This window comes from Brevibacillus fortis (genome assembly GCF_003013395.1).
Lineage (GTDB): Bacteria > Bacillota > Bacilli > Brevibacillales > Brevibacillaceae > Brevibacillus > Brevibacillus fortis.
Map to the genome: position 1 here is coordinate 1 of NZ_PXZM01000005.1, position 89,705 is coordinate 89,705.

At 47.4% G+C, this 89,705-nt stretch carries 84 protein-coding genes; 24 read left to right on the forward strand and 60 right to left on the reverse strand.

Annotated features, from left to right (window positions below; all coding sequences use genetic code 11):
* Nucleotides 1-515: 515 nt before the first annotated feature.
* The 9 genes from C7R93_RS05170 to C7R93_RS05210 form a co-directional block, all read right to left on the reverse strand.
* Nucleotides 516-1,214: a DUF977 family protein gene (locus C7R93_RS05170; protein WP_106837812.1), complete on the reverse strand. Its 699-nt coding sequence runs from the start codon at nucleotides 1,212-1,214 to the stop codon at nucleotides 516-518.
* Nucleotides 1,192-2,823 (reverse strand): ATP-binding protein, encoded by a 1,632-nt coding sequence (locus C7R93_RS05175; protein WP_425266727.1) that lies wholly within the window; start codon nucleotides 2,821-2,823, stop codon nucleotides 1,192-1,194. Before C7R93_RS05175 ends, C7R93_RS05170 begins: the two co-directional genes overlap by 23 nt.
* Nucleotides 2,824-2,923: 100 nt before the next feature.
* Nucleotides 2,924-4,231: a CitMHS family transporter gene (locus C7R93_RS05180; RefSeq protein ID WP_106837814.1), complete on the reverse strand. Its 1,308-nt coding sequence runs from the start codon at nucleotides 4,229-4,231 to the stop codon at nucleotides 2,924-2,926.
* Between the two features lie 278 nt (nucleotides 4,232-4,509).
* Nucleotides 4,510-4,968, reverse strand: coding sequence for a ribosomal maturation YjgA family protein (locus C7R93_RS05185; protein WP_106837815.1), 459 nt, complete (start codon nucleotides 4,966-4,968; stop codon nucleotides 4,510-4,512).
* Nucleotides 4,969-5,004: 36 nt separating this feature from the next.
* Nucleotides 5,005-5,871 carry an ABC transporter permease subunit gene (locus C7R93_RS05190; protein ID WP_106837816.1) on the reverse strand — a complete coding sequence of 289 codons (867 nt, stop codon included), beginning with the start codon at nucleotides 5,869-5,871 and terminating at the stop codon, nucleotides 5,005-5,007.
* Complete coding sequence (locus C7R93_RS05195) at nucleotides 5,843-6,805, reverse strand: ABC transporter ATP-binding protein (RefSeq protein ID WP_106837817.1); 963 nt, start codon at nucleotides 6,803-6,805, stop codon at nucleotides 5,843-5,845. Before C7R93_RS05195 ends, C7R93_RS05190 begins: the two co-directional genes overlap by 29 nt.
* A gap of 89 nt (nucleotides 6,806-6,894) precedes the next feature.
* Nucleotides 6,895-8,073: an anti-sigma factor family protein gene (locus C7R93_RS05200; RefSeq protein WP_106837818.1), complete on the reverse strand. Its 1,179-nt coding sequence runs from the start codon at nucleotides 8,071-8,073 to the stop codon at nucleotides 6,895-6,897.
* Nucleotides 8,070-8,618: an RNA polymerase sigma factor SigX gene (locus C7R93_RS05205; RefSeq protein ID WP_106837819.1), complete on the reverse strand. Its 549-nt coding sequence runs from the start codon at nucleotides 8,616-8,618 to the stop codon at nucleotides 8,070-8,072. The genes C7R93_RS05200 and C7R93_RS05205 overlap by 4 nt, the downstream gene beginning before the upstream one ends.
* Before the next feature lie 102 nt (nucleotides 8,619-8,720).
* Entirely contained in the window at nucleotides 8,721-9,431 is a 711-nt protein-coding gene (locus C7R93_RS05210; protein ID WP_106837820.1) for an AAA family ATPase, read from the reverse strand.
* Between the two features lie 96 nt (nucleotides 9,432-9,527).
* Between C7R93_RS05210 and C7R93_RS05215 the strand changes: the two genes are divergently transcribed.
* A complete protein-coding gene (locus tag C7R93_RS05215) occupies nucleotides 9,528-10,952 on the forward strand; it encodes a L,D-transpeptidase family protein (RefSeq protein WP_106837821.1) in 1,425 nt (474 codons plus the stop codon).
* Nucleotides 10,953-11,106: 154 nt separating this feature from the next.
* Here C7R93_RS05215 and C7R93_RS05220 read toward each other — a convergent pair whose 3' ends face one another.
* From C7R93_RS05220 to tkt, 4 genes are all read right to left on the reverse strand, one after another.
* On the reverse strand, nucleotides 11,107-14,070 hold the full coding sequence (locus C7R93_RS05220; RefSeq protein ID WP_106837822.1) for a collagenase: 2,964 nt from the start codon (nucleotides 14,068-14,070) through the stop codon (nucleotides 11,107-11,109).
* Between the two features lie 306 nt (nucleotides 14,071-14,376).
* Nucleotides 14,377-14,727 (reverse strand): hypothetical protein, encoded by a 351-nt coding sequence (locus tag C7R93_RS05225; RefSeq protein WP_106837823.1) that lies wholly within the window; start codon nucleotides 14,725-14,727, stop codon nucleotides 14,377-14,379.
* A 101-nt stretch (nucleotides 14,728-14,828) separates the two neighbouring features.
* The gene (locus C7R93_RS05230; RefSeq protein ID WP_106837824.1) at nucleotides 14,829-17,351 is read right to left on the reverse strand and encodes a PBP1A family penicillin-binding protein; all 2,523 of its coding nucleotides are present in this window, start codon (nucleotides 17,349-17,351) and stop codon (nucleotides 14,829-14,831) included.
* A 170-nt stretch (nucleotides 17,352-17,521) separates the two neighbouring features.
* On the reverse strand, nucleotides 17,522-19,528 hold the full coding sequence (tkt, locus tag C7R93_RS05235; protein WP_106837825.1) for a transketolase: 2,007 nt from the start codon (nucleotides 19,526-19,528) through the stop codon (nucleotides 17,522-17,524).
* Between the two features lie 129 nt (nucleotides 19,529-19,657).
* Between tkt and C7R93_RS30180 the strand changes: the two genes are divergently transcribed.
* Together C7R93_RS30180 and C7R93_RS05240 are read left to right on the forward strand one after the other, a co-directional pair.
* Nucleotides 19,658-19,813: a hypothetical protein gene (locus C7R93_RS30180; RefSeq protein ID WP_167402434.1), complete on the forward strand. Its 156-nt coding sequence runs from the start codon at nucleotides 19,658-19,660 to the stop codon at nucleotides 19,811-19,813.
* 15 nt (nucleotides 19,814-19,828) lie between these two features.
* Nucleotides 19,829-20,278: an NUDIX hydrolase gene (locus C7R93_RS05240; protein WP_106837826.1), complete on the forward strand. Its 450-nt coding sequence runs from the start codon at nucleotides 19,829-19,831 to the stop codon at nucleotides 20,276-20,278.
* A 338-nt stretch (nucleotides 20,279-20,616) separates the two neighbouring features.
* Here C7R93_RS05240 and C7R93_RS05245 read toward each other — a convergent pair whose 3' ends face one another.
* Nucleotides 20,617-21,897 carry a helix-turn-helix domain-containing protein gene (locus tag C7R93_RS05245; RefSeq protein ID WP_106837827.1) on the reverse strand — a complete coding sequence of 427 codons (1,281 nt, stop codon included), beginning with the start codon at nucleotides 21,895-21,897 and terminating at the stop codon, nucleotides 20,617-20,619.
* A gap of 221 nt (nucleotides 21,898-22,118) precedes the next feature.
* Here C7R93_RS05245 and C7R93_RS05250 point away from each other — a divergent pair, with 221 nt between their 5' ends.
* The 3 genes from C7R93_RS05250 to C7R93_RS05260 all read left to right on the forward strand — a co-directional run bounded on the left by C7R93_RS05250 (nucleotide 22,119) and on the right by C7R93_RS05260 (nucleotide 24,194).
* Entirely contained in the window at nucleotides 22,119-22,412 is a 294-nt protein-coding gene (locus C7R93_RS05250) for an aspartyl-phosphate phosphatase Spo0E family protein (protein WP_244191451.1), read from the forward strand.
* Nucleotides 22,413-22,640: 228 nt separating this feature from the next.
* Nucleotides 22,641-23,660 carry an HNH endonuclease gene (locus C7R93_RS05255; RefSeq protein WP_106837828.1) on the forward strand — a complete coding sequence of 340 codons (1,020 nt, stop codon included), beginning with the start codon at nucleotides 22,641-22,643 and terminating at the stop codon, nucleotides 23,658-23,660.
* A gap of 21 nt (nucleotides 23,661-23,681) precedes the next feature.
* The gene (locus C7R93_RS05260; protein ID WP_106837829.1) at nucleotides 23,682-24,194 is read left to right on the forward strand and encodes an SMI1/KNR4 family protein; all 513 of its coding nucleotides are present in this window, start codon (nucleotides 23,682-23,684) and stop codon (nucleotides 24,192-24,194) included.
* Between the two features lie 410 nt (nucleotides 24,195-24,604).
* On the opposite strand, the gene C7R93_RS05265 is transcribed toward C7R93_RS05260, so the two are convergent.
* Nucleotides 24,605-24,850 carry an FGGY-family carbohydrate kinase gene (locus C7R93_RS05265; RefSeq protein ID WP_244191452.1) on the reverse strand — a complete coding sequence of 82 codons (246 nt, stop codon included), beginning with the start codon at nucleotides 24,848-24,850 and terminating at the stop codon, nucleotides 24,605-24,607.
* A 25-nt stretch (nucleotides 24,851-24,875) separates the two neighbouring features.
* Here C7R93_RS05265 and C7R93_RS05270 point away from each other — a divergent pair, with 25 nt between their 5' ends.
* Nucleotides 24,876-25,256 (forward strand): hypothetical protein, encoded by a 381-nt coding sequence (locus tag C7R93_RS05270; protein ID WP_106837830.1) that lies wholly within the window; start codon nucleotides 24,876-24,878, stop codon nucleotides 25,254-25,256.
* 89 nt (nucleotides 25,257-25,345) lie between these two features.
* Entirely contained in the window at nucleotides 25,346-26,218 is an 873-nt protein-coding gene (locus tag C7R93_RS05275) for a hypothetical protein (RefSeq protein WP_106837831.1), read from the forward strand.
* A 127-nt stretch (nucleotides 26,219-26,345) separates the two neighbouring features.
* Here the strand turns inward: C7R93_RS05275 and C7R93_RS05280 are convergent, their stop codons facing one another.
* From C7R93_RS05280 to C7R93_RS05315, 8 genes are all read right to left on the reverse strand, one after another.
* Complete coding sequence (locus tag C7R93_RS05280; RefSeq protein WP_106837832.1) at nucleotides 26,346-27,866, reverse strand: FGGY family carbohydrate kinase; 1,521 nt, start codon at nucleotides 27,864-27,866, stop codon at nucleotides 26,346-26,348.
* Between the two features lie 24 nt (nucleotides 27,867-27,890).
* Entirely contained in the window at nucleotides 27,891-29,360 is a 1,470-nt protein-coding gene (locus tag C7R93_RS05285) for an APC family permease (protein ID WP_106837833.1), read from the reverse strand.
* Between the two features lie 24 nt (nucleotides 29,361-29,384).
* Nucleotides 29,385-30,155, reverse strand: coding sequence for a DeoR/GlpR family DNA-binding transcription regulator (locus tag C7R93_RS05290; RefSeq protein WP_106837834.1), 771 nt, complete (start codon nucleotides 30,153-30,155; stop codon nucleotides 29,385-29,387).
* 19 nt (nucleotides 30,156-30,174) lie between these two features.
* Nucleotides 30,175-30,639, reverse strand: coding sequence for an SRPBCC family protein (locus C7R93_RS05295; protein WP_106837835.1), 465 nt, complete (start codon nucleotides 30,637-30,639; stop codon nucleotides 30,175-30,177).
* Nucleotides 30,640-30,666: 27 nt separating this feature from the next.
* Entirely contained in the window at nucleotides 30,667-31,506 is an 840-nt protein-coding gene (locus C7R93_RS05300) for an NAD(P)/FAD-dependent oxidoreductase (protein WP_106837836.1), read from the reverse strand.
* On the reverse strand, nucleotides 31,503-32,918 hold the full coding sequence (locus C7R93_RS05305) for an NAD(P)/FAD-dependent oxidoreductase (protein ID WP_106837837.1): 1,416 nt from the start codon (nucleotides 32,916-32,918) through the stop codon (nucleotides 31,503-31,505). The genes C7R93_RS05300 and C7R93_RS05305 overlap by 4 nt, the downstream gene beginning before the upstream one ends.
* 161 nt (nucleotides 32,919-33,079) lie before the next feature.
* Nucleotides 33,080-35,122, reverse strand: coding sequence for a methyl-accepting chemotaxis protein (locus C7R93_RS05310; protein WP_106837838.1), 2,043 nt, complete (start codon nucleotides 35,120-35,122; stop codon nucleotides 33,080-33,082).
* 216 nt (nucleotides 35,123-35,338) lie between these two features.
* Nucleotides 35,339-35,929, reverse strand: a complete 591-nt coding sequence (locus tag C7R93_RS05315; RefSeq protein ID WP_106837839.1) for a DedA family protein — start codon at nucleotides 35,927-35,929, stop codon at nucleotides 35,339-35,341.
* A 436-nt stretch (nucleotides 35,930-36,365) separates the two neighbouring features.
* On the opposite strand from C7R93_RS05315, the gene C7R93_RS05320 reads away from it, so the two are divergent.
* Nucleotides 36,366-37,118 (forward strand): hypothetical protein, encoded by a 753-nt coding sequence (locus C7R93_RS05320; RefSeq protein ID WP_106837840.1) that lies wholly within the window; start codon nucleotides 36,366-36,368, stop codon nucleotides 37,116-37,118.
* Nucleotides 37,119-37,186: 68 nt separating this feature from the next.
* Nucleotides 37,187-37,591, forward strand: coding sequence for a hypothetical protein (locus tag C7R93_RS05325; protein WP_017250596.1), 405 nt, complete (start codon nucleotides 37,187-37,189; stop codon nucleotides 37,589-37,591).
* A gap of 73 nt (nucleotides 37,592-37,664) precedes the next feature.
* On the opposite strand, the gene C7R93_RS05330 is transcribed toward C7R93_RS05325, so the two are convergent.
* From C7R93_RS05330 to C7R93_RS05340, 3 genes are all read right to left on the reverse strand, one after another.
* Nucleotides 37,665-37,994, reverse strand: coding sequence for a hypothetical protein (locus tag C7R93_RS05330; protein ID WP_106837841.1), 330 nt, complete (start codon nucleotides 37,992-37,994; stop codon nucleotides 37,665-37,667).
* 270 nt (nucleotides 37,995-38,264) lie between these two features.
* The gene (locus tag C7R93_RS05335; RefSeq protein WP_106837842.1) at nucleotides 38,265-38,471 is read right to left on the reverse strand and encodes a YqgQ family protein; all 207 of its coding nucleotides are present in this window, start codon (nucleotides 38,469-38,471) and stop codon (nucleotides 38,265-38,267) included.
* Nucleotides 38,468-38,866: a hypothetical protein gene (locus C7R93_RS05340; RefSeq protein ID WP_106837843.1), complete on the reverse strand. Its 399-nt coding sequence runs from the start codon at nucleotides 38,864-38,866 to the stop codon at nucleotides 38,468-38,470. The genes C7R93_RS05335 and C7R93_RS05340 overlap by 4 nt, the downstream gene beginning before the upstream one ends.
* A 22-nt stretch (nucleotides 38,867-38,888) precedes the next feature.
* On the opposite strand from C7R93_RS05340, the gene C7R93_RS05345 reads away from it, so the two are divergent.
* A complete protein-coding gene (locus C7R93_RS05345; RefSeq protein WP_106837844.1) occupies nucleotides 38,889-40,226 on the forward strand; it encodes an MFS transporter in 1,338 nt (445 codons plus the stop codon).
* 64 nt (nucleotides 40,227-40,290) lie between these two features.
* On the opposite strand, the gene abc-f is transcribed toward C7R93_RS05345, so the two are convergent.
* From abc-f to C7R93_RS05365, 4 genes are all read right to left on the reverse strand, one after another.
* Nucleotides 40,291-42,216 carry a ribosomal protection-like ABC-F family protein gene (gene abc-f / locus C7R93_RS05350; RefSeq protein WP_106837845.1) on the reverse strand — a complete coding sequence of 642 codons (1,926 nt, stop codon included), beginning with the start codon at nucleotides 42,214-42,216 and terminating at the stop codon, nucleotides 40,291-40,293.
* A gap of 455 nt (nucleotides 42,217-42,671) precedes the next feature.
* Entirely contained in the window at nucleotides 42,672-43,469 is a 798-nt protein-coding gene (locus C7R93_RS05355) for a stalk domain-containing protein (RefSeq protein ID WP_106837846.1), read from the reverse strand.
* Nucleotides 43,470-43,568: 99 nt separating this feature from the next.
* The gene (locus C7R93_RS05360) at nucleotides 43,569-44,507 is read right to left on the reverse strand and encodes an AEC family transporter (protein WP_106837847.1); all 939 of its coding nucleotides are present in this window, start codon (nucleotides 44,505-44,507) and stop codon (nucleotides 43,569-43,571) included.
* Nucleotides 44,508-44,520: 13 nt separating this feature from the next.
* Nucleotides 44,521-44,922: a hypothetical protein gene (locus tag C7R93_RS05365; protein ID WP_106837848.1), complete on the reverse strand. Its 402-nt coding sequence runs from the start codon at nucleotides 44,920-44,922 to the stop codon at nucleotides 44,521-44,523.
* Nucleotides 44,923-45,733: 811 nt separating this feature from the next.
* Between C7R93_RS05365 and C7R93_RS05375 the strand changes: the two genes are divergently transcribed.
* The 5 genes from C7R93_RS05375 (at nucleotide 45,734) to C7R93_RS05395 (ending at nucleotide 49,812) form a co-directional block, all read left to right on the forward strand.
* On the forward strand, nucleotides 45,734-46,561 hold the full coding sequence (locus C7R93_RS05375; protein ID WP_106837849.1) for an amino acid ABC transporter substrate-binding protein: 828 nt from the start codon (nucleotides 45,734-45,736) through the stop codon (nucleotides 46,559-46,561).
* 80 nt (nucleotides 46,562-46,641) lie between these two features.
* Nucleotides 46,642-47,475, forward strand: coding sequence for an amino acid ABC transporter substrate-binding protein (locus tag C7R93_RS05380; protein ID WP_106837850.1), 834 nt, complete (start codon nucleotides 46,642-46,644; stop codon nucleotides 47,473-47,475).
* On the forward strand, nucleotides 47,462-48,157 hold the full coding sequence (locus C7R93_RS05385) for an amino acid ABC transporter permease (RefSeq protein WP_106837887.1): 696 nt from the start codon (nucleotides 47,462-47,464) through the stop codon (nucleotides 48,155-48,157). The genes C7R93_RS05380 and C7R93_RS05385 overlap by 14 nt, the downstream gene beginning before the upstream one ends.
* Nucleotides 48,158-48,175: 18 nt before the next feature.
* The gene (locus tag C7R93_RS05390) at nucleotides 48,176-48,910 is read left to right on the forward strand and encodes an amino acid ABC transporter ATP-binding protein (protein WP_106837851.1); all 735 of its coding nucleotides are present in this window, start codon (nucleotides 48,176-48,178) and stop codon (nucleotides 48,908-48,910) included.
* 527 nt (nucleotides 48,911-49,437) lie between these two features.
* Nucleotides 49,438-49,812 carry a YybH family protein gene (locus C7R93_RS05395; RefSeq protein ID WP_106837852.1) on the forward strand — a complete coding sequence of 125 codons (375 nt, stop codon included), beginning with the start codon at nucleotides 49,438-49,440 and terminating at the stop codon, nucleotides 49,810-49,812.
* An 89-nt stretch (nucleotides 49,813-49,901) separates the two neighbouring features.
* Here C7R93_RS05395 and C7R93_RS05400 read toward each other — a convergent pair whose 3' ends face one another.
* Entirely contained in the window at nucleotides 49,902-50,672 is a 771-nt protein-coding gene (locus C7R93_RS05400) for an ANT(4')-I family aminoglycoside nucleotidyltransferase (protein ID WP_106837853.1), read from the reverse strand.
* Between the two features lie 164 nt (nucleotides 50,673-50,836).
* On the reverse strand, nucleotides 50,837-51,760 hold the full coding sequence (locus tag C7R93_RS05405) for a LysR family transcriptional regulator (protein ID WP_106837854.1): 924 nt from the start codon (nucleotides 51,758-51,760) through the stop codon (nucleotides 50,837-50,839).
* Nucleotides 51,761-51,904: 144 nt separating this feature from the next.
* Here C7R93_RS05405 and C7R93_RS05410 point away from each other — a divergent pair, with 144 nt between their 5' ends.
* Complete coding sequence (locus C7R93_RS05410) at nucleotides 51,905-52,387, forward strand: DinB family protein (protein ID WP_106837855.1); 483 nt, start codon at nucleotides 51,905-51,907, stop codon at nucleotides 52,385-52,387.
* Between the two features lie 73 nt (nucleotides 52,388-52,460).
* Here the strand turns inward: C7R93_RS05410 and C7R93_RS05415 are convergent, their stop codons facing one another.
* Both C7R93_RS05415 and C7R93_RS05420 read right to left on the reverse strand, forming a co-directional pair.
* A complete protein-coding gene (locus C7R93_RS05415; RefSeq protein WP_106837856.1) occupies nucleotides 52,461-52,976 on the reverse strand; it encodes a DUF3841 domain-containing protein in 516 nt (171 codons plus the stop codon).
* A 119-nt stretch (nucleotides 52,977-53,095) separates the two neighbouring features.
* Nucleotides 53,096-53,638: a nitroreductase family protein gene (locus C7R93_RS05420; RefSeq protein WP_106837857.1), complete on the reverse strand. Its 543-nt coding sequence runs from the start codon at nucleotides 53,636-53,638 to the stop codon at nucleotides 53,096-53,098.
* A 165-nt stretch (nucleotides 53,639-53,803) separates the two neighbouring features.
* On the opposite strand from C7R93_RS05420, the gene C7R93_RS05425 reads away from it, so the two are divergent.
* Nucleotides 53,804-54,520, forward strand: coding sequence for a GDSL-type esterase/lipase family protein (locus tag C7R93_RS05425; RefSeq protein WP_106837858.1), 717 nt, complete (start codon nucleotides 53,804-53,806; stop codon nucleotides 54,518-54,520).
* Nucleotides 54,521-54,564: 44 nt separating this feature from the next.
* On the opposite strand, the gene C7R93_RS05430 is transcribed toward C7R93_RS05425, so the two are convergent.
* Nucleotides 54,565-55,347: a SagB/ThcOx family dehydrogenase gene (locus C7R93_RS05430; protein ID WP_106837859.1), complete on the reverse strand. Its 783-nt coding sequence runs from the start codon at nucleotides 55,345-55,347 to the stop codon at nucleotides 54,565-54,567.
* Between the two features lie 125 nt (nucleotides 55,348-55,472).
* Here C7R93_RS05430 and C7R93_RS05435 point away from each other — a divergent pair, with 125 nt between their 5' ends.
* Entirely contained in the window at nucleotides 55,473-56,354 is an 882-nt protein-coding gene (locus tag C7R93_RS05435; RefSeq protein WP_106837860.1) for a LysR family transcriptional regulator, read from the forward strand.
* On the opposite strand, the gene C7R93_RS05440 is transcribed toward C7R93_RS05435, so the two are convergent.
* The 5 genes from C7R93_RS05440 to C7R93_RS05460 all read right to left on the reverse strand — a co-directional run bounded on the left by C7R93_RS05440 (nucleotide 56,351) and on the right by C7R93_RS05460 (nucleotide 61,393).
* The gene (locus tag C7R93_RS05440; RefSeq protein WP_106837861.1) at nucleotides 56,351-56,587 is read right to left on the reverse strand and encodes a hypothetical protein; all 237 of its coding nucleotides are present in this window, start codon (nucleotides 56,585-56,587) and stop codon (nucleotides 56,351-56,353) included. The genes C7R93_RS05435 and C7R93_RS05440 overlap by 4 nt on opposite strands.
* Nucleotides 56,588-56,697: 110 nt before the next feature.
* On the reverse strand, nucleotides 56,698-57,780 hold the full coding sequence (locus tag C7R93_RS05445) for a glycoside hydrolase family 15 protein (protein WP_106837862.1): 1,083 nt from the start codon (nucleotides 57,778-57,780) through the stop codon (nucleotides 56,698-56,700).
* A gap of 167 nt (nucleotides 57,781-57,947) precedes the next feature.
* The gene (locus tag C7R93_RS05450; protein WP_106837863.1) at nucleotides 57,948-58,772 is read right to left on the reverse strand and encodes an inositol monophosphatase family protein; all 825 of its coding nucleotides are present in this window, start codon (nucleotides 58,770-58,772) and stop codon (nucleotides 57,948-57,950) included.
* Nucleotides 58,773-59,093: 321 nt separating this feature from the next.
* Nucleotides 59,094-59,306: a CstA-like transporter-associated (seleno)protein gene (locus C7R93_RS05455; RefSeq protein ID WP_007722942.1), complete on the reverse strand. Its 213-nt coding sequence runs from the start codon at nucleotides 59,304-59,306 to the stop codon at nucleotides 59,094-59,096.
* The gene (locus tag C7R93_RS05460; RefSeq protein ID WP_106837864.1) at nucleotides 59,303-61,393 is read right to left on the reverse strand and encodes a carbon starvation CstA family protein; all 2,091 of its coding nucleotides are present in this window, start codon (nucleotides 61,391-61,393) and stop codon (nucleotides 59,303-59,305) included. Before C7R93_RS05460 ends, C7R93_RS05455 begins: the two co-directional genes overlap by 4 nt.
* A gap of 256 nt (nucleotides 61,394-61,649) precedes the next feature.
* On the opposite strand from C7R93_RS05460, the gene C7R93_RS05465 reads away from it, so the two are divergent.
* Nucleotides 61,650-62,135 carry a hypothetical protein gene (locus C7R93_RS05465; protein WP_106837865.1) on the forward strand — a complete coding sequence of 162 codons (486 nt, stop codon included), beginning with the start codon at nucleotides 61,650-61,652 and terminating at the stop codon, nucleotides 62,133-62,135.
* A gap of 64 nt (nucleotides 62,136-62,199) precedes the next feature.
* Here C7R93_RS05465 and C7R93_RS05470 read toward each other — a convergent pair whose 3' ends face one another.
* From C7R93_RS05470 to trxA, 6 genes are all read right to left on the reverse strand, one after another.
* Nucleotides 62,200-62,982, reverse strand: a complete 783-nt coding sequence (locus C7R93_RS05470) for a LytR/AlgR family response regulator transcription factor (RefSeq protein ID WP_106837866.1) — start codon at nucleotides 62,980-62,982, stop codon at nucleotides 62,200-62,202.
* Nucleotides 62,960-64,684 carry a sensor histidine kinase gene (locus C7R93_RS05475; RefSeq protein WP_106837867.1) on the reverse strand — a complete coding sequence of 575 codons (1,725 nt, stop codon included), beginning with the start codon at nucleotides 64,682-64,684 and terminating at the stop codon, nucleotides 62,960-62,962. The genes C7R93_RS05470 and C7R93_RS05475 overlap by 23 nt, the downstream gene beginning before the upstream one ends.
* Nucleotides 64,685-64,838: 154 nt before the next feature.
* The gene (locus C7R93_RS05480; RefSeq protein ID WP_106837868.1) at nucleotides 64,839-65,666 is read right to left on the reverse strand and encodes a GNAT family N-acetyltransferase; all 828 of its coding nucleotides are present in this window, start codon (nucleotides 65,664-65,666) and stop codon (nucleotides 64,839-64,841) included.
* Between the two features lie 42 nt (nucleotides 65,667-65,708).
* Nucleotides 65,709-66,119, reverse strand: coding sequence for an RNA polymerase sigma factor (locus C7R93_RS05485; RefSeq protein WP_279629442.1), 411 nt, complete (start codon nucleotides 66,117-66,119; stop codon nucleotides 65,709-65,711).
* 198 nt (nucleotides 66,120-66,317) lie between these two features.
* Nucleotides 66,318-67,409 (reverse strand): 4-hydroxyphenylpyruvate dioxygenase, encoded by a 1,092-nt coding sequence (gene hppD, locus C7R93_RS05490; protein ID WP_106837869.1) that lies wholly within the window; start codon nucleotides 67,407-67,409, stop codon nucleotides 66,318-66,320.
* Between the two features lie 225 nt (nucleotides 67,410-67,634).
* Entirely contained in the window at nucleotides 67,635-67,952 is a 318-nt protein-coding gene (trxA, locus tag C7R93_RS05495; RefSeq protein ID WP_017250634.1) for a thioredoxin, read from the reverse strand.
* Nucleotides 67,953-68,242: 290 nt separating this feature from the next.
* On the opposite strand from trxA, the gene C7R93_RS05500 reads away from it, so the two are divergent.
* Together C7R93_RS05500 and C7R93_RS05505 are read left to right on the forward strand one after the other, a co-directional pair.
* Nucleotides 68,243-68,659, forward strand: a complete 417-nt coding sequence (locus tag C7R93_RS05500) for an RrF2 family transcriptional regulator (RefSeq protein ID WP_106837870.1) — start codon at nucleotides 68,243-68,245, stop codon at nucleotides 68,657-68,659.
* 89 nt (nucleotides 68,660-68,748) lie between these two features.
* The gene (locus C7R93_RS05505) at nucleotides 68,749-69,435 is read left to right on the forward strand and encodes a class I SAM-dependent methyltransferase (RefSeq protein WP_208637791.1); all 687 of its coding nucleotides are present in this window, start codon (nucleotides 68,749-68,751) and stop codon (nucleotides 69,433-69,435) included.
* An 82-nt stretch (nucleotides 69,436-69,517) separates the two neighbouring features.
* On the opposite strand, the gene C7R93_RS05510 is transcribed toward C7R93_RS05505, so the two are convergent.
* Entirely contained in the window at nucleotides 69,518-70,936 is a 1,419-nt protein-coding gene (locus C7R93_RS05510) for a hypothetical protein (RefSeq protein ID WP_106837872.1), read from the reverse strand.
* 133 nt (nucleotides 70,937-71,069) lie between these two features.
* Here C7R93_RS05510 and C7R93_RS05515 point away from each other — a divergent pair, with 133 nt between their 5' ends.
* Entirely contained in the window at nucleotides 71,070-72,743 is a 1,674-nt protein-coding gene (locus C7R93_RS05515; RefSeq protein WP_106837873.1) for a M14 family metallopeptidase, read from the forward strand.
* A 193-nt stretch (nucleotides 72,744-72,936) separates the two neighbouring features.
* Here the strand turns inward: C7R93_RS05515 and C7R93_RS05520 are convergent, their stop codons facing one another.
* Nucleotides 72,937-73,881 carry a methyl-accepting chemotaxis protein gene (locus C7R93_RS05520; protein WP_106837874.1) on the reverse strand — a complete coding sequence of 315 codons (945 nt, stop codon included), beginning with the start codon at nucleotides 73,879-73,881 and terminating at the stop codon, nucleotides 72,937-72,939.
* A gap of 24 nt (nucleotides 73,882-73,905) precedes the next feature.
* The gene (locus C7R93_RS05525) at nucleotides 73,906-74,661 is read right to left on the reverse strand and encodes a hypothetical protein (RefSeq protein ID WP_106837875.1); all 756 of its coding nucleotides are present in this window, start codon (nucleotides 74,659-74,661) and stop codon (nucleotides 73,906-73,908) included.
* Nucleotides 74,662-74,746: 85 nt separating this feature from the next.
* On the opposite strand from C7R93_RS05525, the gene C7R93_RS05530 reads away from it, so the two are divergent.
* Entirely contained in the window at nucleotides 74,747-76,159 is a 1,413-nt protein-coding gene (locus tag C7R93_RS05530) for an RsmF rRNA methyltransferase first C-terminal domain-containing protein (protein ID WP_106837876.1), read from the forward strand.
* Nucleotides 76,160-76,723: 564 nt separating this feature from the next.
* On the opposite strand, the gene C7R93_RS05540 is transcribed toward C7R93_RS05530, so the two are convergent.
* The 11 genes from C7R93_RS05540 to C7R93_RS05595 form a co-directional block, all read right to left on the reverse strand.
* Nucleotides 76,724-76,969 (reverse strand): hypothetical protein, encoded by a 246-nt coding sequence (locus tag C7R93_RS05540; RefSeq protein ID WP_106837877.1) that lies wholly within the window; start codon nucleotides 76,967-76,969, stop codon nucleotides 76,724-76,726.
* 172 nt (nucleotides 76,970-77,141) lie between these two features.
* Nucleotides 77,142-77,762, reverse strand: a complete 621-nt coding sequence (locus tag C7R93_RS05545; RefSeq protein WP_244191454.1) for a LysE family translocator — start codon at nucleotides 77,760-77,762, stop codon at nucleotides 77,142-77,144.
* Nucleotides 77,763-77,767: 5 nt separating this feature from the next.
* The gene (locus tag C7R93_RS05550) at nucleotides 77,768-78,202 is read right to left on the reverse strand and encodes an Lrp/AsnC family transcriptional regulator (RefSeq protein WP_106837878.1); all 435 of its coding nucleotides are present in this window, start codon (nucleotides 78,200-78,202) and stop codon (nucleotides 77,768-77,770) included.
* 228 nt (nucleotides 78,203-78,430) lie between these two features.
* The gene (locus C7R93_RS05555; protein ID WP_106837879.1) at nucleotides 78,431-79,600 is read right to left on the reverse strand and encodes a hypothetical protein; all 1,170 of its coding nucleotides are present in this window, start codon (nucleotides 79,598-79,600) and stop codon (nucleotides 78,431-78,433) included.
* Nucleotides 79,601-79,899: 299 nt separating this feature from the next.
* Entirely contained in the window at nucleotides 79,900-81,390 is a 1,491-nt protein-coding gene (locus tag C7R93_RS05560; RefSeq protein WP_106837880.1) for a DEAD/DEAH box helicase, read from the reverse strand.
* Between the two features lie 465 nt (nucleotides 81,391-81,855).
* Nucleotides 81,856-82,929, reverse strand: coding sequence for a M42 family metallopeptidase (locus C7R93_RS05570; RefSeq protein WP_106837881.1), 1,074 nt, complete (start codon nucleotides 82,927-82,929; stop codon nucleotides 81,856-81,858).
* 141 nt (nucleotides 82,930-83,070) lie between these two features.
* Nucleotides 83,071-84,372 (reverse strand): MFS transporter, encoded by a 1,302-nt coding sequence (locus C7R93_RS05575; RefSeq protein ID WP_106837882.1) that lies wholly within the window; start codon nucleotides 84,370-84,372, stop codon nucleotides 83,071-83,073.
* 75 nt (nucleotides 84,373-84,447) lie between these two features.
* On the reverse strand, nucleotides 84,448-85,050 hold the full coding sequence (locus tag C7R93_RS05580) for a TetR/AcrR family transcriptional regulator (protein ID WP_106837883.1): 603 nt from the start codon (nucleotides 85,048-85,050) through the stop codon (nucleotides 84,448-84,450).
* Nucleotides 85,051-85,200: 150 nt separating this feature from the next.
* Nucleotides 85,201-86,637, reverse strand: a complete 1,437-nt coding sequence (gene pepV, locus C7R93_RS05585) for a dipeptidase PepV (protein ID WP_106837884.1) — start codon at nucleotides 86,635-86,637, stop codon at nucleotides 85,201-85,203.
* Nucleotides 86,624-87,355 (reverse strand): GTP pyrophosphokinase, encoded by a 732-nt coding sequence (locus C7R93_RS05590; protein ID WP_106837885.1) that lies wholly within the window; start codon nucleotides 87,353-87,355, stop codon nucleotides 86,624-86,626. Before C7R93_RS05590 ends, pepV begins: the two co-directional genes overlap by 14 nt.
* 132 nt (nucleotides 87,356-87,487) lie before the next feature.
* On the reverse strand, nucleotides 87,488-89,569 hold the full coding sequence (locus C7R93_RS05595) for a methyl-accepting chemotaxis protein (protein WP_106837888.1): 2,082 nt from the start codon (nucleotides 89,567-89,569) through the stop codon (nucleotides 87,488-87,490).
* Between the last annotated feature and the right edge of the window lie 136 nt (nucleotides 89,570-89,705).

Below are 89,705 nucleotides of genomic sequence, written 5' to 3' on the forward strand. Positions count from 1 at the left end.
ACCGGATTTAATCCCCATTCCGCTGCCAACGAGGCGGGATGAGCCGGTCTCCCCGCTATGACAATCATATACAACCTCCCCTTCACACACTGTCCTTCTTATTTGTATGCGAATGCCCATGTCCAAGTGATCGACTAAGAAAAACCAACAGAGAAGCACGGAAGGTACTCTTGGTTTGAGTCAACATTGTGGAGGAGAAGAAAAAGCACAGTTCTCTTCGACTCTGACACGCTAGCAGGAGGGATTGACTGTCCGTCTCCACTTCAAAAAGGGGACCGTCCAGCCAAAGCCACCCTACGGGCGGAAGCTTCTCAAAGAAGAAGTGTTCGACAATCGGGTCCCCTTTTTGAAGTTCCGACTAGGTAGGCGTTGTCAAGGTCTGCGAGATCTGTGCTTTTTCTTCTCGCCAGCTTTATTGGTTCATCGGTACTTTCTAAATGCCTATCTAATACAAAAAGACCCTCCGCACTCTCAAGTAGGCTTTGAACCTTACTTGTGGGCGCGGAGGGTTTTTATTATTCTTTTTGCCGCCCAACACTCTTGTACACGCGCTCTGGACGTCCGACGACACCGTACGAAAGGTCTGCGATGGCGTCTCCCTTGGCTACCAAGTACTCTAAGTATCGCCTTGCAGTCGAACGGCTAATGCCAGTTTCTTTGCTGACCAAATCTGTCGTAGCCTCCTGCGTCTGCATGAGAAAGCCAGAAATCTTGTCCAGCGTAATTTGATCAATTCCTTTGACTGCCCTTGTCTCCGTCGTTTTCTTTTGGCCTGTCCGGGCGATGAGCTCATCGATTTGGGCTTGGCTGATCTGGTCGGTGTCTTTTTTCCAATCACTCACCTTTTGCCTGAACTCCTGATAGTTCCGTAACGTTTGTTGCAGGCGTGCAAAAATAAGTGGCTTGGTAATAAAATCGAATACGCCATAGCGGATCGCCTCTACAACCGCATCCACTTCTTTGGCAGCTGTCAGCATGATGACATCAGTTGTAGGGAATTGCTCCTTTATGATCGACAAAAAATCGAGGCCGTCCATATCAGGAAAATAAATGTCGAGCAACACGAGATCAGGCAGCAAAATTTCCATTTGATCCTTAGCCTCTTGCCCATTCGTGGCAATGCCAATCACCTCGTACCCATCCACTTTTTCCACGAAGCGTCGGTTTACCTCTGCGATTCTCAGGTCGTCTTCAATAATGAGTACCCGTATCACCGATAACGGCCTCCTTCCGTTCTGCCGTGCGTGCATCCTTTGGGATCGTCACGGTAAAAATCGTTCCTCCCGCCGGATTTCCTGTATGCGTAATGTTTCCGTGTACGTGTAAGACAGCTTGTTTGACTAAATGTAAGCCGTAGCCATGATTAGGTTGTTGTTTAGTAGAAAAGCCCAGATCAAAGATTCGTTCGGCATTTTCTTCCGAGATACCGGGTCCACGGTCCTCTACCTCGATAAGCAAGACCTCTTCCATATTGAGTAGGAAAATCGTGATTTCTGATGCGTATGCCCCCGGCGCTTTTACCGCATCCATCGCATTATCTATCAAATTGCCCAGAATGACAATCAGTTGCGAGCGATCGATTGAGGCCGGGATGTCGCGGAAGTTGCTTTCCGGATCAATTTTCAGCTCGACTTTGCGTTCGCTCGTCTGATTTAGCTTCCCGAGCAACAATCCACCTATCAGCGGGTCAGGGACTTCCTGCATAATGAACTTCGTATGGTGAACATGCACATTCAACTCAGAAGAGATCGTTTCAATCGCTTCCTGATACGATTCGAGCTGGATGAGTCCAGATATGAGGTGCAGCTTGTTGGAGTACTCGTGCGTCTGGGAACGAAGCACTTCCGCATACTCCTTCACCCGTGACAGCTCCTGTGTGACCTCGAACAGCTCGGACCGATTGCGAAAGCTCGCTACCGCGCCCATAACACGGCGCTCTTTATCCATAATCGGGACGCGGTTCACAACTAATACGTGCTCGTCCACATTCGTTTCGCGGTCAAATTCGGCTTTCCCTGTCTCAATCACCTCGTGAAGGCCCAGCGAACGAACCATCTCGTCCTGTTTGTCCATGATACTGTCTTTATCCTTCGCTTGCCCCAGCATATGGAGGGCGGTCTGATTCGCGAGCGTGATTGTCCCTTCCTTATTGACCGCCACAATGCCTTCGCGAATCGATTCCAGCACGGCTTGATTTTCCTGATACAATCGCCCGATCTGTTCAGGCTCCAAACCAAATATCGCTTTCTTTACATTTTGTGAAAGAATGAGCGTAGCCACCACACCCAAGAGCAAGGTGACGATGCCGATGACGAAGATTCGATTGCGATACGATTCGATCGTTTCATTTATATCCTCAAACAAAAAGCCGACAGAAACGACCCCCATCACCTTTCCTTCCTCATCATAGATCGGTGTCTTTCCTCTGAGTCCGGGGCCGAGCGAACCAACTGTCTCAGAGATGATGGATTGCCCTTGAAATACTGCCTCATTGTCGCCTCCCACCATCATTTTCCCAATCTGCTCTGGATCAGGATGTGAATAGCGGATGCTTTGCAAATTTCCTACTGTGATAAATGCAGCATTCGTGTCCACGCGTATTTTTTCCACGATGGGATTGATGATCTTGGCAGGATCTTCTGCGTCAAACGCCTGTTTGATCTCCGACATCTGCGCGACAGTCTTGGCGGTATGCAGTGCGCGTGTCCCGATCTCATGCTCCAATACGCCAGCCAACATCTGTTCAAACATCGTACCGAGTATGACGATCACACCAAAAAGGAGCGAGCAAATAATCAACATCAGCTTGCTGTGAAAACGCACATCGTTCCCTCCTCTTCTTCTCATTGTATCCTATTTCGCTCTATGACGAAAAAGAGGCCGTGAGCGGGCCTCTTTTTTATTTCTTCCTTCTTATAGTGGACTAGAATGAGATGACTCCGGTAAGAAGCGCAAGAGCAATCATCACGATCGATGTTCCAAACGCCCATTTCAAGATGAACTTTTGGGTCTCCGCATAATCGACCCCAACCATACCAATCAACAGGTACTGTGCTGCAAACAACGGGCTGAGTACGTGCAGCGGTTGACCCAGGATGGAAGCGCGACCAATTTCCGCAGGATCGATTCCGTAAGCTGCTGCTGCATTTGCCAAAATTGGAACGATACCGAAGTAATACGCATCGTTAGACATGAAATACGTGAATGGCATGCTTGTCAGCGCTACGAGTAGAGGCATATGCGAACCCAGTGAATCTGGAATCCAGGATACGAGTGTGCTTGCCATCGCATCGATCATTTTCGTTTCTGTCAGGATACCTGTAAAGATTCCCGCAGCGAAAACCATGGATACCGTAGCCAGTGCATTAGCCGCGTGCGCTGCAATCCGCTCTTTCTGATCTTGCATTTTCGGGTAGTTAATAAACAGGGCAATGGCAAAAGCGAGCATGAACATCGTCGGCAAAGGCAAGAAGCTCGTAATCAGGCCGACCATCAGGGCTGCTGTCAACAACAGATTGAACCAGATCAGGTGCGGACGTTTCAGTGAAGCTGTCTCATCCGCCGCCGCTACTTCTTGTCCTGCAAGCGATTGCAAATCTTCATCTGGGATCTCAATAACCCCCAGACGTTTGCGCTCTTGTTTGCCCAAAATACAGGCTACGATCATGACCCACGCAATTCCACCAATCATCGCAGGAATAACTGGGACAAAAATTTCGGAAACATCCATATGGAGTACACTCATGACACGTGCTGTCGGTCCACCCCAAGGCGTCATGTTCATGACACCGAGTGCGAGCATCGGCACGACTGCCAAAATCATCGGTTTGATTCCCAGCTTGCGATACAAAGGCAGCATCGCGGTAACGGTAATCATATAAGTCGTGGTACCATCTCCATCCAGCGCTACCAAGGTAGCGAGAATTGCTGTACCTACAATGACCTTCAGTGGGTCACCCTTCACAATTTTCACTATTTTCTTAATTAATGGATCAAACAGACCTGCATCCATCATGACTCCAAAGTACAAAATGGCGAATAATAGCATAATTCCCGTAGGCGCAATTTTCTTAATGCCTGCGAGCATCATATCGCCAATTTCCGTACCAAATCCGCTAATCAACGCAAAAACAACAGGAACAACAATCAAAGCAACCAATGCCGAAAGCCGTCTCGACATAATCAAGTACATGAAAACGACTACCATGAGAAATCCAAGTAATGCCAGCATACGCTAGTTCCCCCTTGCAAGAATGCGCTTACAATGATGTTGTAGCAACCATAACGAATGCGCTTTCATATTGTGCTGTCATTATAACAATGTTCGTAAAAATCCGAATAGAATATGCACATAAACTGTTTTAACCGCATTACTTCTATTAAAATCATAAAAATCACGAAATGCGCATATGCTGATCGGTCATGTATGCACATAGCTAAAAATAAAAGGTTCTACCTATTCGTTATGCCTAATAGGTAGAACCAAATATATCGGACATCCGCCAAAAATCACGAACGGTTACGCCATGGCCAAGCTAGGTCGAGCAGGTAAGAGACGGCAATTCCCGCAGTGTACCGCACAAGGTCCGCCGCCAAAAAGCCTTTTCCTAATACCAACGCCCCAAGGGCTGTCTCCCGGAGGTAATTGATCCAACCTGCCTGATACAATTGACTGCCCTCGATTGCAAAGCAAAATACGAGGCTGCACCATAGCGCGAAAGAATTCTTTTTATGCGTAAAACAAGTGCGAAAGCCGAAGTAGATCATGCACGCCCATAATGCATCGCCAAAATGCTCAGCTATAAAGACAGGCAACACATCGGCGAACGCTCTGGACCCTAAGCCCAAAGCCATGACAGCAAAAACGGCCACGATATAGGCGCCTCTGGCTCTCCATCGATGCGCGGAGCGATCGCTACATGTGCTCAAAGGTATCGTCCGGCAGTACTTCCATTCGGCTTTGTGCATACACCATACACCATTCAACTTCCTCTTTTCTTTTTCTTATACATCTCTCTTTTGAAACACCCGAATGGACAGCCCCAACGCCACTATGCCATAGAAAACCGTGTAGAAGAGCATAGCAGTACTCGGGGGAGAAGTCGTACCGAAAATTCCTTGCGAAGCAAAGGACAACGGATCATCAGCCGAATCAAATAACGAAAGTGTCGCTTGCCTGAACAATGAATCGGCCGGAAAGAGCAGACTGGAAATAATCCCGATGTTGGTAAGCGAGCTATTGCTAAAGACCGCACCAAGCTGCTCAATAAAGCCGCCAACGAAGCTGATCCCGTACAGAATAATCAGGATAATACCACCCGTCACTGTGGTGGTCATGCTGCTTAAAAGCATAGCTACACAGACAAGAATAATCGGCATGCTAACGAAGAAAGCAGCTGCTTTCAGGATCTGGCTAGCATCCACCTGAACAGCCAGCATACCTTCCCCCACCCATTGATTGATCCCCAATAGTCCGGTAAACATCAGGAGTGCATACAACCCCAGCATACTCGCCAACCCGAAAAATTTCCCTAGTACATATTTGTAGCGAGGAAGTGCTCGTGCCAGCCACGTATCGATTTGATGGCTTTCGATTTCAGAGGCAATACTTCCTACACTGCTCAAAATTGCCAGAAGTGCCGTAATGACAGAGCCAAAGTACAAGCCCATACCCAGCATCTGCGTGGAGAGAAACTGCTTTTCCAATAATCTCTCCGCGCTAGCCCCTCCTAGCATTTCCTTCATTTCTTTCACCGCATAGCCGGTTGCCAGTCCAAACAATAGCAGGAAGGCCAGCGACATGATCAGCGTAATCGTGAAAATACGCTTGGAGATCATTTCTCTATACGTGATTTTGATGATCGGCCACATGTCGTTCCCCCTCCTTTCTCTGCACCCAATACAGAAATACGTCTTCCAGTGATTGCTGCTTGCGCACGACTTCATGAATCGCAACCCCGGATGCTATCAGCTGTTGCAAGAGGGCTGGCACTCGATTGTCCTGATCCAGAGTCATCAACCAAGAATCACGGTTATCTTCTTGTCTGACAAGCTGGCTCGCTGTGACGAAGGAAGGAAGCACATTTTGCAGACTTCCGCTATCCTTGTCCACTGTCAGCTCAATTTGCGGCTGAACGCTGCTCAGCTTGCGCCATTCGCCATGCACAACCAACTCGCTACGGTGAATGATCCCAACGTGATTGCACACGCTCTCCATTTCGCTCAGTAAATGGCTGTTGAGAAAAATCGTCTTTCCTTGATCGCGAAGCCTAGCAATTAGCTCGCGCACTTCTTTTCGCCCGATCGGGTCCAGTGCCGAGGTCGGTTCATCGAGGAAGATCAGCTCGGGATCGGACAAGAGGGCGCAGGCAATCCCGATCCGCTGCTGCATCCCTTTGGAATAGCCCCGGATGCGTTCACGCTCGCGTCCAGCCATTCCGACCAGCTCGACGACGTTTTTTATCACTGCTTTGCTCTCGCGATGCGTTAATCCACACAACTCCGCATGATGCTCCAAGAGCTGTTGACCCGTCAACCAATCAGGATAGCGGAACAGCTCTGGCAGGTACCCTACCTTTTTTCGCGATTCTACACTGCCAATCGGCTGCCCAAGCATAACCGCTTTACCATCCGTCGGGTGCAATAACCCGAGCATCGTCCTGACAAAGGTACTCTTACCCGCTCCATTTTGCCCGAGGAAACCAAATACAGAGCCGCGCGGTACTTGCAGCGTAATATTTTTGCAGCCTGCTTTGCCGTTATATTGCTTGGTTAGCTCCCACGTCTCTATCACAAAATCTGACATCGCTTACCTCACTTTCTCCATTGCAAACGGGACAAAGCAGAGCCCTCCTTTTTCAGGAAAACTCTGCCAATGCCCCACTATTTGTTTACTTATTTCAGCTGATTTGCAAAATCCAACAGTCTATCGCTATTCTTTTCGTTGCCTTCCACAATGTGAATTTGGCCATCTTGCTGCCACATCAAATGTGTGTTGTATTGACCTGTAACCAGCATTCCGTTTTGGCCGTTCACTTTTACTTCCTTCATCTTGCTCTCACCATCTGCCATGTATGGTACAGGGAGAGTATGCTGCCAGTCTTCGATGTTAATCATCTGCTTTTTCACTTGATCCGGAATGAACGGCAGGGCCAAGAGTGTCTCGCGAAGCTGTGCCAGATCGACTCCCTCTGGAGCTGTTAGCTCAGGTGCGTCCACGACAGAGTAGCCAAAGCTTTCTTTGCCTTCTGTCATCCAGATGTGCTGCATCGCTGGGATCTTCAAGGAGAAGCGTTTGCCACTCAGTTTCTCATCAAAGCGCGCCTCTATCTGCAATTGTGCCAGCAGCTTGTTTGCCCGCTCGGCATCAATCTCCATGTGAATGGTGTACGGAGAATTGATGTCTACGCTATCCACCGTGACTTCCTTCGGCAGTGCAGGCAACTTCACTCCGGCTTTCTCAGCAGCCTCTCTGCTGTTGTAAAAATAGTTTCTTTGCTCGAGCTTTTCCTGATCGTTTTCATCAATCCAGATTTTTCCGATTCCATTCAGTTCCATCTCGCCCACATTGCCGTTTGCGATCCATCGTTCCAGCTCTTGCAAATCTTGTTGCGTCACTTTGACAAACTCTACTTTATCCATGCGGAAAATAGACAGAAAATCGTTTGCTGCTGCTTGTACTTGGGGGAAGGACAGGGATACAGCCAATACTGCTGCTGCCGAAGCGCCTGTCACCCATCTTTTTGTTTGCTTGTTCATCTGATTCCAGCTCCTTCTGATTATCGTTCTCTTGTTCCCTATCTTTTCTCGATCGGATAGCTCCGTGCGATTCGTTTTCCCGATGGTACCTGAAAAACGTTGCCACGCGGCTTCAGTATTCACTCTTACTTCGTCCGTCTCGGAAAATACGTGCTCCATCTTCTCGCGCGTCCAGCTGTCAAGAGCGGACAACTCGTCTAGGTCAGCGCGGCACTGTTCGCATTGCTCCAAATGAACTAGGAACTGTTCACTTTCCTTTTGCCCGCACTCACCGTCCAGGAACGCCTGGATAAAGCCTGTATCTGCACAATTCATTCGTCTTCCCCCCTCATCCGGTCATAGATGGTACGGAATTTGTTTTTTGCTCTCGCTAGCAGAGTTCCCACTGAACTGATTTGGGTGCCTGTGGCCCTCGCCAGCTCCGCATAAGGAAATCCAGCGTACTTCATGACCAGCAAGGTTCGTTCGCGCTCGTCCAGTTCCTCCAGTGCTTCACGCACTTCACACTGGGTCTCTTTTTCCAGCCACATCTCTTCCGTAGAAGGACTGACATGCTCTTGATCCGTTGCGCTTCGCTCTTGTCTTTGGTACCTGCGTTTTTCTGAACGAAGGTGATTATACGCTGCGTAGAGTGCTGCCTTCGAAAGCCATGCAGGGATATGCTCAATTACTGAGCGATCTGTATGGTAAAAGGAGAGAAATACGTCCTGTGCAATATCCTCTGCCGTTTGTTGGTCTTTCACGATTCGCATAATCTGCCGCACAACAAACGGGTAATAGGTTGTAAACAACTCTTGAAAAGTATCGGTTCGATCTTGTATGTGTGCATGGTTCATCACCAGTTTTGCTTGCACCTCCACCGTAGTTCCTCCTTCCTGCTTGCGCGTTTCGACGGTAGCTCTACTGCTTCGTTCATCTAATAGAAACCGCCCAGACGATTTTTGTGACAGGAAAGATGAAATTTATTTTTCATTTAAAAATAAAGCCGGATTCTCCAGGAATCTCCGCGTTAATTGATAGTGCTCCGTGTCCCGATAATTCACCTCTTGTGCAGGCGATTCATCAAAATTCAGGATAGTCGCACCGGGATAGCCCATCAGGATCGGCGAGTGTGTCGCAATAATGAATTGGGCTCCTTCTTCTACCAAATCGCGCATTACGTACAAAAAAGCGATTTGACGCTTCGGTGAAAGAGCAGCCTCAGGCTCATCCAGCAGGTAGATTCCCCTGCCGTTGAAGCGATTGGCAAACAGTGAGAAAAAAGATTCTCCGTGCGACTGCTCATGAAGCGAGCGACCGCCGTAGTTATCATAGCTTTCAGAGCCCATCTGATCGATATGACTGGCGAACTGATAAAAACTCTCAGCCCGCAGAAAAAAACCATTTGTCATTTTAGGCAGCCACGAGAGACGTATATAATCTCCCAAGCTCGCCTCAGAACGATGTACCTCGTAAAAATTATTCCGCGATCCTCCAGCCGTGTTAAAACCGCATTGATAGGCAATCGATTCCAGTAAGGTCGATTTACCTGAGCCATTCTCTCCTACAAAAAAAGTGACGCTGCTTGCAAGCTCGATCGCCGCAAGCTTACGCAAGGAGGGCAGGTGAAACGGATATTCTTTCGTGTTAGGAAAGTTTTCTCGCAGCAGCTTGATCGTTCGTAAATAGACCATTTTTGACCTCCACTCTCATTATTTTCCCGACACACGCCGATACAACCTTATAAGGGCGCCTTTTTGAACGCTCATTTATTTGGGGGAGAAGTATCCGTGGACAAGGTTTCCTTTCTTCAGGAAAAAAGTACATTTCATATGAAATATCCGGATCAGAGCGACCTCGCCTTTTACCGGTGGTATACGACTCAGTATCCAAATGAAGCCATCGGCTGGTTTCACTTAGGTCAAGAGCGAGAGGCACAAGGAAACACGGAACAGGCTCTCGAAGCGTACAGGCGTGGCTTGGTATCCAAACAAGGCCCGTACTACAACGAGACGCGTGACGCTTATTCCAAACTCTTGCGGGAGCGACAGCGCAATACTTTGGGCAATCGAACGCGTTTACTCTTGGCTTCGCTCTTGTTTCTCTATTTTCAATTCGCTTTTTCGCCCGGACTGTTGAGAGATGCGTCCTCAAAGGTAACGCCGCAAGCAGCCAAACAGCCCATACCGCCAACTGCTCAAACTCAGCCACATGTCGAGGTCATCGCAGTCCCTCCTACACTTAGTGCCCGTGAGCTATCTGAACAGGTCCGGCGTTATGTGGAGTCCAAGCGTCCTGCCCTTACACAGCCTTATACGGTCATTGTCGTTCCAGAAGTGCCTGGTTCGCCGTTGTTCCGTCCGTTGCTGTTTTATCAGCCGCGCGAGGTCCGAGGCATCTTGCGTTACAATCCAACAAGCAGGACAGTCCTCAGTGAAAAATGGTGGGATAAGCCTGTGCAGTTTGAACGCGAACCGACACTTGCAACTGTTAAGGCAGAACTCACAGATGAGCAGCTAACCCTCCAGCATGTACTCATCCTGCGAAACGCCTTGTATCGCTATTATCAGCAAACGGGTACGTTGCCTGCCCAGCTGTCTGATCTGGCAGGCGCTTATCCTGGCAATTATTTGCCGCAAATTCCAGTACCACCAAAGAGACTCTTGTTAAAAAGCTATCCGTATCATCCCAAAGCTTTCTCGCCAGAGTCCGCGTGGGACAGCTTGCGCAATGTGCTTCCGCTTCCCGGTTATCCGGAGCCAGTGACACCTTTCGAACCGTTACAGCTTCACTTGTCTACCTCGACACATACGATGAAGCTCATCAGCGGTTCCCATCTGGTTCGCAGCTACCCCGTCGCCATCGGCAAAAATGATTCTACACCCGAAGGCTACTATACCATTCAACAAAAAATCAATCAGCCCCGCGGACATGACAATATTTATGGAACAAGGGGTATGGTCTTTCAGGAGAACGGATATGCCATCCACGGAACAAACCATCCCGAGAGCATCGGCTCATCCGTTTCGCTCGGATGTGTTCGCTTGGTCAATGCTGCTGTAGAGGAGCTGTACACCTTTGTTTCATTGGGGACAGAATTCATCATCTCCAATGCTCCGTCCAAAGCCCAGCCTTGGAGCAACCCTACTCCATTCGTTCTCCCCGCTGGTCCTGAGGAAGAGACGCCACAGGTCATCTACAATTGGCTCCATTGATTCGCAGGCTACGTAAAGAAAAGACGTACGGAACGCTATCCCGTTACGCGCTGATTTTTACCAGACGCTTATCAAACCCAAAAAGCCCTTCTATTCCTTTATAAAAAGGCGTAGAAAGGGCTTTTTCCTATGAACGGGGGTAATTCACATGATGCTACTCAGCGTTCACGATAACTTTGTACGGGATCGTCGTGTTGTTAGTGTTGTAGACTAGCAAGTAATATTTACCTGGTTTTGCCTCAAATTCTCCCGTCAGTTTTTTACCTGCGTTTTCGGGGTAGGCGAGATACGTATCGAGATCATCTTCATGGAACACCACCCAGTTTAAGCCTTCGTCCTGCTCGCTATTTACCGTAACTTGAACGATTCCTTCCTCTTCAACCTGAATGATGTACGTGTCCTTGTCATCTTTCCGGTCTGTTTGACCACTCAGCTCCACGTTGCTTTTCAACAGATTTGCCTCTGAAAAGCTGTTGTTTGGCTCTTGTTCCCTTTCCCCGATTTCTCCACCCTGCTCCTCAATCGTAATGGTTATCGATTTCGCAGTAACCGCTCCTTTATCATCCGTTACTCGCAGTTTCACGGTATATTCTCCGTGATTCTCGTAGACATGTGTAGGATTGGCATCACCGCTGTTTGTACCATCTCCAAATTCCCACAGATAGGATACGATGCTGCCATCCGGATCGGAGCTTCCGTTGCTACTAAACGCAACCTCCTCGTTTACAGCTGCTTTTGACGGTCCGCTCATGACAATAACAGGCGGCTGGTTCTCTCCATCTCCCTGTTCTGGAAGTACCCCGTGGAAAGTGACGTCATATTCAAACTGATTGGACGCATTTACTCGGTAGTTGGTAAAGTAGGCGGTTACGGTTTTGTAGCCGTTCCATGGATGGGAAGTTAGCGTGGTTAGAAACTCGTCTGTTATGCGACTCATCGTTTCCCAGTCTGCTTTCTCCCCTTCTGCCTGCGTGCCCGTGTACGTCCCATTCAACGTAAAGGTTTGGAAGAACTCTGATTTATGCCTGTTTGTAGACACATTTTGTAATCCGGTGACATCTTCAATTTCCTGGAAGATTGCTGCACTTGCTTTAGGGTCTGGCGTCACCAGGTAATCATCCGACACCAGTGGTACTGTCAGATCAGGATAGCTGTCTACCAACGAGCCCATGGTACGGTGATAATCCCGATTCAGCCCTGAATCGTCGCTTAGCGTACGAATTAACCGGTCATAACCGTCAACGTTATTGGCCTCTATGTAATCCATGATATCATCTAGCTTGTTCCAGTCGTCTTTCATCATGTGATACTGCAAGGCGTACGAATACGTATAAAAGTCCCATGTGCCGTAGCGTGCGTGCAAAGTTTGGGAGGCCGTATACCAATTGTCCTGCCCAAAGCGAATGAGATTGCCGACCATGGATTTTCGTGGCTGAACCCCTGTTGTACGTGTGGAGCCTGCAAAGAGTTCCGCTCCCCCTTCTTCAAACCACGACAGTCTCTCGTCTCTGTAAATCGGGCTTTCATTCCACAAGCCAGGTATGGCGTAGCGACCTTGCAAATAGTGCGTGAATTCATGGCGGAACAGCTCTTCCAGTGTGTACGTGCTCTGCTGCGGAGTTCGTTCGTATGTGAAGAAAGTTCCCTTCCCCTCAATATACATGCCTCCGTTGTCCGTTTCATAGCCATACAAGGGGTTGTTCATCTTGTACTCTGAGGGACTATTGTAAAGAACAATGGTCAAAATATCGTCTGGGTTCCCTGCTTCCATCGGTTCATCTCGTCCTGCCATCCGATGAAACTGAGCTTTTACCTCTTTTGCCGCCCAATATAACCGTTTTACTTTTTCTTCTGTCACATCACCACCCGTTTTCATGACGATGCTTCCGTCATCAAACGTATATTCATTGGGCAGATACTTTTCCATGGCATCCTCACGAATCTTGTTAAACTGGATGTCTCTTCCGTGCGCGTCTTTTCCGCCGTAGACCGTCTGGATCAGCTTCGCTGCCTGCATATACTGAAGTCCTACATACGGATAAAGCTCTAACGCCTCTGTGAGAACCTCGTTGCCCTTATTCGGATTGGAATGGTATTCTCCCAAATAAGCACTGTGATAAAATCCATTGTCGAGTACCCATTCTTTCTCCTCATCCGTATCACCGTGCAAGGCGAGATTTCCCAACTCGTTCAGATACGTATCGATTTTGCCGTAAAACTCCTGTTGCTTGGTTGGTTCATCCAGTCTCCACATCAGAATGTAGCTAAACTGGCCCATGATACGGAATACAGCATTCCCCGCACTCCGCTGTGTAATGAAAGTATCCATCTGTTCTTCATATTGACGGATGATCGGTGCAGCTTTCTCCACGAGGGAAGCGCTTACAGTAGTGTTTCCGATAAGTCCACCGAATGCGCCTACCACCTCATTTTGAACATCTGTTCCCAATTTAAAATTCGGATTGTCTGCAATGGCATGCAGTGCAGGGAACACTTTTTGATGCTCGCTTCTCTGGTTGAGATAGGATAATTCCTGATGGTAGTAGCCGAGGTAATATCCAGAGCGTAACACCTCAACCAGAGTGTCAATTCCTTTAGAATCGCTGCTGGAGTATTGTCTGCCTCTTGCTTCCAATGCTTCTATAATGGCCTGAACGCGTTGCCGATCATTGTAAAAGGCATACGAATCAGGGGTAAAATCAAATAATTCAGGAATCTGCTCCCAGTTGACCGTCACCAGTACATTGATTAATTCCTCATAGCTGAGTCTGTTCAAATCGGACATCGAGTACTTCTGGGCATTTGCCTTCATGATCTGATGCGTTTTGCTAGAAGACTCTTGCTCCTCTACACTCCAGGTCGGCTCCACTGGATGCGGATACTCTCCTGCTTCGTCACTGGATTGATGCTGAAACAAAGTGATCGGGTCCAGCGTTCTCTCCACAAATTTTCCAGAAGGCGGAACGTTTTGATGCCCATCCCTTCCAATCACACTCGTATAATCCTTGGCTGCCAATGCTTGGGCAGGAGTATCAACCATCCCAAATAGAAATGACGTCGAGAGAAGGACACCAGCCATCATGCGGCTTGTGTGTACCGTGTGACACTTTTTCTTCATGAATGAGCAAACCTCCTTTGAATAGTGACCGTGGTTTCGTTTGTTTCGAGGAAGCCGTATTTTGATTTGTTCAGGTTCACCTTCTTTCCATTTGAAATTCACTAAAAATACACGATGTTAGAATTGCAATTATAGTGCCAATACATATAACAGATAAGAATAGGAGAAGTGTATACATTTTTTTACAAAACTTCATAAACATGTATGAAAATTTAGACAATAACAACAGAAATGTAAGCTTTGCTTCGCGCACGCAAAAAAGCGCGTTCCCGTTAGTGGGAACGCGCCATCTTTTTACGATCACATTTATTTTTCTTCTTCCAATTCCCTCATCGCTTCTTCTTGTTCTTCTTCTGGGTTCCAATAATCGAGCACTTTTCCTTGCAGAACCTTGCCTTGAATGAATTCTACCTGCTGCTCACTGAAATCCTCTGTCCACTCAATACCCAATTGTTCAGCTAGACGTACGACGGTCAACAATTCTGACCAAGCCACATATCGTTTGTACCAGAAGAACTGTGGCTGCTCGTTCATGTATGGGTAAAGATCATCGAAATCGGTGTGTTTACAGTCAAGAGCTCGCTCAAAATTCACCTTGGTTTGGTGTAACTGTTCTTTGAAAAATGTGGGTAGATCCCTTTGTGCGTAGCCAGACATGGTCTGTCCCCCCTGTCTCCCGATTTATTGGTATTGTACCACGCGAAAGAAGTTGTGCAAATAGTCGAATCGGTTTTGAATGGTTCTTTCAGGGCTAATCTTTAGCCATTCGATGCATCTGGGAACTGATTCTGCCCTTCCTCTTGTGGAGGTGGCGGCAGCCTAATTTCGTTTGAGGAACCATCTGTTTGACTAGGATCCGGATTCACGATGTCCGGTGGAACCTCACCTGTTCCCGGATTTTGTGATTGCCCACCATCTCCATTATTTGTATGCTCACCAGTTCCTCCGGTACCTTGGTCAGGTGGAATTTCACCATTTCCATTTTCCGTACCACCCGGATTTTGTCCCTGATTGTTACCTTCCTCGTTATGACCAGGATCTTGATTAATCAGATTCTCCAGCTTCTTGGAGTCGATTGGGACTTCTTTTGATGGTGTCCCTTCCTCACCTTGGGCATTTCGCGGAACGACTTGATAACGATATTGTCTTGGACTATCCAGCACATCGACGAACGAGGTTTCCTTCATACCCGCAGAGATGAGTTGTCTTTCACCGTTTTCGCTAATGCGGTACAGATCGTACGTATCACCGTCAGCTCCACCAATCCAGCTAAGCACGACCATCAATTTATTCGTACTTGGATCCATTGACATGTCTGCAGCTAATTGGAGCTCTGGTTCTACTTCCACCTCTTTATGTTCTACCGTTCCTGCTGGTCGAACGAAGTCCGTTGACGGCACTCCTTTTAAGGATGTTGCCAACACTTTGGAGAACATTTGCGCTGTCATGCTACTTCCTTGGTGCATCAAATGCTGTTTGTCTTCTGGATCGAAGCCCATCCAAACGGCACCGACATATTCTGGTGTATATCCGACGAACCAAGCATCCTTGTTTGCTTTGCTGTCGCCTGCTATCGATTGAGTCGTACCGGTTTTACCTGCAACATGGCGGCCAGAGATACGCGCTGCCTTCCCTGTCCCTTCCTGAACTGCTTTCTCCAGCATGGTGTGAATCTCCCAAGCTGCTTCCGGTTTCAGTGCCTCAGTTTGCTTAGGCTTATATTCACGGACAACACCCTCGTCCTTGTTCTCCACCTTCGTGATCGAGTGCGGCTCAGACACTACCCCTCCATTGACAAAAGGCGTGTACGCTTGAGCCATTTCCAACGGGGACGTACCTACACTCAAGCCCCCGAGGGCAATCGCCAGGTTTCGGTCGTTCGGAGTCAGCTCAATGCCGACTTTCTTGAGGTATTCCAAGCTTTCTGATACACCAATTTCATTTAATAACCAAACCGGCGGGATATTCGCGGAGTCGATCATCGCCCGGTTCATGCTCATCGTTTCCGTGTATCGGTTATTTAAGTTGCGCGGCTCATAACCATTGAAGCTCTGCCTTTTGTTGCTCAGCTGCGAATTCGAGTTCCATTTGTTGATATCTTTATTTACTGCTGGAGCGAACACGGCAATCGGCTTAAAGCTGGAGCCCGGTTGACGCTTCATGTCTGTCGCATAGTTAAAGCCTTTTGGTGCATAGTTGCGTCCGCCCACCATCCCGGCAATTCCGCCTGTTTTCGCGTCGATGACAATCATGGATGATTCTACACCGCGCTTGGCACCGTCTTTCGGGAAGTTTTTGACATTGGCATATTCCTCTACCATGGCATCCTGTACTTTCGGATCGAAGGTCGTATAAATGTTCCAGCCTCCGCGGTACAGCTCTTCTTCTGTCACGCCAAAGGTGGCTTCGGATTCTTCTACCATATTGTCAAAAAACGCGCGATAGCCTTTTTTCAAGCTGGCACCTGCCACTTCGTGCGGTTCGGTCGGCAACGCCTCTGCTTGAGCTGCATCTTTTTGCTCATCGGTAATGATTCCTTGCTCATGCATCAGACGAATGACGGTGTCTCGACGCAATTTTGCTTTTTCTGGATTGTTAAAAGGTGAATAAGTGGTTGGTGCTTTTGGAATGGCCGCCAGCATCGCTGCTTCCGCAACAGTAAACTTCTCATCGCTTACCGACTTGCCGAAGTAATACTGGGAAGCATCCTCTATCCCAAATTCCCCTTCGCCCAAATAAACGCGGTTCAAGTACATCTCTAAAATTTGATCCTTGGAATACTTGCGCTCCAAGCCAATCGCAATACTCATTTCTTTTGTTTTACGCCAGAACGTTTGGTCTAGGGTGAGAAAGACGTTTCTTGCCAGCTGTTGGGTAATGGTACTTCCCCCTTCAGCTAACGATCCTTTTTTAATGTCATTGACGATGGCGCCACCGATCCGAATCATATCGACGCCTTTGTGTTCATAAAAGCGCTTATCCTCTACGGCGAGGAAAGCATCGATCAAAACCTTTGGCATTTCATTAATGGGTTTGTATATACGGTTCTTCTGACGAATCAGACTCGTCATCTCTTTACGGTTTTTGTCGTATATGACAGTTGGTTCTGCTTTTAAGTCCTGTAGCTTTTGTATGTTTTGCTCAATCATCCGGTCTCCCGCATACAACAGGGCGAAGTAGCCCCCGATTACACTAAGGAAAAGGAATATTGCAAACGATACGGCAATCATCAGCAAGTTGTTCTTTTTCTTCCTGACTTTCTTCTTGGCCTTTGCTGCCATTATTTACCTCCTGGTCTTCTCTCTCTCCCCCACATCTTATATAGACGGTCCCATTTCAAAAAAGTTTCTGTTTTGGGTCGTAGTCTATCATTCCATATTGAACTTTGTTTGTCACTGGAAAAGCCTATCTCCTTAAACAGAAGATAGGCTTTTTCCTAAAGGTAAACCATTTATTTCAGCAGTTTTTCTGCTTCAGCCACGACGTTTTCTACCGTGAAGCCGTATTCCTTCATGATGCGATCACCTGGTGCAGATGCGCCAAACTGATTGATTGCGATGACCGTACCGCTGTCTCCAGCGTAACGCTCCCAGCCCATTGGAGAGCCCATTTCTACCGCCACGCGTGCTTTTACAGACGGTGGAATCACAGCGTCGCGATACTCTTTCGGCTGACGCTCGAACAGGTTCCAGCTCGGCATGGAAACAACGCGTGCTTCAATACCTTTCGCGAGCAATTGCTCACGCGCCTGCATCACGAGGGATACCTCAGAACCAGTTGCCAACAGGATGAGCTGCGGATTGCCGCTTGGAGCGTCTGCAAGGACATACGCACCTTTGCTCACACCTTCTGCCGCTTTCTCGATCGTCTCAGGCAGGACTGGCAGGTTTTGACGAGTAAGTACCAGCACGATTGGCTCATCTGTGCGGGATACAGCATATTTCCAAGCCTCGTTCGTCTCCACTGCATCAGACGGACGAAGAATGGTCAAGCCAGGCATCGCACGCAAGGAAGCGAGCTGCTCAATCGGCTCATGTGTCGGCCCGTCTTCACCAACTGCGATCGAGTCATGTGTAAATACGTAGACAACAGGCTGCTTCATCAGTGCGGAGAGGCGAATCGCTGGACGCACGTAGTCAGAGAATACGAAGAATGTACCGCCGTATACTTTTACGCCACCGTGAAGAGCCATACCATTGAGTGCTGCACCCATCGCAAATTCGCGAACACCAAACCAAATGTTGCGGCCATCGTAAGAACCTGGCAGGAAGTTGCCCGCTTCTTTAATCACCGTGTTATTGGAATGTGCCAAGTCAGCAGAGCCGCCCAAGAAGAACGGAACGCTGTTTGCCAATGCATTGATCGCATTACCAGAAGCAACACGAGTCGCCAGCTTCGCGCCAGCTTCATACGTTGGCATATGGTTGTCCCAACCAGCAGGCAGATGCCCTTCCTGTGCAGTCGTAAATTGCAGAGCCAGTTCCGGATGCGCACTCGCGTATGCAGCAAACAGGTCGCGCCAAGCAGCTTCTGCTTTTTCGCCAGCATCAGCAAGGCCTGCATACAAGTCGGTAACCTCTTGTGGTACATGGAATTCATTTTCATGGTTCCACTCGTAGTTTGCTTTTGTCAGCTTCACTTCATCTTTACCGAGTGGAGCACCGTGAGAAGAGCTGGAGCCGCCTTTGTTCGGGCTTCCGTATCCAATGACGGTTTTTACTTCGATCAAGGTAGGACGATCCAAATCTTTTTTCGCTTCTGCGATTGCCGCTTCAATGGCAGCCAGATCATTGCCGTCTTCTACGCGAATGTATTGCCAACCATACGCTTCGTAGCGACCCGCTACATTTTCAGAGAAGGAACGGGAAAGCTCGCCATCCAGAGAGATATCGTTCGAATCATAGAGCACGATCATTTTGCCCAGTTTCAGGTGAGCAGCCAGAGAAGAAGCCTCGCTGGATACACCCTCCATCAGGTCACCGTCGCCGCAGATTACGTATGTGTAATGGTCAACGATGTCAAAGTTGTCGCGGTTGTATACAGCTGCCATGTGCTTTTCAGCCATCGCCATACCGACTGCCATCGCGATTCCTTGTCCCAGAGGACCAGTTGTCGCGTCAACACCCGCCGTGTGTCCAAACTCAGGGTGACCAGGCGTTTTGCTACCCCATTGACGGAAGTTATGTAGGTCTTCCAGTGAAACATCGTATTTCATCAGATGCAACATCGAGTATAATAGCATAGAGCCATGTCCTGCTGAGAGGACAAAACGGTCACGGTCAATCCATTTTGGATTGCTCGGATTTACTTTCATGAATTTGCTCCAAAGAACATGAGCCATAGGGGCTGCACCCATCGGCATTCCCGGGTGACCGGAATTCGCCTTCTCGATGGCGTCAATCGCCAACGTGCGGATGGTATTAATGGATAGCTGATCAACAGACGTATGCTGAGTCATCTCGCAAAATCCTCCCTGCGTTTTCTAGAAATTACTACCGAGTATCGGGTAAAAACACACTGTGCCATTATAGCATAGTTCCCACTTATAATCATGTTCGCTTTGCATGAATGAAGGAGGTCTTTTTCAATGAATTGGCTGTATCTTACTATCGGAATCGTCTTAGGTGCTACTGGAATTATTATGCTGCTTATGGGCTTGACCAGCTCACCTATTTTGAAAAAAAACAGACTGGAACGCCGTAGACAGGCTGCCGAGAATCATCGTCCGGAAGAATATCATTAATAGAGGAGAATTGGCATGCAGAAAGAGCGTTTCGCGATGCAGGTAGCCGTTCACCTTTTCCTGGTGAGAGGCACGCAAGTCTTGTTATTACGTCGCTACAACACTGGCTACGAAGACGGCAATTACAGTGTTCCCGCTGGACATCTGGATGGGAATGAAGAAGTGAAGACAGCCGCGATCCGCGAGGCAAAAGAAGAATGCGGGATTGAAATCGATCCAGCGAGCTTAGAGATCGTAGGCGTCATGCATCGTCGCTCCAATGATGAACGCATCGATTTTTTTGTGGCTGCTATTGAATGGCGCGGAGAAATCATCAATGCCGAGCCAAATAAATGCGATGAGCTCGTATGGGTGGACATGGATAAATTACCCCCGAACGTCATTCCTTATGTGAGACAAGCTCTCTCGAACTTTAGACGAAAGCAGTGGTTTGACAGCTTTGGCTGGGGGGCTCGCTTGGACTGAAAGAATGAAAAAGAAGAGGAGATGACCCCCCTCTTCTTTTTCCTATGTGCGAAACGATTCTCATTGTGCAATTGCGAATTAACACAACCAAAAGCATTAAAAAGCAGAAGTTTTCAAGTGACCAACCATGATAACTCCCAAGAAGGTGGATTCGCTTGTATATTATTAATGTCCCGGATTATCAGAATATAACTTAATATTTTTTATCGAAGGAAAGTTACTGACATAATCGGTTTCATTCCTTACATGAGGACTCGTTACTATCAAGACAGAAATGGATGCTATAACAGAAAATGTTACGACAATCCTAAATAACTTTTTCACCATTCATCACTATACTAACTCCACTCGTTTTCCTTTTGTAATTCATTATATACCTCTTTTAATCTTCCTAGAAGTTCCAATTTCATCATTCTTTCGTGGATATAGTGATAAGAATGTATTTCATAGTAATATCGCAATATACTTTTATAATCATTTACTTTAGCGTAATGTAATATGCTCTTTAGATACGCCTCTATTCCCTCATCAAAATTACCTTTCCTAGTTAAAAATTTGCCTTTGTATTTGTAGTATCTACCCAATTCAGAATGCTGATACGGATCAGTATAGTGAATTAATATCTTATCCTCTTCATTCTCAAGGATACTACTTACTGAAGAAAGATCATTTGCCTTTAATAGAGCTTCTAAAAGCATATTTACTCGATGCAAACGATTACTATCAGTTACCTCTTCTAAACACTCATACAGCATAGGAATAGCGGTATTATATCTTCCTGTTCGAGATAAAATGATAGCGCGGTAAAACTTCAAACGTTTAATAATTTGCGTGTACTTCAACTCTGCATAGATATTTAGGTGTTCTTCCAAGCCATTATAATTACCTAAAAAAAGATACGAGTTACATATAGCTAAAGCAACTTGTTCTTTTAAAGTATTACTAGTTTTATCTTCCGCGTGACCCATTTTTCCTAGTTTAATACATTGCATATTATTCTCAATGTTATGCGCATGAAGTGCCATCCTATAATAAAAAGTTATCTTTTCATCCTGCGATAGGAAGTCAACGTAATGTAAAATCTCTTCGCCATTGGAAAATGTTTCTCTCAGTCTTTTGAGGTCATATCGTTCAATCATATATTTTTTAAATAAGGCTTTTGCAATGTATTTTGGCTCTCCACATTGCCTTGCATACCTTACAATCATTTCATAGAGAGATAAACCGACTTCTTTATTTGCTATATTTTCAGTGGTGGACTCAGCAAAATTATATAAACGCTCTAAGGCTACCTCGATCCTTTCATTAGGGGATTGAAGTATTTTTAAAGATACTTTTTCCACTAATGAAGTATGATTACGAGATATGACTTCTTGCAGAATCTCATATAAAGTATCGATCCTATGCTCGTCTTCAATATATAACTCAATTATTCCCTCGTAAGGATGAGTCAAAATAGCGGCTAACGCCTTTACTGTTTTATATTCTGGACGTTTGGTTTCCCCGCTTTCTATTTTTTGTAATACCCCTCTACTTATGCCCGTTTCTTCCTCCAGTTCCGTAAAAGACAAACCTTTATTTTTTCGATATTCAAACAACATATCTCCAATCGTTTTCATATACACTTTGTCCCCCCTAACACTGCAAACTTCCTTTTTCTTACAATTGATTTTCAGAGGAAGTGTAACAAACTAAAAATTCTGAATCAACAAAAAACGTTGACTTATTTCGACTTTATTTGTCGAAAAATGTAAAATGTATCACACCAGATTTTTTTCTGGTTTTTTTGATATGGCTGATATAGTGAAAAGAAAGGAGGTGAGGCAATGGGGAACAGAGAGTGAAAGTAGAATGGCAAGAAGTTAGTAACGAAGCACTTTCAAAAATGATCAAAAACCTTCAGCATCAGCTTAATGAGGTCTTCTTACAACAAGGAAATTTAACAGATTATGCTGTCGTGAAGGTAAGTCAGAAGTTGGATGAGTACATCTTAGAAAGTCAACGAAGAAAACTACACTACCAGAAGGGAGAGGAAGAAAATAAAACAAGGACGCTCCACTCTGCTTCCCGGCAACAGGAACGTCCTAAGAAAGCGAAGGACACGCTTCTCAAGACAAGTGTAACATTCAGGTAAGCAAGAAGAAAAGAGAATTTCCAAGAATACTAGTTAGGTTCTCTAACAGTTTACGACACATGAATAACCATATTTTAAAAAATATTTCTCCAGTCCCAAATATGGTTTCAATAAAAATCCCCCTATGAAAGTAGGAGGAGAGAACTTTTGATGGTTCAAGGAAATCCTTGTCCCATCTGCCTCGGCGAATGCAGAGAGGTTATTACAATTATTGGGAGGTATTCGTAAGTGAAGAAATATTTACTATCTTTACTCGCTTTCGCTGTGCTCTTAATAAGTGCATCTGGTTCGTATGCGGAAGATTCTAAGAACAGCATTCAAGACAGAATAGAACGAGGTGAATTAAAAGAACTTACTTCGACAATAATTGATCTTACTTACGATTCTGATACAGGAGAAATTCTGAACACAGAAGAAATTACTTCCATACATCTGGCGGCAATTGAAGAATTTGAGGAAGAAACAGGAGAAACCCTTGAAAAGAATTTTGAGTTACCTGAACAAGAGATTCAGGAGTTACCGTTTGAAGAAAACACAGACGAGGAAGTAACCCTTCGCTCATCACAAAGAGGTTCAGGTGTCAGACTTAAAGGGGGGCTGGTAATTGATGAAAGAAACAGAGAAATCCTTTCGTATGTTACAATCGATGAAATTCGTCGTGCCAGGCCGACAATAATTACTGGGAAACTCACATTGCAGTATTCAACTAATCGCAACAAAGCATATAGAGATGAAGATATTTTAAACTATACGTTTACTGGCACAGAATTAAGAGAAAAAGAAACAAAATTAAGTGATCCAGTCAGTATTTCAGATACTAATTTTTGGCGTGTTGTTAACACGTCAGTAGCGACATGGAGCGATGGGTATTCCGATGCAGACCATGATGTAGGAAAAGAATTTTTGCTTAACAAAAAGGGTATCGAATATCCTAAGTATAGAGACTCGCATAGTAGAATAAAAATGGTTGTGCCTGATGAAGCAGACCTCGCTTGGCTTCCTAAATCCCAGCGAGAACAAAGAGATCCAGGAGTTAGGAAGGAATATATTAAATGGTATGAGAATAAATATGGTGTACCAAACTTTAATTGGAGCGATGTAGATATCCACCATATTATTCCATTGGCTTATGGTGGGTACAATGACTTCGACAACTTGATTCCATTACCAGAGGATTTTCATAGACAGGAAGTCACCCCTTGGTGGGCATCTTATGGTAAGTACGTACCAGATGGAGATGACTATTAAAGCAGGAAAGGAGATCTACTTTTGGAAAGAAATATTTGCTTGAAGACACTAGACGGATTGAAAAGTCGGCTTGATAAAGACAACACACTGTTGGTGCAAAATCCAGGAGGGGATGTGTATCAAGCAGCTTTTTCATTTAATACTCCAGCATCTGATTCTGATATAGAAAAATTTACTAAAGATACAGGATGGAGCATACCAGTTGATTTCCAAAGATTCATACAAATACACAATGGAGCTAGGCTCTTCCGGGACATTAAATATGGAGGTGGATATGAGCTATTAAGCCTAGAGAAAATTATACACAATCATCTTGATTATATGCCTAAACATTGGTATCCAATCTCTGTCAGTAATGGTGACTATATCTTTATTGATTCAAATCGTGTAAAAGAAGGAAAAGCTGACTATTTAGTTCGCTTTGATCATGATGATGACGTAATTCCAGAAAATGGATCAACCATGAAGATGAATTTTGAAACTTGGTTGGAAAGATTAGTCATTGCACAAGGAACAGAGTTTTGGACTTGGTAAGCGGTAAAAAGAAGAGTGGACACCCACTCTTCTTTTTCTGTAATACAGACATAAAATACCCCTACTTGGCTGAAGTTTAGTGCGTTAGTCATATCTTTCCCTATCATTATGATCAAGGTATTTCAAAGTTTGTAAAGGATTTTAATTTATCTTTTGAATACACGGGGAATGAGAAAAGCGCAAAACGGAACGTATTAATCAGCAGAGAAGTGAAAGATTTGCTTACTGAAAACGGTTATGTAGATGAAGAGTGGATTTTTAAACCAATTATTATTAAGAAATAGAGATAACTAATCCCCCCTCCAAAGCTCTCCCATCCCCTGTTACTTATGACGACCTGTACATTATTCTTCATGTCATGAATTAACAAGGGAAAGGGAGTTCCATCTTAAAACGTCTTCTTTTATCTATTAACATTCGCTTATTTGCAATAGCAGGTGAACCGCCTTGTTCCAACGATTGCGCAGTCTTTTCCTCACCGCTTCATCAAGCTTCGGTTCATAGCGACGCCCTACCTTCATTCGCGCTTCCAAATCATTCGCCGTCCACCAGCCGCTCTCTTCCCCGATCAGAAACGCAATGCCCATCGCTGTTGTCTCGTTGATCTCAGGCACCTCAACCGGAACACCCAGCAAGTCTGCCTGAAACTGCATCAAATACGGAATTTCAGGAATCGAACGTATGATTAAAGCTAGTGCAACTTTGAAAGAAGCACTGCAGATTGGAGTTAAAACGTATAGAGACCTGCGTAAAGATAGTATACCAAGCGGCTGGGAACGTCATCACATTTTTGAAAAACGTTTCGCAGATAGACTGGGAACTAACAAATATGACATGTTGAGTATCGCTATTCCAAAAGAGATTCATTACAAGATTACAGATGAAGTGAGAAAAGAAATCCCTCGAATAAAAAACTATGATGATTATACACGCGATGAGATTATAGAGGCTCATCAAAGGGTTTATCGTAAGTTGTATAGAAATACGAATGATGCTGACGAAGAAGCCGTGTACGAGTTTCTATGGGAGTTCTCCAAAACCCGCCAACATACAGCCAATTAGATATTCTGAATAGGCAAGCAACTGACACTCTGAATTAAGGGGTGTCAGTTGCTTAAACGAATAACTAAACTTAATTTTGAGGTGAAAGTATGAAAATCTATGCGACTACTCGATTTACTGTGGAAAGTTTTGAGATGAAGGAGCGCATTGATACAGTATTGAAAAGTTTTGACATCGACTATACTCCACCGGGGCCATATATCATCAAGGGAGGTTACATAGTTATAGATTATCATTTACATCTACAATATGAGCCTTATTTTGTTGGAAATTTGATGAAAGAACTTCAATTTGTAAGAGAGGGAAAAGGTGGAGAGTTAGAGTTTATGTTTGATTTTCAATTCACTGACTATGAAATGAATGACTCCCCTCTTTTTGATATGTATTCCATCGGGAATATCCCAAGACGCTATCTTACAAACGAAGGACAATATAACTCCAAAATATTTTGTCAAACTTGTGAAAAGGTATATGTAGAGAAAGATACCCCTCTGGTCATTAATACAAAAACGGTGGACCAGCAAGATTTTGTTTATGTTGATTCCAGACTGGTCATTTCTGAAAAGATAGCCTGTTTGTTCAAATCTTCGAAGCTTACTGGATACTTGTTAGAGCAGGTTGAACACTATGGTTCAAAAAGGAAACGGCGGCCTGCCTATGAAGTAGTCCCTACCAACATACTCACTCCACAATGCATACCCGATGAATACAAAAACGACCCTAACGTTAAAAAGTTAAATTGTCCAGCTTGCAATACGGGCAGTCATCTGATCTTTCCCTACCATTATGATCAAGGTATTTCAAAGTTTGTAGAGGATTTTAATTTATCTTTTGAATACACGGGGAATGAGAAAAGCGCAAAACGGAACGTATTAATCAGCAGAAAAGTGAAAGATTTGCTGACTGAAAACGGTTATGTAGATGAAGAGTGGATTTTTCAACCAATTATAATTAAGAAATAGAGATAACTAATTCCTCCCTCCAAAGCTCTCCCATCCCCTGTTACTTATGACGACCTGTACATTATTCTTCATGTCATGAATTAACAAGGGAAAGGGAGTTCCATCTTAAAACGTCTTCTTTTATCTATTAACATTCGCTTATTTGCAATAGCAGGTGTATCGCCCTGTTCCAGCGATCCCGCAGTCTTTTTCTCCCAGCTTCATCCAGATGTGGCTCATAGCGACGCCCTACCTTCATTCGCGCTTCCAAATCATTCGCCGTCCACCAGCCGCTCTCTTCCCCGAGTAGAAACGCAATGCCCATCGCTGTTGTCTCGTTGATCTCAGGCACTTCAACCGGAACACCCAGCAGGTCTGCCTGAAACTGCATCAAATACGGATTTTGCGTCAAACCGCCGTCTACACGCAAGACGGAAATCTTCTGTCCGACAGCCTGCTCCATCGTGACAAACACATCTGCTACACGATGAGCGATCCCTTCCAGCATCGCTTTTGCCATCAGCGGTCGGTCAGTATGCTGAGAGAGTCCGAGAAACACCCCTCTCGCCTCCGAGTTCCAGTACGGCGTGCCGATCCCGTTCAATGCCGGAATAAATAAAAGATTGCTTGGGGCTTCCCCCTTGTGCAGTTCTTCATACCACTGCTCCGACCATCGTTGCAGCTCGTCTATATCCTGGTACAGCCCAAGCTGTTCCTTTCCCCATTCAATAGCAGACCCCGCCGCATAAATCGCGCCATCTAGCGCATATGTATGTTGCGCCCCTCGTTTCCAGACAAGCGTCGTCAAGAGTCCGCTCTTTTTGGTCGCAGGCGGCTCATTTCCGACGTTCATGTAAGCGAAGCAGCCCGTGCCATACGTGCATTTGGACATACCCGGCTCGATGCAGAGATGACCGTAAAGGGCGGCTGGCTGATCCACCTGGCTGACCAGAATCGGTGCTTGGATGCCGCAAAATTTAACCGGGTCTGTACTGCCAAACGAGCCAACTGTTGGACGAATCTGCGGTAGCCAATCTTCCTCAATCTCCAAATACCGCAATATCTCCTCATCCCAATTCCCCTGCCGATGAGCAAACAACAGCGTTCGGGCAGCGGTGGAAGCATCGGTTACATACGAGGCGCCCCCTGTCATCTGCCAGATCACCCAAGAGTCAAGCGTGCTGCAATAAGCCTGCCGCTGTCGAATCTTTTCTTGTACCAGAGGCACTTCTTCCATCATCCATTTGATTTTCGTAGCGGAAAAATACGGGTCAATCAAAAGTCCGGTTTTCTCAGCCACCTTCTGTGCCCACGCGCCATCCGCCTTCCAGCGCTCTGCGATTTCATCGGAGCGGCGGCACGACCAGACGACTGCCGGATAAAGCGGCTCTCCGCTAACCGAATCCCAAAAGAGGACCGTTTCTCCCTGATTGGCCAGACCAACCGCTTCCACCTGCTCTGGTTCGATACGTTCTTTGAGCAGCACGTCAGCGACTCCCATCAAGACCTTTTCCCAGATCTCCTCCGGGTTATGCTCCACCCATCCGGACTGCGGATAATATTGCGTGTGCTTCTGGTAGCTTTCGGCAGCAACTCGTCCATGGCGATTTACCAGCAGCACCTTGGTCCCAGTTGTCCCCTGATCGATCGACAGCAAATACTTCTCCATACAGCAGGCTCCTTTTTCATTATTCTAGGCTGAATGATCTTCTTTCTCTTCATCAAATCCGAATGTTCTGTCTTTAATCCCGATACGACCCTCCATAATTCCTTTGCGGAACAAGAGATGATACAAAATGACCCCAACAGCCAGCAAGGTAGCTGCCACGATCGCTACGCTATGAAATTTTTTCGGAACGGTCAGGATGCCGATTTCAAAGATCAACCATGCGATAGCAAGGAAAGTAAGCGGTGTGCGCCATTTGCCCAGGTCAAAGTGCTTCGATTTGGGCAGTTCCTTGCGTTTCCATGCGTAAGCAGCAATCGTTGTCAGGTAGAGAAGTGCAGGCAGAACCGAGGTGGCCCCTACCAGAAGGGTCAGGGAATCAGCGAATAACACAGAAAGAATGCCAAGCATTAAAACAAGTAATACTGCGTTTGTTGGTACGGAAGTCTGAGGTGATACCTTCTTGAAGATGGAGGAAGCGAAGAATACATTGTCGCGTGACAACGCATAGATGAGCCGGGAAGCGGAAGCCATGATGATCAAGCCGCACGCGAAGATGGAAATGAGGCAAAGCACCAGAAAGAAGCTGGATACGGCAGAGCCAAGACTTGCTTGCAAAATGTACGGAATCGGATTCGCTGCACCGAGCACAGTCGGCAGATCTGTAATGGCAACAGAAATGACGATCAACAGCAAGAAACCGATCACACCACTCAACAATACGGATAAAATCATGGCACGAGGCACCGTTTTCTTCGCATTGATCGTCTCTTCAGAGAGATTCGCAGCAGCCTCGAAACCTACCAATGTAAAGGAACCCATCAGCGCTGCCATGATAAAAGCTCCTAGGTACGAACCGTCTGATTGAGTCGTAGCGGTACCGATATCCGTCAGCATGCTCCAATTCGCCCCGTTGTACATCACAACTGCCCCCAGCACCACAACGATCCCGACCATACCGATCACTTCGGTATATACGGCGATATCGTTAATGCGAGTAGCAAGCTTCACTCCATAAATGTTTAATAAAGCTTGTACGACCAGCGTACCAATCACGATCCAGATCAGCGTCTGGGAGCCTGTATCCCAGCCAAACATCTCGGCGATAATGGGCGCCAGCGCATAGTCGACGGTGGGAACCACGATAACGAGAAAGCAAAAGGCAATCCAGCCAGCAAACCAACCCAGCCCCGGGTTGGCAAGACGCGTCACCCATTGATAGGAATAACCGCTCAATGGAATTCGTCCGGCCAGCTCTGCAAAAATAATAGCCACTATCAAATGCCCAATGGTTACAATCGGCCAGGTCCAGATACCAGCCGGCCCAGCCGTACTAAGCACAAATCCATAATTACTAAAAATGCCTGTGGTAATGGAAATGAAAGAAAACGCGACGGCAAACGAACTGAACAGTTTTAATGTCCGTCTCAATTCTTGCTTATAATGATACGTTTGCATATCTTGCGAATCATTTGCTTGTACCGATTGTTTCACCATTGATTGCCTCCCTCACCATTTGCTTTACATAGATGTCTTAGCAACGATGACTTGCAATCCTTCCTGAGCGAGTCGCCCAGCAAGAGACTGGGGTAGTTCCTCATCTGTAATCACTACGTCGATGTCGGATAGCTCTGCCACCCTCATAAAAGCGGTTACATTTATTTTGGAATGATCAATCAGTGCATATGTTTCTTTGGCGTTTGTAAGCATCAGCTGCCTGATATCTGACTCGCCCACATGGTAATCCGTAAAACCGGTTTCTGCTGCCAATCCCCCCACACCAATAAATGCTTTGTCCACAAACAAATCCTCGAGGCTTTTCCTAGCGATCGGACCGGACATGGCCAGATCCCCTGCGCGCAATTCACCCCCACTCATAATCACCTTTGCATCCGGGTGCTGAGATAGTTCCAATGCCACCAGTAGCGCATTGGTTATCACCGTAATTCCTTTTTTATGGTAAAGGTGTTTGGCGAACAATTGTGTCGTCGTGCCCAAATCAATATAGATCGCGTCGCCATCCTCCACCAAGGAGGCGGCGGCGACCGCAATCGCCTCCTTCTCTGCCAAGTTCAATTCACTCCGCTTGGCATAAGGAGGCTCCACGTTGGTTTTATTCAGAATAGCGCCACCATGCACCTTCTTGAGTAGTCCCTGCTGCTCCATTTCATACAAATCACGCCTGATTGTTTCGCGCGTCACCGTTAATCGGCTGCATAGCTCTGCAATACGAACGGATTGATTTTCTTGTAGCATTTGCAGGATCAGCTGCTGTCTTTCTTCTTGTAGCATGGATGATCACCAACTTCTCTTAATTGTAAATCTCCTGACTAGACTGGAACAGGGTCTGGACGTTCGTCGCAAATTCTTCCGCCTTTTTCTTCACAGTCCCCTTCATTAGTATATCTCCTAACGATGCCAGTCGTCCTGTCATTTGCAAATCCATCTCGTATTGCACGCGTGTGGTTCCCGGCTGTTCCTCTATTAGCTGAAGGTGCAATTGATTGCGGAACAATCCAGCCAACGCTACCGGTTGTCCGGTCATCTCCACTTGCAGCGCTTCTCCTTCTACCGCTTCTTTTAATTCCCCCGTGACGCGGAATTGAATCGTCATAAATTGTATTTTCACTTCCATGCTCGCCTCATAACGGGTGGGGCTGCTCATTTTCACTTCCTTGCAGCCTGGTACGCAGCCTGACAGTTTTTCAACATCCATAAAGACGGACCATACATCCGCTTTGCTTGCCTGAATCGTAAACGAGTCGGATAGCTTCATCGTAAACTCTCCCTTCTGATGCTCGCTTTAAAAGAGATGCTTAGCTGTTTCTTTTGCCAATTCCATCGATTTGGTGTGATCGTCGTCGCCAAGACAGGTACAGCTCCCTGCTGCATAAACATCCGGCAGATTCGTTTTCCCGGTGGCATCTACGATAATCGCATCGTGATGATCTCGTTCGATTGGCGTTCCTTTCAAGAAAAACGTGCAGGGTACCCTCCCTTTTGCAAAAATGAGCGTATCGCACGCCACTTCGTTTATCTCATCCGTCATCCGATTCCGCAGCTGTACTCCTTCTACACGGGACAGCCCCTTGATAGAGGTAAGCTCCCAATCTGACTCAGAGTATGTGACCATATTGCTCGTCTCTTTTTCCAGAAGGACCGCTGTACTTCGAGAGATTCTGCCATTCTCGATCAACACAATCTTGCGGCCTGGCTGATATCCTCGCTCTATCAGCTGCATCGCCATCATCGGAGTCATGACTCCTGCTGGACGTGTCCCCGGGATTTTGTGCGCCTCACGCGGTTTTTCCAGTGAGCCTGACGCGATCAGTATTCTTTTTGCCTCTACAGAATAGGTACCCATCGGTGATTGGACGTACAACTGGTGCAGCTGACCGTTTGCGCCTGGGAAAAAACCGACGACAGTTGATTGTTCGTGAATCTCGTAGGGAAGCGACGCGGCTTTTTCCAGCAGTTCCCGTTCTGGAGCAAACTCGTCAGAGCTCCAATACGGTAAGGTGAAGCCACCTCTTCTCTTCTGATAATCGATCATCAGAACAGAGCTGACTCCTCCTTCCCATGCTGAAAGGGCTGCCGTCAATCCCGAGATTCCTGCTCCAATGATCACCAATTCATACTTCATAACTGCTCCTCTCCTTGTGCTACAGCTAGATAAGAGTTTCTTACTCCTTTTAAAGGCTGTTTCCCGGTCTGTTCAGGATAGGTCTCGGCCATGACATCGATGATTTTGGGAATACAGCAGTTTCCTTGGCATTCTCCTAAGGTGGCGCCCGTCCGCCGCTTCACTCCATCAATGGTCTGCGGGGTGAGTGGACGCTTTAAGGAATTGACGATCTCACTCCGGGTAATGGAGCGGCACAGACAGATGATCTCTCCTGTTTCCTGCTCCTCTGAAAAGAGATCAGGTAGGGCGTGTTGTGCCTGTTCGTTTCCTAGCAGCTCAAGCCCGGCTTTCTGGAGAGTTTCCGCTACCAGCTCTGCTATGCCAGGGGAAGCCGAGAGTCCGGTGGAACGAATCCCGGCGGCATGAATCATGCGTGGCTGTACAGCAGATGGGCGGATCACAAAATCTCCTTCGCTGCAAACTGCCCTGACGCCAGCAAACTGACGAATCGTAGAAAACTGCCTGGAGTCGGGAACCAGTTTCTCACAGCCTGCCAGTACCGATTCCATGCCTGCCTGTGAGGTGGAACGATCCCATTTGTCCTCTTGATCCTCCGCCGTTGGCCCAAGCAGAAAACCGCCGAACACGACTGGCGAAATCAACACGCCCTTGGAGGTTTTCGTAGGAACAGGCAGGATGATCGAGGAAATGGATATCGCCTCTTCGGTCAGGATAAACTGGCCTTTACGCGGTGAAATCGAGAAGCTCTCATCTCCCACCATCCGGGCAATTTCATCGGACCATAATCCGGCAGCATTCACCGCATATCGGGTCGTGACCGTTTCACCATTTTCCAGCGTAAGGAGCAAGTCCTCTCCATCCGGTACAGTCTCGATGTGGGAGACTCCTTGCCCAAGCACAACCTCCGCACCGTTTAACACTGCTATCTCTCCGAAGGCTCTGGTGGCCCAGAATGGATCGCAGATCGCTTCATCCGGTACTGCCAATCCTCCTGTTACCTTGGCTGTCACAGCGGGATTCATTTCGAGAATCTCCTCAGCTGACATCCAGTGAACATCTACGCCATTCGCCTGTGCATTGGGAACATAGGTGGTTTCGATAATCTGCTTTTCTTCTTCATTTGTCGCCACCATCACGGCGCCACAGGGAATGTAGGGGATTCTCAGATCCTCAACCAACATCGGCCATAAGCTGCGGGAACGGCGAAGGCACTCCGCCTCAACCGTGCCTGGCTTTGCATCAAACCCGGTATGGACAATCCCACTGTTCGCCTTGCTTGTCCCTTCACAAACGTCAGGCTGCTTCTCGATTAAAAGCAGTTTCAGTTGATAAAACGAAAGGGCGCGTAATATGGCTGTACCGACTACTCCACCACCAATCACCACAACGTCGTACTTATGGTTTTGCATTCTGGTCCACCAACCTCAGGTTTTTGTTTGCAAAATATTGCTTTAGTTTGCTTTATTTCGTATTCATTATATTCTGACTTGTATTTTCTTGTCAATAAACGAACTGCTACGGTCGTATGACAGCAGCAGTTCGTCATTTTGCATTTTTTTGCAAACAGTGGTTAGAGGGTGAAACGGTTGATCATTTGCTGTAATTCCTTGGCCATCTGGTTTAGCTGCTCTGCGGATGTAGAGAGCTGGTTCATCGAGATGCGCTGCTCTTCCGTAGAAGCAGCCACACTCGATGCACTTGCGGCAGAATCCTTTGCAATCGAGGACAACTGCAAAATGGATGCCGTCACCTGTTCCGTTGCCGCTGACATTTGCTCTGCAACGGAGGAAATCTCCTGAATCTGATCCGCTACATCTTGGGTAGAATCCATGATCCGGCGGAATGCTTCCCCTGTCTCGTAGGCGATCTGAATTCCGGTTTCAACCTCGCGCGTTCCCTCATCCATGGCTTGTACCGCTGAAGTCGTTTCCCGTTGGATTTCGGTGATCAGATTGGCGATTTGGTTGGCCGAGTCGTTGGACTGCTCTGCCAGCTTGCGCACTTCATCCGCTACCACAGCGAAGCCTCTTCCCTGTTCACCTGCACGCGCAGCTTCAATCGCTGCATTGAGTGCCAAAAGGTTCGTCTGGGATGCGATGGTTGCGATTACTTCCACAATCTGTGAGATTTCTGCTGAACGGCTATCCAGCGAACGAACGACATCGGCAGAATGGCTAACGGATCGGTTGATCGAATCCATCTGTCCTGACACCTTTTCTACAGACTGGTTGCCCGCCACCGCTTCATTTGCCATATGTTTCGATGATTCGGCCATCGTGGAGGAGGCTTCGGCAATTCTCTGAATACCGATTGCCATCTCTTCCATCGCCCGAGCACTTTCCTCAGCACTGTGCTGTTGATTCTCCGTTCCGATTGCTACCTCTTGGAACGACGAGGCCACCTGACCGAAGGCAAGTCGTGCTTCATGCGCTTTCTTTGCGGAGGTATCCGAGACTGTTCCTACTTGACCGGTATAGCCGCTAATATTTTTCATCATTCCGTGCAAATCTTCAATGAATGCATTCACTGCCGTCGCTACGTCACCAATCTCATCCTTGCGCCGGATTGGGATTGTCTGGGTTAAATCCTTTTTTTCCACCAAGTTGACGATGCCTGCTTTCAGCTGCACCAATGGACGTGCTACCTGTCGATTGATAAACCAGTACAAGAGCACGAGGAAAATACTGATGGAGACACCAAAAATAATCAGACTGATGTAAAAGTATTGGGTAATCGGTCCGTTAATCTCTGCTGCGGGCATGACAGTCGCTAGCATCATACCTGTTTCCCCGATCGGAGCGAAGGTGACGTATTGATTTTGTCCATCTATGGTTGTTTGCGTCATACCCGTTGCGGTTGCTTCTGTTATTTGATTGGCAATGTCCCGCAATCCCGTTTCAGACTCGTCCGTAATTTTCACCTGCAAGTTCTTTTGTGCATCGCGATGGGAAACGTAAATACCCGACTTGGAAACGATAAAACCATAACCTGTTTCGCCAACCTTCAGATTTTCGATGCTTTTGTTAAGCTCCGTAAGCCCGATATCCAATGTCGTCGTACCACTGATCTTTCCTCCCACTTTAATGGGCGCAATTGCTGTAACCATAGGAACTTTGGAGATCGGGTCGGCATATGGCTCTGTCCACACATATGGTTTGTCAACCATTCCCGCCTTGTACCAATCCTGTGCGAGATAATCATAGCTGCCATCGCTGTAAGCCGGGTCGAGCTCTACTTTGTCGTTATTGCGGATAGCATACCTGCCGTACAGCTTTTGTGAGCTGTCGAAGCTGTATGGCTCCATCCAAAATCCACCGCCCACAATCAAAGGCTCAGACGCTACGACATCGACCAGCGTCCCTTCGATTTGCTTGATGGTTTCCTTGGAGCCATGAGAGACAGAATACGTAAGTGTTTCCGAGAGCTTTCCTGTCTTGTCCAGCATACCATTCAGATAAGCCGCCTCTTTGGCTACCTGCATTTGTAGCTTTGCCTCTACTTCATTCGAGATAATTTGCTCAAACTGGAGAAAACCAAACACTAGCTGAAGAATAAAAATTCCGATGGTGATGGCAGCCAAAATGGTTACCAGCACATTTTTTATGCTCCTCATGCAAAAGCCTCCAATCACACAAATTGAAAAAATGAAAATTCATGACACGACGACATTTGGTAATCTACCCCACTATTACCATATGTAAACTTCTTTTTTCGCAAACTTTTAAAAATATCAGAACATAACGAAAATCTATTTCCATGACAAAAAGACGCCTGCTATCCAAAATATTTATGGACAGACAGGCGCCAAACTCTAAGGAATTCGTAAATATTACGAAACAGGTGGTTGCTTATTCGTTCTAGGTCCTTTCATTCCACCAAGACGCTGCAATTGGCGAATCATGAGGAACGAAAACCCTGCGAAACAAACGATCGTCAGCGTAATTTTGCTATATTGATAAACTCCCGCAACCATTATATCCAGTTGATCAAAGAACCAATAGCCTGCGACAAAGTAATGCAAGGTCCAAACGATACTGCTCGGCAAAAAGAATAGAAGGAACTGCCGAAACGGCATTCGGCTGGCACCGGCGAGAATAGGCACGATATGACGAATAATCGGAAGAAAGATTCCAAAAGCGAGCAGCCAGCCCATTGACCCACGCAATGCCGACAGTAAATCAGCACGCAAGCCCAGATTCCGGGTCATCCAGCCAAATGCACTCGCTCCCAGCAAGTACCCCACGAAAGAAACGATGAAAAAAACAGGGTATATGACTGCAAATGCTGTAAAAAAGTCCGCCCCTGTATTAGCAACCTGTGCCCCCACGGTCATGACCGTAATCTCATCAGGAATGAAGAATTTTCCCAGCATGCCTGTAACCATCTCCCAGAATCGTGCGTAATACCCTGTAAACTCCACCTGTGCCGCCTCCTTTCTCTCTGTACTCTATCCTAACGGGTAAACCTTTCAAAAGAAGACAGAAATCCTTAAGAAAGTGATAAGTATTTCTGAAGAATTTCTTACGAAGTGCGCAAAAAAGCTCATTCCCTCTTTACGTTCAAAGTGGAATGAGCTTTTTAGGTTTATAAAATGGTTTTGTTTATGACGTTCCCTTCACTAGAGATTTAACAAATTTTTTGAAGTGTTTATTGGCAAGTGCAGTTAGTTAGATATATGGACGATACCTTATCGTTCAGAGGTATTATTTTATAAACTCAGAAAGATATGTAGATTATTTATATTTTAAATAAAAACATTTTAATAAAAGTTAAATTATGACAATTTTCGACAACGTCAGTGTGCTATATTTTTTTCGAAAGTATAAACAATCATATTAAAGGGGAAGATTCACACAATGAAAATGTTTAAACGCCTGTTTACTGCGGCAATAGCTTCAGTAGTGTTAATGACTGGTGTAGTCACAACACAAAATGTGTCAGCTAATGAGGTTGTAGAGAGCAGCAAAGTCACTACTGTTGAAGTAAAGTCGCAAACTGAAGAGAATAATGATGAAATAACCGTACAAACTGAAGCGAATGAAGTGAATGTAAGGGCAAAAAAAGGTAGAGGCGACGACCCAGATTTGACTGAGGAGCTCAGTTATGAAACTGTCCATGGTTTATTAGGCAATGAATATGTACGTTATTGGGATGACGCGGGTTTTGATTTTCCAGCAATGAATGCCGTTATGGAGTATAGAACCTGGAAAAGAAAAATGGACTACATGGACTTCTCATCAGTAGCGGACTACGTTAATAGTGCCGGAAAATATAGAAAATATGCTTTGGCTTTGAAAACCAAACGTTATAATGACGGCAAAAACCTGATCGTTCTTAATAGGGCAAAAGATATCATCATGTTCGCCCCTGGTTCAACTGGTAGAACTACCCCGAATACTAACAATGAAAGAAAGGCAATGGAGCAAGCAAGAAATAATCCTAAAAATGCAGAGAAATACAATACAGTTATGAAAGACCCACGCTGGCCTGCAGAGGATGGTTGGGTGAAGATGGGCAGAGATGACTATGGACCTAATAAAGATGTAGAGATTCATTTTGTCTACAACAAAAGCTTAAAAGTATATGAAGACTTCAAATTCAAAGATTAACTCTGCCCCCGTATCATTAATGCATTGAAATCAGAGGACATACTTCTCAGAACTAAGGAGAATGTTGATTGAAAGTAAAATGTATCCATACCTTAGGTAAAGATGTTACAAATTACTATGGAGATAGATTTTTATACAGCGAACAAACCCAATTTTCTGTAGAACTCGGCGACGAACTTACTGTATATGGGATGTTTCAATGTGAAAATTCATTGCGTTTCTTGCTCCACAACAAAAGATCTAACAAACCAAACTGGTATCCATCCGAATTGTTTGTTATCACAGACCATACCCTTCCACCAAACTGGTACTTCGGAGATCGAAAAAATCATAAAATACCTGCCATTTGGGGATATGAAGAGATGGTTCTTGATGAAAACCACTACGAAGATTTAATCGAACGTGAAGCACATGCTAAAGAAGTCTATTTTAAGAGAAAAGCAGAAATTGATGAGTTCTTCGAGTCTCGTTAACAGCATTGATGAGTATCTCTTGAAAACGCCTAGTTCTAAGAACTAGGCGTTTTACAAATCAAATAGGATTAAATTAAAAATCGTCAAGTTCAGCCCATTCAAAATCATCATCTGTTAACTGTTCTTTAAAATTCATCTCTTGCACGAAAGCGTCAACAGTATTTTTTAATGCTTCTTCGATACTTTTACCTGTTCCCAAACCAAGTACAGCCGGTTCATCATCAAGTCTCTTTACTCCAATATTTGTAATACCATAGAAATGTCCATCTTGTTCCTCAAATATTTTCACTTTGAACTTACCAGATGGAGTTCGTCCAAATCCAGTTTCCATAATACGGAATTCTGCCACGCATTTGTCAATACTGCTTACTCCATCAATCTTAATATTCTTCCAGTTGGTCATAACTACTATCTCCCTGTTGAGTTCATTTGGTACGAAATAATTGTACCAGTTCACATATTAATTGTATCGTACCTGTCGAAATCTGAAATCATTAATAACTGTTCTTGCCAAAAAGGAAATAATGCCCACATGATGGGTACCGAACGCAGGACTGATTTAAAAAAGTAGGTATAAAGTTGCAACATTCCATTTCACTATAGGATATGACCACAAAAAAACGTGTTCACCAACTCCCGCATACACACGGCTTGGCAAACACGTACTTACACTCTATTCTCTTCCATCAGCCTTACGCTTGCTGCGCAACGCTGACATGGCTTCAATGAACTCTTCCTTGTCAATGACGTTCAGCTCATATAGCTCCCGAATTTCATCTTCTATCAACAGCAAATCCCCTTCAGGATCGCCTGTATAAATAACCAATCCGAAACGGTGCAGAAACGCCTTCAAATCGAATTCATTCGGGTTTATTTTCAATGAGCTCCCTCCAGATCGATTTCCATCCTTGCGAGGACGGCATCGTAATCAAACTCGACAGCAAAGCCGGTAATGACGATGATCTTCGCGTATGGATACGCTTCTTGCCACGCCTCCTCCTCTTCCGGTTTCAATCCGACGATATACAAAGGGGCCGCGGACAACTGTGGATGTTCTTGACACAAGCGCAAAAACTCCTTGCATCTTTCCTGTTCGATAGCTGCATTCAGAACGAGGACAGCTCGTTCAACTTCTTTGGACTCTCTTTGTTTAGCCAGCAACTCAAACGTTTTGACCGAAGGCACAATGGCGTTGATCTCAGGAAAACGATCGAGCACTTCATCCAGCCAATCATCTTCATGCCAGGCCAGGTAGTAAAGCATCGCAGTAGACATGTAACAAACACCTCATGGATATATACTTGACAATATAGGTAGCCATTCTTATTTCTTTTCCATTATAGCACGTCTCGCAATAACTGCCCACGTTGTTGGCTTGACTTCGCCTTTTCCTTCACGTAAGGTGGAAAAAGCAAACAATCAGCTTGAAAAGATTTTTGTTGGAAACGAGGTAGACGTAGTGAATAAGAAGCACCTTGCCCTCTTGTTCTTTATTGCTTTTTTCATCATGCTCGGTTTTGGCATCATTATCCCCATTCTCCCCTTTTTCGCGGAAAAATTGGGTGCGACTTCGTTTCAAATCGGCATGCTTTTTGCCAGCTACAATATTATGCAGTTGGTGTTTGCACCGATTTGGGGAGCACTTTCAGACAAAATCGGGCGAAAGCCACTCATATCGTTCGGGCTGTTCGGCTTTTCCATCACCTTTATCCTGTTTGGGCTAGCTGACAGTTACACAGAAATGCTCCTGTATCGCATTTTGGGTGGAATCGTCTCTGCTGCCGCATTGCCAACGGTAACCGCTATGGTGGCGGATCTGTTCCCTTCAGAAGAACGAGCTAAAGGGATGGGGGTCATTGGCGCCGGGATTGGGCTTAGCTTTGTCTTCGGTCCGGTAATTGGCGGACTGCTCAGTGAATTCGGCTTTGCTGTTCCCTTCTACGCTTCGGGTATCGTGGCGTTGCTTACGTTTTTCCTGATCCTGTTTGTCTTGCCAGAGAGCTTGCCGAAAGAAAAACGGGCGAATCTGCAAAAAGAACAGCGGCAAAATCCGCTCGTCTCTTTGTTCGGTTCCATGTCCTTGCTGTACGGTATTTTGTTCACCGTCTCCTTTGCTTTTTCCGGACTGGAAACGACTTTTGCCCTGTACATAAGTGATTTGTACGGCTTCACCTCCAAAGACCTCGGCTATATGTTTCTCGTCATGGGCTTGATCGCTGCCGCGGTACAAGGCGGGCTCATCGGAAGAATGGTCAAGCAGCTAGGCGAGGCAAGTGTCCTCGTCATTGGGATGATTCTTTACGGCATTGGATTTTTCGCCATTCCTCTGTCGGGTAACTTTTGGGTACTGGCATTGATTCTCTCGCTATTCGGAGCGGGTCAAGGAATGATCAGAGCGACAGCCACAGCGATGATCACCCAACGAACGACGCAAGGACAAGGCGTGACGAGTGGGGCAATCAGCTCGATGGACAGCCTTGGACGCATCTTGGGTCCATTAGCAGGCGGAGCGGTTTACCAAGTCTCCCACAGCGGTCCCTTCTTCCTCGGAGGGGTCTTGATGGCACTTCTCCTCCTCTGGTTCGTCAGCAGCTATCGTCGCCTGCCAGACCCAAGCACACAAGCGCAATCGTAAGTCATACAAAATGAAGCACCGCCAGCATTCAACACTCTGCTAGCGGTGCTATTTTTATTCCAGCCTAATGTTCCTGTAACTCCATCCAAGCCGAAAAGGTTACATCTATCTCCTTCTGTACCTGATCTATCTCCAGTTGCCAAGCTACTAACTGCTCGTAATCTGCCCCTTCACTTTGGAGCAAGACCGTCAGTGCACCTTTTCTTTCTTCTAACAAGGCTATTTTTTGTTCGAGCTCTGCTAACTTGTATGGGTTCAGTCGTTTGGTGGTTGCATTTGTCACAACTGACTCTTGAACTTGTTTGACTGCTGGCTGCTTTCTCTCTATCTCCTCCGGCTTACCAGCTCGAGCAGCGATCCTTTGTTTTTGCTTTTCCCTTGCTTCCTCATAGGTACCCACATCGTGAACCAGCCGCTTATTTTCTACCCAAAACACACCATCTGCCATCTTTTGCAGGAAATAGCGATCATGCGAGATGATAAACAACGACCCGTGAAAATCCGCCAATGCTTCCTCCAATGTTTCTCGCGCTTCAATATCCAGATGGTTGGTCGGTTCGTCGAGAATGAGCAGGTTGATCTCCTGGTGCATCATTTGTGCCAATCGCAGTCGCATTCGCTCTCCGCCGCTCAGCTGTCCGATCCGCTTGAAAACTTGTTCGCCGTAAAACATAAACCGTGCCAGTAAATGTCGTGCTTCCGGCTCCGTTACTCTGGCAACCTCACGGAAAACGTCAATCAGCCGCTGGTTTTGATCCCCTTCCAACGCTTGCTGTGACAAGTAGCCTACCTTAACGCTGCTGCCAATTTTGAGCGTACCTACGTCTGGCTGAACCTCTCCTAACAGCATGCGAATCAGCGTAGATTTCCCACATCCATTTGGTCCGAGCAGTGCTTTTCGCTCACCAAAGCGCAATAAAAAGCTAGCGTCTGCAAACAACTGTTTTCCGCCAAATGTTTTCTGTACCCCCGTCGCTTTCAGCACATCCTGCCCGCTTCGGTCAGTCTTCATAAACTGCAAGCCCATGCGATCCGCTTCCATTTTCGGTCGCTCGATGCGTTCAATCCGTGCCAGCGCCTTTTCCATGCTTTTCGCCCTTCGGTGAAAAGCCTCGTTCGGAGGATTGGAGCGATTACCCCACTCCTTGAGCCGTTTGATCGTTTCTTTCATTTTTTTGATCTGCTTCTGTTGTTCCTGATAAGCGGCAAACTGGCGCAGCAAGCGCTCTTCACGCTCCGTGGCAAACGCACTGTAATTGCCAATATAGAATTCGGCTTCTCCCCCGTCCACATGATAGACAGACGTCACGACGGCATCCAAAAAATAACGGTCATGGGAGATGATTAGAATCGTGCCCTGATAATTTTTCAAAAACTCCTCTAGCCACTCCATCGACTCCACATCCAAATGATTGGTCGGCTCATCTAGGAGCAGAACATCGCTTTGCTGGCAGAGTAGCTTTGCAAGGCCAGCCTTCGTCTTTTCCCCACCGCTGAGTTGGGCAAAAGGCGTAGCTAACAGCTCAGAACTAACTCCCAAACCCTGTGTCACCTGGGTCATTTTCGTCTCCCACTGATAGCCATCCTGTTGTTCGAATTCATCTTGCAGCTTTTGATAGCGCAGCATGAGGCGGTTTAGCTCTTGTTCATTTTCGAAAAGCAATCCCATCTGCTGCTCGAGCTCGCGCATCTGCTCCTGCAGCTTGATAACATCGGCAAAAGCACTGGCAACAACATCCTCCCCCGTCCAATCGGCCGGATACTGTGGCGTTTGCGGCAGGTACGCCCATATCGTTCCTTTCGCCCGAAAAAGCTCACCAGAATCGGGGCTTTCTATACCTGCCAGCAGCTTGAACAAAGTGGTTTTGCCTGCTCCATTCGGTCCGACGATCCCGACGCGTTCGCCTGCCTTGATTTCCAATGTGATATCTTGTAAAACCGGATCTGCTCCGTACGATTTCTGTAATTGCTGTGTCGCGACAATAATCATGGTTGTTCCCCCTAGAAATGTTGGTAACGGTTCAAAATAATGGATTTCCTGGTGGCCCCGGCACAATTTTTGAGACCATCCCGCACGTGCGAGTGGACGCAAAAAAGCCGCAGGCCATTACCTGCGGCATCGTGAAAGGGACCGACCTTACGTCAGTTACCCATCATATACAAGAACAAACCGCCCCTGATCGATGCATGGTACGCCTATGGAAACTCCATTCAGTTGTATGCGCAAAAAAGGACAGACTGGTCCCGTTGAATGTAAAATCATGCGTCATACTGGAAGTTTCTACCACAAACCATGCTTGCAGAGTTCCGAACACGTACATACACCTCCATTTCTCAAGGGATAGGAAATCACAACCATATCTTACATCAGGAGTCACACAAAAACAAGAGGGCCTGCTAAGTGTTCCGCACTAGCTGGCCCTCTGCGTCGTGTCCCCGACTTTCTTATCGACTTCCGTTGCTGTCTGTGGCAAACAACGGCTTCTTAGTCTCTGCATCTAGAAATACAACCGTCGTGTAAGGTGGCAGCTTCACTTTTGCCGCCAGATACGGATAGGAAATCACTTGCGGGTACATTCTGCCTGGATCAGGCAGCGTTTGTTTGACATACACAAAAAGCTGCTCCCAGCTCTGCTCGACTTTGGTTACTTCTAATCCGTAGCCAGGATTCGGTGAGGAGCCGCGTGCGATGACGTAAAGATCACCTTGCTTGTGAATGCCTTGCTGTTCTTTTACCGAGTCAATAAACGTACGTTCCTGTTCTGTCAGCTTATCAGCATCGACAAGTGTAAAGGCACTCTCTTCCCCGGCAACCACAATTTCCACCGCCTTTTTCTCGGCATTCCACGTGATTTGATGTCCGGCCTGCTCTGCCATCCATCTCAGAGGCAAAAACACTTGCTTGTCATGCACGATTGCGCCCTGCCCATCTTGCAGCGACTTGCCATTCAACGCTACTTTTCCTGTAGCGAGTTGAAACGTCAGCGTACCTTTTGCCAGCTTCATTTCTCCATTCGTTGCATCTTGTTTCCAAGTGCCTTCTAAAATCCGGCTCGCATCCTCGGCGGAGACATACGTACGCTGCTGGACGAGAAGTGGTGCTTTTGCCAAGGAAGCTTGCTCTCCGTTTACCAGTATTGGAGCTGAGGTTGTTTGTGGTGTGCTAGACACTGCCGCCTGCACAGGATAAGCCGCCAACACCTGGAGTGTCAGTGCAACAGCCAGAATCGATTTACCTTTCATTGTTGTTCCTCCATCCCTGCTCATCATTTTCGTCATTCTTTACTTGTTAGACATAGGTTTCCTCTGATTCGTTTCACTATGACTGAGATTGGCAAAAGATTAGTGCAAGAGCCAATTTCCCATGACCAGAACAACCGGGATGGACAAGAGCGCCAGCAAGGTGGAACAAACCGTCGTCATGGCACCCATCTCCTCATCTGCCGCATAGCGCCCGAACAAGATCGAGGCCAATGTCAGGGTGGGCATTGCTACTTGCACGAGGGATACGCTGACGATATCGCTGTCGAAAGAAAAAGCGGACAAAAGAAACGCCGTCATCAGCGGAAAAACAACTAATTTAAACGTAAGTGGCATACTCAAAAGCTTCAATGACACTTGCGGTTTGTTGCGCAAAAACATAGGCAAGAGCATACCAATGTACATCATGGCTAACGGAGAGGCGAGCTTGGACAGCGTTCCAAACAGTTGCTTCACAGGCTCAGGTGGCACAAACCCAATGATGGCAGAACCGAGTCCGAATACGATCGCGATCATGGGGATGTTGATGAGTGTTTTTAGCCCTTTCAAGGAGAAGCTTCCTTTTTCCTGGAGCATCATCACGCCCACTGTCCAGAGCACAACATCCACACCTGCGTCGAAAATAGCAGCCAAGAGCGCCCCTTTTGGCCCAAACAATGCCGCACAAAGCGGCAAACCGATAAAGCCTGTATTCCCCAAGCCGGACAAGAGCGCAATCTCTCGACGTTTTTTCACAGGAAGCGGAAGGGCACGCGCACCTAACCAGCCGATGAAAATGCCCAGGCAGTTTAGGATAATCGAAATGACGAATATTGCAAAAATTTGGTATAAAATTTGTTGATCAATGGTTGTCTGAAAGATCCCGTCTAAAATAATGCACGGCATGGCAACGTTTATAATAATCGTGATGACGAGCTGGCGGGAGTCTGCAGTCAAGGGTTGCCGGTAGCCGATTAAGCTACCGATCCCAATGATGACGGCCATGATGAGGATGGACTGCTGCAACGTTTGTAGTTCCATGCTGTCCTCCTGCCTACATCTCTACCGGAAGCCATTCGAGTTCGGTCGGCTCCCCTTTTTCACATGTTCTCAGCAAGTCCCCGCATAATGGAACAACTTGCTCAAGCGGAACACACCAGGAAAGGGGAAAGGCAACCTCACTACCCTCGATGACGAGCGTGGACATCACCGCCGATTGCTTGTCTGCCGCAAGCACAAAATGCTGTTCAACAGGCTCGTGTTCTTTCCACTGCACCAATACTTTGCCGTTGTTCCCGCCTCCTACGACCAGATCCACATGGTCTCCATACGCTGCGTGAACCAACGTCCGTGTGACTCCATCCAATTGAGCGATTTCCTTCAGCACTTCATGCCAAGCTACATGCTTTTGCTCCATTCCACTTCCATCTGTATACATACGCCAGTCGTTTAACATGTTGGTTGACTCCTTTTGTCGGTGCGCTCTCCTATGAAGAACAAGCACGTCATTGCTTGTAGGCCTTTCATTTCGTACTAATTGTACGCTTCTTGACAAGGAACCTCAACCACTACTTGTGCGACGAGTTTTGGTCTCATGCACATAGCCACCGCATGAATGGAGAATCTTAAAAGAGATAACAAGTGTGAGCGTTGCTGTAGTGGTGGGGAGGAAACAGGAGAAAACGCTCAGCTTCTAGGGCCACCCCCTGAGGGATTGACTGCACGACTCCATGCAAAAAGCGAAACCGCGTCCAAAGTGGTCATTTCAGGATGTATTTCAGAGGTGGACGCTTAAAGACGTGTTTCGCTTTTTGCATTCCGTCTCGGTCGGTGTCCCTAAGATCTTCGCTTATTTCTCCTGTTTCCTCTACGAGCTTTCCGAGTTCATCGGGTTTTTTAAAAAAAGAATGAAGAACGTATTCAGTTACGACAGAGAAGAATATTTCCAGACGTAGCGACTTGTGGAGTCCTCCCAAGCGGAGAAGGGATTTGCGGGCAAAAGAAACGCAACGTGCCCGAGCTACGAAGCGGCTACCCTTTTGCGTTTCCCCGCGAATCCATTCGGAGCGGACAGTCTAGGCTCCCCAGCGGGACGGAGCCTGGAGCCTAGACTGGAATATTCTTCTCCTTACCGCAGCTACATAAAACCTCGTTCATTTAAATTCATAGTAATCAAATAGGATTTAGTAATTTAAAGATTGACAAAGGTATTTTCGAGCACTACTATGAATCCATGAAATCCGATTAACATAAAGGGGATTGTCACCATGAAAAAAGTCATTCTGTCTACCTTACTATCTTGTCTGCTACTGGGAATGACCGGTTGTAGCACTTCCGGTTCTCCTTCTCAGCCGAATAATACGACACCGCCTGCTGATCAGGCAGCTTCTCAAAATTTGCTGGAAAAAGTAAAAGCCGAGAAAAAACTCGTCATCGGTACGGAAGGTACATACTCTCCTTTTACGTATCATGATCAGTCGGGCAAATTGACCGGCTATGATGTGGAGGTTGTCACGGAAGTAGCCAAGCGACTCGGTGTAGAGCCAGTCTTCCAGGAGACACAATGGGATGCGATGTTTGCCGGACTCGACTCCAAGCGCTTTGACGTGATTGCCAACCAAGTAGGAGTTCGTCCTGATCGTCAGGAAAAGTACGACTTCTCCAAGCCGTATACGATTTCTCGCGCGGTTCTAGTGACTCACAAGGACAATGACACCGTCAAAGACTTCAAGGATATTAAAGGCTTAAAAGCCGGACAATCCATGACGAGCAACTACGCTGACCTCGCACGCGCCAATGAGGCAGAAATCGTCGGTGTAGACAACTTCAATCAGGCGATTGACCTGATCGCACAAAAACGCGTGGACGTCGTGCTCAACGATAATTTGTCCGTGCTTGATTTCCTGAAGCAAAAGCCGGATACGCCAATTAAAATCGTGACCAAAAATACAGAGGGCCAACCAACCGCTTTCATGTTCCGCAAAGGCAGCACGGAATTGATTGATGCGATTAACAAGGCGCTCGATGAGATGCAGCAGGACGGCACTCTTTCCAAAATTTCCATTAAATGGTTCGGTGAGGATATCACGAAGTAATTCTTAGACATTGACAAAATTGTCTGTCCCTTTTAGTATGTTCCTATTCAAATTCACATCGGTTTAGTGGGGGTTAATTTATGAAAAAACTATTATTTTCGCTTCTCGCTTCCACTCTGTTAGTCGCATTGGCAGGTTGTGGGTCGTCTTCAACGGGACAGCCACCGCAAAATAGTGCCGCTCCTGCCCCAACAGAAGAGAAAAAAGAACAAAACTTGTTGGAAAAAGTAAAAGCTGACGGTAAACTCCTGATCGGAACCGAGGGAACGTACGCGCCGTTTACGTTCCACGATCAGTCTGGCAAGCTGACTGGCTATGATGTGGAGGTCGTGACAGAGGTAGCGAAGCGCATCGGCGTAGAGCCTGTTTTTCAAGAAACACAATGGGATGCGATGTTCGCTGGACTCGACTCCAAGCGCTTTGATGTCGTAGCGAATCAGGTAGGCATTCGTCCTGATCGTCAGGAAAAATACGATTTCTCCAATCCATACACAGTATCCACAGCGGTCCTCGTCACCCATAAAGACAACACGACCGTAAAAGGCTTCGAGGATATTAAAGGCCTAAAAGCAGCGCAAACACTGACAAGCAACCTCACAGATATCGCGAAGAAAAACGGAGCGGAAATCGTTGGTGTGGAAGGCTTTAACCAAGCGATAGACTTGCTTGTTTCCAAGCGTGTAGACATTACGATCAACGATGGGATTTCCCTGTTGGACTTCATGAAGCAAAAGCCTGATGTTCCTATCAAAATTATCGCAAAAGATCCGAACGTAGCGAAAAACGGCTTCCTCTTCCGCAAGGGCAGCACAGAGCTGGTTGATGCATTCAACAAAGCGCTGGATGACATGACGAAAGATGGTACCCTCGCAAAAATATCAGAGAAATGGTTTGGTGCAGATGTCTCTAAGTAGCTTCTTTGAAAACCCAGAACGCCTGAACCGATGGATGGATATCGCGCAAAGCTCCTTTCTTCCTCTGTTGAAAGGAGCCTTGCTCTATTCTTTGACAATCGCCATCGCTTCCTTTTTCATTGGTCTGATCATTGCGGTTCTCACTGCGCTGGCACGTCTATCCGGCATAAAGCCGCTGATTGCCATCGCACGCGTTTATGTATCGATCATTCGCGGTACCCCTTTATTGGTCCAATTGTTCATCATTTTTTATGGCTTGCCGAGCATCGGCTTGATGATCGATCCGATACCATCGGCAATCATCGGCTTCTCTCTCAGCGTCGGTGCCTATTCTTCCGAGGTGGTACGTGCCGCGATCTTATCCATTCACAAAGGGCAATGGGAAGCAGCCTACTCTGTGGGGATGACTTACTGGCAAGCACTGCGTAGAGTCGTGCTCCCTCAGGCAGCTCGCGTCTCCATTCCTCCTTTGTCCAACTCGTTTATTAGTTTGGTCAAGGATACTTCCCTGGCTTCCGTCGTTCTGGTACCAGAGATGTTTCGCAAAGCCCAAGAAGTCGTCGCTGCGACCTATGAGCCGCTGCTCGTCTATGTGGAAGCGGCCCTTATCTACTGGATGATTTGCTTCGTACTCTCCATTATTCAGGATCGCATCGAAAACAAGCTGGACCGTTATGTCTAAAAAGCAGGTGAATTTCGCATGATTACGATTACGGATGTGCATAAACAATTCAACACCTTACATGTACTCAAAGGCATTTCCCTCTCGGTGGAAAAAGGAAAGGTAGTCGTTATCATCGGTCCTTCTGGCTCCGGGAAAACAACCTTGCTCCGCTGCCTGAATGCACTTGAGATTCCGACCAGCGGCAGCGTCCAGATCGGCGACGTCAAGCTGGACTTTTCCAAAAAAGTGGAGAGAACGAGTATTCCGAAACTGCGGAAGCAGACCGGGATGGTGTTTCAAAACTACAATCTGTTCCCGCACATGACAGCCGTTGAAAATGTGATGGAGGGGCCTGTCACTGTCAAAAAAGTTGACAAAGAAAAAGCGCGTGCGAAAGCCGCTGCTCTCCTGTCAAAAGTAGGTCTCGGTGACAAGCTGGACCATTATCCTGCACAGTTGTCTGGCGGACAGCAGCAGCGTGTAGGGATTGCTCGTGCACTAGCGATGGACCCGCAAGTCATGCTGTTTGACGAGCCTACCTCCGCTCTCGACCCGGAGCTCGTTGGCGAAGTGTTAAAGGTCATGAAAGAACTAGCCCAGGAAGGCATGACGATGATCGTCGTCACGCACGAGATGGGATTCGCCCGGGAAGTTGCCGACGAGGTGATTTTCATGGACCAAGGCTTCATCGTTGAGAGAGATACCCCTTCCAATTTGTTCGCACAGCCTCGTGAGGAACGTACACGTCAGTTTTTGCAGCATTTGAAGTAGTCACCAAAGAAAAGACTCTGCCTCTTGTATAAGAGCACAGAGTCTTTTCTTTGCTAATAAAGCCTTAATCATCAAGGAAGCAAAATACTAGAAAAACGATGATGAGAATCCAAATAAAACCTCCCCCGAAAAAGCCACCACGACCGCAACCCATGCACTTCCACTCCTTTCGAGGTAATCAGATGGAAGCACCGATCTGCTGGCAAGGATCGGTACTCCATTCAGCTTATGACGATCTCATCTCTCCTGTATGGATGCCTGTCTATTCCGTCGGCCAAATAGGAAAAAACGGGTGCTTGCCCTCCGCAATTATCCAAAGCCTAAAAATTAACAAATGCTTCATGTTCTCTCTACTCTTCCTTAACATCAGACATCTATCATGAATGTGTCAGACCCTACGATGGACATTACGTCCTCCATTTCCGCCCGAATAGCCCCCTTCTACATCGGGCGGGCTTTTTTTCTTTGCCTCAAACAGATAAAATATGGATAAATAGACCATTTTTAGTGGAGAGAGGGATTATTTCGTGGAAGGGTATAAACAGGCGTTAGCACAATATATTGACGCTACCAATACACATGACTTTGCCAATGTAGCAAAAATGCTTCATCCGAATGCCATTTACTGGTTTTCCGACAAGACTTGCACATCCATGAGTGAGATCCGCGCTTATTTTGAAAATGCATGGCATCTGATCAAGGATGAAGTTTATGCGGCTACGGATGTCCAGTGGATTGCTGTCGATCAAAGGTCCGCTAGCTGCGTGTATACGTATCGATATCAAGGCTATTACAACGGGGGATTCGTCACGGGAAGTGGTAGAGCCACGAATATTTTTACGAAAACAGAGACAGAGGAATGGAAACTCATTCATGAGCATCTGAGTGGTAAAGTGGAGTAAGCCCCAAAAGTAAAAGCCTCGCTAGGAAGCAAGGCTTTCTTGGTAAGTCGAGACCCCTCGTGCAAGGGGTCTCGTTTGTTTTTTATCGATTAAAAAGGGATTCGCTCTGAATGAATCTCATAGTGATGTCGAGCAGCCCACTCTTGGAGACCATCCCAGAATGCTTCGCAAGCGCTAACGATTTTTGCTGGATCAGTCAGATCCCCCGCCATCATCAATCTGGCTACTTGATCGAATCCAGCCGGACGATGCGGCAATTCCAGCGCTTCCGGCAAAACCTTGGCCCCTGTCGAGTAAAGCTTTCGGTTATGCAGCCCGATCAACATCGCACCGTATTGGGCAAACTCCATAGCCAAGTAGGGCAGATAGGTATGTGGGCCGTTTAGATTTACGTTTCGCAATTTGCCAATAAACTCGTACATTTCCCCTACGAGAATACCGTTGATTGCTTCGGTAAACGCTTCTCTTGCTGGTGATTCTGCGGCTTTTTTGAGCGTTTCAAAATAGGCCTTCGGATCATATAGACGCAGCGGCGAAACGAATGGGCCATGTGTCAGCGGCCAATCATCCTCGACAGTAGCGGCAGTGTTCAGCAGGACGTCTGCACTGCACACATTTACTTCAGCCTTCCAAGGTCCCGCTGACCATTCGTAGCTAAATTCTATTTCTTCCCCTGATTCTTCTAATACACAAAACATCTCGATATCCGAATAAGGCCCATCTGTCCCTCGAGAAATGGAACCATACACCCCAATAGCGAGAACTTTTTCTTTGTACACTTCATGTAATCTCGCAGCTATTTCTTGGCAGGTTTGAAATCGTTCACTTCGAGATATTTTTACAGGTCCATTCATGTTCATTTACGTACATCTCCCTTGATATATTTTGGGGTAGCTGACACAAATACATGAATGGAGGACCTCGGGATTAACGGGGGACTTTTTTTGGATGCATGTGAACTTCCTCCCATCGACCAGATCGTAAGGTTCGTAATGATATGCATTTTACCAAGGATAGGAAAATCTTACGAGCGATTTTTATTCGTGGTGGGCGCATGGGCGTTGTCGATGGCCGATTGAATATACGCTTGTAGTGTATCGATGAAGGTACGAGCGGCGAACCCCATATATTTGTCCCTGCGATAAACCAAACAGATGTCTTGGCTGGGGGTCGGATGCAAGAGGTTGATGATCGCAATGTCGTCGTCGTTTACATTTTGCAGCAATAAGCTAGGCAGAATGCAGCCCCCGATCCCCTTTTTGACAAGAGTCAATAGAGACAAAAGTGTGGTCGTTTCGATATGAGGCTGCAAACGAAAGCCTTCCTGTAAGCAAAAGCGATTGATGAGCTGTCTCGCTTGATGATCCGACGGAAACATCACCATTTTTACATCTTGAAGCTGCTCAAACTTAATTGCCTTTTCCTTGGCAAGTGGATGTGCGGTATGAACCGCAAGCGCGAACTCTTCGTGAAAAAGCGGAATGACAGTGATTCTCTCATCCGGCTCAGGTAACACAGTCACGCCCAAATCAATCTCGCCGGATGTGACTTGCTCCACTATGCTTGTAGACTCAATGACGGATAAGGATGTTTTGGGATACAAGCGGTGGAATTCTACAAGAAGAGCATCAAACAACAAGTCGGCATCGCCAGGCAGGACACCGATCGCGAGCGTGCCCCCTTCGTTGTTTTTCATGGCTGCAATTGCCTCACGTGCGTAGTCGATATGGGAAAAAACATGCCGACTCTGTTCCAGCAATACCTTTCCTGCTTCTGTCAGCGTGATTCGCTTACCTAAGCGGTCAAACAGCGGGACACCCAGCTCACTCTCTAAAAACTTGATTTGCTGGCTAAGATTTGACTGCGAGGTACATAGCTTTTCTGAGGCCCGGGAAAAATGCATTTCCTCACATATTGCCATAAAATACTCCAATTGCCTGAGCTCCATTGCTTCACCTCTTGTGCCCATTATCATTTTCACTAATCATTCTAATCGGAAAAGCATGATTGTTGCATTTTCCCCTACGACGTACACTTTAGTTGACGGTAAGATCACTGTCAATCATAGGAAAATGATAGGGAGGTTTGTCTCATGTCTCAAAGCATGATCACTACAGCCACATCCGTTCGTCAAATTGGCCTACAACAGATTCCGTTGATTCCTGAGGAGCTATTGGATGTTCAATCCCCCGCTTTTTCAAATACACTTCGCTGGAATATCGGACATATCGTCTTTTGTTTTCAACATTTCCTGTCCATCGGCTTGCCTTACCAATCTGACCTGCCCGCTTCTTACGCTACTCTTTTTCAGACGGGAACGAAGCCTTCTGACTGGACGACTGCACCACCCTCGAAAGATGAGCTGATTCACTACTTGTCCGTACAGCTTGAACTGTTGTCCTCCGTCACCCCTGACGAGCTAGAGGCAGCATTGCCAGCCCCCATTACAATGGGTCCCTTCCAGTTTACGACGGTTGGAGAAGTTTTTAACTTTGCCGTCATGCACGAGTCCATTCATCTGGGGATCATTTCAAGCATGGTAAAAGTCGTAGCGCAGGAAGCAGCAGCAAAGTAATTGCAAAAAAACGAGACCTTCGAATGGTCTCGTTTTTTCTTCAGCAAGCGTGTGCCTCGAATGTGAGCAACATTTACCTTGCAAGAAAGTACTCGACACTTTTGACATTCGCTATGTCTATTCTCCCCGTTGTTCCTTGCAATTCTCTATCCTCATAGGCATCCCAACTGGAATCTCGCCTTCTATTCCACGCAAAGATACGCTCCCAGCTTTCCTCTTTTGAAATCGTACCTTTTCCTTGATGATATTCTTCATATTCCTGCTCACTGTTAGCTAAGAAGTCATTATTTAATACCATATGCCATTCATCATAGTCAGAGAGTAAAACCTCTTGTTCATCCAATTCTACTTTGATGCGAACGAACTGGACTCCACTTTCAAAATAGCCTGTGCCCCTCAAATCAGGCTTATCCACCCATAACCAAATCGGGTATTCTCCCCCATACTTTGCTACTCTTTTTTTCATCTGATGAATCATCCATTCGTATTCCTTAGGGAACATCGCATGTTTTCGGTCCCCTTGTAAAAACCCCCGTTCTCGAGCCAATTCCCACACTTCTTGGTTTTGTAACGTCCAAAAAACCCTCATGTCATACACCCTAATCGCATATTTCAAGTTACGTAAACATAATCAAGCACTAGTGTAGCAGGAAGTCGTCCAGTTATCACGAAAAAACGAGACCTCAGATTGGTCTCGTTTTTTTCCATTTATTCGAACCGAGTGAACTTTTCTTCGGCAAGTGTGCGTGTGCGTGCTGCTGGTACATTTTCCTGATCGAAAAAACCGAGGTGCAGGAAACCAACGATTTTCTCTCCTGGTGCAACACCCAAGATGGCATGGGCCTTCGGGTCCCAGTTGTGCGCGTTTGTTTTCCAGACTACGCCTAATCCACGCTCCCATGCGAGCAACTGAAAGTTTTGAATGAGAGCTGCTGTCGCACTGAAATCCTCTTCCCATTGTTTTTGACGCGGATCTTCTTTCATGATGATAACCAAATAAGCTGCCGGTTGGTTGTACATGTCTCTGCGCGCCTGATGGGCTTCTGACGGATAGCAGGTGATCAACTTCTCAACAAACGCTTCTTTTTTCTCGGAAGATACAAACAAAAATCTCCATGGCTCACGAATACCATGGTTCGGCGCATACACAGCGTCATTCAACAGCTCCAGCACAAGTTCTTCGGACACAGTATCTGGTTTATAGTCTTTTTTAATAGAGCGGCGCTCTCGAATGATTTTGGAAATGGACATAACGGTCACCCTCTTCTCTTAGACTCCCACATTTGATAATGGTTATCAATCTTATTCAGAACATATGTTATCGTTTACACTCGGCAAAATCAAGTAAGAAGTAAACGAAACTGCACACCGCGCTTACAGGGATATGGTAAACTTTTGGACGAGGAGGGATGTAGCTTGGACGAACAGCGCCCAGCTCTCATAAAGCCCGGATTTTTCAGTATCGATGCGCCAGCAGACAGACGACGCAACGAATTTGACTTTCATAATGAAGCGCTGCTCTTCCACCAGCAGCCAGTCGATTTTGTTTTTTTCGGCGATTCCATCACGCATTGGTGGGATCTCGCTACCTTTTTTGGCCGGTCCGCTCAGACGATCGTGAATCGTGGAATCGGCGGTGACACAACCGAACAGGCCCGCAGACGTTTTGCCGCGGATGTCCTTCAATTGAAGCCACGGTACGTGGTGATCATGATCGGGATTAACAATACGTGGGCGTTGGATACATTCTTGCCTTCCGACCGACTGACACCTCAAGAGATTTACCAACAGGTGACCAGTGATGTAGAAGCAATGGTGCATGCTGCTCTCGAGCAAAGCATTCAGCCCGTTCTTGGTTCCCTTTTGCCTACATGCATGGACCGATACGCACGCAACCATGAGCGAAACCAACTCGTCATCACGATCAATGAACGTTTTCAAGCGATTGCTGAACAAAGAGACTGTCTCTATGTCGATTATCACTCCCGCATGACGGACGCAGATGGCATCACATTACACACGGAATTGGCTGACGACGGACTTCATCCGCATGTCCTCGGCTACCAGCTCATGGCGACCGTTCTGCGCGATACACTTTCTGCACATGACATCGTACTTGGCACACCATCATGAACGAAAAAAGGATGCGGCATCTTGCGCCCATCCTTTTTTGCTGCTTATTCCGGTCGACGGTCCTTCAGCCAATGCCCACCTGCGATTTTGCCCACTGATGCCATCAAAACAGACAAATGGGTCTTACCATCAATGCCTAAATACTCGTTCATGTCATGATCCATCCAATGACCAATCGTCGTTACCCCAAGCCCCAGTCCATTTGCTACCAAATGCAGGTTCTGCGATACGTGCCCGGAATCCCACCAAATATAGCGATATGCACGCTCTTTGTATTTATCCTTCGTCCGATCGACCATCGCTGTCCAAACAAAATTGACAGCAGCCCGTCTCGTCACCTCTTGTTCTTCTGTGAACAGATAGGCGATCTCGGACGTGTCTTCTCTCTTCAGTCCTTCCAAGCACCAATTCTGTACATCCAGGTGATACAGGCCCTTCTCCAGGCCCTCCACGTTGTTAATCATCAGGTACGTCTCAATCGGATACAAAGCCCCGGCAGACGGTGTCGTGCGCAATTGATAGTCTCCCATATCATCTGTGATGCCCTGTGTACCCCACAGCAGGAGATTCAATTCGTTAAGGGTCATCGGTTGCTTCAAGAAATTACGCTTGGATCTTCGATTGGCGAAAACCTCCCACAAATCTACGGTCGCCGGAAACTGAGGCTTGCCCAATTCAATGCGTACAAATGCCTCTTCATAGCGCAAGTACGTTGCTGGTCTTTTTGAAAAATCGTAACGAGAGGCCCAGCCTTTTTCCAGCTCGCCCACCCGGTAAGAGGTCGCCTCGATAAATTCATTTGCAATTCGCTGCCATTCGGGATGCATCTATGTTCCTCCTCGTAATAACTTGGTGGTGATGTCATTTACTATACGAAGCTCTTTTCCATTAGTAAAACAATGGTTTATAATATTTCTCATAAGAAAAAACTAATGAAAAGGAACGAGGGGACATGACACTTACCCAACTGCAAGTGTTTGTCGCGGCAGCAAAAGCTGGAAGCTTCACGCGGGCAGCAGAGGAAATCGGCTTTACGCAATCCGCCGTCTCGCAAATGATTCAAACCCTAGAAAAAGAATTGGGCGTCAGTCTTTTTCAACGAAGCCGCAGCGGGATTACTCCGACGAGCATCGGAGAGCGAATGCTTGCGCACGCCCGCGACATTTTGAACATCACATCGTGCATGACGGAGGAAGCAAACGTGGCCCGCGGGATTACGTCTGGCACCCTGCGTATTGCCTCGATCCCCAGCGTCGCCTCCCGCTTTTTGCCCGGACTGTTGGGCAGCTTTCGCAAGCGATTTCCTGCCGTGGACATCATGCTTTTGGAAGGGGATAGTGATGAAATTAGCAACTGGCTGCACAGCTCGGTTGTCGACATCGCCTTTACCGTCCTACCTGACAAGGAAATGCAGACATTGCCGCTCTTGCAAGACGAGATGATGGTCATTTTGCCAGATACCCATCCGTTGAAAGACAGCCAAACCCTGCGGTTTTCTGAAATTGCGGAGCGTTGTTTTATCATGCCAAAGGATGGCTGCATCCGAAAAATGCTGCAAGAGAATCACATTAACCCAACCGTTACGTTTGAAGTGCGTGAGGTGTATACGATTTTGACCATGGTTCAGGAGTATATTGGCGTAACGATCATGCCTGAGCTGTACATGCCACCTGTCATCCCCAAAGTCGTAGCGATCCCGCTGTCGCCCCCGATTACAAGGGAAGTGATGCTCGCAGTGCGCAACTGGCAGTCGATCTCCCCACTGACCGCAGAGTTCGCCGTTCACAGCCAGCAATATGTAAAAGGCATGGAACTTACGCGCCAAACCAATTAGTCAAGAACCAAACCTTTTAGAAACGCTAGTATTTCCATGCTTGTCGCTACCGGCGCATCGATCGGCATCAAGTGCTTGGATTTTGGAAGGACCACCGTTTTGCTTTGCGGATGCCTAGCGACCTTTTGGATGCTGCTCTCTCCCAACAAGCTGTGGAAATTGCGTACGACTCTCTCAACCGACGAAGCACCAGTGCTTCCCTTGCGAATTCGTTTGACGAGAAAAGGTTGCAAACTAGCCGAAAGCCACCATCGCCACTTAGTTCGGTCCTGAGATGAGCATAGTAAGAAATGGTGTCAATAGATGTCAGTAATAAGAAAAACCTGGAAGACACTCTTCCTGGTTAGTTCTGAATGCCAAGCTCTGCCGCCAGCACGAGAAACATCGCATGCGACCAAAGAAGCGGCACAGCGGGATAGCCTGCCCTCTCCACCCATGTCTCAAAATGAGCCGGAGAAAGTAAATGCTCCTGCACTTGTTCAGGCAGTCCGCCCGCTTGACGCTGGGTAGCCATCCACGCTGCTATCTTTTCCGCTTCTTCACGCCTGCCCGTTTTCACGTAATACCACCCCAACCACGCAGATAACAGCAGCCACTGCCCCCCGCCGTAATACGTATCGACCTTGTAGCGATGCACGCCGTATCCTGCGCGCAGATCCTCTTCTATGGCCTGCACTGTTCGGATCATAAGCGGATCATCCACGGTGACAATCCCAAACGGCAGGGCCAGCCAGAGAAGACTGGCATCCACAGAATGATCCCCGACGGATTTTATCAATCGCCCGTTGGCTGTGCCATGCTCGTATATGAACTGGCGAATCGTCTCTCCTAGCTGCGCGAGTTCGGAAGCTCGGTCGGACAAATAAGGCTCCATCGACTTGATCCCGGCATAAATGGCTCCTAGCGTCACCGGGTGGATTCGGTCTCCTCCCTCTTCCCAGCAATCAAAGTTAGGGAGCTGCCAACACGCCGCTACATAGTCAATCGTCAGTTCAATAGATGGCCTCAGCTCGTGAATCAAGTCATGCTCCCCACTCATCTGTACATGCTCTGCCAGCCCCCACAGCCAGGTCCCGTAGCCATCGAGCTGAAAGCTGCCCCATTCCCCTGCTACTTCTTCTCCGTCAACTGTATAGCGCGTATGCAAAAAGCGGTTGTTTCCCGCATCATTGTTGTCTTGTCCTGCTTTTACTGCCGAAATGGCTGCTCTTGCTTTTGTCTCATGCTTTCGGATCACATAATCGCACCATTGGTAAAACTTGCGGGCGCTCCCATGGTTGCCGGTACGGTTCATCGCATATGCCGTAAATGTTCCATCACGGAGCCACGCATACTGATAGTGGACAAATGCGGGTGAAGCGAGATACGCCCCGGTACTCGCTTGATGCTGAAGGATCAACTGTACACTTTCCTCGATCAGGGTCACGGTTATCCCCCCTTGTTCGGACAAGCCGCCTTCGTAGCAAATACAGTTGCTGCTCGTCTTCCGGCTATGTTTCTATAGCATATGCAACCGACGTCCAAACGAAAACCCAACTTGCATAGCAAAAGAAAACCCGCTGGATTCGCATAGCCAGCGGGTTCTTGTGACACTTAATTTTGTGAGGGTACATCGGTCTGTTCAGATTTCAGGAAATGCTGCAGCTCCTCATAAAAAGTCGGGTTGCAAGCCATCACGCTGCTCTTTTGGTCGTACGGCAGTGCTGTCCCCATCATGGTCGTCACCCGACCGCCCGCTTCCTCCACAATAATGCGAGCTGCCCCGAAATCCCACGCATTGAGCTGCATACTGACATAGCCATCCAGTCTTCCTGCAGCCACATACGCCATCTCTAGAGCGGCGCTTCCTAACAGGCGCATACCGCGAACCTTCCCGGCAAGCTTTTTCACGATCAAATCGATGCCGATCTGCTCAGCACGCTTGTTCCAAAATACGCTCGTGCATAACAAAGCTTGTTCCAGGCTCACTGCTCGATTCACCTGCAAGGGACGATCATTGAGAAAAGCCCCTCCCCCTTTTACCGCATAAAACAACTCGTCTCTGGAAGGATCGTAAACCGCTCCGACCATTCCCTCTCCCTTATGATAGACGGCAATGGAAACGGAAAAATTGATTTGCTGATGAACAAAATTGGTCGTGCCATCAATCGGGTCGATGATCCAAAGCGTGTCATACTGCTTGTAATCCTCAGCATGTGCACTCTCTTCTCCCAAAATTCCGTGATCAGGGAAACGTGCCTGAATCATCTTAATGACGTGATTCTCTACTTCTTTATCTACGGCTGTAACTAGATCGGAGGCTGATGTTTTATACTCGACGGTAAAAGGCTCCTTCATTCGCTTCAGACTCAGCTCACCCGCTGAACGGGCGCATTGCAAAGCGAGCTCCTTGAGAGCCGCCAGTGTTGATGCTTGCACACGTATCGCCACCTAAAACTTGACATATTTTTTCGCAAAGAGCGTCCCTTTCTTCTAGAAAGAGAGGCTTCGACGTTTTATTTGAAGATGATGAGACAGCTCGTGCTACAAAACGGCCATGCTATATTTTTAGTGTACCATACTTTACCTGCTGTTACACCACACGTTAGCCATAGGGAATACGCCTGAAATGTCGTAGTTTATCAAGACCTAAGTCATAGTTCCCCCTTGAAAGCGCCCGACGCTCGTCCCACAACACGGAAAAAGGATGCCTCCCTCGTCATCTCTGACCGTGGAGACATCCTTTTTTGTATAGCTACTTTAGCAGCAACGAGTCACGCCGCCTTTTTCAAACCGTTCGGTCAATGCGTACATGTAGTACTCACGCTCTGTCATCGGAAAAATACCGGGTGCCCCATGCGTCTCGTACCAATGGGCGAGATAGCGGTCATAGTCGGGCATTCCAAAAATGGTTTTAATAGCAGAGCTCACTGTGCGCATCGCCTTTCGCATGGCTCTTAGCTTGCGCCTCATGCTACGTGATGGCCTTTCCCGTCAAATACATTTCCTTTGGACTTGATGTACGGCGACTCCTGCAACGGATATTGCTTGCCGCGAAGAATATTGATCCATACCCGCGCTCCGTCGAGAATAATCCCAATCGTAATGACCATGAAGATCGCACATACCACCGCATCGATCTGGTCGTTGAAGATCATTTTCTGTGCAGCTTCCACCGTTTTTACTCCTTTTGGCAGCGTACCGGCATCCAGTGCCTTTTGGAATGATTCTGCATGCGAGAGGAACCCGATTTTCGGATCAGGATGGAACAGCTTTTGCCAGCCCGCTGTCAGCGTCGCAGTCGTCAGCCAAGCCATCGGTACGAGTGTGATCCATGAGTAGGCAGCTTTGCCCATTTTGAAAATAATCGTCGTCCCCACCGTAAACGCAATCGCGGCGAGCATTTGGTTGGCGATACCAAAGAGCGGCCACAGCGTGTAAATGCCTCCCAATGGGTCCATGACACCTTGAAGCAGGAAGTATCCCCACCCGATGGTAATAATCCCAGAACCAATGAGATTACCTGGCAGCCAGTTGACTTCCTTCATTTTCGGAATGACGTTACCGAGCATGTCTTGTACCATAAATCTTCCGACTCGCGTTCCCGCATCGATCGTCGTCAAAATAAATACGGCCTCGAACAAGATCGCAAAGTGATACCAGAATGCCATTAATGCCTTGCCACCCAATACACCGGAGAAGATCGTCGCCATCCCAATTGCCAGTGACGGCGCTCCTCCCGTCCGTGAAAGGATCGTCTTCTCTTGAATATCGTTGGCGAGAGTTGTTAGCTGGTCAGGGGTTACCGTATAGCCCCAGCCCGTTATCGTCGTTGCAACTTGGACTGCGTCCACACCAATCGCCGCAGCAGGCGAGTTGATCGCAAAATAGACGCCGGGAGTCAGCACGCACGCTGCAATCATCGCCATAATGGCGACACCAGACTCCATCAGCATACCGCCATATCCGATCAATGGCGCATGCGACTCCTTCGCGATCATCTTCGGCGTCGTTCCGGATGATACGAGTGAATGGAATCCCGATACGGCTCCGCATGCAATGGTAATAAAAAGGAAGGGGAACAGATTTCCTGCGAAAACAGGGCCCGTACCATCAATGAACTTCGTCAGGGCAGGCATTTGCAATGGCGGCAGTGTCAGCACGATTCCCACCGCCAACACCGCAATCGTCCCTACTTTTAAGAATGAGCTGAGGTAATCACGCGGCGCCAGTAGCAGCCACACAGGCAAAACCGATGCAATAAAACCGTACACAATAATCATCCAGGCAAGCTGTACCTTGGAAAACGTGAAGGCTGGTCCCCATGTTGGCGAGGCAGCAACGATTTGACCGAGCCAGAGGGAAAGGAACAACAGCGCCAGCCCGATGATCGATCCCTCCATTACCTGCCCCGGTCGGATATACCTCATGTACAAGCCCATCAATATTGCGATTGGCAACGTCATGAATATCGTAAAGGTAGCCCACGGCGATTCAGCAAGAGCGTTCACAACAACCATCGCCAAAACAGCAATCAGGATAATCATAATGGCAATAATACCAACCAAAGCGAGCGCTCCACCTACAGGACCGATCTCCTCCTTGGCGATTTGACCGAGGGACTTTCCGTTGCGACGCATCGATCCGAACAAAATAATGAAGTCCTGCACCGCTCCACCGATCACGACCCCGACAATAATCCAGATCGTTCCCGGCAAATATCCCATTTGCGCAGCCAGCGTAGGACCTACGAGTGGACCTGCACCTGCAATCGCGGCGAAATGGTGCCCAAACAACACCCATTTGTTCGTTGGCACGAAGTCTTTTCCGTCGTTGTTCACTTCTGCCGGAGTCGCGCGATTGTCATCGAGCGCCATTAATTTTTTGGATATCAATTTGCTGTAAAAACGATAAGCTACAGCATAAGTGCAGAATGCGGCTGTCAGTAACCAGAACGAGTTGACTGATTCCCCTTGCCAGAGCGCTATCATCCCGAATCCGACAGCACCCAATGCAGCTATCCCGCCCCAAATCAGGAGGGAAAGTAGCCATTTCTTCATCCGAGTCGCCTCCTTTTATTTATTAAATATTCAGTCAATCAACCTTAGAAAAAGGTATCACATCGGACAAATTACCAACATAAAAAATGGCTGAACCGTACAAAAACAGGCACAAGCTGCACCATCCTCGTTTGAGTGTAAACGCATTCAATTCGGGGACGTAGAAAGTCTCCGCCCCGAGTCTGATCCAAATTCCTCCACAATATGTTAAAGTTATACACATATTGGTATGAAAACCAAAAAGGAGAATACGCACATGCGACAAATCGGGGGTTACATCATTATCGGAATCGGAGCGATCTTTGTTCTGGCAACCTACCTGAACATACCGCTCGCTATAGACATGCTATGGCCAGTCTTTCTTCTCATTCCAGCAATCGGGTTTCATATTTTCTTTTTTATGAATCCGCAGCCACATCGAGCTGGATTACTCGTACCAGGCGGGATCTTGCTCGTCTACGCTCCACTCTTCTTTTTCAGCCAGCTATTTTTGGGCGGTGATATGAGCACGACGTGGCCCTTTTTCCTGATTGGTCCTGCCGTTGGGCTTACCGAGCTGTACATATTCGGCAGTCGCAAACCCGCTCTCTTGATCCCCATCGGCATCCTTACCGTCATTGCCATCGTGTTTTTGATCGCGAACCTGGCGTCTACCCAAGTAGGTGGCATCCTCGGCTTGCTCCTGATCGTCTTCGGCGGGATCATGGTGACGCGAAAGAAAAACGATCACTATCCCATGTAAGCATTTGGAAAAGAACAGACCAATCCTACTCTCCAAAAGAGGATGCAGGATTGGTCTGTTTGTTTTAAAAGCCCAATCGTCTCTTCAATTCCTTCACGACATTACGGCTGACAGGCACCTCTGTTTTGCGCTGATCTTGCATGACCAAATGAATCGAGCCTTTGAACCAAGGTACGAGCTCTGCCGTTTTGGATAAATTGACAATAAAAGCGCGATGCGTCCGAAAAAACTGCTGGCGTGATAGCCTGCTCTCCAGCTCCTGCAACGTAAACGTGGTCGCATATTGCTCACCTGTTGTATAAATGCTCGCATACCTTCCTTCCAAAGTGGCATAGACGATTTCGTTTGGATCAATCAGCATGATCTTCCCGTTTTTCTCCACCGGGACACGGCGCGGCTGAGTATCGACTAGCACATTTTGCAGAAGGGACTGTAACCTTTCCTCCAGCATCGGTGCCGCATTTATTGGAGGCTCACTTTTCCGCATCATTTTCCGTACCCGGTTCATCGTCTTCTCCAGCCGCATTTCGCTGAACGGCTTGACGATATAATCGACGGCTTCGGCCTCAAATGCTCGAACTGCATGAAATTCATACGCACTTGCAAAGATGATGACAGGAGGATTGACCATGGATTCCAGAAGCTCCTGCCCCACGTCGACACCATCCCGGTCTTGCAGGTGGATGTCCAAAAAGACCGCATCCGGTTCTGTCTGAAGAACCGCCTCCAACGCCTCTTCCCCACTGCCCGCCTCTCCTACGACAGACACTTCCGAAAACTGCTCCAGCAAATACCGCAGTTCTTCTCTGGCTGGCGTCTCATCATCAACGATGAACACTTTGAGCACTGACGTTCACCCCTATTGGTAATTGTATGGTGCATGTTGTGCCGCTCCCGCTTTTGCTCTCGATCACGATTCCATACGGATCTCCGTAGATCGACTGGAGACGGCTTTTTACATTGGCAAGACCGATCCCAGATAATTGCCGCCCTGCACTCTTCTCTGCTATGGCTGGCTTGAATGGGTCCCCATCCATTCCGACTCCATTGTCTGCCACTGTCAGCTCGACGATTTGCTTTTCTTTGCGGCGGGCACGAATCACTACGGTTCCCCCTTCGCGTTTGGGCAACAGCCCGTGCTTGACCGCATTTTCTACCAGCGGCTGCAAAATCAGTCCCGGCACAGTAAACCGCTCCACGCCTTCCTCGATGTCGTACTCTACATGGAGCTTGTCCTCAAACCTCGCACGTTCGATCGCCAAATACGCTTCGATATGCTCCAGCTCACGCGCCAGACTGACATATCCACCAGAGTCATGTAAATTACGCCGGAAGTACTCCCCCAAATGAATCAACAGCTCACGGGCCTGTTCGGGACGAAAGCGAATAAACGAAACGATCGTATTCAGCGCATTGAACAAGAAATGCGGGTTGATCTGGGCATGCAAGGCTTTGATTTCTGCATCTGCCAACAGACGGGACTGCTTTTCAAGCTCAGCCAGTTCGAGCTGACTCGATATCAGGTTCCCCAATCCGCGTACGAGTTCCAAGTCCACAGCAGACAGTTTTCGCGAGCGATCTTGATACAGCTTGAGCACGCCTGCCACTTCACGTCTTCGCATCAAAGGTACGAGGATCGCATAGCGCAAGGAACAATTCGTCTCCCTGCACCCAATCTCTTCCCTCGTCTGAGCAATCTTTACTTCTTTGGTCGATAAAACTTCACTGGTCGCCTTGGTTGTAATACCTTCCCCCACTACGTGATGGGACGAGCCTGCGCCAACATGTGCAAGCACAGAGCGCGTATCGGTAATCGCTACTGCGGCTACACGCGTTGTCCGCAATATTTCCTCCGCTACCTTTTGGGCAGAGTCATACGTCAATCCTTGACGCAAGTAAGACAGCGTTTTGTCCGCTACTTGCAGCGTTCGCTGGGCTTGGAGCGCCCCGATCCGATCTTCTTCTTTTTTTGCCAAGTCAATAATAATGATCAAAATAGCAATTCCGACCGAGTTGACGACAGACATCGGTACACTAATGGCCTGCACCAATGCCAATGCGTCTGCGTAAGGACGTGCGATGAGCAAAACAATTCCCATTTGCAGCCACTCAGCCAAAAAACCGACGAAGAGTGCTGTCGTCCACCCGATTTTTTTGCTGCGGTTACGGCGGAACTGATAGATTAATCCCGCAAACAAGCCCTCGCTAATCGTCGAGATAGCACAAGCCAAGTCCGTAAAGCCCCCCAATGAATAACGATGAATCCCCGCAATCAGCCCCGTCATCAGTCCAACCCAGGGGCCAGCCAGCAAGCCTGCCACGACAGTCCCGATCACGCGTGAATTCGCAATCGCATCCTGATACCAGATGCCATTATAGGTACCCAGTATGGAAATAGCGGAAAAAATGACGACCATCAGTACTTTTTCTCGCCACGTCGCTTGCTGGTTCAATATGCTGCGGAATGCGCGTACACGCGTAAACAGCAAGGCCGCCACTATCAACACAGCTGTCCGTTCCGTCAACGGAACCATTAATGCCATATTCATTGGTTCATCCCTTTCATGTCGCTACCAGCTGTTCGTTTCTATAACTAATCAAAATATTCACTTTTCACCTCGTTTTTCCCTTTTGCTTCTCTTCCTTTCCTACTAAAAAAGGTTGCCGAAGTGATTTCGACAACCTGTGGATACCTGTATCGTTTTAGTATTCGAACTCCAGTATTTTACACTTTTCCTTAGGCTCAAATCCTAGCTTTGTCCCCAGACGTACCGACTCCTCATTGGTCTGAAGCGTGGTCCAGTGCGGTGTCAGTCCATGTTCCATACAATGCTCCAGATACGCCGCGCAAGCAAGCGTAGCAAAGCCTTTGTTCATGTCTGCTTCCTCGTACGTTTCCACGCTAATTTCATGGTCACGCTCATGGACACAGCAAGACAGGCAAGCACTCACAATCGTATTTCCTTTGCATACGCAAAAGCCTACACCCCACTGCAAAAAATCATCCATCGAATGATAGAATTCTTCTACTACCTCTATTAGGATGTTGTCAGAGTCGTTTTCCATGACAATTGCATCGATTTTTTTCAACGTGTATCCTTCGGGCAGAGGGCGATAGCTGTCCTTTCGCGCTTGGAATTGCTCGGGATTGAACTGATAGTAATACTCCCAATCCGTTTCGATCTCTCGATGCGAGATAGCTTTGGTCACTGCCTCTTCCCATGCTTCATCTGGCACAACCGCCAGAAAATGAGTGCCCCCGCACGATTCGGTCGTATATCTGCGCAATTCTCCCTCAATAAAGGCACCCAGATCCGCTGTGAACGCTCCATTGGCAGCATCTCCTACGAAAATGCTGATCACGCCGGTTTGATCGACCAATGCTGTCCGGGGCTGCTCTACATCATCTACGTAAATCGCTCCTCGATTTGTCCCATTGATAATCGCCTGGATGGTCAGATCGTTCACGTTATCAGGTGACAGCAACGTTCTGATTTTTAGATAATCATTTCGTTCCAATCTATGTATCATCGCAAATTCGGCCCTTTCTCTTTCTTTTGGTCATCTGCGTAGTTATGCGGCTGATAGCGGAGTGAAGTCATTCAGACTCAGCTTCCGCATAATAGTCGGGTCATGGTCCACGTTCCTTTCCTGGGAGGATTCCAGCTCTTCTGCAAGCAGCACGCGAGCCCGGTGCAGCCGGGATTTCACTGTGCCCTCAGGGACACCTGCTCGCAAGGCGACTTCTTTGATCGGCAAATCCTCGTAATAGTGAAGCCAAACGACGATGCGCAGCTCATGCTCCAGCTTCCATACTGCCTCTGTTAGTTCAATGGCTTCATAGGGAGCCTGTACCGATTTCTCCTCGATTTGTAGCGGAGACAGCTCTACCGTTGGACTTCGTTTCTTTTTTCTCTGCCATTGCCTGCATTCGTTTATGAGAATCTGGATCATCCATGTTTTGAAATAAGCAGGCTCTCGCAGCGTGCTGAACTTCCGTCTTGATGCTCACATTGCATAAGCCTCCTTTTTTCTCCAATATTTGGTTCCTACTAGTATAGATGACAGAGGCGGTTAAATGGTTCATGCGTTTTTATTTTTTCTGCTTCGCGAACACAAAAAGACCATCCCTTCAGCATTTTCAGCCTGAGATGGTCTTGTCATGCTCGTTACATCAATGAATTACAGATTACCTCTGCGCTCCTGCTCGCGCTCCAGCGCCTCGAATAGTGCCTTGAAGTTACCATTCCCGAAGCCGCGCGCTCCTTTGCGCTGGATAATCTCGATAAACAGTGTCGGACGGTCTACAATCGGCTTGCTGAACAATTGCAAGAGATAGCCTTCGTCGTCTCTGTCAACCAATACACCCAGCTTTCTCAACGCCTCGATGTCTTCATCAATTTCCCCTACGCGTTCCTTCAAATCTTCGTAGTACGCATCTGGCACCATGAGGAAATCTACGCCGTTATCACGCAGCTTCGATACGGTATCAATGATGTCATTGGTCAGGATAGCAATATGCTGTACGCCTGGACCTTTGTAGAACTCCAAAAACTCTTGAATCTGCGACTTGCGGCGTCCTTCTGCTGGCTCATTAATCGGGAACTTGATGCGTCCCGTTCCACTTTGCATCACTTTGGACATGAGCGCAGAATACTCCGTCGAGATGTCGTCCTCACTGAAATTTTGTACGGCTGTAAAGCCCATGACCTTTTGATAGTATTCCACCCACTCATCCATGACCTCGACGTTACCGACGATGTGGTCGATGCCGATGATACCCGTACTCTCCCCTTTGATTGAAGATTGGTAAGCTTTATAGCCTGGGAAGAATGGTCCGTTGTAATTTTTTCGTTCGATAAAGGAGTGAATGTTTTCTCCGTACGTACCGATAATCGCTTTTTTGACCGTTCCGAATTCATCCGTGTACTCAGTCGGTTCCATAATCGGGATTGCTCCGCGAGAAACTGCCTCCCGGTAAGCCTGTTCACAATCCTCTACACGTAGGGCAACGTCTTTAACTCCGTCCCCATGCTTTTTCACAAATTCTGCGATCGGGCTGTCAGGCGTAAGCGCCCCACTGATCACGAACGTCATATGCTTCTGCTTCAAGACGTAGGAAACCTTTTCCCGAGACCCTGTCTCCAAGCCCGCATAGGCTACTGCTTCAAAACCAAACGCATTTGTGAAATAGTGCATCGCTTGTTTCGCGTTACCCGTATAAAACTCCAGGTAGTCCCAGTCCTGAATCGGGAAAAAATCAGTATTGCTCATTACCTACCCCTCCGTTTTCCTTTTCGATTATTGACATTATTTTGTGAATTGGGATTATTTTGTCGTTATCTTGAGAGTACATTGGAAGCGCTTCCTCATGCAAGAACACGGAACAACGCGAAAACGCTCAAACGCTTTCATTTAATAAAGTACGCATACGTGTCACAACTGGATACCAAAAAGCCACCGATCAAGTTGACCGATGGCTTTCGCTGCGTTTTCCTATTACCTATGTTTGAAAACAAATTGTTTCAATTCCGCTAGAGGGGCCGCTCCTACGACTTTGTCGATCAATTCCCCGTTTTTGAGCAAAATGGTCGTTGGTAAACTCATTATGCCATACTGATTGGCGATCTCCGTTTGTTCATCGACATTGACCTTTAGGACTCTCACTTCGCTGCTATGCTCTCCATCAAACGATTCGAGTATCGGCCCAAAAAAGCGGCATGGCCCGCACCAAGGTGCCCAAAAATTGACGAGTGTATAGCCTTCGCTTTTTACATCATGTTGAAAGGTAGTGTCTGTCGTGTGGCAAATGCTCATTTGTACTTTCCTCCCCTTTTTATGTTGAACAGTTTTTCGAAACGACCATTGCAGACCCGCAATATCCTCAATAGAGACAAAAAAATAACTCGCTGCACTTGGATCATTTCAAACAACTCATTCGCAGACTTATCGTATCTATAATATCCTTTAAAGATTTTTTGTGTCAAGTTGCACCTTCCTAAAATGGGCATCGAAAGTGCAGATGATAGCACGAATCACTCTTCCCCTTGCTCACGCTTCCAATTAACTTTATGATGGATGTATTAAGTCCATGATTGAGGTGTCTTATGAAGTATTCACAGGCAACAGACTATGCCCTCCATGCGATGCTCTATCTGGTGGCAGAAGCGCCTGATAAACCCGTTAGTGTTCAGCTTTTAGCAGAGAAGCTAGGCGTTTCACAAACGTACCTATCCAAAATGCTGACGAAACTGGTCAAGGCTGGGTTAATCCACTCGGTATCTGGCGCAAATGGCGGATACAAGCTCAAACGCAACCAGGATGATATATCGTTTCTGGATGTGATCCAAGCCATTGAAGGGAATACCTCTTTGTTTGAATGCAGCTTCCATCATGATAGTGCCTGTCTGATTCAACAGGTTGTGGCAGACGCTGAGCAGCAAATGATGCATACGCTGAAAAGTAAAAAAATTGCTGACTTGGTCGCACATATCCCCAAACAACCTCATGACCGTTTGACGTAAAACAACTTCCCTGAAAAGCTCCGGCCGCCTCGACCGGAGTTTTTCTTCATAATGGTATCGTTCATTCGATGAGAAAGGTGTGAACAGTGATGAGCCAATGGACGGAACAAGCCGCCAAGCAATGGGATCAATTTGCAGAAGACTGGCAAAAAAGAAGTGAGCACATGTGGGAAAAAGGCAGCCGCAGCACCATCCTCCCCTTTTTTATGAAGCATGTACCTGTCGGATCGGGCCCTGTTCTTGATGCAGGCTGTGGTGACGGCTATGCCAGTTGCAAGCTTGCAGAGCACGGCTATCAGGTGGAGGGCGTCGACATTGCCGGGGAAATGATTCGTCTCGCTCATGACCGGGTCATTTCCTTCCCAGGTTCTGTTCATTTTCAGACAGGAGACATCAGTGAGCTTCCTTTTGCCAATGATTCATTCTCCGGTGTGCTCTCGATTAACGTAGTGGAATTCACGCCGTCTCCGCTCAAGGCACTCTTGGAGCTTTACCGCGTGCTCGCACCCGAAGGGATTCTCGTCTTGGGTATCCTCGGTCCTACAGCAGGCCCACGCGCTCATAGCTATCGCAGACTATATGAAGAGGCAACGATCCAAAATACGATGATGCCCTGGGAAGCCAAGCAGTTGGCGAGCGAAAATGGCTTCACACTGCTGGGAGAAGAGCCCGTATACAAAGAAGGAATTACGCCAGATATCGCAGGCCGCTTAAGCGTAGAGCTACGAGAGGCTGTCAGCTTTTTGACCCTGTTCGCTTTGCGGAAAATAGATTAAATGAACTCGCCGGTACATGCAAAAAACCCGCAAGAAAGCCACTCTGATAAAGTGTCCTTCCTACGGGTCACATTTCTATCTGTTACCGATACTGAACATTATTCAGCTGCATCCACATCAATTTACTCTCAATCAACATCGCAATGGTCATCTCATCCATTCCGTGCAGCTGACGGTACAAGCGCTGGGTTTCGACCAAGTCATTGTAGGTCAAGAACGGATAGTCCGGTCTGCCGAATGTCCCATCTGGAAAATACGCGTAATGCAAATCGCCATTTCCGAGAATCCACTGCGATCCGAGGTTTACGACACCGTAGAGCATGATGTCTGCTAAGTCTCTGTCTGTCCGGTCCCCGAATTGCATATAGCTTTTGTAGAGAAAATTGATTTCGGCCAACTGATGATTCAAAGAAACGTGAGTCTGAATCATTGGATGGGTGGCTGTTGCGTAGTCGGCAACCAGCCAACCCTGCTGGACACCAGCGATGGCAAAATGGTTCATGGCTGCGTGATTGTGAAAGTAAGAAACATATTTTTTCGCAGATTGGCAAAAGTCCTTTTCTTGATACTGATCACAGCCCCGAAGCATGAGATCAGCCGCTCCTGTGTTGAATCTCGTATCGTAAAAGCCTTCTGGTATCCCGTAATCGCCGCTTAACCACAAGGAGCGTGGCTGCGTCTTCCAGTACCCCTCAGGCTCCTGCTGTTTCAGGCTCGCTTTCAGCATTACATAGCCCATATCTCGGGCAGCCTTGCTTCCACCTGTATATAAAAAGGAGCGAAGGACATAATTTTCGGGAATCCGCCAAAAGGAGGACGCCGAAGTCGGCTCGTACGTTGAAGGACTTTGGTAGTAATACCCATCGTACAGCCATTTTGCCTTTTCCGTAACGTCCAAGTTAAGCCAGATGTTGTCAATCGATTGCTCTCCCCAAGGAACGAGCGGATCTCTCGAATCGAGCGCCCACATTTCGCTGATAAATCCTGCTTTCATCGGCAGCTTGATCACTAGCTCGACACCAGAAGCCGTCTGTTTTACTTCGATTGGCAACGCCAAAGCCGGCTTTTCTTCAATCGTAGCTCTGCCTTTATCCACGTAGGTAATGGGCTTACCTAACCAAATATACCTACCCTCCGTCTCTACAAAACCAGCGGAAAGCGGAAGCGTCTGGACTTGATCAAGCGTGACAACCTTCCAATACGGTTTATTCGACTCATCATAGGCTCGATAACGGAACATCATGTTCTGTCTGTCACCCTGAATCGGGATCGTGAAAACGTAGGGCATCATATTGCGCTGACCTGTGATTTTATGGGCCCAATACGTGACACCATCCGAGAATCGAAATTCTTGTTTTTGGTGGATCGCACGATTCAGTTGGTCAACATTCTCTGTTTCTGTTGGTTTTTTCCATTCGTTTGCAGAAATATGGCTCGGAAAGAAACTACTTACGGCGATGGCCGTCATCAAAAGGAGCACTCTGCTGATTTTTCTGACCATGTCATCCCCCTATTCTATTAAAGCAGAACCGAAAGTCCTACTTTAAAATGAATATTTCGTAGCGATTATTATTTTTATAATAATCTGATAAATTAATCTTAGGTGTCTAACTTTGTTTCGCAGGAGGGAATTTATGGACAAGAAAGTACGCTACGCTGTTTCTACTGCACTCGTAATATCTCTGTTCACCAGCCCCTCATTGATCCATGCCACCCAAGCTGATCCACACACCCCAATTCCTTATTACGGAATGGGGCCAACCTATGTACAGCCTGCACAGATTGAGAGCTTGTTTCCCAAACCAAATATCCAATTTGGGACACCCGGCTTCCAAGAAGGAAAAGAAGCTTTTACGTCCCAGGAAGAAATGATGGCTTACATAAGCAAATTGGCAGCATGCACCAAAGAAATCAAGCTGCTATCCATCGGTACATCATTGGAAGGTCGTGATATCCCCCTGCTTCTGTTCAGCAAAGACCACAGTAAGATCAAACAAAACAAGGAGAAACCACTCATCTGGCTACAGGCACAAATCCACGGGAATGAACCCGCCTCTGGTGAATCTGCTCTCGTGATCGCTAAATGGCTGGCAGAAGGAAAACTTGGCGCCGACCTCCTGGATAGAGTAAACGTCGCGATCATTCCTCGCATCAATCCGGATGGCTCCTACCAGTTCAAACGTTACATCGCGACAGAGCTGGATGCCAACCGTGACTACATGAAGGTAGAATACCCAGAGGTGCAAGCGGTTCACCAAGCCATCAACGCCTATCAACCTGATGTGGTGCTTGACGCCCATGAATACGGCGTCTCTTCCAGCCAACTTCGCGATGTTGGGGAAAAAGGCGCGATCTCTTCCTACGATGTTCTGATCTCCTCTGCGAAAAACTTGAATATCCCCGCCAACCTGCGCAAAATGTCCGACAACCTGCTCTTGGCTGACGTTCAAAAAGCGCTCGATAAGGAGCAACTCTCTCATCACGCTTACTATACGCTGGCAAAAGGCAAGGACGGTAAAGTGACCGCAACAGAAGGCAGCACAGAAACAAGAATCGGACGTAATGCCTTAGGTCTGAAAAACACATTGACGTTTTTGGTGGAAACGCGCGGCATCGGCATTGGACGCGCCGATTTTGAACGACGTGTATACAGTCAGGCCATGACTCACGCTGCTGTCATCCAATCAACAGCGGCCAACGCCAAAGCAATCAAGTCCGCCGTGACCCAGGCACGCGCAGAAATCACGGAAAAAGGCAAAAAGGCAAACGACAACGATAAGCTCGTCATCCTGAGTGAAAATAAGCGAATACCGGGTCAGTCTCTCGAGGTGGTCGATCTAGCCACGGCAAAAAAAGTGTCTACCCCCATCGACTGGGTGAGTTCCACGGACGCCTATCCCGTACTCGAACGCGAGCGCCCCACTGCTTATCTCATGCCTCCTGCCTACCATGACGTTGCGGCCAAGCTGGAACTGCTCGGTGTCTCGGTAAGCATGCTATCGAAAGAAACAACCATAGCGGTAGAAAGCTACACCATTTTGGAAAACAAGGTGAATACGATTTACGAGAATGGGCATTTCACTAATCAAGTGACTGCAAATGTAACAGAAACAACGAAAACCTTTCCTGCGGGTAGCTACGTGTTCAGCATGGCCCAGCCAAACGCCAACTTCATTGCATTGGCCCTAGAACCGGAATCCGTAGACAGCTACGTTTCGTTTAACTTCTTGCCCGTTGAAAAAGGCGATGAAGTCCCGGTTTATCGCTATATGCTGGAGCAAGCGCTACCCACCACACAAAAGAACTAAAGGAAAAATAAATTCCCCTCTCTAAAGTTAGACTCCTGAGAGGGGAATTTTGTTACATGTATGGGCTTACTTTATTTTCCCGGATGGAATCCGTGGTTCGCTTGATTTTGTCTGCATTCGCCCCAGAATCCGTCGTGTAATTTGCAAAAAAGTCCGCATCGCTTGGATACGGACTCCTTCTGCTTGCTTATGATCACAATAATGTTTTGGCATCCTTTACGCTCGTCGCGAGCATTTGCTCTACCGCGTTTGCGTCCCTCACATGCTGGGTCAAGCCTTCATTCAGCTCGTCCAGCAAGCCCTTTGCATCACTTACCTGCTGGGACACATCGTCAGCAAACCGCTTTTGATGCGCGATGATTTCCATCACTCCTGACACTTCAACGTTTAGTGCCTGGAAAGCGTTCACGATCTGATCCGTCTTCTCCGCAGCATCCTTGCTGATGGAAAGTCCATTTTTGATCGCACTGCTGCTTTTTTCACTGTTGGACAACGCCTCTTTTGTTTCTTCCTGAATCTTGCCGATCAATTCTGCAATCGTCTTGGTGGAATTCGCTGTCATCTCGGCCAACTTCCGTACTTCATCCGCTACTACAGCAAAGCCTCGGCCTTGTTCACCCGCACGTGCCGCTTCTATCGCTGCATTCAAAGCGAGAAGATTGGTCTGATTGGCAATGTCGCTGATCACCTTGACGATACTCGTAATTTCCGAAGAGCGCTCTTCCAAGCGGCTCATGGACTTGGACGTATGGACCGATTCTTTGTCGAGCAGGCTCATGACTTCCACAACGTCCGTCATAGCCTTCTTGCCTTCATCTGCACGCGCTACCGATTGTCTACAGATGTCCGTCAGGCGCTCTCCTCGAACCGACAACTGGCTCGCAGATTCATCATCCCGCTCGTTAACGGCCTGGATATTATCTACGACTCGCTTCATCCTCGTCACCAATCGCGCCAATTGATCGTGTTCGGCGTTCACCGCTTGGTTCGAAGCGAGGATCGCACCAATTTGCTCGTAAATACCGCGAAGCTCCTGTTTCCTAACGTCTTGCTGTCCTGCGATTGTGGTTGTGGGAGTTGCCACTGTCGTCGCTGCTGTCTCTTTTTCTGCTAGGCCTTTGTCTTTTTTCCAAAACATCCGCTTCCCTCTCCTTTGTACCCATCAATTGTCACTTCGGCGGCTATATACGCGGGACTCGATTATTCCCGGATGTTGTTTCGCCAAGCTCAGCAAGTTTTCCAAGAAATAATAGTGACCCTCCAAGAGCTCCACGTCTTTGCGCTCAAAATGCTTCACCTGCAAATACTGCTGCATTTCCAAAGCATAGCGCTCCAGTTTATCGTGAAAATCGTTGGCACGAAGCATTTGCTCCACTTCTGGATATTCTGTTTTCAGGCGACTCAACTCGCTGTATACACGCCCACCCTCCAGAATCATCTGGTAGGCTGTACGCTCGAGCGTAGCTGTCGTAGCTGCCTCCTGCTCCTCACGCTCCTCGCGCAAAGCTGCCAAGTACGTGATAAAATGGTAGACAGTTAAAAACAATGGTCCTAAAAATAGAATGATCCCTGCCTTGTACACATGCTGATTGGACAAATTGCTGATGAGCAGGAATAAGTGAAACAAGATCGCACCCAACCATACATAGATAATGATTTGGTGATTGATCTTCCCTGCCTTTTGGTGTCGAGAAAAGGCAAAGGTAAGTCCGAGCAGATAAAAGGCAAGTAACGTAAAGCTGGCAGAAAACAAAGCCATCTCCATATCGATCAGCCAATCTGCGTCGGCGGGTATTTCGATAAAGAATTCAAAAGCGAGCACCAGCAGTGAGAACAGCAACCCCATGATCCAAAACCGGCTTACTTCCGAGTCATTCCTCCGCCGGGAGCGGTAGCGTTTTGCACGGGATCCTTCCATAATGCTCTCACCTCATTCTCTATGATTCGCCATGATTCTATCTTTTCCTTTCACATGGGGCCAAAATCTGACATCGGAGGCTGTTATGACAAAAAATTTACCAACACCATTTACCGAGCGCATGAAAACCTTGCTCGAGCACGATTATGAGGTATTCGTCTCCTCGTATGATCAACCTGTGACACACGGCTTGCGGGTCAATCCGTTGAAAGTGGGTCGTGACGATTTCTTGAAAATCTCGCCGTTTGCTCTGGATACAATCCCTTGGTGCGAAAATGGTTTTCGCTACAAAGAGCCAGACCGTCCCGGCAAGCATCCTTTTCACGCCGCTGGTATGTACTATTTGCAGGAGCCAAGCGCGATGTCCGCTGCCGAAGCACTCGGCGCACAACCTGGTGAGCGAATCCTCGACCTGTGTGCAGCGCCAGGAGGGAAATCGACGCAGCTTGCAGCGTTTTTGCGTGGACAAGGAATGCTCGTGGCAAACGAAATCCATCCTGTTCGGGCAAAAGCCTTGTCAGAAAATCTGGAGCGCTGCGGCGTGACCAATGCCGTCGTGACTAACGAAACGCCTGAACGCTTACAGGAGCGTTTCCCCCAGTTTTTTGACCGAATTTTAGTAGACGCTCCATGCTCTGGCGAAGGAATGTTTCGCAAGCTACCTGAAGCAATCGAAGACTGGAGCCCCGCAAAAGTTACCGAGTGCCATCTCATGCAAGGCGATATTCTCGAAGCGGCTGCTGCTATGCTGAAGCCGGGCGGGACTCTGGTCTACTCCACCTGCACATTCGCTCCGTTGGAAAATGAGCAGTCACTGGTTAACTTCCTGGGCCGTCACCCGGAATTTGAGATCGTCTCACTGCCACATGCAGATTGCTTTTCTGCTGGTCAACCGGAGTGGGCGTCTCCGCAAAACGAGCAGCTCACCCAGACAGCCAGATTATGGCCTCATCGTCTACAGGGAGAAGGTCATTACCTCGCCAAGCTGCAAAAAAGTGATACCGCTGAAGTTCATGAACCTTCCGGAAAGCGAAAAGAAAAGCGTGCGGCAAAATCTGCTCCAGCAGGTCGAAAAGAAGCTTTGGCAGCCTGGCGCACGTTTGCGGACGAAGCGCTCCCAGCGCTCTTCGAAGCATTCGATGATGAAATGGCTTTTCTTTTGTTCGGCGAGCAACTCTACTACTCACCCGCTTCCGAGCTCGATTGGGACAAGCTCAAGGTCGCGCGCGTCGGTCTGCATCTAGGAACCGTAAAAAAGAACAGATTTGAACCTGCACACGCCTTGGCACTCTCCCTCTCACCTGCGGAGGCAGCCCGTGTCGCTTCGTATAGTGCCAACGATCCTGAAATGTTGCGGTACTTAAAAGGAGAAGCGCTCACGCGAGATGGTGAAAGCGGCTGGACGCTGGTTACTGTGGATGGATTCTCCATCGGTTGGGGCAAGCAATCAGAGGGGCAACTCAAAAATCATTATCCAAAGGGTCTGCGCTGGTTGTAGTTAATCTTTGGCCCACTGTTGTGGTGGGGAGGAAACAGGAGAAAACGCTCAGATTCTTGGAACACTCGCTGGGGGATTCACTGTCCGACTCCATGCAAAAAGCGAAACCGCATCCAAAGTTGTCCATTCAGGTTGCTATCTCAGAAGTGGACGCTTAAAGGCGTGTTTCGCTTTTTGCATTGCGTCTCGGTCGGTGTTCCAAAGATCTTGCGCTTATTTCTCCTGTTTCCTCTACGAGCTATACGGTGTTATCCGATCTTTAAAAATGAAAGAGCAATGAAGAATATCTTCAGTAACGCCAGAGAAGAATATTTCCAGACGTAGCGACTTGTGGAGTCCTACCGAGCGAAAGAAGCGATTCGCGGGCATCAGAAAAAACGCAACCTGCCCTAGCGGCGTAGCGGCTACCACTTTTGCGTTTCCCCGCGAATCGTTTCGGAGCGGACAGTCCACACTTTCCGAGGGACGGAGCCTGGAGCCTAGTCTGGAAATATTCTTCTCCCAACCACAGACACATAATCAACCCAAAAAGCCCACAAAGCTGTGGGCTTTTCTCTTTTTTCCTTATGACCGCCCTCTGCGGGACGGAGTGTCTACTACGGTTAAAGAGCCATTTCTTATGTAACGCAATATTTTTGAAACAGATATCCCTGTAGCATTGGCAATTTGCATCGCATTCGAATTCGGATAAGTTCTCACGTAATTGCGAATCATCTGGTAGTCTTGTATTTCGTTTTCTCCGCAAACCTGGCAACTGTACTCTCCCCGGCCCATCGGACTGCCGCATTTCAAGCACGTATCCGTCGTCATCACTGGTTCTCCTCACACCCTGTACTATGGTACTTTCACAAGAAAGGGTTCTATCTTCCTATCTATTACCCAAATCACATGGGAGGAAAACACTATTTTCTATTACCAATCTTATTCAAATAAAATTCGATGCAGCCATGCCGAACTCCTTCAATCGGTCAGTATGGCGGCATCAGACAGCTTTTTGTAGAAGGACAATCGCAAACCCAATCAGAAAGACACCACTGAGCCCATGAAAAACGTTGAGCCATCCCGAGCGAAAAAATCGAGCCAAATACGCAGCCAAAAAAGCTATCAGCCCCAGGAACAAGAAAGTCGATAACAAACAGCCTGTAGCAAACAAGAATAAATCCGTTGAATGAAGAAAAGTGCCTGATGCCAAGAGTGAGCCAAATACTCCCGCCCAAAACAGAACCGTCAGAGGATTCGCGAGCGTCAGAAGCACACCATGCCAAAAGCTGCTTCGAGCAGTTGGAGCTTGTTGGATGGGATCTTGATCTTGTTCATGTTCTCCTCTGCCTTTTATGGCACGCAAGGTTTGAATCCCAAACCAAGTCAAAATGAGGGCTCCCATCATCAAAACCATCTGTTTGACCCAATGGATAGTAAGCAACAGTGACAATCCCCCAATCGCCCCCACCATATAAACCGCATCTACTAGTGCAACCCCCAGTACCATCATGAGTGCATCTCGCAATCGCTGAGTCATCGAGCGATGCAACACCGCCAGACAAACGGGACCAACCGATAGCTGAAGCATCATCCCGAATAACAGACCGTTCCAGATCGCCATCGGATTCACATCTCCTCTTTCATGGAAGACAGGACGATCATCGTATTCGTCTTGCTTACACCTTCTACTTGCTTCAATGTTTCTGAGATAAACCGTTCCAGATCGGCCGTCCCTTTTACGGCAACCTTCAGGACATAATCGTAAGCTCCCGCAATATGATGGCATTCCAGCACACAGTCTGCCTGCACGATCGCTTCACGGAAGCCAGCGATGTGCTCCGTTTTTTCGATTTGCACCATGACAAATGCAATCAGGTGAAGCCCTAGCTGCTCCCGATCCAGCTTCACCGTGAATTGTTTAATGAGTCCCGTATCCTCTAGCTTGCGTATTCGCTCGGAGACCGCAGGCACAGACAAATGAACCTGCTTGCTGATGTCTGAGCTGGTGATTCGGGCATTTTCCCGCAATAAGCGGAGGATTTGTTCATCAATCCGGTCCATTAGATCCCCCTCCTTGTTTTACGTTCATTATAACAATTTCTTTCAAACAGAAGTATAACCGGGGTCATAACCGTATATTTTTAACTACTTACCTGGTTTTCTTATTTTTTTTCTGTTTCAGGTTGAATCTTAGAACGTATTCCTAATAGATTTAGGTCATCCTTCGATTTCGGGTACGAAAAAAGCTTATTCCTCCTGTCGAAGTGGGAATAAGCCTTTTTAGAAACGTTACTGCTCTTCTTTATTCCATTTCACAATCTTTGCCCCTTGCTCCAGAAGAGCTTCATATCCATACTTGCTCTTGATGCTCTCTATTTCTTTTTCCACGCTAGAACTGTCCTGTATGTTGAAATAGGATTTTACTATTTCATACTGTGTTTGACCCGGTTTCTGCGGGTGATCCTCGACCGCTGCTTTCCAAGGAATAGCGGCTTTGTCCATCAAGAGCTCGAGTGCTGAACCAGTCTCATACCGAATACTTCTTACCAAATAACGCGGGGTCAGTTGACCATTGGCACTCACATCAAGTACATGCCTAAACGTAACGTGATATGGCGCCTCTTTAGTCGCAAGAACGGTCAGCTTTCCACCTGTAAGCTCGCTGTAACGATACTCGATATAGCGGGCTGATCCCTCAATCGCCTCTGTCTTGGTTTCCCCCACCAGTTGTGGCCATTTCTGATAACGATAGTTGCGCACGATCGCCCATTCACGCAAGTGCTGTTTGATGGTGTCGGTATCGTTTGTAGCCATTGCCTGATCCAGCAGCTTGAATTCGAGTCCCATCAAGGCGTAATTTTCTTCTGTAACGGGGTAGTTATCAATGAATTCTGCCCCATCAGCATCATAGGTCCATTTTTTTTGTTTGAAGATGTGAAACGATTCATGCAGCAAAAAGGATGAAAAATCAAAATACAGCTCAGGGTCGCTAAACATTTTGGGATGATACTTATAATACATGGCTTCGGTGTCATCCATCTCAAGAGTCGCAAAGTTAAAGGGCATCCAAGCAGAAATCGTGGACGGATCAAAACGGCTGACACGATACACCTTAGGCAAACCGAATGACTCTGGTACTTTGATTTCTGTGGCAAACATGCTGTTTTCGAATTGCTTCACATTTACTGCAAAGGCTTCTTTTCGGAAAAACCCTCTATCTTTATTCGTGTGCACAAGCAGGAGCGGTAAGGTTCGAAAATCATACTCCTCATTCCAAAGCTGATCCGATGATTGCTCAAAATGCTTATAAATCGTCGATAACTCGGTTAACATCTGTTTGTCCGTTTCATTTAGCGACTCAAATTCAGTTTGAACCGTTTTGTTCATCACGATGAAAACCAAAACCAATCCTACGATTGCCACAAGAGAAACGAGAGCAATTTTATTTCTTTTTTTCATGATTCATCCTTACTTTAAAAAAGTTTTGTTTTACGAAACAATACACAACAATCTACCACAGTGTATGTATACATTTCAACGTAACACCGTTGTTAGAAAATGGAATGAAATAATTAATTTTCACTTCCATCCGATTCATGAGCATTTGTCCTATATTTACTTCGGTGAGTTTCGTGTCCCAAATGATCATATCCGTAAAATCCTACACATTTCATCATTTTTGCAGGGAATGCCCTTCTTGCCAAATCAAAAAAACTGCCCAGACTCTTTTCAAATCTGGACAGTTTCTCTTAACATCTCTACTTATTTCCACGTGTTTTCCCAGCGGATGAGGATTGATTAAACGGTTTTCCGCCCTTCGCAGAGCGAGCGGCTCCACCTTTTCCCGCTTTTTTAGCATCGGCAGGCTTCGCAGATTTACCTGCTTTGCGTGCTGCAATCGCTTCTGCCTTCTTGCGGTTTTTCTCGTACTGCGTTTGCAGTTCACCTAGCTCACGCGCCATCTTCTTTTTGTAGCCTGGCTTTACCTTCGTCTTTTTCTTCAAGGCGTCACGTACAGGAGAGAACTCTTTGTCTTTTTCCTTCTGCTGCTCTTTCACCTGTTGCACTCGCAGCTCAACGAAATGAGCTTCCCGTTCTTCTGCGCGCTGACGACGTCCCGCATCCAGATGGCGTCCTGCCTGCATAATTCTTTCTTCAATCGAAGCCTTCGTGGCTTTGGCAAAACGAGCCATCAAGTTTTTCTGACGAGGGGAAATGAGGGAGATCGCTTTTCCTTTTTGTCCCGCACGACCAGTACGTCCAACACGGTGGATGTAGCTGTCCACGTCATTCGGCAAATCGTAGTTGATGACGTGTGTTACGCCTTCTACATCGAGTCCACGAGCAGCGATATCTGTCGCAATCAAGTATTGAAAACGGATGTCGCGGAATTGCTTCATGAGTTGTTCCCGCTTGTTCTGGGACAAATCGCCGTACAGAGCTTTCGCCGAGAGGCCATTTTCCTGAAGACGGGCTGTCAATTGTTGAACGCGCACTTGCGTATTGGCAAATACAATGGTCAAAAATGGCTGTTCCTGTTCCAGAACATCCACAAGCGCGTCTGTTTTATCACTTTGGTTGACCACATAGTAAAATTGCTCAATGCGTTCAACTGTCTTCTGCTTGCCCTCGATTTTGACATGCGGTGGCTGATCCATAAAACGGTGCGCCAGTCTTTTCACCAAATCAGGCATCGTCGCGGAGAACAGCAGTACCTGACGCTGAGAAGGTGTGTGAACGATTACTTGCTCCACATCCTCCAAGAAGCCCATTTCCATCATCTTATCTGCCTCATCCAGCACGAGTGTGGAGATACGGCCGAAGTGGAGCGATCCGCGCTTCATATGATCCAGCACGCGTCCAGGCGTTCCAACGACAACGTGTACGGTTTCTTTCAGCTTGCTCAGCTGTTTGTCGATATCCGTTCCACCGTGCAAGGAGAGCACGTTCACATTCAAGTGTTTGCCCAGCTTTTCCACTTCTTTTGCAATCTGAATGGAAAGCTCGCGGGTCGGCGTGAGGATCAGCGCTTGAATATCGCGTTTTCCTTCTTGTAATCCATTAAGGATCGGCAGCATGAACGCAGCTGTTTTTCCTGTTCCTGTTTGAGCTTGTCCGATCAGGTCTTTTCCTTCCAAAATAAGAGGAATAGCTTCCTCTTGAATTTGTGTCGGTTCTTTATAATACAGGTCTTGAATCCCTTGCATCAGCTCCGGTCTAAAGCCAAAAGACGCAAACGATTTTGCCATAACTTCCACTTCCTTTCACAAGCGGTCCGATTCGCCACACCATGACTGCATGGACAGTGGATGCGAAAAAACCGGCTCCTATCAATCAAAATTCATCCTAGGCAGGTTGTTGCCCTTGCGAAATCCTATCCTACCTATACTAAAGGAGTACTCTCGAAAAAACAACTAAACCGTTCAACTCCCGGGTATTTTTCTCCGAGGCTCGTGATCACAAAACCTGCTTTTCGATAAAACCCGACTGCTTCCTGATCAGTTTCCGCCTGTATCTTTCTAAGCCCCCCGTTATGGAGCAGTTCGCTGATCATGGCGCAAGTTCTCTTTCTATTTTTTCGTTGTCGGGCCACATGCATTCTGCCAGTAAGCGTTTTACCTCATCTCGGTCTCGATATCCTTTTAACTCCATCATCACAAAAACACCCTCTCCATCGCAATCATACATGCATGGAGAGGGTTTCGCCTACCTCATCAGTCGATCAATTGTTGAACCGTTTCCTTATCGAGCTTCTTGATGACGGCTGTCAGCAGCTGTGCAGCTTGTTCGAAATCGCTTTTGGACATAATCGCATTATGGCTGTGAATATACCGTGTCGCAAAGCCGACGACAATAGATGGGCATCCAATGCCGCTTATATGGAATTGCGCTGCGTCTGTTCCGCCTCCTGCGAGTGCATCCACCTGGATATTGATGCCGAGCTCCTCTGCTGTGTCGAATACGAGATCGCGCAATCCAGTATGCGGAATCATCGTAGCATCAAATAACATGACGAGAGGACCGTCCCCCACATTGCAGGTCATCGGATACGATTCATTCCCAGGGGTGTCATAGGCGAGTCCAACATCGACAGCAAAAGCAATATCAGGTTCAACCAGCCTCGCTACTGTACCAGCACCGCGAGTACCTACCTCTTCCTGCACAGTGGCACCGGCGTATACCACATTTGGATGTTCTTCCGTCTGCAATCGTTTCAGCACCTCAATGGCGAGTGCACAACCCGCGCGATTATCGAGTGCCTTCGCGACCCATAGCTCGCCGTCGCGCATTGTCGCAAATTCACTATCTGGGACAATCCAATCACCAGGGCGAACACCCATTTCCTTTGCATCCGCTTCGTCCTTCGCACCGATATCAATGTACAAATCCTTGAGCTTCATGACTTTTTCCCGCTCTTCTTTTTCCAGAGCGTGTGGTGCCTTCGAACCAATGAGCCCCAGATACTCTCCTTTGCGTGTCTTGACCTTCACGCGCTGTGAGAGAATATTGTGCGTCCACCATCCGCCAAGCTGGATAAAACGCAAGTACCCTTTTGACGTGATATGTGTCACCATGAAGCCTACTTCATCCAAATGTCCGGCGAGCAAAATCTTCGGACCGTTTTCTGCACCCGTCTTCTTCCCGAGTACCCCACCTAGCCGATCTTTTACCAATTGGTCGCTGAGAGGCTGTAAGTACTCTTCCATCTTCACCCTGACTTCGCGCTCGTGCCCAGGCACTCCGTCCGCTTCCGTCAAATCCTTGATCAATTTCGTGAGATCGTCCATTTTTTATCTCCTTTTCGCTACTGACTTGTTCCCTTTATGCTTTCAAGAAACCGCTTACAAAATCCTTTCATTTCCAAATTGCCTACACCCTATTTGTTATTGTTTCCCCAACCCATGTTCCGAATGCGCTAGAGTAATCCGTCATGCTGTCGCATTTGATTGGGTGGCCTTCGTAGCAGCTTCTTGTTCTTGCCCGACTTTTTTCGTGATACGATGAAATAGCACGAGACAAATCAGTCCCATCCCTATAAAAATTCCGGTGATCGCAACGTTGGGAACCCACGCACTTGCCAAAATAAACACACCTGCACTGCTGACCCCTACGATGCTAAACAGAGAATGTACAGCCATATACGTGCTCCGGGCATGATCTGGCACCATATTGGCGAGTAACGCTTGTTTGACGGGAATGTGCATCACTTCACCCAGTGTCGCGAAGAACATGGCAATGAGCAAGACAGCGGGAGAATTGCTGTAGCTAATCCATGCATACCCGCCAAAGAACAAGCTCAAGCCTGACAGGAGCGCCACTCTATCCTTCCTTTTCTTCATCATATAAGAGACCAAAACGGTCAAGCATACGACCAGCAACGTATTTTCTGTTTTTAATAGGCCTAACAAGTTCATCCCATCTACCTGAATGGCAAGAAACGAAAAAAGCTGCTCAGGCTCTGGGATTTCTTTCACTAAGCGTAGGCCGATGACATTGGTCAATTGCTCCTCTACAGCAATAATGAGCAGATTCGCTATGGTAAACAGCAGAAAAATCCGGTGCTTCAGCACTTCTTTATATGCTCCTATGATATCTCCAAGAAAACTCGAATCTTTTTGTGTTTGTTTGTGAGACGCCGAGCGTGCAAGTTTTTCTGGTACATACGTCTCCTTGATAAACAAGATCGTAATGGCGAGTGAAATTGCAATGCTTACAGCCACACCGAGAAATAGGGCAAAGTAATGCTCGTCGAACAAAAATGCACCGACCAATCCCCCTATGGCTACCGCCAGATTATTCAGCCAATAGGAAGCCGTAAAAATTGCTCTCCTGTTTTCCGGATGACTCACATCAATGATGAGCGCTTGGTAAGCAGGACCCGACGCCCCCAAACAAAAATTATTGAACAGAAACAGAATAAAGGTCACATAGGGCAATTGAATCCATGGCGAGTTGACGGAGGCCACACCAAGAAAACTAAGGAAGATGACCGCCTCACATACAACGATGACTTTTTTTCGCCCGATCCTGTCCGCCACATATCCCCCTGTAAAAGAGCCTGCGACACTTGCTACCATCACGCCTAGAAACATAAAGCCCGTTACAACCGTCCCCAATTGCTTGGAGAAAAAAATAATCAAGTACGGGGTAACCGTCATGCTCGCCATGGTCGTCAAAAACTGTAACATCAGCCTGATCCGGATGTTGCTGTCGAACTTCCAAAAACTCATCGTGACCACTCCTCTTTCTTATAACGATTGATTAATCAATCATTTATATCCCAAAAAAAAGACCGATGGAGAATGCTAGCGATTCTTCGGTCCAAAAAGCTGCATGGCAAACGGAACGAATTTTTCCCACATGTTGCTTTGTGGCTCATCCGTCAAATTCACACGCAGACCAATTAACAGACTCATGTACGCTGTCGCCACGTATTTGGGATCTTGGACATGCAAGAGTCCTTTCTCTTGTCCATTGATCAAGAGCTCGGCAATTTTCGTACGAAAGATGTTGTGAAATGCATCTAGCTCGGCAAAAGAATGAGCAAAACGATTGTAGTAGCCTACTACTTGTACGACCAGTCGCAAGTATGAATCGAACGCGGCGAATATCTTGATGTGATTGGTCACCATTCTCTCTAATTCCAGTAGTGGATGAACTGCTTGGGGATCAAAGTCAAGCAGCTTGACGGAATGCTCTTGCAATGGCTCAGTGACAGCAGCATGAAAGAGCTGATCCTTGTTTTCAAAGTAGGTGAAAACACTGCCAAAGCTGACTCCCGATGCCTTCGCGACTTTTGCAATCGTGGTATCATCATAGCCGTGCTCGGCAAACAGGAGAATGGCCTGCTGAAGAATCGTTTCCCGCTTTTGCTTCATTTTTAGTACTTGTTCTGCTGAAAGTGGCATGCTGTACAGGCTCCTTGTTAATGAATGATTAATCGATCAATCGTTACTTGCATTATAGTACTGACTTCCAGTATTTGCAAAGATATTTGTCTCTTCTGATGCAGGAAAAATAAAAAACGGCTGGCGCTTGTGTCCAGCCGTTCGCGATTCCTACTTCGCTAATTCATAAATCGCCTGCGCGTAAATCGCTGTCGCTTTGATCAAATCTTCCACGTAAATAAATTCATCCCGCTGGTGGGCACTGTCAGGACGCCCTGGGAAAAGTGGTCCGAATGCTACCCCAACATCCAACGAACGGCCGTAGGTAGCGCCGCCAATTGCAATGATGCCAGCTTCCTCGCCCGTTTGTTCCGTATACACACGTTGCAGTGTCGTCACCAACGGGTGATTCGGGTCGACGCGGTGAGGTGTCAGATGCTCAGCTACTTCGAGCGTAAATGCGCCTTCACTGAATCGTTCAGCAAGAACGGCCGACCATTTTTCGAAGGCAACAGAATGTGGGTAACGGATATTCAGACGGAAAAGCGCATCCTGCTTTTCGTCGTACGCGATCACACCTGTGTTCAGTGTGAGTGCACCCATTTCTTCATCATCATGCGCGATACCGATCGCTTCTCCGTAATGCTGCTTGTGCAAATAACGATCAGCCAAATTTACAAAGACGGCTCCACGTTCATCCAACGACAATGTGTGCAAAAAGTGAATGAGCTCAGTACCCGCGTTGACGCCTTTGCTCGGGTCCATTCCGTGAACCGAGACGCCCTCCATGTGCAGCACCACGAGACCGTCCTGCTCCTCCACTTTGCCTTTCAAGCCAGTCGCTTCCAAGTGCTGGCGATAGCTTTGTGCAATCGCCTCACTATTCAAGCCGATTGGCGCAAGCGTTGCTACAGCCTTGTCTGGAACCATATTCATCCGTAAGCCAGCCTGCAAGGAAACGAGCTTTGCCTGCACGTTTTTTGCAGCAGGTATTCCGAGGCTTTGGAAGGCTGCAAGCGTCTGGCGCAGCGATAGATCGGTCAAACCTTTTTCCGCATAGATCAGCGGGAAGTCTGCATCTGGCGTAAAGCCCATCGTCGGCATTTCTTCCGTTTCAAAATACGTGTTCACACACTGCCAGCTCGATTCTTCATCCGTACCGAAAATAAAGCGTACGCGCTTCGACAGCGGCAATCCAAGTTCCATCACGATCTTCGCTGCGAAAATAGCCGCCATCGTCGGTCCCTTGTCATCAATCGCTCCACGGGCCACCATGCGTCCATCCACGATTTCTGCTGCATACGGTGGCGTACTCCAGCCATCGCCTTCTGGTACGACATCGACATGGCTCAGAATTCCGATCAATTCCTCGCCTTGCCCGAATTCAGCGTGTCCTGCGTATCCTCGGACGTCTTTCGTTGTCATGCCTGCTTTTTCACACACGCCTAGTGCAAAGTCAAGCGCTTGCTGAATCCCTTCTCCAAATGGAGCCCCTTCCCGTGCTGTTTCGGGGTCCAATACGCTTTTAATCTGCAAAAATTGTTGCGTCGTCGCAATCAGTTCTTCCTTGCGTTTATTTGTTTCTTCCAGCCAATTAACGCTTGTCATTCTCTTCTTCAGTCCTCTCATTCATACTTCCTGCGTCCATTGCCGCATCGACGTCGAGATCCAGCTCAACCAACGATAATAACGACTCCATTGGCACTTCTTTTTTCGTAAATTCTGCTTGGGCGTCTTTAATTTCGTCCCGAATGTTGTTCATTTCGCTATCCAGCTTGTAGGACGCCTTGGCAGCCTCGAACAACCTTTGTCGTATATCGGATGGGATAATTCCCTCATATTTGTAATTCAGCGAGTGCTCAATCGTCGCCCAAAAATTCATTCCCAATGTGCGAATCTGAATTTCTACAGGAATGGTCACTTGCCCACCCGCCATCATGATCGGGTACTCCACAGCAAGGTGATAGCCACGATAACCGCTTTCTTTTGGGGTAGAGACATAATCCTTCTCCAAATACACACGCATGTCTCCACGGTTGCGGATCATCTCTACGACTGCAGGTATATCATCAATAAACTGGCAAATGACGCGGATGCCCGCGATATCTCGAATTTCCCAGCAGATATTCTCATCAATCGGAAACTGCAAGCGGTTTGCCTTGTTGTAAATACTCGGGATCGATTTGACCCTACCCACCGCAAACTCAATCGGTGAATGCTCCTTGCGTTTGCGCAGCTCGTTACGGATATTTTTAATTTTGACTTTGATTTCTTCTACAGCTTGTTCGAACGGTAGCAGATATAGTTCCCAGTCTAGTTTGTGCACGCTTACGTCCCTCCGGCTTGAAACTCTCCATCGTCCTTATCATTCAACATTTCGTGTGAGATATCCTTCCAAAATACAAAAAGAGACGGGAGAAAAGGCAGTTGTAACTGGCTTTTCTCCGTCCCTTTTTTCTTAATTTTCACGCGAAACAAAGGTTGCAAGTGAGCTTCTCAGCTCTTCTGCTAAAATGGCCAGCTGATTCGCAGCATCTGCTATGAGCTCCATCGCTGCACTCTGCTCCTCTGCCGCTGCCGAGATGCTTTGGACACCGGCAGCCGCTTGCATCGATGCTGACGATACTTCACCAGCGACAACGGCTACTTGCTGGGCATCTGGTGCCATACGCTTGAAGGCTTCACTGACTCCGTTGATTTCTTGCGATACCCCAAGGATGTTTTCCTCGATGTGCTGGAACATCTCTTGGGATTGGTGTGCTGTCTTCATGCCGCGTGCGGTCGTTTGGGCACCCTCTTCCATCCTGGCGACTGCTTCCCTCGTATCCTTTTGTACGTCTCCAATCATGCCTACAATCTGTTGGGCAGCGCTATTGGTGTCTTCCGCCAGCTTGCGTACTTCTCCTGCGACAACGGCAAATCCCTTGCCATGCTCTCCTGCTCTGGCCGCTTCGATCGCAGCATTCAAGGCGAGCAAATTCGTCTGTCGGGCAATCTCTGTAATGACAGAGATAATTCTCGAAATGTCTTTCGAGCGCCCTTCCAATACATGAATGACATCTGTTGCGGCTTCTACTGAGCGATTGATTTCGTCCATGCTGTCCATCACATCTGCGATCGCGCGTCTGCCAGCGTGTGCATGCTGCTTCATTTCTTCCGCAGATAGTGTCACCCGCTCTACATTTTCCGTTACAACCGCCACATCCTTCGTCAAATCAACAGCCAGATTCAAGGTTTGTCCCATTTTTTCTACCTGGCTGTCAGCAGAGGCGGCCACTTGATCGACAACCAGGACAATTTGCTGGCTGGAAGCGGCAATCTCACTGGTGTTTCCCTGAATATTTCGCACAGCACCGGAAACGGAAGCGGCTGCCTGCTGAATCTGAAACAAAATTTTGCGCAGTTGCTTCTGCATTGTGACGAGAGACCCTGCCAGCTCACCCAGTTCATCTTTTCGTTTCAACAGCTTGTCAGGAATCTCACGCGAAAAGTCCCCATGTCCGATCCGCTCTGCGACGGCAAGCATGCCGCGAAACGAACGTCGAAGCCAGTTTGCTGTAACTAACGAGATGATGACGATTAGCAAGAGTACGGCACCATTAAAGGCAATCATGGCATTCTGAATGCGGGTCGGGCCCTCTAGTATTTCGGTCATATTCATCTCTGCCAAAATCGCCCACGTCTTCTTCCCCACTTTGACCTGATCATAGGACACGAGTACTTGCTGTCCTAAGTAATCAACACTTTCGATCGTTCCTTCAAATTGTTGGGTGAGTAAGACTTGATCGACGACGGGCGTATCTACTTTTTGCTGTAACAACGTATTTGGCCCACTGCCCAGTTGCGAGCGCATCAGCTTGTCCGGGCCACCAACCAAGTAAATCTTCCCAGTTTCCCCCAGCCCTTCTCGTTGGTTGAATATTCTAGAAATATAATCCATGGATACTTCTACGGCTATTTGCCCAATGATGTAGCCTCGCTCGTAGATCGGCGCTGCTATGTATATCCCTGGCGCCGCTCCAGATGGTTCGTAAATGCCTAGATCTGACATTTCTGCGCTTTGGGTTTTCTTCACTTGCTGCACAGTCTGGCCAAGTACAGAGTCAGCGTGTGAGCCTGTCAGGAGATTGGTACCAAAATCGGCCTGCGGCTTTGCCTCATACACGATGTCCCCTTGTGCATTCAACAGATAGGCATTCACAAAGCCGTAGCGAGCGACCTCCATCTTCAATTCGTTCGTATACCGCCCTTGCACTTTTTCATAAGCAGGCGATTCTCGTCCTTGCCGCCACACGTCTTCAAACGAAGAAAGGGCAGACATTACTGTTCCCGATGCAGCCAACGTATCCACGTTCCTGGCTCGCTCGCGAAAGTAATTTTCCACCTGTTCCTTGTTGCTATAACGCAGCGCTTCCAGTGTAGCGGCACTTCCGTTCAACAATTCCTGCTTGGATTCTTGATAAGCAAACACTCCCGCTGCCGTCAGCGGAACACTTCCTGCCAGTAGTAGTACGAGCAGGATACGAGCGCCCAACTTCATGGAAAAGCCCCCCATTTTTGCCAATCTCTTTTTCTGGAATACATTTTGAACTATACTTATAGAATATTGTTTATATTTCTTCTATTTGTATAGTACCAGAAAAGGAAAAAGGAAGGCTAGACCAAATGTATCAGGC

Excerpts from the sequence above, each read along its gene's own strand:
- C7R93_RS05180 (WP_106837814.1), bottom strand. The coding sequence starts at position 4,231 with ATGCTGGCATTACTTGGATTTCTCATGGTAGTCGTTTTCATGTACTTG.
- C7R93_RS05185 (WP_106837815.1), bottom strand. The coding sequence starts at position 4,968 with ATGCACAAAGCCGAATGGAAGTACTGCCGGACGATACCTTTGAGCACA.
- C7R93_RS05190 (WP_106837816.1), bottom strand. The coding sequence starts at position 5,871 with ATGTGGCCGATCATCAAAATCACGTATAGAGAAATGATCTCCAAGCGT.
- C7R93_RS05195 (WP_106837817.1), bottom strand. The coding sequence starts at position 6,805 with ATGTCAGATTTTGTGATAGAGACGTGGGAGCTAACCAAGCAATATAAC.
- C7R93_RS05200 (WP_106837818.1), bottom strand. The coding sequence starts at position 8,073 with ATGAATTGTGCAGATACAGGCTTTATCCAGGCGTTCCTGGACGGTGAG.
- C7R93_RS05210 (WP_106837820.1), bottom strand. The coding sequence starts at position 9,431 with ATGGTCTATTTACGAACGATCAAGCTGCTGCGAGAAAACTTTCCTAAC.
- C7R93_RS05220 (WP_106837822.1), bottom strand. The coding sequence starts at position 14,070 with ATGAAGAAAAAGTGTCACACGGTACACACAAGCCGCATGATGGCTGGT.
- C7R93_RS05225 (WP_106837823.1), bottom strand. The coding sequence starts at position 14,727 with ATGTCTGGCTACGCACAAAGGGATCTACCCACATTTTTCAAAGAACAG.
- C7R93_RS05230 (WP_106837824.1), bottom strand. The coding sequence starts at position 17,351 with ATGGCAGCAAAGGCCAAGAAGAAAGTCAGGAAGAAAAAGAACAACTTG.
- tkt (WP_106837825.1), bottom strand. The coding sequence starts at position 19,528 with ATGACTCAGCATACGTCTGTTGATCAGCTATCCATTAATACCATCCGC.
- C7R93_RS30180 (WP_167402434.1), top strand. The coding sequence starts at position 19,658 with ATGAATTGGCTGTATCTTACTATCGGAATCGTCTTAGGTGCTACTGGA.
- C7R93_RS05240 (WP_106837826.1), top strand. The coding sequence starts at position 19,829 with ATGCAGAAAGAGCGTTTCGCGATGCAGGTAGCCGTTCACCTTTTCCTG.
- C7R93_RS05245 (WP_106837827.1), bottom strand. The coding sequence starts at position 21,897 with ATGAAAACGATTGGAGATATGTTGTTTGAATATCGAAAAAATAAAGGT.
- C7R93_RS05270 (WP_106837830.1), top strand. The coding sequence starts at position 24,876 with ATGATTAAAGCTAGTGCAACTTTGAAAGAAGCACTGCAGATTGGAGTT.
- C7R93_RS05275 (WP_106837831.1), top strand. The coding sequence starts at position 25,346 with ATGAAAATCTATGCGACTACTCGATTTACTGTGGAAAGTTTTGAGATG.
- C7R93_RS05280 (WP_106837832.1), bottom strand. The coding sequence starts at position 27,866 with ATGGAGAAGTATTTGCTGTCGATCGATCAGGGGACAACTGGGACCAAG.
- C7R93_RS05285 (WP_106837833.1), bottom strand. The coding sequence starts at position 29,360 with ATGGTGAAACAATCGGTACAAGCAAATGATTCGCAAGATATGCAAACG.
- C7R93_RS05290 (WP_106837834.1), bottom strand. The coding sequence starts at position 30,155 with ATGCTACAAGAAGAAAGACAGCAGCTGATCCTGCAAATGCTACAAGAA.
- C7R93_RS05295 (WP_106837835.1), bottom strand. The coding sequence starts at position 30,639 with ATGAAGCTATCCGACTCGTTTACGATTCAGGCAAGCAAAGCGGATGTA.
- C7R93_RS05300 (WP_106837836.1), bottom strand. The coding sequence starts at position 31,506 with ATGAAGTATGAATTGGTGATCATTGGAGCAGGAATCTCGGGATTGACG.
- C7R93_RS05305 (WP_106837837.1), bottom strand. The coding sequence starts at position 32,918 with ATGCAAAACCATAAGTACGACGTTGTGGTGATTGGTGGTGGAGTAGTC.
- C7R93_RS05310 (WP_106837838.1), bottom strand. The coding sequence starts at position 35,122 with ATGAGGAGCATAAAAAATGTGCTGGTAACCATTTTGGCTGCCATCACC.
- C7R93_RS05320 (WP_106837840.1), top strand. The coding sequence starts at position 36,366 with ATGAAAATGTTTAAACGCCTGTTTACTGCGGCAATAGCTTCAGTAGTG.
- C7R93_RS05330 (WP_106837841.1), bottom strand. The coding sequence starts at position 37,994 with ATGACCAACTGGAAGAATATTAAGATTGATGGAGTAAGCAGTATTGAC.
- C7R93_RS05340 (WP_106837843.1), bottom strand. The coding sequence starts at position 38,866 with ATGTCTACTGCGATGCTTTACTACCTGGCCTGGCATGAAGATGATTGG.
- abc-f (WP_106837845.1), bottom strand. The coding sequence starts at position 42,216 with ATGATTATTGTCGCGACACAGCAATTACAGAAATCGTACGGAGCAGAT.
- C7R93_RS05355 (WP_106837846.1), bottom strand. The coding sequence starts at position 43,469 with ATGAAAGGTAAATCGATTCTGGCTGTTGCACTGACACTCCAGGTGTTG.
- C7R93_RS05360 (WP_106837847.1), bottom strand. The coding sequence starts at position 44,507 with ATGGAACTACAAACGTTGCAGCAGTCCATCCTCATCATGGCCGTCATC.
- C7R93_RS05365 (WP_106837848.1), bottom strand. The coding sequence starts at position 44,922 with ATGTTAAACGACTGGCGTATGTATACAGATGGAAGTGGAATGGAGCAA.
- C7R93_RS05375 (WP_106837849.1), top strand. The coding sequence starts at position 45,734 with ATGAAAAAAGTCATTCTGTCTACCTTACTATCTTGTCTGCTACTGGGA.
- C7R93_RS05380 (WP_106837850.1), top strand. The coding sequence starts at position 46,642 with ATGAAAAAACTATTATTTTCGCTTCTCGCTTCCACTCTGTTAGTCGCA.
- C7R93_RS05385 (WP_106837887.1), top strand. The coding sequence starts at position 47,462 with ATGTCTCTAAGTAGCTTCTTTGAAAACCCAGAACGCCTGAACCGATGG.
- C7R93_RS05390 (WP_106837851.1), top strand. The coding sequence starts at position 48,176 with ATGATTACGATTACGGATGTGCATAAACAATTCAACACCTTACATGTA.
- C7R93_RS05400 (WP_106837853.1), bottom strand. The coding sequence starts at position 50,672 with ATGAACATGAATGGACCTGTAAAAATATCTCGAAGTGAACGATTTCAA.
- C7R93_RS05405 (WP_106837854.1), bottom strand. The coding sequence starts at position 51,760 with ATGGAGCTCAGGCAATTGGAGTATTTTATGGCAATATGTGAGGAAATG.
- C7R93_RS05410 (WP_106837855.1), top strand. The coding sequence starts at position 51,905 with ATGTCTCAAAGCATGATCACTACAGCCACATCCGTTCGTCAAATTGGC.
- C7R93_RS05415 (WP_106837856.1), bottom strand. The coding sequence starts at position 52,976 with ATGAGGGTTTTTTGGACGTTACAAAACCAAGAAGTGTGGGAATTGGCT.
- C7R93_RS05420 (WP_106837857.1), bottom strand. The coding sequence starts at position 53,638 with ATGTCCATTTCCAAAATCATTCGAGAGCGCCGCTCTATTAAAAAAGAC.
- C7R93_RS05430 (WP_106837859.1), bottom strand. The coding sequence starts at position 55,347 with ATGCATCCCGAATGGCAGCGAATTGCAAATGAATTTATCGAGGCGACC.
- C7R93_RS05435 (WP_106837860.1), top strand. The coding sequence starts at position 55,473 with ATGACACTTACCCAACTGCAAGTGTTTGTCGCGGCAGCAAAAGCTGGA.
- C7R93_RS05455 (WP_007722942.1), bottom strand. The coding sequence starts at position 59,306 with ATGAGGCGCAAGCTAAGAGCCATGCGAAAGGCGATGCGCACAGTGAGC.
- C7R93_RS05460 (WP_106837864.1), bottom strand. The coding sequence starts at position 61,393 with ATGAAGAAATGGCTACTTTCCCTCCTGATTTGGGGCGGGATAGCTGCA.
- C7R93_RS05465 (WP_106837865.1), top strand. The coding sequence starts at position 61,650 with ATGCGACAAATCGGGGGTTACATCATTATCGGAATCGGAGCGATCTTT.
- C7R93_RS05475 (WP_106837867.1), bottom strand. The coding sequence starts at position 64,684 with ATGAATATGGCATTAATGGTTCCGTTGACGGAACGGACAGCTGTGTTG.
- C7R93_RS05480 (WP_106837868.1), bottom strand. The coding sequence starts at position 65,666 with ATGATACATAGATTGGAACGAAATGATTATCTAAAAATCAGAACGTTG.
- hppD (WP_106837869.1), bottom strand. The coding sequence starts at position 67,409 with ATGAGCAATACTGATTTTTTCCCGATTCAGGACTGGGACTACCTGGAG.
- trxA (WP_017250634.1), bottom strand. The coding sequence starts at position 67,952 with ATGAGCATTTGCCACACGACAGACACTACCTTTCAACATGATGTAAAA.
- C7R93_RS05500 (WP_106837870.1), top strand. The coding sequence starts at position 68,243 with ATGAAGTATTCACAGGCAACAGACTATGCCCTCCATGCGATGCTCTAT.
- C7R93_RS05505 (WP_208637791.1), top strand. The coding sequence starts at position 68,749 with ATGAGCCAATGGACGGAACAAGCCGCCAAGCAATGGGATCAATTTGCA.
- C7R93_RS05510 (WP_106837872.1), bottom strand. The coding sequence starts at position 70,936 with ATGGTCAGAAAAATCAGCAGAGTGCTCCTTTTGATGACGGCCATCGCC.
- C7R93_RS05515 (WP_106837873.1), top strand. The coding sequence starts at position 71,070 with ATGGACAAGAAAGTACGCTACGCTGTTTCTACTGCACTCGTAATATCT.
- C7R93_RS05520 (WP_106837874.1), bottom strand. The coding sequence starts at position 73,881 with ATGTTTTGGAAAAAAGACAAAGGCCTAGCAGAAAAAGAGACAGCAGCG.
- C7R93_RS05525 (WP_106837875.1), bottom strand. The coding sequence starts at position 74,661 with ATGGAAGGATCCCGTGCAAAACGCTACCGCTCCCGGCGGAGGAATGAC.
- C7R93_RS05530 (WP_106837876.1), top strand. The coding sequence starts at position 74,747 with ATGACAAAAAATTTACCAACACCATTTACCGAGCGCATGAAAACCTTG.
- C7R93_RS05540 (WP_106837877.1), bottom strand. The coding sequence starts at position 76,969 with ATGACGACGGATACGTGCTTGAAATGCGGCAGTCCGATGGGCCGGGGA.
- C7R93_RS05545 (WP_244191454.1), bottom strand. The coding sequence starts at position 77,762 with ATGGCGATCTGGAACGGTCTGTTATTCGGGATGATGCTTCAGCTATCG.
- C7R93_RS05550 (WP_106837878.1), bottom strand. The coding sequence starts at position 78,202 with ATGGACCGGATTGATGAACAAATCCTCCGCTTATTGCGGGAAAATGCC.
- C7R93_RS05555 (WP_106837879.1), bottom strand. The coding sequence starts at position 79,600 with ATGAAAAAAAGAAATAAAATTGCTCTCGTTTCTCTTGTGGCAATCGTA.
- C7R93_RS05560 (WP_106837880.1), bottom strand. The coding sequence starts at position 81,390 with ATGGCAAAATCGTTTGCGTCTTTTGGCTTTAGACCGGAGCTGATGCAA.
- C7R93_RS05570 (WP_106837881.1), bottom strand. The coding sequence starts at position 82,929 with ATGGACGATCTCACGAAATTGATCAAGGATTTGACGGAAGCGGACGGA.
- C7R93_RS05575 (WP_106837882.1), bottom strand. The coding sequence starts at position 84,372 with ATGAGTTTTTGGAAGTTCGACAGCAACATCCGGATCAGGCTGATGTTA.
- C7R93_RS05580 (WP_106837883.1), bottom strand. The coding sequence starts at position 85,050 with ATGCCACTTTCAGCAGAACAAGTACTAAAAATGAAGCAAAAGCGGGAA.
- pepV (WP_106837884.1), bottom strand. The coding sequence starts at position 86,637 with ATGACAAGCGTTAATTGGCTGGAAGAAACAAATAAACGCAAGGAAGAA.
- C7R93_RS05595 (WP_106837888.1), bottom strand. The coding sequence starts at position 89,569 with ATGAAGTTGGGCGCTCGTATCCTGCTCGTACTACTACTGGCAGGAAGT.